At 48.0% G+C, this 115,343-nt stretch carries 97 protein-coding genes and 11 pseudogenes (2 of these 108 only partly in view); 83 read left to right on the top strand and 25 right to left on the bottom strand.

Going from position 1 to position 115,343, the window contains the following annotated elements; all coding sequences use genetic code 11:
- The 9 genes from ACTWJ7_RS03325 to ACTWJ7_RS03365 form a co-directional block, all read left to right on the top strand.
- Nucleotides 1–413, top strand: the 3' portion of a protein-coding gene (locus ACTWJ7_RS03325) for a carbohydrate ABC transporter permease (protein ID WP_063565907.1). The gene continues 469 nt to the left of window position 1, outside the view; 413 of the gene's 882 nt are visible here — the last part of the coding sequence; its start codon lies beyond the left edge, outside the window; the stop codon is at nt 411–413.
- A 266-nt stretch (nt 414–679) separates the two neighbouring features.
- Nucleotides 680–2,062, top strand: coding sequence for an extracellular solute-binding protein (locus tag ACTWJ7_RS03330; protein WP_443145123.1), 1,383 nt, complete (start codon nt 680–682; stop codon nt 2,060–2,062).
- 31 nt (nt 2,063–2,093) lie between these two features.
- Nucleotides 2,094–3,077: a LacI family DNA-binding transcriptional regulator gene (locus ACTWJ7_RS03335; RefSeq protein ID WP_301880472.1), complete on the top strand. Its 984-nt coding sequence runs from the start codon at nt 2,094–2,096 to the stop codon at nt 3,075–3,077.
- Between the two features lie 44 nt (nt 3,078–3,121).
- The gene (locus tag ACTWJ7_RS03340; protein ID WP_301880471.1) at nt 3,122–4,234 is read left to right on the top strand and encodes a glycoside hydrolase family 88/105 protein; all 1,113 of its coding nucleotides are present in this window, start codon (nt 3,122–3,124) and stop codon (nt 4,232–4,234) included.
- Nucleotides 4,231–5,307: a pectinesterase family protein gene (locus ACTWJ7_RS03345; RefSeq protein WP_301880470.1), complete on the top strand. Its 1,077-nt coding sequence runs from the start codon at nt 4,231–4,233 to the stop codon at nt 5,305–5,307. The genes ACTWJ7_RS03340 and ACTWJ7_RS03345 overlap by 4 nt, the downstream gene beginning before the upstream one ends.
- Before the next feature lie 372 nt (nt 5,308–5,679).
- Nucleotides 5,680–5,976: a carbohydrate-binding protein gene (locus ACTWJ7_RS03350; RefSeq protein ID WP_443145124.1), complete on the top strand. Its 297-nt coding sequence runs from the start codon at nt 5,680–5,682 to the stop codon at nt 5,974–5,976.
- Entirely contained in the window at nt 5,898–6,656 is a 759-nt protein-coding gene (locus ACTWJ7_RS03355) for a fibronectin type III domain-containing protein (RefSeq protein WP_443145125.1), read from the top strand. The genes ACTWJ7_RS03350 and ACTWJ7_RS03355 overlap by 79 nt, the downstream gene beginning before the upstream one ends.
- Nucleotides 6,657–6,664: 8 nt before the next feature.
- A complete protein-coding gene (locus ACTWJ7_RS03360; protein WP_443145126.1) occupies nt 6,665–7,249 on the top strand; it encodes a hypothetical protein in 585 nt (194 codons plus the stop codon).
- Nucleotides 7,250–9,349 (top strand): glycosyl hydrolase family 18 protein, encoded by a 2,100-nt coding sequence (locus tag ACTWJ7_RS03365; protein ID WP_079348097.1) that lies wholly within the window; start codon nt 7,250–7,252, stop codon nt 9,347–9,349.
- Between the two features lie 220 nt (nt 9,350–9,569).
- Here the strand turns inward: ACTWJ7_RS03365 and ACTWJ7_RS03370 are convergent, their stop codons facing one another.
- Together ACTWJ7_RS03370 and ACTWJ7_RS03375 are read right to left on the bottom strand one after the other, a co-directional pair.
- A complete protein-coding gene (locus tag ACTWJ7_RS03370) occupies nt 9,570–10,415 on the bottom strand; it encodes an aldo/keto reductase (RefSeq protein ID WP_024629737.1) in 846 nt (281 codons plus the stop codon).
- 194 nt (nt 10,416–10,609) lie between these two features.
- Entirely contained in the window at nt 10,610–11,809 is a 1,200-nt protein-coding gene (locus ACTWJ7_RS03375; RefSeq protein ID WP_301880466.1) for an MFS transporter, read from the bottom strand.
- A gap of 162 nt (nt 11,810–11,971) precedes the next feature.
- Between ACTWJ7_RS03375 and ACTWJ7_RS03380 the strand changes: the two genes are divergently transcribed.
- The 3 genes and pseudogenes from ACTWJ7_RS03380 to ACTWJ7_RS03390 all read left to right on the top strand — a co-directional run bounded on the left by ACTWJ7_RS03380 (nt 11,972) and on the right by ACTWJ7_RS03390 (nt 13,599).
- Entirely contained in the window at nt 11,972–12,367 is a 396-nt protein-coding gene (locus ACTWJ7_RS03380) for a winged helix-turn-helix transcriptional regulator (protein WP_063567750.1), read from the top strand.
- Nucleotides 12,364–13,039: pseudogene (locus tag ACTWJ7_RS03385) on the top strand (TIGR00266 family protein). Before ACTWJ7_RS03380 ends, ACTWJ7_RS03385 begins: the two are co-directional and overlap by 4 nt.
- Before the next feature lie 98 nt (nt 13,040–13,137).
- Complete coding sequence (locus ACTWJ7_RS03390) at nt 13,138–13,599, top strand: MarR family winged helix-turn-helix transcriptional regulator (RefSeq protein WP_301246140.1); 462 nt, start codon at nt 13,138–13,140, stop codon at nt 13,597–13,599.
- A gap of 152 nt (nt 13,600–13,751) precedes the next feature.
- Here ACTWJ7_RS03390 and ACTWJ7_RS03395 read toward each other — a convergent pair.
- A pseudogene (locus ACTWJ7_RS03395) lies at nt 13,752–14,725 on the bottom strand (aldo/keto reductase).
- 249 nt (nt 14,726–14,974) lie between these two features.
- Here ACTWJ7_RS03395 and ACTWJ7_RS03400 point away from each other — a divergent pair.
- Together ACTWJ7_RS03400 and ACTWJ7_RS03405 are read left to right on the top strand one after the other, a co-directional pair.
- Complete coding sequence (locus ACTWJ7_RS03400; protein WP_443145127.1) at nt 14,975–15,868, top strand: LCP family protein; 894 nt, start codon at nt 14,975–14,977, stop codon at nt 15,866–15,868.
- 193 nt (nt 15,869–16,061) lie between these two features.
- The gene (locus ACTWJ7_RS03405; protein WP_301880463.1) at nt 16,062–18,650 is read left to right on the top strand and encodes a DUF2339 domain-containing protein; all 2,589 of its coding nucleotides are present in this window, start codon (nt 16,062–16,064) and stop codon (nt 18,648–18,650) included.
- A gap of 390 nt (nt 18,651–19,040) precedes the next feature.
- On the opposite strand, the gene ACTWJ7_RS03410 is transcribed toward ACTWJ7_RS03405, so the two are convergent.
- The gene (locus ACTWJ7_RS03410) at nt 19,041–19,196 is read right to left on the bottom strand and encodes a hypothetical protein (protein ID WP_301880462.1); all 156 of its coding nucleotides are present in this window, start codon (nt 19,194–19,196) and stop codon (nt 19,041–19,043) included.
- A 221-nt stretch (nt 19,197–19,417) separates the two neighbouring features.
- Between ACTWJ7_RS03410 and ACTWJ7_RS03415 the strand changes: the two genes are divergently transcribed.
- Both ACTWJ7_RS03415 and ACTWJ7_RS03420 read left to right on the top strand, forming a co-directional pair.
- On the top strand, nt 19,418–20,068 hold the full coding sequence (locus tag ACTWJ7_RS03415; protein ID WP_443145128.1) for an FHA domain-containing protein: 651 nt from the start codon (nt 19,418–19,420) through the stop codon (nt 20,066–20,068).
- Nucleotides 20,069–20,244: 176 nt separating this feature from the next.
- Nucleotides 20,245–20,823 carry a class I SAM-dependent methyltransferase gene (locus ACTWJ7_RS03420; protein ID WP_301880460.1) on the top strand — a complete coding sequence of 193 codons (579 nt, stop codon included), beginning with the start codon at nt 20,245–20,247 and terminating at the stop codon, nt 20,821–20,823.
- 88 nt (nt 20,824–20,911) lie between these two features.
- Here the strand turns inward: ACTWJ7_RS03420 and ACTWJ7_RS03425 are convergent, their stop codons facing one another.
- The 4 genes from ACTWJ7_RS03425 to ACTWJ7_RS03440 form a co-directional block, all read right to left on the bottom strand.
- The gene (locus tag ACTWJ7_RS03425; RefSeq protein ID WP_301880459.1) at nt 20,912–22,759 is read right to left on the bottom strand and encodes a hypothetical protein; all 1,848 of its coding nucleotides are present in this window, start codon (nt 22,757–22,759) and stop codon (nt 20,912–20,914) included.
- A 324-nt stretch (nt 22,760–23,083) separates the two neighbouring features.
- Nucleotides 23,084–25,381, bottom strand: a complete 2,298-nt coding sequence (locus ACTWJ7_RS03430; protein ID WP_301880458.1) for a carbohydrate-binding domain-containing protein — start codon at nt 25,379–25,381, stop codon at nt 23,084–23,086.
- 22 nt (nt 25,382–25,403) lie between these two features.
- Nucleotides 25,404–26,087, bottom strand: coding sequence for a DUF4956 domain-containing protein (locus ACTWJ7_RS03435; protein ID WP_024629755.1), 684 nt, complete (start codon nt 26,085–26,087; stop codon nt 25,404–25,406).
- Nucleotides 26,080–26,898, bottom strand: coding sequence for a polyphosphate polymerase domain-containing protein (locus ACTWJ7_RS03440; protein WP_079348072.1), 819 nt, complete (start codon nt 26,896–26,898; stop codon nt 26,080–26,082). The genes ACTWJ7_RS03435 and ACTWJ7_RS03440 overlap by 8 nt, the downstream gene beginning before the upstream one ends.
- A 272-nt stretch (nt 26,899–27,170) precedes the next feature.
- Here ACTWJ7_RS03440 and ACTWJ7_RS03445 point away from each other — a divergent pair, with 272 nt between their 5' ends.
- Nucleotides 27,171–27,422 (top strand): hypothetical protein, encoded by a 252-nt coding sequence (locus ACTWJ7_RS03445; RefSeq protein ID WP_301880457.1) that lies wholly within the window; start codon nt 27,171–27,173, stop codon nt 27,420–27,422.
- A 123-nt stretch (nt 27,423–27,545) separates the two neighbouring features.
- Here ACTWJ7_RS03445 and ACTWJ7_RS03450 read toward each other — a convergent pair whose 3' ends face one another.
- Nucleotides 27,546–27,896 carry a hypothetical protein gene (locus ACTWJ7_RS03450; RefSeq protein ID WP_301880456.1) on the bottom strand — a complete coding sequence of 117 codons (351 nt, stop codon included), beginning with the start codon at nt 27,894–27,896 and terminating at the stop codon, nt 27,546–27,548.
- 143 nt (nt 27,897–28,039) lie between these two features.
- Here ACTWJ7_RS03450 and ACTWJ7_RS03455 point away from each other — a divergent pair, with 143 nt between their 5' ends.
- Complete coding sequence (locus ACTWJ7_RS03455; protein WP_301880455.1) at nt 28,040–28,792, top strand: hypothetical protein; 753 nt, start codon at nt 28,040–28,042, stop codon at nt 28,790–28,792.
- A 65-nt stretch (nt 28,793–28,857) separates the two neighbouring features.
- On the opposite strand, the gene ACTWJ7_RS03460 is transcribed toward ACTWJ7_RS03455, so the two are convergent.
- The gene (locus ACTWJ7_RS03460) at nt 28,858–29,814 is read right to left on the bottom strand and encodes an IS30 family transposase (protein ID WP_301880454.1); all 957 of its coding nucleotides are present in this window, start codon (nt 29,812–29,814) and stop codon (nt 28,858–28,860) included.
- A gap of 706 nt (nt 29,815–30,520) precedes the next feature.
- Here ACTWJ7_RS03460 and ACTWJ7_RS03465 point away from each other — a divergent pair.
- The 4 genes from ACTWJ7_RS03465 to ACTWJ7_RS03480 all read left to right on the top strand — a co-directional run bounded on the left by ACTWJ7_RS03465 (nt 30,521) and on the right by ACTWJ7_RS03480 (nt 32,865).
- A complete protein-coding gene (locus ACTWJ7_RS03465; RefSeq protein ID WP_063567761.1) occupies nt 30,521–31,198 on the top strand; it encodes a response regulator transcription factor in 678 nt (225 codons plus the stop codon).
- Nucleotides 31,198–31,422, top strand: a complete 225-nt coding sequence (locus ACTWJ7_RS03470) for a hypothetical protein (RefSeq protein WP_443145129.1) — start codon at nt 31,198–31,200, stop codon at nt 31,420–31,422. The genes ACTWJ7_RS03465 and ACTWJ7_RS03470 overlap by 1 nt, the downstream gene beginning before the upstream one ends.
- A 64-nt stretch (nt 31,423–31,486) precedes the next feature.
- Complete coding sequence (locus tag ACTWJ7_RS03475; protein WP_443145130.1) at nt 31,487–32,509, top strand: sensor histidine kinase; 1,023 nt, start codon at nt 31,487–31,489, stop codon at nt 32,507–32,509.
- 47 nt (nt 32,510–32,556) lie between these two features.
- Entirely contained in the window at nt 32,557–32,865 is a 309-nt protein-coding gene (locus tag ACTWJ7_RS03480; protein WP_443145131.1) for a hypothetical protein, read from the top strand.
- Between the two features lie 156 nt (nt 32,866–33,021).
- Here the strand turns inward: ACTWJ7_RS03480 and ACTWJ7_RS03485 are convergent, their stop codons facing one another.
- Entirely contained in the window at nt 33,022–33,789 is a 768-nt protein-coding gene (locus ACTWJ7_RS03485) for an SDR family NAD(P)-dependent oxidoreductase (protein ID WP_301880452.1), read from the bottom strand.
- Nucleotides 33,790–33,986: 197 nt separating this feature from the next.
- Between ACTWJ7_RS03485 and ACTWJ7_RS03490 the strand changes: the two genes are divergently transcribed.
- On the top strand, nt 33,987–34,625 hold the full coding sequence (locus ACTWJ7_RS03490; RefSeq protein ID WP_301880451.1) for a TetR/AcrR family transcriptional regulator: 639 nt from the start codon (nt 33,987–33,989) through the stop codon (nt 34,623–34,625).
- 18 nt (nt 34,626–34,643) lie between these two features.
- Here the strand turns inward: ACTWJ7_RS03490 and ACTWJ7_RS03495 are convergent.
- Together ACTWJ7_RS03495 and ACTWJ7_RS03500 are read right to left on the bottom strand one after the other, a co-directional pair.
- Nucleotides 34,644–35,155, bottom strand: a pseudogene (locus tag ACTWJ7_RS03495) (acyl-CoA thioesterase).
- 207 nt (nt 35,156–35,362) lie between these two features.
- Nucleotides 35,363–35,986 (bottom strand): acetate uptake transporter, encoded by a 624-nt coding sequence (locus ACTWJ7_RS03500; protein WP_024629763.1) that lies wholly within the window; start codon nt 35,984–35,986, stop codon nt 35,363–35,365.
- 131 nt (nt 35,987–36,117) lie between these two features.
- Here ACTWJ7_RS03500 and ACTWJ7_RS03505 point away from each other — a divergent pair, with 131 nt between their 5' ends.
- The 5 genes and pseudogenes from ACTWJ7_RS03505 to ACTWJ7_RS03525 all read left to right on the top strand — a co-directional run bounded on the left by ACTWJ7_RS03505 (nt 36,118) and on the right by ACTWJ7_RS03525 (nt 42,064).
- Entirely contained in the window at nt 36,118–36,312 is a 195-nt protein-coding gene (locus ACTWJ7_RS03505) for a hypothetical protein (protein ID WP_024629764.1), read from the top strand.
- A 36-nt stretch (nt 36,313–36,348) separates the two neighbouring features.
- Nucleotides 36,349–36,792 (top strand): annotated as a pseudogene (locus tag ACTWJ7_RS03510) (hypothetical protein); the annotation flags it as partial.
- A gap of 212 nt (nt 36,793–37,004) precedes the next feature.
- Complete coding sequence (locus ACTWJ7_RS03515; protein ID WP_443145132.1) at nt 37,005–38,222, top strand: GDSL-type esterase/lipase family protein; 1,218 nt, start codon at nt 37,005–37,007, stop codon at nt 38,220–38,222.
- Nucleotides 38,223–38,902: 680 nt separating this feature from the next.
- The gene (locus ACTWJ7_RS03520; protein ID WP_443146335.1) at nt 38,903–41,542 is read left to right on the top strand and encodes a rhamnogalacturonan lyase family protein; all 2,640 of its coding nucleotides are present in this window, start codon (nt 38,903–38,905) and stop codon (nt 41,540–41,542) included.
- A gap of 345 nt (nt 41,543–41,887) precedes the next feature.
- On the top strand, nt 41,888–42,064 hold the full coding sequence (locus ACTWJ7_RS03525) for an aspartyl-phosphate phosphatase Spo0E family protein (protein ID WP_024629767.1): 177 nt from the start codon (nt 41,888–41,890) through the stop codon (nt 42,062–42,064).
- A gap of 119 nt (nt 42,065–42,183) precedes the next feature.
- On the opposite strand, the gene ACTWJ7_RS03530 is transcribed toward ACTWJ7_RS03525, so the two are convergent.
- The gene (locus ACTWJ7_RS03530) at nt 42,184–43,113 is read right to left on the bottom strand and encodes a response regulator (protein ID WP_301880449.1); all 930 of its coding nucleotides are present in this window, start codon (nt 43,111–43,113) and stop codon (nt 42,184–42,186) included.
- A gap of 381 nt (nt 43,114–43,494) precedes the next feature.
- Here ACTWJ7_RS03530 and ACTWJ7_RS03535 point away from each other — a divergent pair, with 381 nt between their 5' ends.
- On the top strand, nt 43,495–44,931 hold the full coding sequence (locus tag ACTWJ7_RS03535) for an alanine/glycine:cation symporter family protein (protein WP_301880448.1): 1,437 nt from the start codon (nt 43,495–43,497) through the stop codon (nt 44,929–44,931).
- Nucleotides 44,932–45,152: 221 nt separating this feature from the next.
- Nucleotides 45,153–45,845 (top strand): Crp/Fnr family transcriptional regulator, encoded by a 693-nt coding sequence (locus ACTWJ7_RS03540; RefSeq protein WP_301880447.1) that lies wholly within the window; start codon nt 45,153–45,155, stop codon nt 45,843–45,845.
- Between the two features lie 119 nt (nt 45,846–45,964).
- On the opposite strand, the gene pepT is transcribed toward ACTWJ7_RS03540, so the two are convergent.
- Entirely contained in the window at nt 45,965–47,203 is a 1,239-nt protein-coding gene (gene pepT, locus ACTWJ7_RS03545; RefSeq protein WP_301880446.1) for a peptidase T, read from the bottom strand.
- Nucleotides 47,204–47,511: 308 nt separating this feature from the next.
- Here pepT and ACTWJ7_RS03550 point away from each other — a divergent pair, with 308 nt between their 5' ends.
- From ACTWJ7_RS03550 to ACTWJ7_RS03600, 11 genes are all read left to right on the top strand, one after another.
- Nucleotides 47,512–47,706, top strand: coding sequence for a tautomerase family protein (locus ACTWJ7_RS03550; RefSeq protein WP_079348050.1), 195 nt, complete (start codon nt 47,512–47,514; stop codon nt 47,704–47,706).
- Nucleotides 47,707–47,748: 42 nt separating this feature from the next.
- Nucleotides 47,749–48,783 (top strand): NADH:flavin oxidoreductase/NADH oxidase, encoded by a 1,035-nt coding sequence (locus tag ACTWJ7_RS03555; protein ID WP_079348048.1) that lies wholly within the window; start codon nt 47,749–47,751, stop codon nt 48,781–48,783.
- Between the two features lie 456 nt (nt 48,784–49,239).
- Nucleotides 49,240–49,662: an SRPBCC family protein gene (locus ACTWJ7_RS03560; RefSeq protein WP_079348046.1), complete on the top strand. Its 423-nt coding sequence runs from the start codon at nt 49,240–49,242 to the stop codon at nt 49,660–49,662.
- Between the two features lie 228 nt (nt 49,663–49,890).
- Complete coding sequence (locus ACTWJ7_RS03565; RefSeq protein WP_301880444.1) at nt 49,891–52,986, top strand: ATP-binding protein; 3,096 nt, start codon at nt 49,891–49,893, stop codon at nt 52,984–52,986.
- A 98-nt stretch (nt 52,987–53,084) separates the two neighbouring features.
- The gene (locus tag ACTWJ7_RS03570) at nt 53,085–54,245 is read left to right on the top strand and encodes a response regulator (RefSeq protein WP_301880443.1); all 1,161 of its coding nucleotides are present in this window, start codon (nt 53,085–53,087) and stop codon (nt 54,243–54,245) included.
- 27 nt (nt 54,246–54,272) lie between these two features.
- Nucleotides 54,273–55,625 (top strand): cryptochrome/photolyase family protein, encoded by a 1,353-nt coding sequence (locus ACTWJ7_RS03575; RefSeq protein WP_301880442.1) that lies wholly within the window; start codon nt 54,273–54,275, stop codon nt 55,623–55,625.
- 301 nt (nt 55,626–55,926) lie between these two features.
- Nucleotides 55,927–57,102 (top strand): acyltransferase, encoded by a 1,176-nt coding sequence (locus ACTWJ7_RS03580; protein WP_301880440.1) that lies wholly within the window; start codon nt 55,927–55,929, stop codon nt 57,100–57,102.
- A gap of 400 nt (nt 57,103–57,502) precedes the next feature.
- Nucleotides 57,503–59,176 (top strand): HNH endonuclease, encoded by a 1,674-nt coding sequence (locus ACTWJ7_RS03585; protein WP_367620538.1) that lies wholly within the window; start codon nt 57,503–57,505, stop codon nt 59,174–59,176.
- A 273-nt stretch (nt 59,177–59,449) separates the two neighbouring features.
- Nucleotides 59,450–60,109 carry a TVP38/TMEM64 family protein gene (locus tag ACTWJ7_RS03590; protein WP_301880439.1) on the top strand — a complete coding sequence of 220 codons (660 nt, stop codon included), beginning with the start codon at nt 59,450–59,452 and terminating at the stop codon, nt 60,107–60,109.
- Between the two features lie 87 nt (nt 60,110–60,196).
- Nucleotides 60,197–60,526: a hypothetical protein gene (locus tag ACTWJ7_RS03595; protein ID WP_443145133.1), complete on the top strand. Its 330-nt coding sequence runs from the start codon at nt 60,197–60,199 to the stop codon at nt 60,524–60,526.
- A complete protein-coding gene (locus ACTWJ7_RS03600) occupies nt 60,523–61,269 on the top strand; it encodes a DUF1835 domain-containing protein (RefSeq protein ID WP_443145134.1) in 747 nt (248 codons plus the stop codon). The genes ACTWJ7_RS03595 and ACTWJ7_RS03600 overlap by 4 nt, the downstream gene beginning before the upstream one ends.
- Nucleotides 61,270–61,609: 340 nt before the next feature.
- On the opposite strand, the gene ACTWJ7_RS03605 is transcribed toward ACTWJ7_RS03600, so the two are convergent.
- Nucleotides 61,610–62,128 carry a cupin domain-containing protein gene (locus ACTWJ7_RS03605; protein ID WP_079348034.1) on the bottom strand — a complete coding sequence of 173 codons (519 nt, stop codon included), beginning with the start codon at nt 62,126–62,128 and terminating at the stop codon, nt 61,610–61,612.
- 149 nt (nt 62,129–62,277) lie between these two features.
- Here ACTWJ7_RS03605 and ACTWJ7_RS03610 point away from each other — a divergent pair, with 149 nt between their 5' ends.
- On the top strand, nt 62,278–63,285 hold the full coding sequence (locus ACTWJ7_RS03610; RefSeq protein ID WP_301880437.1) for an NAD-dependent epimerase/dehydratase family protein: 1,008 nt from the start codon (nt 62,278–62,280) through the stop codon (nt 63,283–63,285).
- Nucleotides 63,286–63,444: 159 nt separating this feature from the next.
- On the opposite strand, the gene ACTWJ7_RS03615 is transcribed toward ACTWJ7_RS03610, so the two are convergent.
- Nucleotides 63,445–63,618, bottom strand: a complete 174-nt coding sequence (locus tag ACTWJ7_RS03615; protein ID WP_285076017.1) for a CsbD family protein — start codon at nt 63,616–63,618, stop codon at nt 63,445–63,447.
- 854 nt (nt 63,619–64,472) lie between these two features.
- Between ACTWJ7_RS03615 and ACTWJ7_RS03620 the strand changes: the two genes are divergently transcribed.
- The 6 genes and pseudogenes from ACTWJ7_RS03620 to ACTWJ7_RS03645 all read left to right on the top strand — a co-directional run bounded on the left by ACTWJ7_RS03620 (nt 64,473) and on the right by ACTWJ7_RS03645 (nt 71,569).
- The gene (locus tag ACTWJ7_RS03620; protein ID WP_024629786.1) at nt 64,473–64,919 is read left to right on the top strand and encodes a DUF1641 domain-containing protein; all 447 of its coding nucleotides are present in this window, start codon (nt 64,473–64,475) and stop codon (nt 64,917–64,919) included.
- Between the two features lie 23 nt (nt 64,920–64,942).
- Nucleotides 64,943–66,123: pseudogene (locus ACTWJ7_RS03625) on the top strand (NAD(P)/FAD-dependent oxidoreductase).
- Nucleotides 66,124–66,320: 197 nt separating this feature from the next.
- Nucleotides 66,321–66,965 carry an SDR family oxidoreductase gene (locus tag ACTWJ7_RS03630; protein WP_301880434.1) on the top strand — a complete coding sequence of 215 codons (645 nt, stop codon included), beginning with the start codon at nt 66,321–66,323 and terminating at the stop codon, nt 66,963–66,965.
- A 388-nt stretch (nt 66,966–67,353) separates the two neighbouring features.
- A complete protein-coding gene (locus tag ACTWJ7_RS03635; protein ID WP_301880432.1) occupies nt 67,354–68,856 on the top strand; it encodes an RICIN domain-containing protein in 1,503 nt (500 codons plus the stop codon).
- A 258-nt stretch (nt 68,857–69,114) separates the two neighbouring features.
- The gene (locus ACTWJ7_RS03640) at nt 69,115–69,900 is read left to right on the top strand and encodes an ABC transporter ATP-binding protein (protein ID WP_301880430.1); all 786 of its coding nucleotides are present in this window, start codon (nt 69,115–69,117) and stop codon (nt 69,898–69,900) included.
- Between the two features lies 1 nt (nt 69,901).
- Nucleotides 69,902–71,569 carry a hypothetical protein gene (locus tag ACTWJ7_RS03645; RefSeq protein WP_301880428.1) on the top strand — a complete coding sequence of 556 codons (1,668 nt, stop codon included), beginning with the start codon at nt 69,902–69,904 and terminating at the stop codon, nt 71,567–71,569.
- A 255-nt stretch (nt 71,570–71,824) separates the two neighbouring features.
- On the opposite strand, the gene ACTWJ7_RS03650 is transcribed toward ACTWJ7_RS03645, so the two are convergent.
- The 3 genes and pseudogenes from ACTWJ7_RS03650 to ACTWJ7_RS03660 form a co-directional block, all read right to left on the bottom strand.
- Complete coding sequence (locus ACTWJ7_RS03650; protein ID WP_301880426.1) at nt 71,825–72,139, bottom strand: hypothetical protein; 315 nt, start codon at nt 72,137–72,139, stop codon at nt 71,825–71,827.
- A gap of 11 nt (nt 72,140–72,150) precedes the next feature.
- Entirely contained in the window at nt 72,151–72,630 is a 480-nt protein-coding gene (locus ACTWJ7_RS03655) for a hypothetical protein (protein WP_443145135.1), read from the bottom strand.
- A gap of 209 nt (nt 72,631–72,839) precedes the next feature.
- Nucleotides 72,840–73,106, bottom strand: a pseudogene (locus ACTWJ7_RS03660) (Glu/Leu/Phe/Val dehydrogenase dimerization domain-containing protein); the annotation flags it as partial.
- A gap of 340 nt (nt 73,107–73,446) precedes the next feature.
- On the opposite strand from ACTWJ7_RS03660, the gene ACTWJ7_RS03665 reads away from it, so the two are divergent.
- Nucleotides 73,447–73,962, top strand: a complete 516-nt coding sequence (locus ACTWJ7_RS03665) for a DUF2179 domain-containing protein (RefSeq protein ID WP_094938752.1) — start codon at nt 73,447–73,449, stop codon at nt 73,960–73,962.
- Between the two features lie 246 nt (nt 73,963–74,208).
- Nucleotides 74,209–75,636 (top strand): pectate lyase family protein, encoded by a 1,428-nt coding sequence (locus ACTWJ7_RS03670; protein WP_301880423.1) that lies wholly within the window; start codon nt 74,209–74,211, stop codon nt 75,634–75,636.
- A 149-nt stretch (nt 75,637–75,785) separates the two neighbouring features.
- Here ACTWJ7_RS03670 and ACTWJ7_RS03675 read toward each other — a convergent pair whose 3' ends face one another.
- From ACTWJ7_RS03675 to ACTWJ7_RS03685, 3 genes and pseudogenes are all read right to left on the bottom strand, one after another.
- The gene (locus ACTWJ7_RS03675; protein WP_301880422.1) at nt 75,786–76,799 is read right to left on the bottom strand and encodes a substrate-binding domain-containing protein; all 1,014 of its coding nucleotides are present in this window, start codon (nt 76,797–76,799) and stop codon (nt 75,786–75,788) included.
- A 203-nt stretch (nt 76,800–77,002) separates the two neighbouring features.
- Nucleotides 77,003–78,187 (bottom strand): glycoside hydrolase family 130 protein, encoded by a 1,185-nt coding sequence (locus ACTWJ7_RS03680; protein ID WP_301880419.1) that lies wholly within the window; start codon nt 78,185–78,187, stop codon nt 77,003–77,005.
- Nucleotides 78,188–78,189: 2 nt separating this feature from the next.
- Nucleotides 78,190–79,370 (bottom strand): annotated as a pseudogene (locus ACTWJ7_RS03685) (AGE family epimerase/isomerase).
- A gap of 259 nt (nt 79,371–79,629) precedes the next feature.
- Between ACTWJ7_RS03685 and ACTWJ7_RS03690 the strand changes: the two are divergent.
- From ACTWJ7_RS03690 to nikE, 10 genes and pseudogenes are all read left to right on the top strand, one after another.
- Nucleotides 79,630–80,907 carry an ABC transporter substrate-binding protein gene (locus tag ACTWJ7_RS03690; protein ID WP_443146336.1) on the top strand — a complete coding sequence of 426 codons (1,278 nt, stop codon included), beginning with the start codon at nt 79,630–79,632 and terminating at the stop codon, nt 80,905–80,907.
- A gap of 141 nt (nt 80,908–81,048) precedes the next feature.
- Entirely contained in the window at nt 81,049–81,936 is an 888-nt protein-coding gene (locus ACTWJ7_RS03695; RefSeq protein ID WP_094938746.1) for a carbohydrate ABC transporter permease, read from the top strand.
- Nucleotides 81,933–82,772, top strand: coding sequence for a carbohydrate ABC transporter permease (locus ACTWJ7_RS03700; protein ID WP_379437339.1), 840 nt, complete (start codon nt 81,933–81,935; stop codon nt 82,770–82,772). Before ACTWJ7_RS03695 ends, ACTWJ7_RS03700 begins: the two co-directional genes overlap by 4 nt.
- Nucleotides 82,773–82,795: 23 nt before the next feature.
- Nucleotides 82,796–83,833: a glycoside hydrolase family 130 protein gene (locus ACTWJ7_RS03705; RefSeq protein WP_301880414.1), complete on the top strand. Its 1,038-nt coding sequence runs from the start codon at nt 82,796–82,798 to the stop codon at nt 83,831–83,833.
- Between the two features lie 236 nt (nt 83,834–84,069).
- Nucleotides 84,070–85,011: a glycoside hydrolase family 113 gene (locus ACTWJ7_RS03710; protein ID WP_301880642.1), complete on the top strand. Its 942-nt coding sequence runs from the start codon at nt 84,070–84,072 to the stop codon at nt 85,009–85,011.
- 227 nt (nt 85,012–85,238) lie between these two features.
- Nucleotides 85,239–86,876, top strand: a complete 1,638-nt coding sequence (gene nikA, locus ACTWJ7_RS03715) for a nickel ABC transporter substrate-binding protein (protein ID WP_301880413.1) — start codon at nt 85,239–85,241, stop codon at nt 86,874–86,876.
- Nucleotides 86,877–86,943: 67 nt separating this feature from the next.
- Nucleotides 86,944–87,887: pseudogene (gene nikB / locus ACTWJ7_RS03720) on the top strand (nickel ABC transporter permease subunit NikB).
- Complete coding sequence (nikC, locus tag ACTWJ7_RS03725) at nt 87,884–88,714, top strand: nickel ABC transporter permease subunit NikC (RefSeq protein ID WP_079348000.1); 831 nt, start codon at nt 87,884–87,886, stop codon at nt 88,712–88,714. Before nikB ends, nikC begins: the two are co-directional and overlap by 4 nt.
- 39 nt (nt 88,715–88,753) lie before the next feature.
- Nucleotides 88,754–89,557 (top strand): nickel import ATP-binding protein NikD, encoded by an 804-nt coding sequence (gene nikD / locus ACTWJ7_RS03730; RefSeq protein ID WP_285076477.1) that lies wholly within the window; start codon nt 88,754–88,756, stop codon nt 89,555–89,557.
- 109 nt (nt 89,558–89,666) lie between these two features.
- The gene (nikE, locus tag ACTWJ7_RS03735) at nt 89,667–90,467 is read left to right on the top strand and encodes a nickel import ATP-binding protein NikE (RefSeq protein WP_079347996.1); all 801 of its coding nucleotides are present in this window, start codon (nt 89,667–89,669) and stop codon (nt 90,465–90,467) included.
- Between the two features lie 145 nt (nt 90,468–90,612).
- Here the strand turns inward: nikE and ACTWJ7_RS03740 are convergent, their stop codons facing one another.
- Nucleotides 90,613–91,194, bottom strand: coding sequence for an NAD(P)H-dependent oxidoreductase (locus tag ACTWJ7_RS03740; RefSeq protein ID WP_301880641.1), 582 nt, complete (start codon nt 91,192–91,194; stop codon nt 90,613–90,615).
- Between the two features lie 224 nt (nt 91,195–91,418).
- Nucleotides 91,419–92,014 (bottom strand): annotated as a pseudogene (locus ACTWJ7_RS03745) (TetR/AcrR family transcriptional regulator).
- Nucleotides 92,015–92,298: 284 nt separating this feature from the next.
- Between ACTWJ7_RS03745 and ACTWJ7_RS03750 the strand changes: the two are divergent.
- The 23 genes and pseudogenes from ACTWJ7_RS03750 to ACTWJ7_RS03860 all read left to right on the top strand — a co-directional run.
- A complete protein-coding gene (locus ACTWJ7_RS03750; RefSeq protein WP_301880407.1) occupies nt 92,299–93,282 on the top strand; it encodes a phosphotransferase family protein in 984 nt (327 codons plus the stop codon).
- An 18-nt stretch (nt 93,283–93,300) separates the two neighbouring features.
- The gene (locus ACTWJ7_RS03755) at nt 93,301–94,299 is read left to right on the top strand and encodes a glycosyltransferase (RefSeq protein WP_079347990.1); all 999 of its coding nucleotides are present in this window, start codon (nt 93,301–93,303) and stop codon (nt 94,297–94,299) included.
- Between the two features lie 54 nt (nt 94,300–94,353).
- Nucleotides 94,354–94,638 (top strand): YesK family protein, encoded by a 285-nt coding sequence (locus ACTWJ7_RS03760; RefSeq protein ID WP_301880404.1) that lies wholly within the window; start codon nt 94,354–94,356, stop codon nt 94,636–94,638.
- Nucleotides 94,639–94,750: 112 nt separating this feature from the next.
- Entirely contained in the window at nt 94,751–94,912 is a 162-nt protein-coding gene (locus ACTWJ7_RS03765) for a hypothetical protein (protein ID WP_179132735.1), read from the top strand.
- A 98-nt stretch (nt 94,913–95,010) separates the two neighbouring features.
- Nucleotides 95,011–96,945, top strand: a complete 1,935-nt coding sequence (abc-f, locus tag ACTWJ7_RS03770) for a ribosomal protection-like ABC-F family protein (protein ID WP_443145136.1) — start codon at nt 95,011–95,013, stop codon at nt 96,943–96,945.
- 439 nt (nt 96,946–97,384) lie between these two features.
- Nucleotides 97,385–97,804, top strand: a complete 420-nt coding sequence (locus ACTWJ7_RS03775) for a hypothetical protein (RefSeq protein WP_301880401.1) — start codon at nt 97,385–97,387, stop codon at nt 97,802–97,804.
- Nucleotides 97,804–98,079, top strand: a complete 276-nt coding sequence (locus ACTWJ7_RS03780; RefSeq protein WP_079347982.1) for a hypothetical protein — start codon at nt 97,804–97,806, stop codon at nt 98,077–98,079. Before ACTWJ7_RS03775 ends, ACTWJ7_RS03780 begins: the two co-directional genes overlap by 1 nt.
- A 6-nt stretch (nt 98,080–98,085) precedes the next feature.
- A pseudogene (locus ACTWJ7_RS03785) lies at nt 98,086–99,488 on the top strand (glutathionylspermidine synthase family protein).
- Entirely contained in the window at nt 99,470–99,874 is a 405-nt protein-coding gene (locus ACTWJ7_RS03790; protein ID WP_285075977.1) for a DUF350 domain-containing protein, read from the top strand. The pseudogene ACTWJ7_RS03785 and the gene ACTWJ7_RS03790 overlap by 19 nt, the downstream one beginning before the upstream one ends.
- A 63-nt stretch (nt 99,875–99,937) precedes the next feature.
- Nucleotides 99,938–100,885, top strand: a complete 948-nt coding sequence (locus ACTWJ7_RS03795) for a nucleoside hydrolase (protein WP_301880397.1) — start codon at nt 99,938–99,940, stop codon at nt 100,883–100,885.
- A 221-nt stretch (nt 100,886–101,106) separates the two neighbouring features.
- Nucleotides 101,107–101,598: a signal peptidase II gene (lspA, locus tag ACTWJ7_RS03800; protein WP_301880395.1), complete on the top strand. Its 492-nt coding sequence runs from the start codon at nt 101,107–101,109 to the stop codon at nt 101,596–101,598.
- Nucleotides 101,599–101,861: 263 nt separating this feature from the next.
- Entirely contained in the window at nt 101,862–103,100 is a 1,239-nt protein-coding gene (locus ACTWJ7_RS03805; RefSeq protein WP_443145137.1) for an ABC transporter substrate-binding protein, read from the top strand.
- A 25-nt stretch (nt 103,101–103,125) separates the two neighbouring features.
- Nucleotides 103,126–103,992: a carbohydrate ABC transporter permease gene (locus ACTWJ7_RS03810; protein ID WP_024629816.1), complete on the top strand. Its 867-nt coding sequence runs from the start codon at nt 103,126–103,128 to the stop codon at nt 103,990–103,992.
- Nucleotides 103,992–104,819, top strand: a complete 828-nt coding sequence (locus ACTWJ7_RS03815; protein ID WP_024629817.1) for a carbohydrate ABC transporter permease — start codon at nt 103,992–103,994, stop codon at nt 104,817–104,819. The genes ACTWJ7_RS03810 and ACTWJ7_RS03815 overlap by 1 nt, the downstream gene beginning before the upstream one ends.
- A gap of 288 nt (nt 104,820–105,107) precedes the next feature.
- Nucleotides 105,108–106,898, top strand: a complete 1,791-nt coding sequence (locus ACTWJ7_RS03820; RefSeq protein WP_367620537.1) for a cache domain-containing sensor histidine kinase — start codon at nt 105,108–105,110, stop codon at nt 106,896–106,898.
- Complete coding sequence (locus tag ACTWJ7_RS03825; RefSeq protein WP_301880391.1) at nt 106,864–107,658, top strand: response regulator transcription factor; 795 nt, start codon at nt 106,864–106,866, stop codon at nt 107,656–107,658. Before ACTWJ7_RS03820 ends, ACTWJ7_RS03825 begins: the two co-directional genes overlap by 35 nt.
- Nucleotides 107,659–107,775: 117 nt before the next feature.
- On the top strand, nt 107,776–109,095 hold the full coding sequence (locus tag ACTWJ7_RS03830) for an extracellular solute-binding protein (RefSeq protein ID WP_301880389.1): 1,320 nt from the start codon (nt 107,776–107,778) through the stop codon (nt 109,093–109,095).
- A gap of 30 nt (nt 109,096–109,125) precedes the next feature.
- Nucleotides 109,126–110,007 carry a carbohydrate ABC transporter permease gene (locus tag ACTWJ7_RS03835; protein WP_024629821.1) on the top strand — a complete coding sequence of 294 codons (882 nt, stop codon included), beginning with the start codon at nt 109,126–109,128 and terminating at the stop codon, nt 110,005–110,007.
- Nucleotides 110,008–110,052: 45 nt separating this feature from the next.
- Complete coding sequence (locus ACTWJ7_RS03840; protein ID WP_443146337.1) at nt 110,053–110,925, top strand: carbohydrate ABC transporter permease; 873 nt, start codon at nt 110,053–110,055, stop codon at nt 110,923–110,925.
- 430 nt (nt 110,926–111,355) lie between these two features.
- On the top strand, nt 111,356–112,765 hold the full coding sequence (locus tag ACTWJ7_RS03845; protein WP_079347964.1) for an MATE family efflux transporter: 1,410 nt from the start codon (nt 111,356–111,358) through the stop codon (nt 112,763–112,765).
- A 237-nt stretch (nt 112,766–113,002) separates the two neighbouring features.
- The gene (locus ACTWJ7_RS03850; RefSeq protein ID WP_079347962.1) at nt 113,003–113,899 is read left to right on the top strand and encodes a helix-turn-helix transcriptional regulator; all 897 of its coding nucleotides are present in this window, start codon (nt 113,003–113,005) and stop codon (nt 113,897–113,899) included.
- An 86-nt stretch (nt 113,900–113,985) separates the two neighbouring features.
- Nucleotides 113,986–114,825, top strand: coding sequence for an Rpn family recombination-promoting nuclease/putative transposase (locus ACTWJ7_RS03855; protein WP_301880387.1), 840 nt, complete (start codon nt 113,986–113,988; stop codon nt 114,823–114,825).
- A 221-nt stretch (nt 114,826–115,046) separates the two neighbouring features.
- Nucleotides 115,047–115,343, top strand: a pseudogene (locus ACTWJ7_RS03860) (response regulator transcription factor) (it continues 412 nt past the right edge of the window).

Here is a 115,343-nt window from a genome sequence, read left to right on the forward strand (position 1 = left end):
GCTCAGCCTTCGAGGGTATTCCGAATGAAATCTTCGAAAGTGCAAGCATAGACGGGGCCAATGAACTGACCATGTTATACCGTCTAGCAATACCCATCATCAAGCCAACGCTTGCCGTGCTGACGTTATATTACGCCGTATTCCACTGGAACAACTTCTTCTCAGCCCTGCTATATCTGGGCAAACAGGATATGCAGCCCTTGCAAATGTTCCTGCGCAGAGTGCTGATCATGGCATCACCGGAGGTCATGCAAAAAATGGGTGGCACGATGACCACAGGCGCGCTGGCGGTGTCCACACTTCAGGTTCGGTATGTGTCGATTGTGGTCAGCATTCTGCCAATCGTTACGATCTACCCTTTTATCCAGCGGTACTTCGTCAAAGGGATTACCCTCGGAGCCGTGAAAGGATAGCCTTATTGATCACCATGCATCACCCAAGATTGTTCATAACGAGGAGGAATAACGGATGATAATCAGAGGGGCCGGAAGAAAAGTGTTCTCGCGGTGATACTTGCCATCAGTCTCGCCGCATGCAGCAGCAGTACAGGAGCAGGGGGAGACAAGGAAAGTGCTTCAACAAGCTCGGAACCAGCGTTTAACTACACAGGGCAGGTCCGGTAACCGACCAGAAAGATGCCAAGCTGTCGATTCTCGGGACCAACGCATGGACGACCAACGTGGATCTCTCGACTGCCGAGATTGTGAAGAAAATTGAGAGCAATGCTGGGGTAACGGTCGATTGGGATCTCATCCCGCCGCAGAACTACGCGGATGCGGTGAATCCAAGGCTTGCGGCTGGAACGGGATTGCCGGATATCGTCTATTTGCCGGATCAGGATCAGCTCATGAAATACATTAACAGTGGTCTGTTTATTCCGCTGAATGATCTGGTAGAGAAGTATGGCGTGAATCTCAAAAAAATATACGACAAATCCCCATCCGTCAAAGCCAGTTTAACGACGCCAGATGGTAAAATGTATTATGTTCCGCAGCAAACGCTTACGAAGAACTACATGCCATTGTTTATGGTGAATGAACGCTGGTTGAAGAAGCTGGGACTGAACGAACCTACGACACTGGATGAGTTCACAGCGATGCTGCGCAAATTCAAGACAGATGACCCGAACGGTAACGGCGAGGCGGATGAAATACCATTGTCCATGGAATCCAAGTTTGTGCCGATGGCATTTGGCCCTGCTTTTGGCCTGGATCTGTCCAATCAGTTCTATGCCGATGACCAGGGTAAGGTGCATTTCAGCTATTATGAGCCTGCCTACAAGGAATATCTCACATACCTGAATGGGCTGTACAAAGAAGGCCTGCTCGGGGTGGACTATGCCAGTACGACAAGCGATCAGGTGACCTCCCGCATCTCACAGGATGTAACCGGAGCCACGTTTAATTTTAGCTGGTACATGTCGATGGTCTACAGTCCGCTGTTCAAGGATTATGATCCTGCGGAGCCCATCTTCAAAGGCATTCTGCCACTAAAAGGACCGCATGGTGACCAGTTTTATATTGGACGTACAGCCGTGAGTGGCATCTTTGGAATCTCCAAGGACAGCAAAAATCCGGAGCTCGCCTTCCGTTTCCTGGATTATGCGGTGAGTGAAGAAGCGCAAACGTATTATACGTGGGGAATCAAGGATGATACGTATACTGAAGAGAATGGCGTGAAGACATTCACGGACAAAGGCAAGGATAACGACTATATCCAGAAACTCGGCATTGGTCCCGTGAATCTGCCGAACATTCAGTCTACGGACTCGGCGGATTCCGTTGTGGCTGAATGGCATGCCAAGCTTGACAAGGAACTGGAGCCTTACATCCACGAACCGTTCCCATTCGTATATGCTCTGCCGGATGAGGCGAGTGTAGAGAGCATGTCCATGCCGGATATTACGACATATGTGGAAGAGATGAACTTTAAATTTATAAGCGGAGATACCAGTCTGGATCAGTTTGACAATTATATTGAGACGCTGAAAAAAATGAACATTGAGCAGGTTATTGCCGGCAGACAGGCGCAATATGACCGGTATAAGGCTGCACAGCAATAAGCTTCCCAAGGGTTGAGAGGTGTGGATTGATTTGATAACCATTAAGGACATTGCCAAACTGGCGGGAGTGAGCTACAGCACGGTATCCAAGGCGCTCAACGGTGATCCCCGTATCAAACCGGCGACGCGGCAGAAGGTGCTCGCGGTTGCGGAGAAGCATCAATATCGAAAAAACATTATGGCACAGCAGCTTTCCACCGGCAGAAGCAACATTATCGGCTTTGTTCTTGATGAACTGAGCAATCCGTTGTTCTCGAATATATCGGGCAATCTGCACGCAGAGTTGAAGAAGCGGGGATACCAGATGATTTTGGTCGTCGCGGATGATGGGCTGGATGTTTTTAGCCAGCTTCGCGTAGATGGATGCATTCTGTGGGATTATGCGCTGGATAATCGGGATGCCTTCTGGAAAAAGTTCGCGACACTTAACATGCCGTGTTTTGTGCTTGGTACAGATGAAGCCCCGAACTCCCCTTATATCAAGATTGACCGGAAAGAGGGCATATACAAAGCGGTTGAGCATCTGAACTCACTGGGACATAGCCGGATTGGTTTCATTGGCAACTCGCAGAATATCAAGCTTGAAGGGTATCGGGAAGCTTTGCAGCGCACGGGTCTTGAATTTGATCACCGCCATGTGCTGCCTGCACACTCCTCCTGGGAGGACGGATATTTTGCTATTCGAAATTATACGTTTGAACCCGATTCACCAACGGCATTTATTGGCTTGAACAACCTGGTGACCCGAGGTGCGCTGAGGGCTTTGCTGGAAGCAGGCTACAGTGTACCCAATGATATTTCGTTAATCGGTTATGATGATCTGCCGGATATGCAGTATGCCGAGGTGGCACTGACAACCATTGGTCCGCCACTGGATGAACTGGCCGCACAGGCGGCAGAGTTGATCGTATCGTTGATCCGTGATGAGCATGTGGATTATCCGGTCGTCATTCAGCCGCAGCTGAATCATCGCAATTCGACAGCCGTTTGTCGGCAGCAGGTGTCTGAGCATTAAGGATAGGCTGAGTACAACATTCAAGGTCCAGGGAGGGTTCTTTTATGCAGGTACAAATGCAGTTATCTTGGTCGGAGCGAATAGCGGAGATGATTTGCCGGCAATGTGATGGAGAGGGCTATCATGTGTTTCCTTCGGAACGGTGGGCTTATGTTCAGGGGATGACGTTAATGGCAATGGCACGCATCGGCAAGCAATACGGCAAGGACGAGTATGTTTCTTTTATGAAAAGACATATGGATCTGTATATTCAGGAGGACGGTTCCATCGGAACGTATTCCCTGGAAGAGTACAACCTGGATCAGATCAATCAGGGCAAGAACCTGTTCGAACTGCTGGAGACCACCGGGTATCAGCGATATGCTGAAGCCGCACACCTGCTCGCAGCCCAGCTTGCAGGACAGCCCCGAACATCGGAGGGTGGATTTTGGCACAAAAAAATCTATCCGTTCCAGATGTGGCTGGATGGGTTGTATATGTCGTCGCCATTCCTGGCGCAATATGCCAAGACGTTTGATCGGCCTGATCTGTGGGATGAAGTGGCTCATCAGATTTTGCTGATTGAACACAAGACGCGTGATCCGCGCACAGGTCTGCTCTATCATGGCTGGGATGAATCGAAGGAGCTGATCTGGGCCGACTCCGTAACCGGATGCTCTTCGCACTTTTGGAGTCGGGCGATGGGCTGGTATGCGATGGCGATCGTGGATAGTCTGGAGCACTTCCCGATCCATCATCCGAAACGGGGCACAATCATTGGCATCTTCGAGCGTATGTGTCATGCCTTGGTTCGTGTACAGGAGCAGGAGAGCGGACTCTGGTTTCAAGTGCTGGACCAGGGATTCCGCAGAGGCAATTATCTGGAAGCTTCCGGTTCAAGCATGTTTGTGTACGCCATGGCAAAGGGCGTTCGCTTGCGTTACCTGGAGCCGCATTTCAGGCAGGCCGCAGAGAAGGGATGGCAAGGACTGACGTCCCGGTTGGTGGAAGAAACAGAGGAAGGCGTGAAGCTGAACGCGATCTGTCACGGGGCAGGGCTGAGTCTGGATCGGGATGGTTCGTACAGTTATTATGTCGGCGAGCAGATTGTGAGTGACTCGTTCATGGGCATGGCACCGCTCCTGCTGGCTGCGCTGGAAATGGAGCGATTGACATGAACAAACCTCTGTCACAAGGAGCGAATCTGGATCTGTACAGGAATGGTTACCTGGTTGCTGCGGACGGAAGTGGCGATTTTTCCACTATTCAGGCTGCCATTAATGCGATTCCGGCCGACTGCACTGAAAAGTATACAATTCGTATAAAGCCAGGCACCTATGTTGAAAAACTGCACATTGAGAAGCCAATGGTCCACCTCATGGGTTCGGGAGCCGATCAGACCATCATCACGTATGATGATTACGCGCTCAAGAAGTTCCCGAACGGGGAGTTGTATCATACCTTTCATTCCTACACGGTCTTTATCGGTGAAGATGATTTTACCGCAGAAGGGCTTTCCTTCGTAAACTCGGCTGGACCTGGTGGTGAGGTTGGTCAGGCGTTGGCCGTCTACGTGGATGGGGATCGGGCAGCCTTCCGGCATTGCCGATTTATAGGTCACCAGGACACGATCTTTACCGGACCGCTGCCTGAGCAGCCGATGGACCGGAGTTTCTTCGGGGGGCCGCGTGACGGGGCGGAGCGGCGGAAGCTGCGTCAATATTATGAGGACTGTTACATTGAGGGCGATGTCGATTTTATTTTCGGCTCGGCTACGGCGGTGTTCCAGGGGTGTGAGATCTTTGCAAAGAATCGTTTATCGGATTCAGCGGCGGCGGAGGGAGATGTGAACGGCTGGATTACCGCTGCCTCTACACCCGAGGATGTACGTTATGGCTATGTGTTTATCGATTGTGACCTAACCAGCAATGCCCCCGCCCAGTCCGTATATCTGGGCAGACCATGGCGTAATCATGCCAAAGTCTGCTTCCTGAACTGTTGGATGGGCGCGCATGTGAAGCAGGAGGGCTGGCACAATTGGAACAAGACCGATGCGGAAGCGACGGTTGCGTACGTTGAATATCATAGTGCGGGGCCTGGGGCCGGAAGTGTGATGGGGAGAGTTCCATGGGCGAAAATACTCAGTGAGCAGGAAGCGGCCGAATACGCTGTGCCTGTTATTTTATCCGGCGAGGATGGGTGGCAGCCTTTCGAAGGTATGCTGTCATTTGAACAGCTTCCTCGAAATTAAAATAAACGTGGTAATACATCCGTTACTTTAAAATAAAAAAGGCCGTCTATCACGTCTCTTAATGACGTGGTAGACGGCCTTTTGCCCGGTATATTACATTTTTCGCCCCCCATAGAAATAATTTATCCCTTATCTCAATTGCATTTTACTGATTAAATACAGGGTGAGGATCTGTAAATTCCCTGTAAAATTTGGTTGATGCCTGCAAAAGAGAAAACGAGAGGGAAGGTCCATTTTGATAAGGAAAGGGAGTGAAGCGACGCTCATCGTAAGACGGTTATACATGCTCTATAGATCGCGGATCACATGTAAGTGCACCAGTGAAGCATGGTTTGCAAGGTGAAAATAACCTTAATACAGGAGGGATTTTGCTTGAATCAAGCTGTTCGATTCCGCCCGGTCATTACATTCGCTTTGGCATTTCTTCTGATTATTACGTGGTTTGCACCAAGAGCAGACGCCGCTGCCCAGTGGCAGGCAGGCACCGCATACAAAAAAGGAGATCTAGTAACCTATTTAAATAAAGATTATGAATGTATTCAGCCCCATACGGCTTTGACCGGATGGGAGCCCTCAAATGTACCCGCATTGTGGAAATACGTCGGGGAAGGTACGGGAGGGGGACTCCAACTCCGGATACGACACCACCTTCCGTTCCTGCAGGTTTAACCTCATCCTTCGTCACGGATACATCGGTCAATCTTACCTGGAACGCATCCACGGACAATGTGGGTGTAACCGGATATGAAGTGTACCGGAACGGTACTCTCGCGGCGAACACTTCAACAACTACGGCTGTAGTAACAGGACTGACAGCCGGCACCACATATGTTTTTACAGTCAAAGCAAAAGATGCGGCAGGCAATCTGTCCGCTGCAAGTACCTCTCTCAGCGTTACGACTTCCACCGGACCTTCGAATCCTGGGCCAACCGGCAGTAAATGGCTGATCGGCTACTGGCACAACTTCGACAATGGCTCTACCAATATTAAACTTCGCAACGTGTCAACAGCCTATGACGTTATTAATGTCTCCTTTGCCGAGCCGATCTCACCCGGCAGCGGAACGCTTGCTTTTACTCCGTATAACGCTACGGTAGAAGAGTTCAAGTCGGACATTGCATACCTTCAGAGCCAAGGGAAAAAGGTACTGATCTCCATGGGAGGAGCCAATGGCACGATTGAGCTCACGGATGCGACCAAGAGACAACAGTTCGAGGATTCCCTAAAATCCATTATTTCGACTTATGGATTCAATGGCCTCGACATCGATCTTGAAGGAAGCTCCTTGTCTCTAAATGCGGGGATACCGACTTCCGTAGTCCAACGACTCCGAAGATTGTTAACCTGATTAACGGCGTGAAAGCGCTTAAATCACATTTCGGTGCCAATTTCGTTCTAACTGCTGCACCGGAAACGGCCTACGTACAGGGCGGATATCTGAACTATGGTGGTCCTTGGGGGGCGTATCTTCCAGTGATTCATGCCTTGCGCAATGACCTGACCCTGCTGCATGTGCAGCACTATAACACCGGTTCGATGGTGGGACTGGACGGCCGCTCATACGCTCAAGGGACAGCCGATTTCCATGTCGCCATGGCCGAAATGCTGCTTCAAGGCTTTAACGTAGGCGGAAGCTCGGGTCCATTCTTTAGTCCTTTGCGACCGGACCAGATTGCGATTGGCGTACCTGCTTCCCAGCAGGCTGCTGGAGGTGGCTATACGGCGCCAGCTGAGCTGCAAAAGGCATTGAATTATCTGATCAAAGGAGTATCATACGGCGGTTCCTATACATTGCGCCAGCCTGCAGGCTATGCCGGTCTCAAAGGCATTATGACCTGGTCAATCAACTGGGACGCATATACAAATAACCAGTTCTCGAACGCACATCGTCCATTCCTGAATGGGCTTAGCACGCAAAAGACAGAGGAGGTTGTGTATTAAATGATAAATTTAAATAAACACACTGCGTTTAAGAAAACTGCAAAGTTTTTCCTTGGTCTTTCCTTGCTCTTATCCGTTATTGTTCCTTCTTTTGCACTCCAACCTGCTACGGCCGAAGCAGCAGATTCTTATAAAATTGTTGGGTACTACCCATCCTGGGCTGCGTACGGGAGAAACTATAATGTAGCCGATATCGATCCGACCAAAGTGACGCATATCAACTATGCGTTTGCCGATATTTGCTGGAACGGCATTCATGGAAATCCAGACCCTTCGGGACCCAATCCTGTAACCTGGACCTGCCAGAATGAAAAAAGCCAAACGATCAATGTTCCGAACGGAACGATTGTGCTCGGCGATCCATGGATCGATACGGGCAAGACCTTTGCAGGGGATACGTGGGATCAGCCCATTGCAGGCAATATCAATCAGCTGAACAAGCTGAAACAAACCAATCCTAACCTGAAAACAATTATCTCCGTCGGAGGATGGACGTGGTCCAACCGCTTCTCTGATGTAGCTGCGACTGCTGCAACTCGAGAGGTCTTTGCGAACTCTGCCGTCGACTTCCTGCGGAAGTACAATTTTGACGGGGTAGATCTGGACTGGGAGTACCCGGTATCCGGCGGACTTAATGGTAACAGTAAACGTCCTGAAGATAAGCAAAACTACACTTTGCTCCTGAGCAAAATCCGTGAAAAGCTGGATGCAGCGGGAGCTGTGGACGGCAAGAAGTATCTGCTTACGATTGCAAGCGGTGCGTCTGCGACCTATGCTGCCAATACGGAGCTTGCAAAAATTGCTGCCATCGTCGACTGGATTAACATTATGACATACGATTTTAACGGGGCTTGGCAAAAAATCAGCGCGCATAATGCGCCATTGAACTATGATCCTGCGGCTTCAGCCGCTGGCGTGCCAGATGCCAATACATTTAATGTGGCTGCCGGAGCACAAGGGCATTTGGATGCAGGCGTACCGGCTGCTAAACTCGTGCTTGGTGTTCCATTCTACGGCCGTGGCTGGGATGGATGTGCACAGGCAGGCAACGGCCAGTATCAGACGTGCACGGGTGGTTCTTCCGTTGGAACATGGGAAGCAGGCTCCTTTGACTTCTATGATCTGGAAGCCAATTACATCAACAAAAACGGATATACACGTTACTGGAATGACACGGCCAAAGTGCCATATCTCTATAATGCGTCCAACAAACGCTTTATCAGTTATGACGATGCAGAGTCCGTTGGATATAAAACGGCTTATATCAAGAGCAAAGGGCTCGGCGGAGCGATGTTCTGGGAGCTCAGCGGTGACCGTAACAAAACACTCCAAAACAAACTGAAAGCCGATCTGCCTACCGGAGGTACAGTGCCACCAGTAGATACGACGGCACCAAGCGTACCAGGAAATGCCCGTTCGACAGGCGTGACGGCAAACTCGGTGACGCTGGCATGGAATGCTTCAACAGATAATGTAGGTGTGACAGGCTATAACGTCTATAATGGCGCTAATCTTGCGACAACAGTAACCGGAACGACCGCAACGATCAGCGGACTCACAGCGGGTACGTCATATACCTTCACGGTAAAAGCAAAAGATGCAGCAGGTAATCTGTCTGCAGCCAGTAATGCAGTAACCGTAAGCACTACGACTCAGCCGGGAGGCGATACACAAGCGCCAACTGCACCGACAAACCTTGCTTCCACCGCGCAAACGTCCTCCAGCATAACGCTTAGCTGGACGGCATCCACAGATAACGTGGGTGTAACGGGTTATGACGTTTACAACGGGACAACACTGGCGACAACAGTAACCGGAACGACGGCAACAATCAGCGGGCTTGCGGCCGATACATCGTATACGTTTACGGTAAAAGCAAAGGATGCAGCAGGCAATGTGTCTGCAGCGAGCAACGCGGTGAGCGTGAAAACCTCGGCAGGAACGACGAATCCCGGCGTTTCCGCTTGGCAGGCAAACACAGCTTACACTGCAGGACAACTGGTCACATATAACGGCAAGACGTACAAATGTTTGCAGCCCCACACGTCCTTGACAGGATGGGAACCATCCAATGTGCCTGCCTTGTGGCAGCTTCAATAGTTAAAAATTTGAATACAACATTTTTAATTAAGCGAGCAGTGTTCGTGTAGATTGGCTTGTACCGCTAAACCGAAGAAGATAAGAAAATGGAAGACGAAAAACCACCGGCTCTTGATCCGGTGGTTTTTCGCTATAGTATGCCAAAGCAGGCTCCAAACAGGTTTTGCCCTACTTATTTTTTTATCTGTATATCAGGCTTGGACTAATCAGAAACCTTCAATTAAAAATCAAAGTTATCCGGGTCAGGTCCAACGCGAACGTCTTCGTTCAGGGCGCTAATGCGATCCATCTCATCATTGGACAGTTCAAAGTCGAATATGGAAGAGTTCTCGACAATGCGTTTTTCTTTGGTGGACTTCGGAATGGTGATGACACCGTTCTGCAAGTCCCAGCGCAGGATGACTTGTGCTACCGATTTACCTTTCGCAGTGGCAATCTCGGTCAGGACCGGGTTGTCCAGAAGTTGACCCTGCATCAGCGGGGACCATGCTTCGAACTGAATTCCATTGTTTTCACAGAACGCTTTAAGATCGACTTGAGTCAGACGAGGGTGGTACTCCACTTGATTTATCATTGGTTTCACTTCGGCATCCTGCATCAGATCTTCAAGGTGATGGATCTGGAAGTTGCTGACGCCAATGGCTTTGACGCGTCCTGCTTTGTACAGCTCCTCCATCGCTTTCCATGCACCTTTATATTTACCTGCCTTTGGCCAGTGAATGAGATACAGGTCCAGGTATTCCAGTCCCAGTTTGTTCAGTGATGTTTCATAAGCAGCAAGCGTCTCCTCGTATCCGAGGTCTTCGTTCCACACTTTGGATGTGACGAACAGATCTTCACGCTTCAAATTATTTTCTTTTAGCGCCTCGGCAATCGCTTGACCTACACCCGATTCGTTGCCATAGATAGCGGCTGTATCAATGCTGCGGTAACCGTGAGCAATGGCTTGTTTAACAGCCTCGATTAATTCGGCTCCTTCTTCTACCTTAAATACGCCAAGTCCGAACCAAGGCATATGAACACCGTTATTTAAAGCTACTGTGGATTGTAAATGTTGTGCTGTCATGTGAAGTCCTCCTCATAGTATGAACCAAAATAATAGTAATGATGTAAAACGATAAATCCTGTTGTTCTTCATTAAGTCATAGTAGATTAAATTCGAATTAACGTATTATACTAGATTTACAATAAAGGGGAAACCGGATTGCTTTAACACTGGAATGATGCATGGTTAAGCCTGTTGCTCTGACTGAACCTGTCTTACGTCTCGGATGGAGAATACGGATCTTTACGATCAAGCGCTCTTGCCCAACCTGTCAGAAGAACGGCAACCAGGACCATAATTGCACCCACCCATGTGGTATGAATCAGACCGATGGAGTCCGTGATTACGCCGCCCAAATAGGCACCGATGGCGATCCCTGCGTTAAATGCCGCGATGTTGAAGGCGGACGCCACGTCTTTGGCCTGCGGTGCATAACGTTCTGCTAGCGTCACGACGTACATCTGAAGCCCTGGCACATTCATGAAGGCAAGCAGACCCATCCCTAGAATGGTGATTAATGCTGCAAACTTGAATGGAACGGTGAAATACAGGATGCCCAGAATGATGGTCTGAATGATAAACATATAGAACAGTGCTCGGAGCGGATTGTGGTTGGCCGCTTTTCCTCCGATAATATTACCGATCGCAATGGCGATTCCGTACAGCAGCAGAATTCCCGCGACTGTTTTGTCGGAATAACCGCTGATGTCATGCAAAAGTGGGGACAGGTAGGTAAACACAACAAACGTTCCGCCATATCCCACAGCGGTAATGGCTAAAGCCAGCAGCAATCGTCCGCCTGTTATCAGCTTCAACTGTTCGCGGAATGCAGTCCGCTTTCCGCGTTGCAGCGTGGACGGTACAAGAATCATGTTACCGATGAAGGCAATAACACCGACGACAACGATAAGAATGAAAGCTGCACGCCAGCCCCAGTTCTGACCGATGAGTGTTCCCAGGGGTACACCGGTTACCGTAGCGATGGTCAAGCCGGAGAACATAATGGCAATGGCGCTAGCCCGGCGATTTGCAGGAACCAGGTCTGCCGCAATGGTGGAACCAATGGACATGAATACGCCGTGTGCCAGAGCGGAGACAATTCGCGCAATGAGCAGCATGGTAATTCCGCTTGATAGCGCAGCCATGGTGTTACCCGCGATAAAAACGACCATAATGGCAAGCAGCAGTGTCTTTCGTGACACTGTTGACGTTAGTGAGGTTAGAATCGGTGCCCCGAAGGTTACACCTAATGCATATAAAGTAACGGTCAGTCCCGCCGTCGTTACGGAAATGCCCAGGTCATCTGCAATAAGGGGCAATAATCCAACGCTGATAAATTCAGTGGTGCCGATGGCAAACGCACTGATTGCCAGCGCCAGCAGTGCCCAGGTACTGCGTTTTGAATCTTGAATCATTTCTTGTTCAACTCCTAGAATGTAGATTTACTTACCGGCAAATGCTATTATGAGTTATTCGACATAAAATGAATAGTACGTACTTTTTAGTACCCTACGTACTTTTTAGTGCCTATATAGCATTTGTTTTTATGAAATAAGAATTCCGGGAGGATATTCAACATGATCAGAAAGAAATATAATATTTCCGTTGAAGCGACGCTTGAAGTCATCGGAGGCAAGTGGAAATGCGTCATCCTCTGCCATCTGACACATGGGAAGAAACGAACCAGTGATCTGAAGCGTATTATGCCCGCAATTACGCAAAAAATGTTAACACAGCAGCTTAGGGAGCTTGAGGATGACGGGATCGTGAACCGTATTGTCTATAACCAGGTTCCTCCCAAAGTGGAGTATGAACTGAGTGAATATGGCCGAAGTTTGGAACCGATTCTGAACGCCCTATGTAACTGGGGAGATCAGCATATTATTAAGGAATACGGAGACAAATTCTCCGTGTTGGAGGATAATGGGCTAAATGATTTTAACACGGACAACAAGGAGCTGATGAAGCCATGAACTATGAAATTCTATATGATGGTGCATTTGCGATGCTTAAGGTGCAATTGCAACGGGAGAACGGTTCAAGGCGGAAAGCGGTGCAATGGTATCCATGACACCAACCGTTGATTTGAAGGGATCTGCTGAAGGCGGCATGTTTGGCGGAATCGGACGGATGCTCAGCGGCGAGAAATTCTTTTTCAGGAATTGACGGCTGCAGGGGGATCTGCAGAAATTCTGCTCTCGCCGTCCAGCATGGGAGATGTGGAGGCGGTTGAACTGGATGGTTCCTATTCGCTCTACGTACAGAAGGATGGATTTCTGGCTGGAACGGAAGGCATTCAGGTGAATACCAAAATGCAGAACCTGAAGAAAGGTCTTTTCTCTGGAGAAGGTTTCTTTATTATAGAAATCAGTGGTCGAGGAACTGTGTTCCTGTCTTCCTATGGTGCCATCCATGCCATCAATCTGGCTGCGGGTGAAGAAGTGATCGTGGATAATGCTCACTTGGTCGCATGGCCGAGTTATGTGGATTATCGCATTGAGAAAGCATCCCAAGGCTGGTTATCCAGCGTGACGAGTGGAGAAGGGTTGGTATGCCGATTCCGGGGTGAAGGTACCGTTCTAATTCAGAGTCGTAATCCGCATGGATTTGGCCAATGGGTGAAACAATTTATTCCTTCACGCTAATGTATCCCATTGCAAATGTACAACGTTGAAACACATCGGTTCCAACATTCGTTATAAGATAGATGAAGCTCAAGGTGTAATGATGGAGGTATATAGAAATGGAAAGCTCACGGTATAAAAATGCTCAGGAAAGCCCGGGGTATCTGCTATGGCAGGTGACTACGATGTGGCAAAAGGAAATACGCAAGGTGCTGGAGCCTCTGGAATTAACCCAACCCCAATTTGTATTATTGCATGCCTGTGTGTGGCTCAATGAACGCGACACTGAGGGCAAGGGAGTAACCCAGGTTCAGCTAGCGCATTTTGCCAATGTGGATGTTAATGTTACTTCTCAAGTTCTCCGTGCTCTTGAAAAGAGAGAGTTGATTACTCGCAAGCGTCATCTTACAGATACCCGTGCGAATATTATTACAACAACGCCGGAAGGAACCCGCTTGGCACTTGAAGGTATTCATCTAGTTGAAGCCGCCGACAAGGTGTTCTTTGATGTGTTAAGTGGTCGTAAGGACGAATACATGGAAATCATGCAGGAATTTATCCGACATAAAACAGATGTTTAATCCATAGAACGATTTTTTCCTATGCTTTATTAGACTACAGTGTGTAGTGAAGTTGGAAGTTGTCATGTTAATCTAATTCTGATTTTCTTATACAAAAGTTGAAATAACCTCCCTGGCTTTTTAGCCGGGAGGTTATTCCTGTTGCTTCAATTTCAATCTATCCGATATGTGGCAAACGGCTTGCCATAGCGATATGAGTCGCTGAGTTGATCGAGCTCGGTGATCATGTCATCGCTTAGTTTCATGTCCAGACTAGCCAGATTATGCTCCAGCTGCTCTGTACTCGTTGCACCAACGATAACCGTCGAAACAGCAGGGCGTGCCATCAGCCAAGCGAGCGACAGGACACTTGGGGAGCATCCATACGCCGATGCCTTTTCGCTGACCTGCTCCCCCAGTTGAATATTGTGTTCCAGCAGAAAACGGTTGAAGGCTGGATCGGTATCTGCTCTGGAACCGGAAGGTACGCCAGATTCGCCGTTGTATTTCCCTGTTAGAATGCCGCCTGCCAGCGGGAAATACGGGATGATGCCAACGCCCTGATCAAGGCACATCGGTATAAGTTCAAGCTCAGGTGTGCGATCAGCCAGAGAGTAGCTGGTTTGGGTCGAGATATAACGTACATATCCTTTCAGCTCGCTGGTGCCAAGAGCTTTCATCAGCTCCCAGGCTGCATAGTTGGAAGCACCGATATAGCGGACTTTGCCGGAAGTGACCATATCATCCAGTGTGCGCAGCGTCTCATCCAGCGGTGTGTGCGGATCAAAGGTATGGATCTGGTACAGATCCACATAGTCCGTCTGCAGACGCCGCAGGCTATGTTCAAGCTCTTGCTGCAAATGATAGCGCGAGGAACCGCGCCCATGGGGACCGTCATGCCGGGGAGTCCGGCTTTGGTAGCAAGCACAGCGTTTTCCCGTCGACCTGTAAGGGCCTGTCCGATAATCCGCTCTGATTCCGTTCCAGCGTAGATGTTGGCAGTATCGATAAAATTAATTCCCTGATCCAGTGCCGCATGAATAATGCGGATCGAAGTCGGGTCGTCCGCCCGTTTACCAAAGGCATTGGTGCCGAGTCCAAGTGCGGAAACACGTAGACCGCTATTCCCCAAACGTCTATATTCCATCGCTTATCGCTCCTTCTGTGTCATTTCTTGTATAGCAGATTATAACGTAATCTATTGAAAACGTGTTATTAATATAGTTAAATGATTTTAAGACCGTTATTAAAGGAGATATGATGGAAAACAGTGCCGCACATTTAACTAGACGGAAGCCGAAGAAACCGAAGAAGAGATGGAAGAAACCTTTAATTATCATCCTGAGCACTTTGATTGTGCTGGGGACTCGGATTTATCTATCAAAAGCAACTCGTCGTGTTTGCATTTAACCTGTTTGCTTCGGATACCGTAAAGGAAACGCTCGATGAATCCTTCAAGCCGGTTGGCGATAAGGATGCACCCGTTGTAGAACACACCGATCCATTCTCGCTGTTGTTGCTAGGGATTGACCAACGGGATAACGAACCAAGCCGTTCGGATACCATGATCTATTCTGTCGTTCGTCCGGAAGAAAATAAAGTGTTGCTGCTGTCCATTCCACGTGACTCTTATACCGATATTGTCGGCCGGGATGTGAAATCGAAGATTAATTCAGCCTATGCGCATGGTGAAGCCAAGATGGCGATGGACACTGTGGAGCATCTGTTGGAAAATAAAGTTGATTTCTATGCCGCGATTAATTTTAACGGACTCAAGGATATTGTTGATGCGGTTGGCGGTGTTGAATTGCCGATCAAAAAAAATATTGAGAACAAATTGAAAGCGCATGAGAAGCTGTTTGTGGAAGCGAACAAACCAATCTATAGCGGCGAAGAAGCGCTGGGCTATGTGCGTTACCGGGAAGACTCCGATTTCAATCGGACGATGCGTCACCGTCTTTTCCTCAGTGCCTTCATGAATCGTGCGCTTGAGGTCAAAAATCTGACCAAGATCCCGGACGTGATCCAGATTGCCGGATCGAATTTTACAACCAACATGAACTCGGATTTCATCGTGAAATTTGCCGAGTCTCTATATATGAAAGACACCACACCAACAATCAGCAATTATATGCTGAAGGGTGAGGGCGCAACGCGCAGCGGAACATGGTACTATGATTTGTCAGAGAGTGATCTGCAATATGTGCGGACCTTGCTTGCTAACTGGCTGGACCCGGATGCCACCGAAATTATGGAGCCGGAGACGACAGATACGAAAGATCCGGCGTAAGCATCGGAGGTACAGTAAGATTACCCCAAAGCTGAGTACCTATGCAGAATCAATATATTTTCTATGAATGAGAGCCCGGGAAGTTGATGCTTCCGGGGCTTTTTGTTGTTATCTATTCTGTAAACCCCATTTTATGGCATACATATAGTAAAATATAGGGAATAGATTAAACATCAACCAACGGAGGAAGCTCATGAACGAGTTCAAGGATCGGCTTCACCAGGTTCAGGAGCAGCAGAAGCAGCTGGTAAAGGAATACAATGCGCTGCTCCAGGAGTATCAATCCGATGATCTGATCGTGGAGAATGAACAACTGCGAGCGCAATATGAAGCGCATCAACTCAAGCTGCAGGAGCTTGAAGCACGCACACGCAAGATGGAGGAAGAGAATGCCCGTCTTCGCATGGCGTTGTCCGAACAGATGCTGGATGAGAAATTGAATCTCATTCGTGTATCCCAGGAGAAGATGGAGACGTATTTCCGAGGAAAGACGAGTGTACATAATGATCGGCTGGCAGCGCATGAACATCGTGCCAAAGTGAATTTGAATGCCATATTCAACAGGGCTTCAGAGGAACTTCAGAGCGACGCCACCGAGATTAAGAAGAGAATTGATTATCTGGCTGCTGAGGTGCAGGAACGAATTGAGCAGCACAGACAGACCTTGTGGGAGAGAGAAGAGGTACTGCGCGGGCAGATGCAGCAGGGATACGAGCATATGGCGGAAGAAGGCTTAAGCGAAGAGACCATTCAGCGGCGTATTCGCCAGAACCGGATGGAGATGAAGATTGGCCTAAGCTGGATCAACAAGGTCGCCATTCTGCTTATCATTCTTGGCGTTGGAGCGGCGTTTCAGTACTCCTACGCTACCTGGTTCAACGATGAGATGAAAGGCGGAGCATTTTTCCTGCTCGGTGCACTTATGCTTGCCGGGGGTGAATGGCTGTTCCGGCGCAAACGGCAGACGTTCGCGATGGGGCTGCTGGGAGGCGGGCTTTCTGTTCTGTTTGGCTCGATCTTCTACAGTTACTTTTTACTGCATATTATCGGGTTATATACGGGACTTGCCTTGTCGGTGTTGGTTTCAGCCATATCTGTGCTGTTATCGTTGAGGTATCAGTCCAGAACAATCTGCTCACTTGGGTTGATTGGAGGGTATCTGCCGTTAATCTCCTACATGGCCTATTTCGGCCTTCAAGATTCGGCTGTATATGTTGCGATGATCTATCTGCTGCTCTTAAACGGGATTATTGTATCGATTTCATTTGGCAAACGGTGGCCGATTGTGCATTATATCAGTTTTCTGTTCAACACACCGTCCATGCTCATCCTGTTATGGCTCTCGCCAAGTGAGAAGATCGGCATGGTGTATTCCATTGTGACATTTGCATTATATCTCGGCATTACACTGGCGTATCCCTTCAGACATCGGGTGAAATTAACGTGGTGGGACTTCGCACTGCTGGCCATGAATACAAGCATCAGCTGTCTGATGTTATATGTATTGTTCGATGCAGCGGGATGGAATGACGCACAGGGCTTGCTTGCTCTGATTTTCGCTCTGGTTTATTTCGGGCTCGCCCGATTTGTACAGCAGAGGATGCCGCAGGAGAAACAGACTCTTCTATTGTTCTACGTGACTTCCCTGACCTTTGCCATTCTGATTATACCGTTCCAATTTGGGGCAAAGTGGCTGTCCATGGGCTGGCTGATTGAAGGGGTTCTGCTGGTTACGCTCGGACATCTGAAGCGACTTAAGCTGGTGGAGCGTGCCGGATGGGGCATCGTGCTGCTGTGCATGTTCACCTTTGTGTACTATGATGTGCTGGTGCTGTTCATTATGGGGGAGCAATCGTATTTCATGCTAAAATACTCCTGCATCACGCTGGGCGCGCTGCTTATTACACTGTATTACGCCTTGGATCGTAATGGCTCCTTGTCGCAGAAGAAACACCACTATGGCCTGACAGAACTGGGTTTTCTGAATGCATTCAAGTACGTCACACTGGCGAATCTGTGGTTATACGTGCTGTACGAGTCGAATGAATTGTATATGAAAGCCGTCGATGACTCATTCCTGTTATACCTATTCTACAAGTGGCTGATGTTCGCTGCACTGACCATTGCCATGGCTTATGGGCTGAGCAAAGTGAAGCTGCTGCGTGACCGGATCGTACAGTATTATGTCATCTTCCTGCATGCGGTGGGCTGTTGTATTGCACTGGCGGTAACGTTATCCATGCCGGCACTTCAGCCGGATGTTCAGCAGCATACAGCGGCTGAAATCGTAGGTCTGCTTGTGTTGATTATCTTTAACGTGGGCGTGTTCTTTGCAGGAAGGGATCTGCTGATTGCGGCGATCCGCGGGCAGTTTAAGAGCATTGAGTGGTACCCGGTTATCGCAGGGGTCTATCTGCTGGGAGTCATTACTGTGTTCTTGACGATTCAGTTCCATTGGGGAGATGTAGGGCTGCTGTTCAGCCTGATCTATCTGCTGCTTGCGATCCTGTACATTGCCTATGGGTTCCGAAGAAAATATGTAATGATTCGGCGCCTTGGTCTGGGCTTGACGTTGTTCTCCACCGGGAAGATGGTGTTCTATGATGTCGGATTGCTCACATCGGGCAGCAAAATCATTGCCTATTTCAGCTTTGGTGTACTGCTGCTGGGCATTTCCTACCTGTATCAGAAGGTGTCGAGCCGGATGGAGGAAATACAGGCCAGAGAAACCGAACAGCCTAATGAACCGGATCTGCCGGAGGATGAAAAGAACCAATTTTAGGATAGTCGACGGAGCATTCACCATTTTTTGGGGAGGGATACAGTATGGGATTTGACCTGAGTATCATGTTATGGCAGTTGTTATGGATTGCTGGTCCTATAGCTCTCATTGTGTATGGTTGGAGGAAATTTGGCATCAGGAAAAAGCGCCGCTGAAGACAGGTAATTCCGCAGCAACATCACTTTTGAAACAAGTCATGATCCGGTTAGCTTATCAGTATGCATATCATAAATAAGCATTGAAATGAGGCTCTTGAGCGCTACTTCATAGCGTCCAGGGGCCTTATTCTGATGAATGGAGGATCTAATCCTCATCTAACATGGCATGACCTAGCATAAGATGACATTCGTGAAACGTTTTTTGTGGTGATCACGTTATAATAGAGTATACTTACGGCTGGGCGTTCAGTTGCAACCATGAAGTTTCGGTTGTGGTGGTGCCTTTAAGTGATTCTCCGGGATTATCATTGATGCGGGAGAGCACTGTTAATGTAATGGACAGGGTGAAGGCGAGCAGCACATATATGAAAATGTTTTTTTTATTCATGGTGAGGTACCTCTCTTGTTGTTGGGCTAAGGCGTGCATACGACGGTTATGAGAAAAAAGGCACAACGTCTGGTATAGTAGAGAAGAGCATATAACGATGCCTGTATACACTATATAAATTATTATGACTGCAAACAATGGAACAAATCTGATGAATTTATCATTATTTATGAACGGAACGCTCATAGAGATCGAGTGATATTTGAAGGTGGGAGAATAACATGCGGGAGACGGCAAAAATCGTCATTCGTACGCCAGGGCAGGAAAGTGACGGTTCGTTCGCTTATGTCAGCCAGGGGCGCTCCATTACAGTGGGGCGTTATACGGGTGGAGATGAATTGGACTTGTCTGTCTACAATCAGTTGATATCGAAGCGGCATTGTCGCATTCATTATGATGAGCAGCATCAGCTGTGGATTGAGGATCTGGATAGCAAAAATGGAACCGAATTGAACGGACAGCGCCTCGTTCCCTATGAGAAATACCCCTTTGCCGAGGGAGACAGCCTGACTCTGGTCAACGGCTTGATCCAGCTTCGCACAGAGGGAGATCTTGAAGAAACGAGAGAGTATCGGATATCCGATCTGCTGGGTGAGGGTGTGCGTTTGCAGGATCACCTGCAAACCGTGCAGATTGGCGAGGTGGAGATTCCACTGTCCAAGAAGGAGTACCAGCTGTTCAAGCTGCTCTACAGTCAGTTGGATCACTTTGTGACCCGGGAGCAGATTGTTGGGCAAGTGTGGCCGGAGCGAAGCATGCTGGAGAGTGAGTCGGTAGGCATTGACGAGATTAACTCGCTGATCTACCGGACGAATCGCAAGCTGGGGGTTCATTTTACAATCAAGTCTGTCTACAAAAAGGGGTATACATGAAGTCCCATGTACCGGATTGAGTGCGTGGAATGAGCAGCAGGATGGAATAAGGGAAAGCCATAATGGAATAAAAGAAGGAAGCTTCTGCCAGGTCTTGTTTGGACCCGGAGAAGCTTCTTTTGTTATGATGAAGGTGCGATTACCATTTTTTTTATTAAATCCAAAGGGTTGAGGTTATGTTCATATTTCAATTTATACCATGGCTGATTGCTGTGGTGACACTTATATCTGTGATATCTATCGTGCTGGTCAGTTGGAAAAACGGAATCTCGCCGATGCCGACTTCCCGCCTCGTCAGGCATACGGTCATCCAGGAGGTTAATCGTATTCCAGGCTACGGCGATGTCATTGAAGCGGGCTCCGGGTGGGGAACGCTGGCACTGGACGTGGTTAGGCACTGCCCTGGTAAACGGCTTACGGGTATTGAGAATTCAATCGTTCCCTTGTGGGCTTCCCAACTGTTTGCTTTTCTAAGTGTCCGCTTGCGGAGAGTGAAGGGAAAACGCCATTCTCTGGAGGGACGGCTGCGATTTGTCCGTGGCAACATCTATACCCGTTCATATGAACATGCGGATTGCGTTATCTGTTACTTGTTCCCTGGTGCGATGGATCGGCTCGTGGACAAATTCAGCCGTGAGCTGCCGCCAGGAGCGAAGGTAATTAGTGTCTGTTTTGCACTTCCAGGCAAGGTGCCCCTACGGACAATCACGTGCCGGGATACGCTGCGGACCAAGGTGTATGTGTATACGTTCTGATTAGAGTGGTATTTAAAAAGATGATTCTTAATAGTAAGAGTCATCTTTTGTAGATATCACCACTTACCCTGAAAGAGGACGATCTCCCCTATATGAGTAAAGATTTTGTTTTTAGCAAGTCTTTGTATGATGTAACTTTATCTATACCAGTAATTAATTTTTTATAATCTCCGTAGCTTTCCTTTTTGATTTTTACCAGTTGATGCAATGAATTGTCTGGCTGTAAAGACATTGAGTACAACATGTCATCCAAAATTAGCTTTAAGTAAAAAGAAAGCCTCTCATAAATCTCCTCGAAAAAGATTTTATCCACGTATGCTTGATGTGTCAAAATATTCCGTAGTCTATAGGCACGAGATAAATCACATTCAATTTGTTTTTCGAAATCATTTAAATATTCATAGAACCAGATTTTCTTACCTCTTAACTGCATATACTTGTTTAGGAGTCCAATGTATCGTTGGCTCAAAGAGTCTCCGGTAAACGCTGACATAGCTTCGTTCTTATATTCTGCAATAAACTGGAGTAGGTAATGAAGCTTTATTTCTTTGTTTTTTTTATCAATTGATTCAATTCCAAGCCTCTCTTGAACTACGTCTTTTAAGATTTTATTTCCAGTCTGGTTTTGCTTTACAAGTTCCCTGCACCTGTATACAAGGCTCTTCAAATAAAACTGTGATAAATATGGGGTAGCATGCTCAATAATACCTTTTCTTTTATTGGTAGGTTCTGTTATGAATAGATATTCCATTAAACTCCACATTGCTACTAATCCGGTTTCTTTGGGCGAATCCTGAATCACACGACACCATTGTAATAGCTGATCTAGTCCTTTATATTTTCCAGTTAGTTTTGAACTCATGTTAATTTTAATATACGTATCGCTTCGAGTTACCTGTAACCCATATTGGGAAACTTCTATAATTGGATCTGTGTTTATTTTTTTAGTGCTAAGATCAAATACTAAAGCTTGAGTGAAGTTTCCAGGATTATATAGTTTGTGACGATTTTCAAGCGTAAAAAGCCTTGTTATAGAACTAAGCTCTTCTCTGGCTGTATTTATTGCTGCAACATCATCTGTTGCAGCTAACTTTATGCGAGCAATATGAGTATCCTTTTTAAAGAATTCGATTACAGGAGCGTCATGGACTTGAGGCACATCGTATGCATCGTCTATTGTCAGCCTTGCGCGATCAGGATCACTGAAAAAAGTTAATGGTCCGTCGGTCCCGATTAGACTATCGTATCCATCTGGCAATCGAAGAGGTATAAAACATTCGAAATTCCTTTTGTTTTTTATACCTAACTCAGATATACGTTCTAATTTTTTCAGAAAGCTACTTTCTCCATCACTAACGAGTACGCCTTGACCCCACCTATACAAGTACTGCTTGTGGTGGCCTTCAAATATAAGTTCACTCATCAGCAACTCTAAGTAATTATCGATTTGCTCAAAAGAAAGTGTGGGCTTGGACAACTCTTTAGATAATAAATCTACATATAATTTAGGTATGTCTATGTTCTCAAGTTTATTTAATAAGCCTTCAATTAGAGTAAGAGGGAGTTCTAACTTACGATGTTTGTCCATTCGATTTATATGTTGAAGGAAAGTCTCCTTCTCAGTTAAGAACAGTTCCAATCTGCTTATAACAAGGCTCCAGTCTTCTTTAAATTGATCTTCAAATACTTTATTTCTTTTTAAAGTTGTAATAACCTCAGTGAAAATTTCAAATACATTGTGCTCGAATAAAACTTCTGTTTTATAATTCTCGATAACTTGAACAGATTCTTTTAGAACTGCACGTACACAAGGATAAGATAATTTTCTATAATGGAGATGACTTTTCTCAAATAGTTCACCCCACCTATGTATGAAATAAGCCTGATGAGACAAGAGTGTTGGGTTATTACCTTGTATAGAGCTAATTTTGTACATACATATACTCCTATTTATTTTTTTTGGTGTTGCATTTTTGGAAAAATAGCATATAATAAAAGTATATAGCCAAACTAGACACGGGACTTGAAATATTCTGCGATTTTCTTTTTAGAGAAAGCAGGATGGATCTGGTCCCTTAATTTTTTATATGGTTAATTACACCACTTTATTTTACCATAATTTTTGAATCAGTTGTTTTGTTTTCTAGTTTTAAAACAAAAAATCCACATATGGGGTTTTCTCATACACCCCATATGTGGATTTTTTTAGTAGCTATATTCATACTGAATATAAAATAATAATCCTTATTTTTTGTGATGATTATTGATTGGTATCGGTCGTTGTGCCCGATGTACCGGACTCTGTTCTGTTTCTTCCGCCTCCGAAACCACCTTGGCCACGACCTCCTCCTGGACCACCCATACCTGAGTTGGCAGTTGTTACACCAGATTCATTCACCCAAGTTACGTTGCTTGTGGATTGGAAGGCAACGACTTTGGTTCCGCCACTATACGTACCGTCTGTATAGAGTCCATCCACTGCTTTGCCAGTCGATGTTCCGCCGGAGTAGACCACATAAGAACCGTCTTTTTTCAGATCCGGGGAGCTAATAACTACCGTTTGATAATCTTTCGCTGGAGCAAAGGTCAGGATATTGTTGCCTTCGCTATCTTCCACATGCACCAGTGTTCCTGCTTTTAGCGTTTCAGGGAACGTCATGGCAATGGTATTTTGAGTGGATGCTTCAGATGTTGCCTGAGCCATGCCTGAGCTTCCCGCTGCGACAAGATATCCGCCGCTCAGTTCGAAGTTACCGTCATAATCCAGTGCTCCGTTGCCATTGTCTGTTGGACCATTCACAATGACGGTTCCGTCTGTCATATAGATGGAGCCATTTGAATCCAGTCCATCGCCGCCAGCATTGACGGTGAGGGAACCGCCGTTGATATGAAGCTCACTGCTGCTGGCAGATTCACCAGGCATACCACCTGGAGCACCGCCTTGTGGGCGAGTGTTGTTATTCGCGTCTGTACTTTGATCTGCTTGATTCGTAGTTGATGTTGTGCCAGTCGTCTCTGTAACAGAAATGTTGGAGACTGCAGTTGTATCGGCTGCTTGAGTGCTATCATCTGCAGTGGTTGCTGCATCCGCATCAGCGTCAGTTGCAGTTATTTCACCGGAAGCATTCACGCCATCATCTGATGCAGTTACATCCACATCCCCATCGTTCAGGGTGATGATTGCACCTTCAAGGCCTTCATAACTCTTGGCAATCACGATCGTTCCGCCGTTAATGGTAAGCGCCTGATCTGCATGAATGCCGTCATCCCCTGATTCAATGCTGAACTTGCCGTCATTAACCGTCACATTGTTGTTACTGTGCAGGGAATCATCCATGGAATCGATCGTATACGTACCGCCATTGACGGTGAGGTCAACTCCGGCTTTAAGTGCTTTGGCACTCGTCGTTTCTTCTTCTGTTGTTGTGCTTGTGTCTGCATCTGCATTGGAATCAACAGGTGCTGTTGCATTGGTCGAGCTGGATGGAGCTGCGCCTGTTGCGTTCGTTCCATCATTGCTTGGCATACCGGCAGGTGGTTCTCCATCCGGTGGTGTGCCCATATCGGTTGGAGGTGTACCGCCACCCCATCCGCCGCCACCGCCGCCAAATGACCCTTCTTCTACTTTGGCCGGTGCATTGGCACTGCCGCCTCCGGTTACGATGTTATATGTGCCGCCATCGGTAACCAATGCGGTCTCCGCTTGAATGCCGTCGCTACCGCTGTTGATGTTGAATGTACCTCCAGCAATGGCAACGAAGCCCTTGGTCGTATCCGTATCGTTTGTGGATTTGATGCCGTCACCTTCTGAATCAACGGTAATCGTACCGGCTTGAATCGCTACCATATCTTTACCTTTGATGCCGTCATCGGCAGATTTGACGTTGATTGTGCCACTGATGATTTTCAAATCATCCTTGCTCGTAATACCTTCATTGTAATTACCTGTAACCGTCAGCTTGCCTGTACCATTGAACGTCAGATCTGCCTTGCTGAAGATGGCTGCATCCGGCTCATCCGTTGTATCGTCGGCATATACGTATGTCTTGCCATCGGAGACAGCATTCTCGGTTCCTTCCTCCAGCGTAATGATGGCTTTGCCCGCTTTCTGGATATAGATGGCTGCACTGTCGTTATCATTGATGGTTGCCCCGTTTAATACCAGATGTACGGTACCCTTATCTGCAACATTGACTACAATCTGTCCATCCGTCAGCTTGCCGCTAAGGACATAAGTACCCGCTGCGGAGATAGTTACCGATCCGTTTGCTGCTTTTGCACCTGATCCTGTGATGGAAGCGGTCGTACCGTTCAACTTGATCGTTGTAGAATCCGTTGCACTCCAGCTAACATTGGTATCATCTGCATCCAGAGTGACCAGATCGGCATACTTCACCGAGGTTTGTTCACTAACGGATACGGTTTTGGTTGTCCCTGTCGTTGACACTGCGGCATTTGCGGTGCTGCTGGTTGCTGCAGGAGAGCTGCATGCTGTAACCATTGCCGTAATCATCGCGACGGACCACAGTTTGCTGCCAGTTATAATTTTCTTTTTCATATTATATCGTTCCCTTCGAATTTTAATATTCAGTGGTTGTTGGACTCATGGTTAACGAGATATCCAGATTACCGTTACGGGTACGGATCATATCGAGAAATTCTTTTTGATTGACACTTTCATGAATGTTGACGTTGTAGACCAGCTCGTACAGACTGCCAAGCTCGGTTGTTCTGATTTTTTTGAGCTCATGCACGACATTGAATTTGTGGAATACTTCGTCGAGCGCTTCTTCGTAACTCAGATTCTCGGGAATGGTCACTTTCAATGTTTTTTGCTGGCTTTTCTTCGCTCCGAAGTTGAAGCGGCTCAGGACAAACATCAGTACACACAGGATGATGGTAAACAGTACGGCATAACCGAATGCGCCTACACCGCAGGCAAGACCGGAAGCCATGGTGAACAAGACGTAAGCAATGTCTTTCGGGTCACCAGGCGCACTTCTGAATCGGATGATGGAGAAGGCACCGGCCAGGCTGAATGCACGGGCAATGTTGCTGCCGATCAGAAGAATGATAATGGCTACGATGACGGGCAACACAACCATCGTTAGCGTAAAGCTCTGGGAGTACGTACTTTGATTCGTCTTCATGTATGTCAGGCTGATAATGGCGCCCATAATGATGGCAAGGCCGATGGTAACGATGGCATTGCTGAAGGTCAGAGTTGTATCGGTTAGTGCGGAACTAAAGATGGAATCAAGCATACAGGACACGCTCTCTTTCTGTGATTGTTTTTTCTTGTTCGATGGATGGGTTGAAATCGGTACCCGGCAGCAATTTTCGTTCAGTCTGGTAGTTCAGATTGGTTGTTCTGGCCAGATGTCTGTACTCATTGCCGTATTTCGAGAATCCGGTGCGATAAAGACCGTGTTCGGATAACAGTTGGGAGAGCCACATCGGAACGGTTTTCTCGGCTTTGACTTCCATCAGCCAGCGCCCGTCTTTCACCAGCGGCTCACCGTAATCTCCCTGCTCCAGCTTCAGATCGTATCTGCGACTGCGGATGTTGGTATCAAAGGTGATGCGGAGATCGCGGCTGTTCTTATCGAACAGAGCCTTACGTTCATACGCCAGGTATACCTTCGGTTCGAGATCGTACAGCCGTAGGAAGTACTTAATTTCTTCGAGGACCTGTTTGTTCATGTAATCCGCCAGATCAGGTGCCTTGCCTGTCTGAACGAATTCGTATGCCTCGTCCAGCTTCAGGGCAGTTCGGCGTTTGTTCACCAGGCCAAACACTTTCTTTTTGATCTCCAGATAGACCTTCGCATTTTGTTCAGGTACTCCGTATGCCCGCAGTCTCAGCTTCTCCTTGTATTTGGGCTTGGAGAGACTGGCGCGGATCAGGGAATCCTGCGGAGTGTCGAAGTACAGGTTGCTGATGGAGTAGAACTCGTGTTTCTTGTTAAAGGCGTCCAGCTCCATATATTTCAGCAGGTCGGTGTAAAAGTTCTCGTATTGCTCATCTGTCAGGAGATACTTGCTCTCATATCGGTTGAATACTTCAATTGCCATTGGGATTCAGTCCTTTCATCCATGTTTTGTATGTTTTGTTTCCTCGTGTATTGCTTCCATGTCTGTATCTTAGAGCGCCAACCTTGAATGAATCTTAAATGATTTTACATTCCGTTGATCTTTTTTAACCTTCCTTTAATAGTTTAAATGGAGTAGAAGCTTATTTGCCCATTTGAGCTAGCGTTAGTAAGCAAAGATATCAGTTATGTTTGAAAATTAAAAAGATTTTATGGTATTATTTGGTATAAATAAAATAAAAAGGAGGTAATTTTTTGAATAAAAAATCATTTAAGATTTTGTCTGTTGTTTTTGGAGTTGCATTGATTGGCACAATTTCTTTTTCTTCGGCTTACGCATCGACTATTGATCAAAATTCTTCTGTAAGAAGTGGTGGCTTAGCCATTACAGGTGATATGGTAACTCCTTTCGGAGGTGGACAGGTTGGAGGAGGAACTTGGGCCTATGACACCACGGTTTCGAATTGGATTCATGTTGCAGACAACGCCTTACAACATGAATCTTGATTTCATATGAAATGGGGCTTCTTTTGGACATTACAAAAACTCCCATCATGGTAGAAGTAGAGTTTTGTTTTTCTACTGTCTACTATGATGGGAGCATATCAAAGACTACAGTGCGGGCTTCATTTATTTTTTACCTGTATTGTAATCGATCCACTGATCTAAGTTAGTTTTAGTAAAAATGAGTTTACCGTTCAAATTAGCATAAGGAATAAACTGATACGTGTCATAAACCGATGACATGTTCTGTTTCCGATCAATATCTTTATTAATTATATCATCTAACTCAGCTACAGAAAGTCGTAGATATTCAGCCGCATCTTCTTTCGTTAACATAGTGGTATTTTCTGAACTCTGAATTGTCGGTGGATTTCCAGATTTTTGTCCAGAATCATAATATCCATTAATAAAGCTCCCTAAAATCAATGAAACGCCAATGATTAATGAGGGAATAATCAGTTTCGAATCCTTAAACATATGTATCACTCCTTTATATTTATAGGTCATTATACATTTTATTTTATTTTATTTTTTGTAAAAATAAAGAAGGGAATAATATTTTTTTGTCGTATATTAGTAGGGTATACCAAAAAAAATACATGGGAAAGAAGTTTTTACATTTGAAGAAAGTAACATCAGTGTTGTTATCCTTATCTACAGCTTTAACTATTCTTGCTCCAATGGCTTCTGCTGAAAGTGAGTATGGCAATGAGATTCAATTAAATCCTAATCCAGTAGTTGATGTGACTAAACCGAGTACTGAGTTTATAGTTACTCAAGACTTGTCTGGTAATAAGAAGTATGAAACGCCTGGTAACCCTAATGCTACATATGAATTTGTAGATCCTAAGCTTGTAAGAAAAAACAATAGTGAAATCACACCACAAGCAGGTGATCGTCGTGTTTATGTGAAATCAGGCTATTCTGTAAGTAAATCCGTAATTACTGGTTACTCTGTAGGGCCGATTGAACAACAAACTCTTTTAATAAGTGTTCCAAAGGGGAAAACTTCATCAAAGACCTCTAAATCGTCTGTAAGTGGTACGGTGAAGTTTTCTGCAACAGCTGATGTTGGCATTAAATACGTAGTTAATCAGAGTCTGACAGGCGAGATAAGCGGTACAGTTTCTAAAGAATGGGGTACTACAGAGGTTTACTCTGGTCCCCCTGAAAGTTCTGCCTTCAATACAAGAAACTATTATGCAGCTATGAACTACGATCAATATAATATTGTAGTAGTGAAATATGATTACTATGATGAATATGTTGGAACAGTATTCCAAGGAAGAGTGGCTGAAAATGCCGGTTACACCTATTTGAATGGTACTAAAAAGCCAATTGTTATCGAATATCCAGTAGATGTGAAATACTAAACGAGTTAACCTCAAGAATCCCTTGCGTTTCCTGCAAGGGATTTCTTTTATTATTGGACAGATTGTCAAACCAAGTGCGACAGTTCCTCTGTGATAGATTCGTGAGCGGTTCTCCAACCCAAGCATTTTCGTGGTCTGTGGTTAATTAAATCTAGTGAACCGGCGAGATCTTCATCCTCCACTTGAGCGAGGTCGGTGCCTTTCGGGAAGAACTCTCGAAGCAAGCCATTCGCATTTTCATTGGAACCGCGTTGCCAAGACGAATATGGATCAGCAAAATAAACGTGCAGGTCATGGCTTGTTTCCAGATTGGTATAGCATGCAAACTCTTTTCCCCGATCAGCCGTGGCTGTGAGAAAAGTACCAGTAGGATACTGTGAGATGGCTACACCAAGTGCAATTTCCATGGACAAAGCCGTGCGATCAGGCATGAGAATCGCGGTATACAGACGGGTTTTGCGTTCAATCAGCGTGGCTACGCATCCTTTACTTTTCCCACGACCCGAAACAACGGTGTCCAGTTCCCAGTGCCCAAACGTTTCACGGGAACGAACCTCTTTGGGACGATCCGAAATCGATCTGCCGATAGCGAATTTACCGCGAGTTTCTGTGGGCTTCCTACGCTTCCCTTTGTGCCGGAGGACCTGCAACGTGCCTCGAACCAGACGCCCAGCGTAGAGCCAGCGATAGATGGTTTTAAAGGAGATCGACGGCAAACCTTCGATGCGGAAACGTTCCGTGATTTGTTCCGGAGACCACGTTGCCTGTAGTTTTTCCTCCAAGGAAATAACGATGGCTTCGGACCATTTACCGGGTGAGATCGAAGCTTTACGACGCTCCTCATAAGCGCTCTGAGCCTGCTCTGCATGATAGGGTTGCGTTGAAGTAGCACGATCCAATTCACGACAAATCGTCGAAGGATGCCTTCCTAATTCTTTTGCGATGGCTCTTGAACTTTGACCTTGCCGATGGAGGGTTTCTAGCTTGCTGCGCTCCATTATGCTAAGATGTGTGTAGCTCATGGTGGATTCTCTTTGTGTGAATGTGGTGTAGGAACCTTCATTCTACACGAATCCGGCCATGGGCCATTTTTTTATTTATTTCAAGTAGGTGTCGCACTTCATATTACAATCCGTCATTGTAAAAGCTAACGGGTTTGACTGGTAGTTCACCCTCTTCGTTTCTTAATTGTAATACGCACTCATAATTTAATAGAGGGAGATAGCGTTTTTACACATTCCCCATATTCAGCAGATCGGCAATGAACACTTTCTTGCCGGTGCGGGCACTCTCAAGGGAAGCGAGCACCATCGCCATGCTAAACAGATTGTCGCTACAATCCGTTTCGGTCTTCGGCGCTCCAGGGATCCGGAGCCGCCTGCAACGGACACCCTGGCGTTGGCCGTCCGCTGGCATCCACACGCCGGGATTTGGAAGGACATACGCGATTTCACTTATACTGGCGGTGCAGAGGTCCGGAACTGCCTGTACCTGACAGCCTAGCGATGGCCGTTCGTTTTCATCCGCACGCGGGATCCGGAAGGAACTCAATCTCAAGTCATTATTGATAAACAAAAAAAGACTCATTCCGTTGATCTTTTTTTACCTTCCTTTAATAGTTCTCCAAAAATAATGAATTAAGATTGGTTCAAGGTTCCGTTGATACAATCGTTGGTATAATAGATTGACATATATCGAAAACAATTCATGCAGAGGAATGAAGAACCGATGAGAATACTGATTGCGGAAGATGAGGTTCATTTGGCAGAAGCCGTATCGCAAATATTGAAAAAACACAATTACTCTGTAGACATGGTGCATGACGGGAGATCGGGTCTGGATTATGCGTTGAGCGGAATCTATGATCTATTACTGCTCGACATCATGATGCCGGAAATGGACGGGATTACCGTGCTGAAGAAACTGCGCAGCGAAGGCAATCATACGCCTGTCATTCTGCTCACAGCCAAAGGAGAAATTTCAGACAAAGTGACCGGGCTGGATTATGGAGCCGATGATTATATAGCGAAGCCCTTTGCGACGGAGGAATTGCTCGCCCGGATTCGGGCCGCTCTGAGAAGGAAGGGAGAAGTTGTTCCGGAGGATGGACTGAAGTTCGGTGACATCGAACTGAATACGACGCAGCTGAAGCTGAGTGTGCAAGGCAAGGAAATCAAGCTGAATTTGAAGGAAAATGAGCTGCTGGAACTGCTGATTACGCGCAAACAGGCCATTACCTCCAAAGAGCAGATTATTGAGAAGTTGTGGGGTTTCGATTCGGAAGTGGAGTATAACAATGTGGAGGTGTACATCTCGTTTTTGCGCAAAAAATTAACCTTCCTGAACTCTTCGGTCCGCATCAATACGATTCGGGGTGTGGGGTACGTACTTGAGGTGACGTCCTGATGTTCAAGAAACTCAGAAACCGATTTCTGATCGTGAACCTGGTATCCATCTCGATTATGATGCTGGTTGCCTTTGCCACGATCTACATGATTACGTACCAGAATGTGCAGCGGGAAACCAACATGGAGCTGTTCAAAGTATCGGATTTCTATCATGGCCCGTACAATTCCACCAAAATGCAGCGTGGAGAAGATCGGGATTCGGGAACGGGTCCCCCCATCTGATTCTATAGAAAACGGAGCTCCAGGGAGTGATCCGAATTCACCGCCAGGGCGTTCCGTGTCGTTCATGATCAAGACAGACACTGCATGGACAATTACGGATACGCACTCCAGATTTGATATGGACGACACGTTCTATACGGAAGCTTTGCAAAAGGTGAATAAAGTCGACGATGTGGATCGGAAGACCGGACAGTTTACACTGAATGGAACGGACTGGGCTTATGTGATCGACCCGAGCAGCACAGGGCATATGATTGTGTTTATCGATGTGACGGCCCAACAGGGCATTCTTACGAATCTGATTTATACTTTTGCCGTCGTAGGTTTGATCATGCTGATCGTCATCTACTTCCTGAGCCGCTATTTCGCCAATCGTTCCATTACCCCGGTCAAGGAAGCCTTTGAGAAGCAAAAGCAGTTCATAGCCGATGCTTCACATGAGTTGAAAACGCCGCTGGCGATCATCAATACCAACACCGATGTGCTTCTCGCGAACCGGGAGGATACGATTGAGAATCAGGCTAAGTGGCTACATTACATCAAGTCGGAGACGGAACGCATGTCGGGACTGACGAATGATCTGTTATACCTGACTCAAATTGACGATTCAAGATCCTCGATGATTCATTCCAAGTTCAATATGAGCGATGCGGTGGAGACGATCATTTTGACGATGGAAGCCGTGATTTATGAGAAAAATATATCTCTGGACTACAGCATTGAGCCGCAGCTCATGGTCCATGGCAACAGCGAACAGATCAAGCAGGTCATTCTGATTCTGCTCGATAATGCCGTGAAATACTCCAGAGCCAAAGGCTCGGTCAACGTATCGTTGAAGAAACAGAACAATGACGTTGTGCTGGCCGTTTCCAACACAGGAGAGGGCATTGCGCCTGAGCATCTGGACCGGATTTTCGATCGCTTCTATCGCACGGATGCCTCCAGAGCACGCAAACATGGTGGACATGGATTGGGGCTTGCGATTGCAAGGTCGATCGTGGAACAGCACAAAGGCGAGATATATGCACGCAGTGTGGTGGGGAAGGCGCAACATTCTACGTTCGTTTATCCTAGGGATAAGGAATAAGGCATGTCTGTTGTGGGTTAACCTATGCTACAATGGCAACAGTATGTATGAATCAAGGAGCTGACTATGACGTGACTGAAGCAAACTCAATTAATGAACAGGAAATGAAGGCATATATTGCAGAGAAGACGAAGGCAAGCGAAGCAAATATCGCTCTGGTCCTGAAGCATGAGCAGGCGTATATTAACAAGGCGCATGAAAATGCCAAAGGCGACGTGGATATCGACGGTGACGATCTGGCCGACTACATTCTGAGCCGTAAAGATGTGAAACTGGATGAGTTGACCGTTGAAGGCATTCTGGATGCTGAAATGGACTACTTGATGGAAAAAGGTCTCGCAGGCTACGTGGATTAACACGGTTTAGTTTTGCGGTTGTGCACCCGGTGTTTGATATCAAAGAAATGACCTCAGCTTCCACGTTACGGTGGATGTTGAGGTCATTTTAACATTCATCGGGGCGAGCCTTATAGGTAAGCCCCGTTACTAAGCACTCTTTTTCCAACTAACTGGTTATTGACCCATCATACCGCCATCGACCGTATAGAGTGAAGCGGTGACATAAGAAGCTTCTTCCGATAACAGGAAGTTCATGATTGCGGCCACTTCTTCCGGCTCACCATAGCGGCCCAGCGGAATGCTGGCTACAGTAGCGGATTGATAATCTTCCACGTTACCGGAATTTGCCTCGATTTGGCGCATCATGCGGGTATTAATGGTGCCTGGCAATACCGCGTTGACCCGGATACCATGAGGCGCGAGTTCATTCGCTGCTGTGCGAGTGAGACCAATAACAGCATGTTTGGACATAATATAGGGAGAGACAGCTGGAGCTCCCATCAGACCTGCAAGGGAAGAGGTATTCAGAATCGCGCCTGATTTTTGTTTTTTCATGACAGGGATAACGTTCTGAAGACCAAGGAAGACTCCGCGCACATTGACGTTATATACGAGGTCGAGTGCTTCAACACTAAGGTCTTCAATAAGCCCTGTTGGACCTTCAATTCCGGCATTGTTAGCAAAATAATCGATTCGGCCAAACGCATCAAGTGCTTGCTGCACATAGTTTTTCACATCGGCTTCCTGAGATACGTTGGCTTTCACCGCAATGACGTGCTCCTTGTCGATTTGCAGATCCGTAATGGTTTGCTGGATAGCTTCTTCGTTCAGATCAACCAGGACCAAATTAATTTTGCGTTCAGCAAGGCGACGTGCCAATTCTTTACCGATGCCTCCGGCTGCTCCTGTAATAACTGCTGTTTGGGTATAGGATGTACTCATGAATGTTCCGCTCCTTCTATCATTAAGATCAGGTGAACTGTGAAAAAAACAGTGAACCTGTCGTCTATCGTTCCTATCTCAATGTTAAGATATACATAGAAATGTGACAATCATCATTGACAGCGCATATGTCAGCTATCGGACAGAGATGTAAGCGGTGTTCATTTAGATTACAATAATGGACAGAGGAGGTGGAAATGTTGATTATCGAACACCCTCAGGATCGGAGAGCACGAAGAACGCAGGATGCTATCATTGCTGCGGCAGTTTCTTTGATATTGGAAAAGGGAGCTGAAGCCGTCACGATTCGTGATATTACGGAGCGGGCGGATTATAACCGGGGAACGTTCTATTTACATTTTCCCGGTAAACCCGAGCTGCTGCAATTTATTCTGGATGATTTCATGCAGGGAGTAGGACAAGCGTATGCTTCACCTTATGCGGAGTTAAAAGAAGTGGATATGACGGCATTGCTGCCATCAACGATGCCTGTATTTAAATATATTGAAGCGCACCAGGACATCTTTCGAGCCTTGATGACGATGCATGGTGATATGGGAACCAGACTCTGCAACATGTTCAGAACCTACTTAACCGAGGATTTTGTACTGGTAACCGAAGACAGCGACTACACCATTAATTATGACATTATGCTGAGTTATCTGGTATCTGCCACCGTTGGTGTGATTATGCACTGGGCAGAGATTGGGTTCAAGTATTCTTCCCATTACATGGGGGAGCAGCTGACTGCACTGATAAACATTAAACCGACCCGTCTCCTGATTGAACCAGGGCAGAAGGGTCGGACCATTCATGAACGTAAGCTGCAGGACTGAATAACGTGTTCGGATTTCTTATTCCCAGGGATAACTAACGGTGAGGAAGTCGGCGAAGTTCTTGCTTTCTTCCCGCCGTTGTTTCCGCATGGCCGCCCGAGCTGGAGCAGTCTCATATAATTTCTTCTCTTCCTCCGTCTCCGGAATGATGCGAGGAACGATAAGTTTGCGGTTATTTTCATCCAATGCAACAAAGGTGAGGAATGCCGTCGCCGCAATCTTCTTCTCCCCGTCTTCAGATCCTCGCGGATTACCTTCACAAAAATCTCCATCGAACTTCGTCCCGTCCATGATGCGAAGGATTCCAACGTCACCGAATCCGTCGGATTAATCGGATACAAGAAATCGACCGAATCCGTGGAAGCTGTGACGGTATTGACCCGGCATAACTTGGATGCGGCAATCGATGCAATGTCATCGATGTAGGACATGAGTTTGCCGCCAAACAACGTATTATGATTATTTACATCGGTTGGGAACACTCTCGCCGTCTTAAAACAACGTGTTTCGCGCACATACTTTCTCTCCACTTGATCAAACCCCGTAGGTTTAGGTATCTCTCTCATTCTTTATGGTCCTCCTGACAGTATGGCTGATGTACTTTGCAAGACTTGCTGTGTCCATCGTCTCTATATGTTAGTTCTAGTATAGTAGTCGGTTATATCCATATTCAAGTGAAGCATGAATCAAAAAAACCGCCAGGCGGGACCGGCGCCCTGGCGGTTTGATGCTGTATATTAAGCCTTGGCTTTGAAAATGCCAGACGGTCCGCCAACAGGCAGGAACGTGTAGCCAAAATGAGCATTCAGTACAGAAGCGCCTGTGCCGTACAACGACACGATTCCGATTCCCATTTCAGCATAAGCAGCAATGGTATGGAAGATATGAGGAGCTACGCCGAAAGCGTCAAAGGTCAGGCCAAGGAACAGGAAGTCAATGAGAATAAAAATGATGAGCAATACTTTGTTGGCTTCAACGGCACCCAGTGTCATAAACAGGGTGAACACGAGGTATCCGGCAAAAGCAAATCCGAGCTGCTTGCCATCTGCCTGTTCCGCAAGAGTGGAGCCAAACACGCCCATTTTGATCAACCAGTTGGCACCCATGGCGAACCAGAAGAATGCGTATGCGCCGAATGCAGTTGTACCAAAGGTATTGTTGCGTTTGGAATCTTGAATGCAAGCGAACAGCTGGGCAAAGGCACCGAGGAAGATCGCCCAAGGAATGGCGTAACTAAGGCCATCTGTAATGCCAAGCTTTTGGGAGGAAGCGACCAGAGTAACGATAGCCAACCCAAATAATCCCATCGCGCTGGGATCGGCGTTTATGATTTTGACTTTAGTCTGTGAATCAGTTTGCATGGTGTTGATGAGCCTCCAAATAATCAAATCAGGATGATCCGCTAGAAGCTGAACCGTCCTCTATATTTCTTAATTCGCATCCGCCTGGTCCGGACACACACATCGCCCTATTGTACCTGAATGAATTACGTATGAAAAGGGATTTTATTACCTTTTGGAGCATTATCCGATCCCTTGTAAGGCTTGTGGTAGAGATCAAAAATGAAGAGATCGGTTTTTTGGTGGAAAAAGACGGAAAATTGCATGTTCATTCCCTGGAAGAAGGGATAGTATCGAGTGGTAATGTAACCGCTTACTTAAAAGTTGTACCATCGTTCTGGCTGTAATCATTCATTGATGAGGAAACGAAAGGATGGGTGTTCATGATCGCGAAGACGCGGCAAGTTGGCTTGGTTTTGCTCCTATGGGTATTTACCATTTCCAGTCTGGGGTGGGGGAGCCTGTTTGGCACACCAACAGCAAGTGCAGCCGTATCGGCTGATGAAGCTGCGGGAGGAGGCACTTATAAATTCGACTTTGGTTCAGGAGCTGTTGCGTATGGATATACAGGCGTGGACGCAGTGTCTGCATATTCCACGGAACGTGGCTATGGATTCACCGATGTGTCCAAGGTAACGGTGCAGGATCGGGGTACAAGTGATCCGATCAAATCGGATTTTGCCACCGTTGCTGATGGGAGCGGATTTAAGGTGGATCTGCCGAACGGTGACTACACCGTCTCCCTTGTTGCTGGTGACAGTGCAGGCAGCACGGATATTGCGATCAAAGTGGAGAGCATGAGCAAGGTTCAGCAGAACACCAAGCCAGCGGGTGAATATCTGGAGATGAGCTTCGATATTGCACTGGTGGATGGGCAGATGAACTTTGAATTCTCCGGAACGGCCGCCAATATCAATGCACTTGTGATCACCAAACAGCAGGAACGCGAAGCAGGTAACAAACCTGCTGTGTACCTTGCAGGTGACTCCACGATGCAGACCTATAACCCATATTGGGAGCCCCAAGCGGGTTGGGGCAAATGTTCCCGTCCTTTTTCAGTGATGCCGTGGACATTAAAAACCATTCCATCGGTGGACGCAGTTCCAAATCCTTTATTTTTGAAGGCCGATTGGATGAAATTCTGCGTCTCATTCGTCCGGGAGATTATCTGTTCGTGCAGTTCGGACACAATGATGCAACGATCAGTGTTCCTGACCGCTATGCTTCACCCGCCGATTACAAGAACTATCTGAAAACCTACATAGACGGAGTGCAGCAGCGGGGAGCTACGCCAATTCTGGTAACGCCAATGGGGCGTAGGGACTTTAACGCAGACACAGGCAAGTTCAATGTATCCTTCCCTGAATATGTGCAGGCGATGAAGGAAGTAGCTTCAGAGAAAAATGTGAAGCTGATCGATCTGAGCGCACTCAGCATTGCGTACTATGATTCCATTGGACCGGAAGCGACATTGTCTGTCTTCCTCCATGTATCACCAGGTATCTATCAGGCGTTCCCGAATGGGGCAACGGATAATACCCACTTCCAGGAATACGGAGCGATTCAGATCGCCCGTCTGGTTGCAGGTGCGGTTCGCGATCTGGACCTGCCCTTATCGGAAGCGGTCCAGGATGCCGAAGTTCCGGCTGAATTGCCAGCCAAACCTGCTGGATTGAAGGCAGGCAGCATCAGCAACGCCGGAGCAGTACTGAAATGGACGGCCGATGACACCGCAGACATCTACAAAGTGTACCGCAAACTTTCAACAGAGCCGGAATCTGCCTACAAGCTGGCAGGAACGGCAACCATACCGACTTTAACGCTGAGCGGACTGGTCGAAGGAAAGTCGTACACGGTTCGAGTAACCGCTGTGAATGGCCGCGGCGAATCCGAACCTTCGGATGAAGTCAGCTTCACCACCAAATCGGCTGCGTATCGATATGACTTTGGCCCGGTAGGTTCTCCGGTTGCTGAAGGGTATACGGAAGTCAATCGAAATACGCTGTATACGCCTGAACGCGGTTATGGATTAACGTCTTCCGCCAATATGGCCGATCGGGATCGTGGCAGTGCGACGGATAACCTGCGTCGTGACTTCGTGATCTATTTTAACGGCTCATATGAATTCAAAATTGATCTGCCGAATGGTACCTATTCGGTCAAGACGTACACGGGGACTGGATTGGTTCGGCGCGGACCAACATCAATATTGAAGGCAAAGATTATGGAACGGTATCTTCCGGCGCTCAAAATATAGCCGAAAAAGTGATCAACCAGATTAACGTTCAGGATGGACAGATGAATCTGATCTTCAGCGGGCAAACGGCCCATCTCAACGGGCTTGAGATTACACCAGTATTGGTGGCCCCTTCTAATCTAAAGCTGGATGGCCTGGATCTGGAGAGTGACCCAATCAGTGCTGCATTGTCATGGGACGCTATTGGGGATGACGTGCAGTATAAGGTATACCGTCAGTCCACTGGAGCGGCCAAGGCCGAGTTGCTGGCAACTACCGATACAACAACCTATATCGACAACAAGGTCGACCTGGGCATGAATTATGTATATATGGTAACGGCTGCGGATCGTACAGGAACAGAATCGGTTGCATCCAATGCTTTGCCTGTATCGACGATTGATTCATCTGTAGACAAGGCAGAGGTTCCTTCAGGCCTGTCGTTACAAAGCATCAACAAAAATGATGTTTCCTTCAGCTGGACGGAAGCAGCAGGTGCACGTGCATATCAAATCTATCGCGCTGTGAAGCTGGATGGGCCGTATGATCTAATTGCTCGTACCAAGGAGACAGTATACACAGACTCCACCATTCTCAGCACCATTCCTTATTTCTATAAAGTGGCGTCTGTGAATGCGGGTGGGGTATCCGAACTTTCGGGTGCACTTGAAACACCGGTAGCAACGACGCTGAATCGCGAAATGGAATATTTGGACCGTGCTCCGGTCGCTGTAAAAACGGAAAACGGCAACTATATCGGCTGGCGCATGCTGGGTCTGGATGCCGAGACCATTGCCTTTAATTTGTATCGGGATGGCGTGAAGCTTAACGATGAACCGATAACGGGAAGCACCAACTTTACGGATGCCGAAGGAACGGATGCGTCCAAATATCGTGTCATGACGGTACAAAACGGCATTGAAAAAGCAGCAACGAAGGAATTTGGCGTTTGGCAGGAGCAGTATCTGTCTGTACCACTGCAAAAACCTGCGGATGCGTATACGAAAGACGGACAGCCGTATTCGTATTATGCGGGTGATGCCAGTGTTGGCGATGTCGATGGTGATGGTGAATATGAGATTGTCCTGATGTGGTCGCCCAACAACGGCAAGGATAATTCCCAATCCGGATATACCGGCATTGTCTATATGGATGCCTACAAGCTGGATGGAACAAGACTCTGGCGCATCAATATGGGGCCGAATATCCGAGCGGGTGCGCACTACTCTCCATTCCTGGTCTATGACTTCGACGGTGATGGCAGAGCGGAACTGATGATGCGTACCGCAGATGGTACCGTCGATGGACTAGGGAAAGTCATTGGTGACGCCAATGCAGACCACCGGAACAGTTCGGGCTACGTTCTGCTTGGGGATGAATTCCTGACGGTGTTTGATGGTGAAACCGGAGCAGCGCTGGATACGGTGGAATATGATCCGCCGCGTGGAGATGTGGCTTCATGGGGCGATGGCTATGGAAACCGGGTGGACCGTTTCCTCGCAGCGGTGGCGTATCTGGACGGTGAACATCCAAGTGCGATGTTCAGCCGTGGATATTATACACGTACCGTGCTCGCGTCCTACAATTTCCGTGATGGCAAGCTGAGCAAAGTGTGGCGTTTTGACTCCAACGATGATGGCTACGGCGAGTACGCAGGCCAAGGAAACCATAACCTCTCGGTTGCAGATGTGGATGGCGATGGCAAGGATGAGATTACATTTGGCGCCATGGCCATCGATGATGATGGCAAACCGCTCTACAATACGAAGCTTGGTCATGGCGATGCCATGCATCTGAGTGATCTGGACCCGACTCGTCCAGGATTGGAAGTGTTCGACGTACACGAACATAAAGATTCGCAGTACGGTATGGAAATGCGTGATGCCGCTACAGGAGAGATTCTCTGGGGTGTGTTCACAGGTATCGATACCGGACGCGGCATGGCTGCGGATATTGATCCAAATTATCCGGGGTCTGAGGTGTGGGCTGCAACGATCACCAATGCTGAACATATTCCAATCACCGGGCTTTACAGCGCTCAGGGTGAACTGATCACGACGAAGATTCCATCGTCCACGAACTTCGGTATCTGGTGGGACGGTGACCTGCTGCGTGAGCTTCAGGACGATATTCGTATCGACAAGTGGGATTATGCGAACCAAACGACAGTTAATCTGCTGACAGCAACAGGTTCGGCTTCGAACAATGGCACTAAAGCCAATCCGAGTTTGCAGGCTGACCTGTTTGGTGACTGGCGTGAAGAAGTGATGTGGCGCAGTCAGGACAGCTCGGAATTACGTATTTATACGACGACAGATGAGACGGATGTACGTATTCGCACGTTGATGCATGATCCGGTCTATCGACTTGGCGTAGCTTGGCAAAATGTAGCCTATAACCAGCCGCCACATACCGGCTTCCATCTGGGAGTAGGCATGGAGCAGCCAGCGGCACCGAATATTCGTTATGTAGGTGCTCCGCAAGAACCCGAAGATACCACACCTCCGGTCATTACTGGCATGCCTGCGGAACAGATGAGCGAAGAAGATGTACTCCAAGTTGATGTGAAGGCAGAAGATCCGGAGTCCGGAATCACTCTTCTGGAATTGACTTGGGATGGTGAGGTCGTAGAACAGGGTGATGAGATTGCACTGACGGGTCTGGTGGGAAAACACATCTTTACAGCCAAGGCGGTTAATGGTGCGGGGCTCATCACCGAGCTTTCCGTGGAAGTGACAGTCATTGCCGCAGACCAAGCCACAGGTGCACCAGGTGTACCGTCCTTGTCCGACGATAACCAGCATGGCGATGGTTTGGCGGATGGAACATACACTATCACGATGAATATGTGGTGGGGGAATAACGGTACACAGTATAAATTGTATGAGAACGGTGAACTGATCGATACCCAGAAGCTCACCGCCTCAAGCCCTTCCGCCCAAAAGGCATCTACCAATATTTCGGGCCGGGTAAACGGTACGTATGAATATACTTGTGAATTGATCAATTCAAAGGGAATAACTGAATGTGCTCCCCATACCGTAACCGTGCGTGATGCAGCGCCAGCAAAACCGGTGCTCTCTCATGACAATTGGGATGGAGATGGAAACTATATCATTACGATGAATTTGTGGTGGGGCACAAATGCCACTTCCTATCGTCTGTATGAGAACGGTCAAGAGATCGACAGCCAGCCGTTGACTGCTGCATCCCAGAATGCACAGACAGCGACAGCAGCGATCAACGATCTCGAACCTGGAGAGTATAAATACGTTGTGGAATGGATCAATGAAAGTGGATCGGTTTCCAGTGAATTGATTACAGTGAAGGTCACGCATTAATTAACCTGATTAAATAATGAAGCACCTCTCTATCGATATAGGATAACCCCTTGGGTAGCCTGTATATTGAGAGGTGCTTTTTTGTTTTTTTAACATACACAATAATGACACAACTGTTTGATTATGAAGGTAGTGGGGGAAATTTGCTTTGTAAACTTACAATCTTACCTTCAATAAGGCGCTCCAGAGCCATTTACGGATAGCCCTATAGAGATGGTATCAGTGACTATCAAAATTTGGAGAAGGATACAAAACATCCATGCCAACTATGCCATATGTTAATCCAACTATAGATTGACAGGAAAACCTAAAATGTAACACAGAAATAAGGAGGGATCAGACGCGATGGTTATGAGTTTGGAATTGAAAAATCAAATAGAGAAAGCCAGACATAACCTTCATATGTTGGTAGAGCATAACGAGGGTAGATTTGGACACCCCGATGTGCTTCAGCAGTCCATGGTACTGGATGAATTGATTAATGAGTATAATCGAATGAACCTGAGCAAGCCAAGGGCTTGATGGATATAGATGCACTTTTAGGCAATTATGCGCGCATGATAATAGCTGGAATAGACAGCAGGAAGAACGAATGCTGAATCAATTCCAGTACGATCATACGCGCATATTTTTGTTACTATTTAATGCAACAGCCGCTTGGCTTCCAGATACAGCACCTGAACGAACTTTTTCGTATTAATGCGGGTCTGGGACAAGGAGGGCTCCACATTGTTTTGCAGTTCCAGCATTTTTTTGCGAATTTCCGTAAAATCAAAGAACTTTGACGCATAGTTCTCGAACTTCGGATGTGTATAATCCGTGAGCCCGAGCGATACGACATGGCTCAATGTTTGGAAAATGGCACGGCGTACGCGCTGTTCGGATGCTTTGATCTCCTTTGTCACTTCTGCTGCTGAAGCATCAGTGCCCAACTTGCGCAGGGCTACATTCTGGAAGATATCCTTAAGTGACGGGAACGTGTATGGAGAGAGCTTATGTTCCTCGGTTTCAATCTGCTCCAGGTATTCCAGCATGTCCAGCAGATCTCTGCTGCCTGCTTCCCCGATCATGCCCATCTCGGATAGCAGGAAATGTCCTGCCGTCGTAATCGTTTTGTCGGGAACCGGTGTTGCAGTACGTTCGGAAGATTGCAGTCTGGAGAGTCCCTGCAGTGTACGTTGAATATCTGCGATGGATTGCTGCATACGAAGACGTTCGTCCACCAGTCGCAGAACAGACAGAATCTCCAGCCGATTAATCGGCTTCGTAATATAATATTCAATGCCAAGAGAATAGGCTTCCCCAATCATATTTTTCGATTCTATCTGGGAGATCATCACGATCTTGCCATTGAACCTTCCTTCAAGCGCACGTATGGTCTGAATCCCGTCTCGCTGCGGCATGAGCAGATCAATTAGCAGTACATCCACCTTGTGCAGCTCAAGCAGTTCGGCAGTAATGTGAGCTCCATCCTCTGCTTCTCCCGCAATGTCTCCAAGCCCCTCATCTTCAATGATATCCATTAGCATGGATCGTACGCCAGGATCATCATCCACAATAAAATAACGCATTTCAGTGACCTCCTTTCTGATGAAGTCGTTATGAGAAAAATGTATGGGTGAAGACGATTTATCCTGCTTTTGATGTCCTCTATTATCATACTTGGTTGTATATCCCGATGTGAAGACCCGTGTATGCGACCGATATGTCAGATAAAGTAACAGTGAATGGATAAACGTTGCTTATTTATAAAAAAATTTAAATGATTCTGTGTAGGTATTTGTCGATTTCCGTAGATGCCCCTGTAGTATAAGTAACATCCGAAAATGTGGATTCCGAGATGTGCAGAATGGTACAAACGATGCTCTATGAAGTAGTATAAGAATTTTTCGCTCAGTCATACAGCTGGGAAACACTTTTTAATGAACCATCTACGAAAAGGGGCATTGCCAATGGAGCAAACAATACAAGATATTATTGCAGTTTTCAATGATTTTCTGTGGTCCAAGCTGTTAATCATATTGTTGGTGGTATGCGGTCTGTACTTTACGACCAAGACCCGGTTCATGCAATTCCGCATGATTGGAGATATGGTGAAAGTGCTTAGGGAGCCGAGAAGTAAGGAGCCCGGCAAAATTTCGCCGTTTCAGGCATTTTGTATCAGTATGGCAGCCCGCGTAGGTACCGGGAATATTACCGGTATTGCACTGGCAATTGCACTGGGGGGACCCGGGGCTGTATTCTGGATGTGGGTCATCGCGATCTTTGGTTCAGCCTCCAGTTTTGTAGAGAGTACACTTGCTCAAATTTATAAAATCAAAGATAAGGGCGGATTCCGCGGGGGTCCGGCTTATTATATGGAGCGTGGCCTTGGGAAACGCTGGATGGGAATTTTGTTCGCGATTCTCATCACATTGTCGTTCGGTTTGGTCTTTAATGCGGTGCAGTCCAACACGATTACGGTGGCATTCAAAAATTCATTCGGCATCGATCGGTTGACCGTGGGTATTATTATGGCTGTTGTGTTTGCTGGAATCATAATGGGCGGTGTTAAACGGATTGCCAAGGCGTCCGAATACATTGTCGTTGTTCTTGCGGTGTTATACATTGGCGTAGCTGCATTTGTTGTTCTGTCGAACATCACCCAGCTTCCGGCCATGATTGCGCTGATTGTGAAAAATGCCTTCGGCATTGAACAGGTCGCTGGTGGTACACTTGGAGCTGCGCTGATGAATGGTGTCAAACGTGGTTTGTTCTCCAATGAAGCAGGTATGGGTAGTGCACCGAACGCTGCGGCTACGGCGCATACTACACATCCGGTCAAACAAGGACTTATTCAGGCATTGGGCGTGTTGACGGATACGTTGGTCATTTGTACAAGCACAGCCATGATTATTTTGTTATCAGGCGTGTACAAAGGCTCGAATTTGGGTGGAATTGAATTGACCCAGGCGGCATTAAGTGTGCATATTGGTTCATGGGCGTCCGGATTTTTGGCAGTTATGGTGTTTCTGTTTGCCTTTAGTACGCTTATCGGGAATTATTACTATGGGGAAACCAATATTGAGTTTATCAAATCCAGTAAAGTATGGCTGTGGGTATACCGTGTCTGTGTCATCGCAATGGTTCTTTTCGGTGCTGTTGCCAAAGTACAGCTGGTATGGGATCTGGCCGACCTGTTCATGGGGCTGATGGTGGTGGTGAATCTCATTGCCATCCTGATGCTGTCCAAGGTGACATTTGATGCGTTGAAGGATTATAAGAAGCAAAAAGCCGAAGGGCGTGACCCGATCTTTACGCGGGACCGTATTCACATTCCGGGTGAAGTGGAGTGCTGGGAGTCTGAGGCCGAGGTAGTAGGAAGAGAATTAAATAAAGCTGCCAAATAATAAAGGAATAACAGATTTAGATACAACACAAGATACACTTACAGCACGATAAAAAGATATAAAAAGAGGGCTTGGAAACTCCATCATGGGACTTCCAAGTCCTCTTTGTTATATGAGCATTTGGTATAATACGCAGAAGGCCGCTTAGGCTTCTTCTTTATCGGATAAAAGGACCTGGGTCCATTAGTAGACGGTTAAATTTCATTGGGGGTTAATCCGAGATGAGAGAAATCATGGACTTTGAATTGCTGCATCAGCTTGCGCGGGAGCATGGCCTGGATCAGGTGCTCGACGAGCCTGCGCTTGCTGAATTAAGGTTACTTGAAGCCTCCAAAGGCGAGATTATATGTGCCAAAGGTGAACGCCCCGAGCGATTGTATTTTCTCGTTCAGGGCAAACTCAAGATTTATACAACGCTGCCAAACGGTAAGTCACTGTTGCTTCGTTTCAGTATGCCGCCTGCACTCGTAGGTGATCTGGAGCTGGTGAATGGCAAGGAAGCCAAAAATACGGTTGAGTCCGTCAACAAGAGCCTGCTGCTCGGTGTAAGCTATCGCTATCTCAAAAATACTTATGCTGAGAACCCGAAGTTCCTCCATTTTATGCTCAGTCATGTGACCCATAAGTTGTATACCTTCTCGAATCTGTCGAGTCTCAATCTGCTATATCCGGTCGAGAGCCGCTTTGCGAGTTATCTGTTGTCCACGATGGAGCAAGGGGAACAAGTCACCGAAGAAATCCAGACCTCCAAGCTGACAGAGCTGGCAGATATGCTGGGCACGAGCTATAGACACTTGAACCGGGTCATCCATGATCTCTGCGACCGTGAAATCATCCGTAAAGAACAGCGCAGCATGGTCATCTGCAATCTGGATCAGCTGCGTGAAATTGCGGGAGGCAATATGTATGAATAAATAAGGTGCACGGAACGGCAAAAGACACCCTCAGCTTATCACATGAAAGAGGGTGCCCTTGCCTTCACCTGTTGGTGAATGATCCATTTTAATTGCTGTGCTGCAGCTTTATGCTTCGATTAAACATCTCCGCGCTGTTCGAATAATTGGGCAATTTCCACGATGACTTGTGTGGCTTTCACCATATTATCAACCGATACATATTCAAACTTGCCGTGATAGTTCTCTCCGCCAGTGAAGATGTTGGGTGTAGGCATACCCATGTATGAGAGCTGGGAACCGTCTGTTCCTCCGCGAATCGGACGGATGACAGGCTCGATATCCAGGCGGGTCATCGCTTCATGTGCAATATCGACGATCTGACGCACAGGTTCGATTTTCTCACGCATGTTATAGTACTGATCATTCAATTCAATGGAGATGCTCTTCTCGCCATATTTGCTCTTTAACTCGTCCACGACACTCAACAAATACGCTTTGCGTTCCTCAAACTTCTCTCGATCGAAATCCCGGATGATGTAGCTCATCTTGGTCAATTCGACGTCTCCCTCGATGGATAACAGATGATAGAATCCTTCATACCCCTCTGTGAATTCGGGAGCTTCCTCCGCAGGCAGACGGCGGTTCAGCTCCATCGCAATTTTGGCGGAATTGACCATCTTATTTTTGGCTGTTCCCGGGTGCACGTTGGTGCCCCGTACTGTGATTTTGGCAGCCGCCGCGTTGAAGCTTTCGTATTCCAGCTCGCCGAGCGGTCCGCCGTCCACCGTATAGGCATATTTGGCTCCAAAAGCAGGGACATCGAACTTATGCGGCCCGCGGCCGATCTCTTCATCCGGTGTAAAAGCGACGCGAATCTTCCCGTGTTTCACTTCCGGGTGTTCAATCAGATAGGCCATCGCCGTCATGATCTCGGTAATGCCTGCTTTGTTATCCGCACCAAGCAGTGTTGTGCCGTCTGTTGTGATCAGGGTGTGGCCTTTATATTCACGCAGTTCCGGGAAATCGGTGGTGGATAACACCACATCCAGTTCCTGATTCAGTACAATATCTTGTCCATCATAGTTGTCGATCACCTGTGGTTTTACATCTTTGCCTGTAAAGTCGGTCGCTGTATCCAGGTGAGCGAGAAAACCGATCACAGGAACATCTTTGTCTGTATTGGATGGCAGTGTAGCCATCACATAGCCGTTCTCATCCATCGTCACTTCCTGCAAACCAATGGATTTGCATTCTTCAACAAGGTGTTTTCCCAAGACCAGTTGGCCTGGTGTGGAAGGACAGGTTTCACTGTTTTCATCGGATTGCGTATCCATTTGAGCATAGGTTGTGAGTCTTTGAATTAAAATATCTTTCACCAGTAATCGCTCCTTTGGCTTCGGTTTATTATATAAGTTGAATTACTTATTTTACACTGAAACACTATGAGGTCCGTTTTCGTGTAACCGTTAGATACAACTTATATAAAGTGGGTATATTATTTCCAGTATGTCTGTAGGGCTATCATATCATGTTTTGGGTCCATTTCGAGTTATGCCGGACGCATCGGAGGAAAGAAAGGACCAACTAGGTATAAAAAAGGGTACTATCTCACAAAAAAGTACGTACTTGTTTTTCTGTAGGTAAAGTTCATAATAATCAATGATAAAAGGATGTGAATTTAGCCATGCCATTTATAACCGTTAAAGTGCTGGAAGGCAAGACGACGGAGCAGAAACGCCAGCTGATTGAACGGATGACCCAAGTGGCTTGTGAGACACTGGACGTCGATCCGAGTAACGTATTCATTTTCATTGAGGATCTGGAAAAGAGTAACTACGGCAAGAATGGAAAGCTATTTTCCGATCAGCAAAACAAGTAAACGCCTTAACATATACCTTATTGAATAGGAGATGTACCTGAAATGACAGAGAAATTATTTTCCCCGTTTCAAATTAAGGGGCTTCAATTAAATAACCGTGTCGTCATGGCGCCAATGTGCCAATATTCCGTAACTGCCAAAGATGGTATTCCGAATGATTGGCACCAAGTTCACTATGTAAGCCGTGCCGTTGGGGGTACTGGATTGATTATAATTGAGATGACGGATGTTGATCCGGACGGACGCATCACCGATAATGACCTGGGCATCTGGTCGGACGATCACATTCCTGCCTTTGCCAAACTGGTGGATGGCATTCACGCTCATGGCTCCAAAGTGGCGATTCAGATCGCGCATGCAGGACGTAAAGCAGAGGATGCGGCTCGGCCTGTAGCTCCGTCGGTGGTTACCTTCCCTGGAGAAAGCTTCAATACGCCACACGCTTTAACAACAGAGGAAGCACAAGCCATGGTACAGAAGTTCGCGGACGGGGTACGACGTGCAGTAGCTGCCGGGGTCGACGCCATTGAGCTGCATGGTGCTCATGGTTACCTCATTCACCAATTCCATTCTCCGTTGATGAATCATCGTGAGGATGTGTATGGACAGGATCTTTCCCGTTTTGGCGTTGAGATTATCCGTGCGGCGAAGAAAGAAATGCCGGAAGATATGCCGTTGATTATGCGGATTTCGGCCATAGAATACGCCGATGGCGGATATGATATTGATCATACCATTGAAATGTCTCGTGCCTATCAGGCAGCCGGCGTGGACATGTTCCACATCAGCTCCGGTGGTGAAGGATCTTCCGGACAACGTAAACCGGGGAACTACCCTGGTTACCAGGTTCCATTTGCCCGTCGTTTCCGTGAAGAATTGAACGTTCCTGTCATCGCGGTGGGAATGCTTGAGGATTCAGCTTTGGCTCAAGCAGTTATCGGCAACGGTGACGCTGATCTGGTTGCCGTTGGCAGAGGCATGCTGCGCGATCCGTACTGGGCGACTCATGCAGCTCTGGAACTCGGCGTCAGCAAAGATAAAGCGGCTATTGCAGAGCAATATTCCCGCGGATATTAATCTTGATTAGAACATTTATATAAATGCAATTGAAAAGGGATGCCCCACAAGTCATGAACATGACGGAGGGCATCCCTTTTTAGTGTGATTATTTCGTAACAGTCGATTCGGTACATAATGGACCATAATAACTAAAAGACATGTAGCGTTTCCTCCGCAACATAATTAAAATAAGCAGTGGAAGGGAATGCCTGTGAGGTTTATCCCTTCCGGCAACGGTTGGAATTGGATTTTTCGGAGCAGACTAACATAGGAATCACGCACCTTTATGTAATATGTTCCAATTATAGATTTGGTTTGAAGGGTTGGTCAACAGAATACCTGTTGTTAGCTGAATATATTTGACACGCATTATTGAATCTTGAACAATAAGTGAAAAGGGCATTTTGCATAATCCCATGAGCGATCAAATGGAAAGATGAAAAATGCTGATATATATACTAGGAGGCGATTCGAATGGAATCTTCAAGTGCATTGCCGGATATTCGGGAACAATTGTTGCTTCACGCACCTGTGGAGAACGTATGGGGAATTGTATCGACTTCCAAAGGCTTGGAATCATGGTTTATGCCGAGCAATCTGGAGCCGGTGGAAGGGCATGAATTTATATTGGAGGCAGGACCCTTCGGGAAATCACCATGCAAGGTCACAGAGGTTCAACCGCCACACAAGCTGTCATTCCAATGGGGTAAGGACTGGACACTAACATTTGAACTGACGGAGCAAGGACAAGATACAGATTTTACATTGATTCACAGTGGCTGGGATGCCGACAAGCTGACTGAATTTGGACAAGCTCATGCCATGGTTCGTGAACGGATGGAGCAGGGCTGGGCCGGAATTGTACAGAAACTGGCCCAAGTGGTTGGGCAAGCGTAAGAAAAAGGGAGAAGTACAACAGAGAAGTAAAACAGATGTCAGCAAATTTAAATAAGTCACAGGTCTTACTCCGGTCTGCATTCCGGTAGTTAAGCCTGTGGCTTTTTTGGTGTTAAAATATCATAGAAGAACTATTTCCGTCCGCAACAGAAACGTGTAACATGGAGTTATAGATATAAAACGACAAAATTAGACGTCTCTCGCGATGGAGGCGGAAGGATTACATAGATGAGAAAACACTGGATTATGCTCACCATTAGCTTTATATGTATTGTTGTCTTTCCTCTAGGATCCATTGTACAAACGTTATTTTCCGAGCGCGGAAATCCTCATGGGAGGGACGGGGTCCTGGATCTGACACGCTGGGATTTCGACAGGCAGGGGGCTGCATCCCTGAATGGTACGTGGGATTTCTATCCGGGGCAATTGTTGGCACCCGTTGACTTTGAGGCGCATTTATCAGGACGCAAGCCCCTCTCCGAGCCTTTACCTATCCATGTCCCATCCCGCTGGAATGGGACTATGGGAGAGGCGCATGGGTATGGGACCTATCATTTGCGTGTTCGAATTCCCCCAAGAGCAGAGAAGAATGATTATGGGATACGTACCCAAAATATTCGTATGGCCCATCGGATATTTATAGATGGCAAAGAGATTGGCGGCAAAGGGCTGCCAGGCACAACGCAAAATACGGATATTCAGCTCAATTTGCCTTTTACGGGATTTACCTCCATAGAAGGCAACGTTGCAGATATTATCATTCAGGTATCCAATTACAGCTACTCGTCTGGCGGCATCATTGCATCCGTTTTGTTCGGGGACGAGCACAGCATTCTGAAAAGCCAACAGCAGGACTGGCTCCAGGACCTGATGACCCTGTTCGGATTTATTCTGCCAGCTGCCTTCTTCCTGATGCTTTTCCGGCTGCGACGCAGTGAAAAAGAGCTTCGGTATCTGGGATTATTCAGCCTGTCCGGTGCGATGTACGCTTTGACTCATGGAGAGAAGTTGCTGGGGACACTGTTACCATTCCTGCCGAATAATGAATTTCTGCGGATTCAATTAATTAGCGCGGCTCTTGCGTATTATTACTTGCTTCGTTATATGGATGCGCTTGTACCTGGAGCGGTCCATTCATGGTTTGTTCGCTTGGGTGTGGTTCTGGTACTAGTCCAATGCGCGGTGGGTCTTATATTGTCTCCTGTGCTGTTCTCCATGCTGGAGCTGCCTATGCTGCTGATTTCAATTGTGGTCATTGGTTACACGTTACGAGCCATGCTCCATTGGCTGAAAAAGCGACCGAATGATGGTCATTTTGTCCTGATGAGCATGATGAGTATATTTATGGTGGTTGTGCTGCACACCGTGGGTGCTTTCACCACTGTGGATACGACATTTCTTGCGCTGTACGAGCTGCTGTTATTTGTTTTTGCACAGATGATTCTAACAGCGATCCGGTTCGCACAATCATTCCGTGAAGTTGAAGCGTTGTCTGAACGTTTGCTTGCCATCGACAGTCTCAAGGATGAATTTATGGCGAATACGTCCCATGAACTGAGAACTCCCCTGCATGGCATCATTAATATTGCGCAATCGATGTTGGAAGGGGCGGCCGGGGCGGTAACACCCAAGCAGGCCAAAAATCTGTCCATGATCACGTCCACTGGAAAGCGGCTTTCGCTGCTGGTAAACGATATTCTGGATTTTTCCAAGCTCAAAAATGGTGAAATTGAATTAAAACGGAGTGCTGTTGATCTCGAATCGGTTGCTCGAACAGTCGTTGAAGTCTCTGGTTTCACCTTTGAGGACAAACCGATTGTGCTGATTCAGCAATGGCCGCCAGCGTTACCGTTGGTTGAGGCCGACGAGGATCGACTAAGACAGGTTCTGTACAATTTGCTGGGCAATGCGTATAAGTATACGAAGCAAGGGGAAATTCGGCTGTATGCCCGTGTGGATGGAGCTCTGGTGACGGTATCTGTTGCGGATACGGGGGTTGGAATTGCTGCAGATAAACTGGAAGACATATTTCAGTCTTACGAACAGGGCAACGGAACAAGTGAGAGGGTTAACGGGGGAACTGGCCTTGGGCTGAGTATCACTCGCAAACTGGTCGAGCTTGGCGGAGGGACCATCTGGGTAGAATCGAAGCCGGGTGAAGGTTCGACCTTTCATTTCACTCTGCCCATTGTTCAATTTCCGCTGCTGCAGGCAAGTTCGAGACCTGTTGCAGCCCAATATGTAGCTGCTCAAGAAATAAGAGCACAGGATACGGCTGCAATCGATTGGGATGAGACAGATGAGATTGTGGAAGCTGAACATACCATTCTAATTGTAGATGATGATCCCGTGAACCGACAGGTCCTGTTCAACCTGTTATCGACGGAACGATATCGTGTCATTGCAGCGGATAGTGGGGCTGCGGCATTAAAACTGCGTGAAGAACACCCATCCATTGCTCTTGTCATTACCGATTGGATGATGCCGCAAATGTCCGGGCTTGAGCTATGTCGCAAGCTGCGGGAGAGCAGTTCCCTGTCCGAACTGCCCATACTGATGCTGACGGCTCGCGGGATGCCTGAGGACATCAAAATGGGATTCCAGGCAGGAGCAAATGACTTTCTGAGCAAACCTGTAGATGCAGGTGAACTGCGTGCCCGGGTACGGACGTTAATTGAGATGCGTACCTCGGTACAGGAGGTTGTTCGCACGGAAATGGCTTTTTTGCAGGCTCAGATCAAACCGCACTTTCTATATAATGCGCTCAACGTCATTATTGCAACATGCGCTGTCAATCCGGACAAAGCGACCGATCTGCTTATTGAACTGAGCCAATACCTGCGGGGAAGTTTCGACTTCCAGAACCGCGACCAACTGGTTCCGCTTGCCAAGGAACTGGAATTGGTGGAGTCCTATGTACATCTGGAGCAGGCAAGGTTTGAGGAACGTTTGGTAGTTCATTATGATGTAGACCCGGATGTGCGTCTGTACCTGCCACCGCTCAGTATTCAACCGCTTGTGGAGAATGCAATTCGACATGGGGTGATGGCGCGTGCTGCAGGCGGTACGGTTAACCTTGGCATTCTAAGGGAAGGTGAGCACATTGTCATTCAGGTTCAGGATGATGGAGTGGGCATACCCCCTGAGCGTTTGGCTCAGGTACATTCCGGGCGCACGGAAGGTCCTGGAGGTGTAGGGCTGCAGAATATAAATCGGCGTCTGTTGTCCTTGTATGGTCACGGACTGGAGATTCAGAGCCATTCGGGAAAAGGAACGATAATACGGTTCCGCATACCTGTGAAGGAGGGGCTCATCTCCAAATAACGAGCCTCTTGAGTTGGATCTGGTTAAAAAGGAATAAGCGGATGCCAGTATACGCGGTATTCCCATTGAATATTTCATGGCAGGAGGCTGGAAGAGCGATGAAAGCCATTGTAATCGATGACGAGAAACCGGCGCAGCTTCATCTGGAGCGCCTCTTACGATCGGATGGGCGGATTATTCCCATGCAGTGTTTTTCGACAGCCCGTGCCGGTCTGGATTTTCTGGCAAATGAGCGTGTGGACGTTGTGTTTCTCGACATTGGCATGCCGGAAATGAATGGACTGGAAGCGGCTGAATATATACAGCAATTGGACAGCAGTATTCGCATTATATTTGTAACGGCTTACGCCGATTATGCGGTTGATGCCTTTGAGCTTGAGGCGCTGGATTATGTCCTGAAGCCGGTAAGTTCAGTGCGACTTGCCAAAACGATTGATCGCATTGCTGCAGGAATGATATCGTCATCCTCTCAGGTTGCTGCAACTGCTGAGGATCAGGAACTTGAGGCCGTGGGAGTGGATACCCATGTACCTGGATTGCTTACTTTCAAACATCTGGATATCTACAGAAGCCTGGACCCGGAAGCACAGAAGCACAAGTGGCGCACAGCCAAATCGCAGGAACTGTTTGCGTTTTTGTTTCACCATAGAGGGGATTGGGTAAGCAAAGAGATTCTGCTCGATCAGTTGTGGGCAGATGTCTCACAAGAGAAAGGCCTAACGCATTTGCATACTTCCGTATATCAGATCCGCAAACTGCTGAAGGAATGGAGCATGACAGGCAAGCTGGAATACAACATGAACCGTTATCGTCTGTTATCGGGTAATCTGGTCAGTGATGTAGAGCAATTCGAGCAAAGGACAGCATACGCTGCCGTTACGTCAGACAATGTGGATCAGTTGAGGGATATTATCCCGCTCTATCGTGGTGATTATCTGGAGGAGCATGATTATCGCTGGGCTCAATCCAAAGTGAGAGATCTGAGACGTAAATATGTGGGGCTGGTTATGGATATCGCCGAATGGGACATGAAGCATGGACGTGGCAAGGAAGCGATAGAGCAATTGAGCGAACTACAGGAACGGGAGCCCTATGCCGAGGAGATCTGCCGATTAATGATGAGAGTATATGCATCCATGGATGATCAACAAGCCATACTCAGAATATATCATTCATTTACGCTGACCCTGCTTGAGGAACTGGGACATCAACCGGAGTCGGAGACAAGCAGACTATATGAAGAATTAACGGCAAAGTAGGCAGAAGTTCACGCAGGAGGATGAAGCATGAAGTTATTCATACATCGCAAAGATTTGCGTACAGATGATCTGGTCGCATTCGATTATTTGCGGAATCAGGATGCGGAGAGTCTGCATGTGCTCATTTATGATCCTTTCCTGCTGCGGCAGGGGCGTGATCAGGAACATAGCGGAGTGAACTTTCTACAGCATGCTGTAAAGCTTGGTAAGCGGTATCGGGAGTCAGGCCGCAAGCTGCACGTGGCTTATGGCAAACCAGCTGAGGTGATTGATTACATCCTCGAACAAATGCAAAGTCGTGTAGATGAAGTCATTGTTCATCGGGATATGACCCCGTATGCAATCGAACGGGATCGTGGAATACGCAAGGTAACCGAGGAACGAGATGTCACATTTACGCAGCTGACGGATCATTTGCTGATGGACCTGCCGGGGTTCGCTGATTTTACGGGCAAGTCGGAGCCATATAAAGTTTTTGCCGCTTTCCACCGGCGCTGGGTGGAATTCATGAATGAGCATCCCAATCCAGCATCAACCACTACGGTTGCGGATATGAAGGTCAGTGATCAGCAGATAGAGTGGCCGGAGACCTTCCAGGTACCCCCACATTTGCTGGCATTTAATAGTTCAGATTTGAATGATCCTCATCTCGTATTGGACTGCTTTCTGTCCGACAGGATTGCCGATTACGGAGACCATCGGGATGAATATGAAGCATATGAACCGAGCCGTCTCAGTTCTTATGTAGCTGTGGGAGCTGTATCCATCCGCAAGATGTATGATGCTGCGAAACGCACGGACTATTCGGACGAATGGATCAGACAATTGTGCTTCCGTGACTTCTACCTGTATCGGGCAGTGTATGAGAGTCATTATTTTACATATGAGAAAAGTTACGATCTGTCGCCGCTCAGCGATTACTACTTCGAACGGTGGTGCAAGGGCGAAACAGGCATTCCGATTATCGACGCAGCGATGACGGAACTGAATGAGACGGGACATATGCCGAATCGGCTTCGTATTCTGACCGCGATGTTTCTTACCAAAAACCTGCAATGCCCCTTTACGCTGGGCGAAGCGTATTTCAGACGCAAGCTCAGTGACTATGACAACATTCAAAACCGGGGCAACTGGTTGTGGTGTGCATCACTTGGAGAGAATGCAGCTCCATACTTTCGGGTGAACAACCCCGTGACACAGTCAGAGAAGTATGATTCTCAAGGCGATTATATCCGCAAATGGCTGCCTGACCTGAAGGATTTGCATAGCAAAGAGATTCATCAGCCCCGCCAGGATGCGATTGTTGATCTGAAAACATCCCGTCAGTCGGCTATTGATGTTTATAAACAAATTCTGGCGAGTCGTCAGACCAATGGTTAAGAAGCTCGCCTTAACATATAGGTTGATATAGGAAAGATCCATTTTAGTATTGGAGTTTACCATTTTCATCCCTGTGACCCAACATTATTTTGGACCCACAGGAACATGCTCACAGGCCGCGTCATAGCGGTCTTTTTTACATATATAGACATGAGAAGACGGTGAAAATTGTTGAAAATTTAGGAACTTTTAAGAAATTGGACTACCCTTCTTAAGCTTTATGCCTTTTAATAGATAGTGAGCTTATCGTACTAAGTCACATTAGACATATCAACGAACATAGTAAGGAGAAACGCTAATTATGAGTGAAACCATCAAAAGAGAGCGAATTCCAGAGCTGAATCTCGTACGGGCAATGGCCATCATCGGCGTGCTGTGTGTGCATTCCACTTCATACGCTACGGTGGACATGACAGGTTCAGGGTATTACTGGCTGTACAATTTTATTAATATTTTTATGAAATATGGTACACCCACGTTTATTTTCATGAGCAGTTTTGTGCTGTTCTATAACTATTATTCTCGCCCACTCGATAAGAAGCTGGTTAGTAACTTTTACAAAAAAAGATTTGTTTATATTTTGCTACCCTATTTCATATTTTCATTAATGTATTTTGTGATTCTGCACTTCACGCATTATCAGGGCCGTCCGTTCGGTGAATCAGCCGTAAGTTTCATAACGAAACTGTTCACGGGCAAGGCGTATACGCATCTGTACTTTGTATTTATTAATATGCAGTTCTATCTGTTATTCCCGTTGGTCTTGTGGCTGCTCAAGAAATATCCCTCAGTCGTCAAATGGTCAGTACCGATTGGGCTGCTCATTCAGTGGGCATTTATCGTAAGTAATAAATATGGCTTCCAGGTGCCGAACAAGGGAAGCTGGGCTTTCTCGTACTTTTCCTACTTCATGCTGGGTGCTTTTATCGGGGTATATTTTCCGAAGATTAAACAATGGTTTGTCATTAGTCGGGCCAATGCAACCAAAGCTCGTGTAGTTTCATGGATTTTGCTATGGGCAGTATGGATTTTTGCCGGACTCGGTCATGTGTACATTTATTATCTGCTGCGCATGAAGATTGCGACCTATAACACGCTGTGGTATGAGTTCTTCTGGAACTTGCATACGTTCGCCTGTGCGCTGGTGCTCATTCAGATTGCGTACCTGCTCTATCGCAAAGGACCATCGCTGATCGTCAAGCCGCTCAATCGGCTGGGGGCACTGTCCTTCGGTATTTATCTGATTCATCCATTTTTCCTGCTGGTTTATCGGAACTTCCCACCACAAACCGGGGTTTCCTGGTTGATTCACCTGTGGTACGCCGGAGGTTTTGGTGTGGCGCTGATTGCATCGTGGATTGTGGTTGGACTCACGGCAAGATTCATTCCGTTTGCATGGGTGATTTTCGGCAATTTGCCCAAACCGAAGCCAAGGTTGGTGCCGCAACAAAACTCGGGACAACTCGACGTTCGTTAAAAAATATTTATGCCAACACAGGAATAATAAACCGTTTCTTGGTCGACCATTAGGGTTGAGCGGGGAACGGTTTTTTGGTTGCTGGTTGGATTCATTATGGGGAACGGATGTTTCTTTTTCATACGCGAAGGGTAATGAGAAGGCGGAACACCATTTAAATAATTTGATAAGTAGAGAACTTTAAGAACAGGATTAAGGTGAGAACAATGACAACATGTGAACAATGCGGGAAACCGATGCAAGATATATTGGAATACGTGGAACATATCCTTCACGAATGCGTGGGGCAGACGCAGGAGTACAAGACAAAAGACTACGAGACATCTGGCTATGAGTGTGTTAGCGAGCAGATGTGATACAATAGAAAGAAACCGGATTCATACGGAACCGAGGTGACAACATGGAGACGGGCTTGGCCCCTTTCCGGCAGGAAATGACGGAACATGAAGCGCAACTGACCAAGACATGTATGTATTGCGGGCAAAAGCGACCTTTGTCCGAATTTCGACGAAGAACCGGAAAGCGGGCTGGCCCCGGAGCCAGACGCGGCGCTTGTCGCCGCTGTCGTCAGCTCGGTGGACAAGCGGATAACGATAGTGCCCATAACGTCTCAATTCCGCAGACGGATGAGCGTACGGGGAATCAAAATAGTGTCACAGCAGCCCGGCGGCATATAGCTGCCGACGCTTCTGCGTCTGTAAACCACGCAGCAGACCTGATCACAGATGCAGTGGACGGGGATTCAGGTTCTGTGTCTGCGTCAGACAGACGTATGGATGCTCAGCCTTCAGTGAATTCAACTTCTCCGAGAGAGCGGGACTCTGCTGACTATGGAGAAAATGTTGTCGCGGCTTCTGCTGTTATTCCTTCGCCTCCTTCAGGCAACAGGAAGAAACGGAGAAGAAGGAGGAAAGCGAAGCGTACTGACGTGCATACGGGTCATGAGCCGACGGAATTGATTTCGCAGACGAACCCCACGAGCGACATTGCAGATCTTCCACAGACCGATGTACTCCAACAACAAGACAGGGATTCGCAGGTGCATACAGCGAGTGCTGATCCATCTGCGAAGCGTGCCCGCGCGCGCATAGCCGCTGGCACGGATCAGGCCGCCGAGCAGGAAATGGCGGCGGCCAAGAAGGCTCTGCTGCCAGCCAAGCCGCAAGGCCCGGCAGCAGAGCCAGGGGCTGCGGATCAGCCGACCGCAGCCAAGCGCAAACGCAAGCGGCGCCGCAAACGTGCTGCCGCGCTGCCGTCCGGCGCAGAACAGGCCCGCAGCATAGCTGAGGCCAGTGCGCCGGACCAGAGCGACCGTGGCGATGCCAATACGGTCGCTGGACCCACAGCGGCAGCACAGCCTGCCGCTGCTGCACAGCCCGCGCCCGGCCAAGCATCGGGCGCGGCTATGGAGGCTGCGCCTCCTGCACCCGTGCGCCAGCCAGGCTCGCCCGGGTCGAAGCCGCGCCCTGCACGCAAGGAGCGTGCGCCCAAGGCGGGCAGCGAAGACACCGCCCGTGCCGGATCATCCGGGCAGCGGGCGCCTGCACATTCCAGCCGCAGTCACGGGGCTGGAACGGAAAGCCGTCCCCGCCGTCATACTCCGGCGGCTCCTGTAGCGATTGACCCGGAAGATCCGGCATCGCTTCGGACTAACCGGCAAGGCATGGTGCGCATGCGTGGCAAGACAGACAAAGGGCGGCGCTGGCACCAAGAAGTGGATATGGAGCTGGCGGTCACGTTGGTCAAGGAAAAGGCCGCTGTTGTGGTTAATCGGTACACGATTCGCCGACTGTTCAGTAACAAGGACTTCAAGCGGTTTATTTTGACTCGGGATAACTATACCTGTTATTTCTGTGGCTCGTATGGAGACACAATTGACCATCTTCTGCCGCGAGCCAAGGGTGGACATACCACTCCGCTCAATTGTGTCTGCGCCTGCAATCTGTGCAACCAGTCCAAAGCAGCGATGGATGCCGAGGAATTCATGCGTTCCGGTATTCCCGAGTGGAATGCTGCGCATCAGGAAGAGCTTAATGAATTGGAATTGGATATACAGGAAGCTCAGCTAGAATAATTTTAAGGGATACACTGCCCGGCTTGTTCCACAATCCGTTTCAGGCGGTGCATTTGATAAGGAGAGCACACCAAGACTGAACAGGTCCAGGTGTGCTTTTTTGTTTTTCAGCGCAGCGGGTGAAATTTCTTCAAATTGACAACGGTACGGCGTTCATATGTACGTTATACTGGGGGAGTGAGTAAAGATATTTCGGCATCCTTATATTCGAAAGCGGATTTGTTAACAAACATCATAGAAGAAATATTGGACTTATAGATTGGAGGGAAGCAGATGATCCCGGCATCTTTGGACATCATGTCCTATATTACGGAAGAGAATATTCGTTTTTGGCTGGAGAAGTTTCGCTCCCTGGGCCCTTTACCGGGAATTTTGCTTACCTTTATGAAATCGTTCGTGCCCCCGCTGCCTACATTGCTGATTGTTGGCGTTAACGGTGCGGTGTACGGGCTATGGGCAGGGTTTCTATATTCATGGATCGGGATGGTACTTGGCTGTACTGTTACATTCCTGATTGTTCGGGAGATTGGGAAATCGGCTTTTGTGGAACGTTGGGCGAGTAAACCCCGTGTGCAGCGCAGTATGGTATGGATTCGGCGGAATGCGTTTAGTTATGTGTTTTTGCTGAGTATATTCCCGGTGGGTCCGTTCGTCATTATCAATGTAGCGGCAGGTATCGCGCGGATGAGATTCATGTCCTTCCTGCTTGCGGTGAGCTTTGGTAAAGCCATTATGATCTTCTGTGTGACGTATATCGGTTCCAATGTAGCTCAGTTTATGGAGCATCCTGTGCGGTGGGGCGGCGTGTTGTTGTTTATTGCGGTCTCGCTGTGGGCAAGCCGGAAATTGGAGCGTCATTTTACCCGTTCGTCATCAAATCGTGAGGAAATAAATGATCTGAGTCACTCCTCTGGAAAGTCTATTTCGTCGTAAACTTACGGAAATGCAAATACGTACGTTCGATTTTGAATGGTTTAATCGGAGATGACATCTGTTTAGACTGTTTATAGGGGGATAAGCATGATTGACAATGTCTTTGATTTTGATAAGGAGCTGCACCTTATGAATGAGGATGAGCTGCGTTCGCTATTGCGTATGCTTTATCTTATTGCAGAAAGGGAAGTCAGTGTTCAGCCAGCGGAAGAACATTCTGATCATTTTGCAACGAAAATTCAGTCTATATTTAATACATTGGACGAGAATCGGAACCGGGAGAAAGCTGAGAAACAGGCGTTGATGGCACAGAAACCACGTGAAATTCATATAGCGATTGGAGAATCGCCGCTAGGCAGCATTAAGGTTGCGATGGGCAAGGTTCCAGGGCGCTCGGAGCGGCGGTTTTCTCTATGAATGACTACTATGCCATCGGTCCATTGGGCGATTTGACGAACAAGACGGATTTACACCGCAGACATCTCTGGTTACTCGAGAAACTCTATTTGAGTGAACATGGAAGTTATGCTGTTGAAGGCATGGATGAGCTGCTTCGATTAAACAGCGTAGTGAGTTCGATTGATGAAGATACGCGAATAACGATCTGGTATGCGAATAATGCTCATGAGAAAACGGGACTATTATATGCCATGTATTTGCTGCGTAACCGGCTTGCCCCTGTTTATTTGATCGAGACAAGTGCTTTATATCAGGAATTATTTAATAATTCTGAAGTTCAGCATGATGTTCTTAGAACAGGTGAGATTATTTCCGAGAAGTTGTTATCCATGTGGCGACACTGCGTGAATGCTGAACCGTTGTCTTTGGAGGAACGCAGACACATGGAGCAAGAGTGGGTGGATTTGGCTGTACAGCCGGGGCTTCTGCGGTTAATGAAGGATGGCGAGATTCAAAGCCTGCCCGAAGACGCGATTGATGAATACATTATGCAAAAAGCCAGAGAGCTTACGTTAACCAGACAGCCTGGTGAATTCATAAAATCAGCCCGTCTTGTTGGTGAGGTGTTGGGCCATCTCGAACAAGCTGTCGGAGACGCCTTTATTGAATACCGAGTCCGACAGTTGATCATACAGAGACGACTAGAGATGGAAGGAAATCCACATGCCATGCGATTCTACAGTGTGCGGCTCCCCCAGTAACTGAAAAGGGGCTTTCCCATAAGTTATGGGCATGATGGGGAGCCTCATTTTAGTCTCATTTTGATCTAATGAACCTAGTACACGCTATTCGCTCCCATTTGCTTAGTTCTGAGATGTAACGAATCACAGAGACGTTATTTCGTCGATTGGGGCGATTTCTAAGGTCTTTAGACCGTGCTGCACCGAAATAGCATTTCTGTAGTTCGTTAACATTTGTATTTCTTGAGAATTCGCAGTTTAGGGTGCGGTAGGTTCGTTAGCCGTGGAAGGTAGAGCGAAATCCCTGCGAGATAGCCTTATTGATGTAATTATTTCTCATTCTGATGATGCATGTATTCTTTCAATTCTTTTTCTCATTCCATAACTCCAACAGTGGCCCTTCTTGTCCATATACCGGATCGGTATCCGGAACCGGAACCTCTTGAATCTCTCGCAGAACTTCAGGTCGTTCTCCGGGTTTACCCGTCCTAGTATTGTAACTCATGCCACCCGGATAAGCCCCGGCTATGCGGAAATCAAGGCTCGCACTGAGCCGCTTATGTCCGGTTCCCGCAGGAAGTACAACGACATCTCCAGCCTGAAGGCGAACAGTCTGTCCATGTTCCCCGCCAAGAATGAGCTGAACCCAGCCGCTGACCACGGCAAGTACTTCATGAGCATTGCTGTGGTAATGATGATAATCAAACACACCGTTAATCCAGCTATTTCCCCATCCGTTACCGTTCAGTAACGACTCCGCACGAGAGGAATCTTTTGCCCAAATCCCTTTATAGAGAAGTACAGGCAGGCTCGTATGATTGGGAATCACACCATCGTCTTGAAATAACATCGTCTGTACATCATTCATTCGATCCTTCATCGTAAATATCACCTCTTTATGACATTACCCGTTTATTTCTGGAGAAGAACAAAAAACAATGGTAAAATGATACAAATTGTATCGCTTTAAGGTTATACTCAGAACATAGACTCTCTTTAGTGAACTTGTTGTATAAATCGCAAGGGGGAATGTGCTTGAACATTGTCATTACAGGGGCTTCTGGATTTGTAGGCTTTAACCTTTCGCAGTATTTAGCGCAAAAAGGACATCGAATCACCCTGGTGGATCAGGATGATTATTGTCAGAGGCTTGTTCACAGCTCCCCACTTCATGACATGGCCTTCATCTGTTGTGACCTCGCTACAGACAGATTCAGCTTGCCACACGAAACAGATTATATTATTCATCTGGCAGCGATGCCACACGTAGACTATTCGTATCATCACCCCGGAGAAGTGTTTCGTAACAACACCCTCAGTACACAGGCCATTCTGCAATATGCATCCGATCATCATATTCCCGTCGTACTGGCTTCATCCGTGGAGGTATATGGAGGGGAGATGGGCAGAGTGTATCATGAAACGGATGATTATGCTCCGGTATCCCCGTATTCCGCGTCCAAGGTAGCCTGTGAGATGCTTGCGCTATCCTATGCTCAATGTTATCAACTTCCTGTCAAACTATTTCGGTTGACCAACCTCTATGGTCCCTGGCAGCTGCCGGATCGGATTATTCCGCGTAATTTTGGGCGAATCATGGACGGACTTCCGCTGGATATCCAGGGATCGGCTGTACGTGATTTTCTGTATGTGGATGATGCGCTGCGAGCGATTGAACAGATTATGCTGAATGGACAAGATCAGCAGATCTATAACATTTCGACGGGGCAAGGAACGACCATGCAAGAGATAGGGGCGCTTTTGCAAACCATACATGGTTCCCATGGAACGGCACAGATTCGGGAGCAGGAACCTACCCAATCCAGGGGCTCGAGCCTGGTCGTTCACTCTGGAAAGCTGCGAGCAGAGCTCGGATGGTTCCCCAAGATAACGTTGGAACAGGGGCTAGAGCAGACCTTTCGATGGTATCAGGAACATCCCGATTGGGTAAGGCAATTCAGCCGGGAATATCATACGACAAGGGAGACGCGCAGTTTTATTATTGATATGGCCAGATACGCAGTTCCAGCTGTATAAACCAGAACAAAAAAAGCCAGGGAAGGGTGTAGGGAATAACACCTTCCTTGGCTTTTTCGCGCCCGTACAATTCCGAATGTTCATTCGGCTTGAACGGTAGGCAGCTTACCTATATCTACTGCACGAATCGTCGTGCGTTTTCACGTTAAACGAATGGATCTAGTGATGCTCTTTCACATCGGCAATTTTATCCTGTACAGCACCTTTGGCCTTATCTTTCTTGCCTTCAGCCTGAAGGGATCTGTTGTTAGTTGCATTACCGACCTGATCCTTCACTTCGCCTTTGGCTTTGTTTACGCCTGCTTTGATTTTATCGCTAGTTGAATTACTCATAATCGAACATCTCCTTCGTTTCTGGTGTAGTCCTTATTAACCGGGATATCCGTAGTCTAAACGTTCGCTTGTGGATAGGGGGCAAAAATTCTGCTGGCCATCAGCAAAGCGATGAGCATTCTGGAATTCAGTGTGCGCGAGCGTGTGCAATCACGGGGGACAGAGATGCCTGTAGATGATTTGAAAAACGATCGGGCGAACAGTGAAATAAACCTCAGGAGGCAGGACGATTCGTCAGGCCTCCTTTGTGTCTTTTTTGCTTTCAAGCCACGATAGGTTCATACTAAGGTAAGAAATGATGTCAATTCAGGAATAAGGCTGTACCCCTAGCTGCATAATAACGACAGTGACCAATTTCGTTGCATGAATTCATGGTTTTGGAAAACAATTCCTGAAAAATTAAGTTGAAAAATCCTCCCTTGTGTACATATCGCGCATATAGCCATATGGGATCTTGTCTTCATACCACATATGGTAGGATTACGGATCTGGGACAGGATGAAGAACGATTGTAATTCGATTGCAATGCTTGACAAAAAAATCGATTTTGTTACAATGTTCACAATATCTTCACAAGTGTAAAAAATTTCTTTTTCATGTTCATGTGTAAGAGGTGTAATATAGGGGTATAGAGTTCGGTTTCGGCCTGCTTGTCGTTTTGCGTCAACACATGTTGTCCGCAATAGACCCAAGATACAATACATGATGTGGGAGCGGTCCATGGGCTATGCTCATTCTATTGTGTGAAATTTGGTACATTTAGTTGTATTGGATGTATTTGTGGTTCGGCTCTGCTTGACAGGCATCATGAAAGTCGCGGACTTCTATCCCAAAGTAAAGGAGGACTTTCTCTTATGTCACAATCGCCTACTCAACAAGAGGTGCCGGTTACAGAAGGTGCCGACGTTTCCCAACGCCAGTCCTTGGACGTACTGGATCAACTGATGAAGCCTGAGGTACAGGAGTCTTTGACCGTTCTGGTGGAGAACCTGCCTAAACTGGCTGAAATGGTCACTGCAATGACCAAAGCTTATGACTTTGCACAAAGCGTAGCTACAGACAAAGTTCTGATCAGCGACACAATGAGTGCAATGGGTGAGTTTGCTAAACCTGTTGTAGACAAAGCTAAAGGTGTAGCTTCTGCTGCCATCGAAGCGAGTGATCGTGCGCAAGCCGAGCAAACTTCGGTTGGTTTGTTCGCTATGCTCAAAATGCTTAAAGATCCAAACGTACAACAAACGCTGCGTTTTGCTCAATCATTCTTGAGCATCCTGAACGAGCGTCAACAACAGCAACGTTAAGATTAGAAGAACGGAGGATGGATATGTCGAAGCAAATTTTGATCTTGGGCGGAGGTTACGGCGGTCTGTTGACTGCGCTGACTGCGCGTCAATACCTGACACCGGAAGAAGCGACTATTACAGTCGTGAACCGTTACCCTACGCACCAAATTATTACGGAACTGCACCGTCTTGCAGCGGGAAGCATTGCTGAAAAAGCAGTGGCCCTTCCACTCGAAAAATTGCTGAGTGGTAAAAACGTGAACTTGAAAATCGATACGGTGGATACAATCAAGCCGGACGAGAAAAAAGTTCTCATGACAAGTGGTTCTACTTACTCTTACGATGCGCTCGTTGTTGCCTTGGGCAGTGAAACGGCATTCTTCGGAATCCCAGGATTGCAGGAGTACAGCTTCACGCTGAAATCCGTTAGCGATGCTAACCGCATTCGTGCACACGTGGAAGCTCGTCTGGATGCTTACAAACAATCCGGCAACAAAGCAGACGCTACGTTTGTTATTGGTGGCGGCGGTTTGACAGGTATCGAACTTGTTGGTGAATTCGCTGACCTTCTTCCGGCTGTATGCCAAGAAAAGGTATCGACTTCAAAGAAGTTTCCCTGTACACGGTTGAAGCAGGTCCTTCCATTCTGGCAGGATTCCCTCCAGAACTGGTTGAGCGTGCTAAATCAAGTCTGGAAAAACGTGGCGTTAACTTCATCGTTGGCGTAGCGATTACCGAAATGAAAGAAAATGAAGTTCTGCTGAAAGATGGAAGCTCCATCCCTACGAACACACTCGTATGGACTGGCGGCGTTCAAGGTAATGCAGTTGTTGCCAACAGCGGAATTGAAGTGGATCGTGGCCGTGCGAAAGTTACGGAAGTACTGCAATCCACATCCCATAAAGACGTGTTTGTTGCTGGTGACAGCGCAGTGGTCTTCCCTAGCGAAGGCGCTCGTCCATACCCTCCAACAGCACAATTGGCTTGGCAAATGGGTGAAACTATTGGTCACAACTTGGGCGTAATGTTCAAAGGTGGCGCAATGGAATCCTTCACACCAGTATTCTCCGGTACACTGGGAAGTCTGGGTCGTAAGGATGCTGTCGGCATGATCGGTGGCAACCAGACTCGTCTGAAAGGTCTGCCTGCAACCATGATGAAAGAAGCAAGTAACATCCGTTACCTTGCTCATATTCACGGATTGTTTGCACTGGCTTACTAAGTTCTGTACGCCATGCAGCACACAAAGGTACCTCTACGAGGTGCCTTTTTTGTTGTAGCAATGAATACCTTATGGGCATGTAAAAGCATTTTTTAAAGGTAAGGGAGATATATCATGTCCATTTTCGTTTAAATGAAAGAGAAGTCTGATTTATAAAAAGCTGGTTACAAAAAGGAAAACCGAGAGGAGAATGATATATGAACGTATTAGTTATTGGAGCGAACGGACAAATCGGCAAGTTTCTGGTGCAGCAGCTGGCGCAGGAAGGGAAACATCAGGTCACTGCGATGATTCGCAAACCGGAGCAGGCTGATGCATTGAAGCAGCTCGGTGCTAATGTCGTGATTGGTGATTTGGAAGGCAGCGTGGAAGATCTGGCCGAGACGATGAAGGATCACAATGCGATCGTGTTTACAGCGGGTTCTGGCGGATCTACGGGCGCGGACAAAACGCTGCTCATTGATCTGGATGGTGCGGTGAAAACGATGGAGGCCGCACAGCAGCAGGGGATTACCAGATATATTCTGGTCAGTGCGTTTGGGGCCGATCAACGGGAGAAATGGTCGGATGCCATCAAGCCGTATTACGTGGCGAAGCATTATGCCGACCGGGCGTTGTTCGCAAGTGATCTGAATTACACCATTATCCGTCCTGGTGGTTTGAAAAATGAGCCAGGCACTGGCAAAATCTCTGTAGGAACAGATCTAAAACCGGGAAGTATTCCGCGTGAAGATGTGGCCCGTGTAATCGCTGCTTCCCTTCAGGAGGAGAAGACGTATCGCATGGCTTTTGATCTGATCGCCGGGGATGACTTGGTAGAAGATGCCTTAGGTAATTTGTAATTCGTCTTGTAATAGAACGGGAGAATGGAATGGCTGAATGAAGGAGAGCTCAGCAGGATTGATTCCGTACAGGTGATCAAGGGTGAGCGCAAAGCTCAACTAAAGAGAGAGTCTACATGATAGAGTTAAGCCATGTGTAGCAGGGCGCTTCGAATGAAGCGTCTTATTTACTGTTCACTCGCAAGTTCAGTGTGTAATCGTACATGTTCCGCCGTATTGTTCACTATTCGAGCAGGGGCTTGGCGGATACAATCGTAACCAGGAGGTGAGTGCCGATCCAGTCTGAGAAGTAAGTATTTGATGAAATGCATCATCGATCGGAGGAAGAAGAGACGTATTGATTTTAATGTAAGCGCTCTACAAATAAAGTGCGGAGGTGTATTGTTCTATGAATGAGGATTGGTTGAAAAAGAAAACAAATTCACATCGGTTCACTCGTCGCCTTTGTTATCTGCTTGCTCTGATCTTGGCGCTACAATCGCTAGCTATGCTGGTCGCTCCAGGACAACAGGCTTCCGCTTCTCCACTCAGTGTGACCAATGGGGTTCAGTTCAAGGATACAAGCGGTAATGTCATTCATGCTCATGGGGGAGGGATGATTAAGGCTAACGGATACTACTACTGGTTTGGAGAGAACCGCAATCCGAATGGAACGTTCAAGGCGGTGTCCGTATACCGTTCAGCGGATCTGAAAAACTGGGAGTATCGCAATGATGTGCTCACCAGCAGCTCAGCTGCCGAGCTAAACATTTCCAACATCGAACGCCCGAAAGTCATCTATAACAGTACAACAGGTAAATATGTTCTTTGGATGCACAAGGAAAACGGGGTCGATTATGGTGAAGCCCGAGTAGCTGTAGCGACCTCCAGTACAGTGGATGGCAATTATACGTATGTGGGCAGCTATCGTCCGCTTGGCTACGATTCGAGAGACATGACGGTCTACAACGACAATGGCACGGCTTATCTCATCTCAGCGACCAAAGTAAATGCCGACCTGAATATCTACAAGCTGACTCCGGATTTTCTCGGGGTGGAGTCACTCGTAACGACGCTGTGGCCGGGGCAATATCGTGAAGCACCTGCCATGTTCAAAAAGGGCGGCGTCTACTTCCTGATCACATCCGGGGCTACAGGATGGAATCCGAATCAGGCCAAATATGCGACGGCCTCCAGCATAACTGGTACGTGGAGCGGCCTGAGCAACTTTGGGGATAGTACAACCTATGGTTCCCAATCGGCATACGTGCTTCCGGTGGAAGGATCACAGACCACATCCTATCTCTATATGGGTGATCGCTGGGCTGGCGCCTGGAGCGGGCCAGTGCAGGACTCCAAGTATGTGTGGCTGCCACTCTCTTTCCCAAGTGCAACCAGTCTGGCGATGAACTGGGCAAGCAGTGTTACCATTGATGCAGCTACAGGTTCCGTAACCGGAGTGGATACGCCTGACGTATGGGACCCCAATGCTTCATATCAGTTGATTAGTCGTAAAAGCAATAAACTGCTTAATGTCATCGGCGGTTCTGCGGATAACGGTGCCGATCTGGAGCAGCGGGCAGATGGCGGCACGACCAGTCAGCAGTGGCAGATCACGGCTGCGGGTGGCGGTTATGTCAAAATCATCAACCGATCCAGCAGCAAGCTGATCGGTGTGGAAAATGGCTCCACAGCAGATGGAGCTGTGATTGAGCAGTGGAACGATGGCGGCTGGGCCAGTCAGCAATGGCAGCTCGTTAGTGTGGGCGGAGGTTACTATAAATTGAAAAACCGCAGCACAGGCAAGCTGCTTGATATTTCTGGACAATCCCTGGCAGACGGGGCCGCCGCAATCCAGTGGACAGATAATGGCGGTACGAATCAGCATTTTCAGATTGTTAAGGTTCAATAAGGATTTATGTTGAGGTATATGTGTAATCATTAAAAAGATCTTGCAAAGCCCTTGTCCCGCACCTACCTATAGGCGGGATAAGGGCTTTGTGTGTTGTTACCATTGTGCGTTGCGTGATGCTAGCACAGAGATGATATCCAGACGATTTTTCGCATCGTGATGTATTTTCAATTATTCTTTAATCATTCTTATTCCAAACTGTGGTAAACTAGTAGAATTGTAGAAATATATACATAGAGACAGGAGCTGGATAACGAAGTGAGTGATAACCAAGTGCTGTCAATTGAAGGCTTGCGGATGAGGTATAACGGCCGTTATGTGCTGAATGGTATTGATCTGGAAGTGAATCGGGGCGAAATGATCGGATATATCGGTCCGAACGGTGCGGGTAAAAGCACGACGGTCAAGATTTTGCTCGGACTGGTTGAGGGGTATGTGGGTACGGTTCGCATTTTTGGCAAGGATATCGCGGACGGTGACGTGGAATATAAGCGCAGAATCGGTTATGTGCCTGAAGTGGCGGAATTATACGAACAATTAACCCCGGCAGAGTATCTGACGTTTACAGGAGAATTGTATGGGTTGTCCTATGAAGATGCTGATTATAAGGCGAAATTGCTGATGGATTGTTTTGGACTGGAAAAATCTTATCATTCCCGCATCGCTTCCTTCTCCAAAGGCATGCGTCAGAAAGTGCTGCTGATCTCCGCGCTGCTGCATGACCCGGATCTGTTGTTTCTGGATGAACCGCTCAGTGGACTGGATGCTAACAGCGTGATGGTCGTGAAGGAGATTTTGACGAAGCTGTCTGCCAAAGGCACAACCATATTCTATTCGTCACACATCATGGATGTGGTGGAGAAGATCAGCAGCCGAATCGTCCTGATTGCCGAAGGTCGCGTAATGGCGGATGGTACGTTCAGGCAGCTTCAGCAGCAATCCATGGAGGGTTCACTGGAGGAAGTATTCAATCAACTGACGGGTTTCAATGAGCATCAGGCGATTGCGGAACGCTTTGTGTCCATCGTGCAGGAGGTGTACTGATATGGCGGAATCCTCCGACTTCCGCACGCTGAAGATTCTGGATCGTTTTCGACATATCATCGCCAGAACAGGCGCGGATTATGATGTGCTGCGTCTTATTCTACGGGTGAAGTTTCAAATGGATCAGCGCAGGGTGCCGACGGTATTGTCAGCGCGCAATGGCAACAAGGAGCAGAAAGAAGGCAATCTGTATTTGCGTTCCCTCTGGTTATACGCACTGATGGGGCTGATTATGGTTCCTTTTGTTGTCTGGGATACGGGACACTATATGCTTCAGATGGGTTTAGTGACCGCCATGCTGATGTTTATGATCATGACATCCATGATCTCGGACTTTTCTTCGGTACTGCTCGATATTCGGGATCGTAATATCATCATGACCAAGCCGGTAAACGGACGTACCGTTGGCATGGCTCGTGCCATCCACGCAGGCGTCTATCTGCTGCTGTTGACAGTTTCCCTGACGGCTGCGCCGCTGGTAGCGGGATTGATTGCCCACGGGATCGGATTTTTCCTGCTTTTTCTGGTGGAGCTAATTCTGATAAATATGTTGATTCTGGTGACCACGTCCCTGATCTATCTATACATGATGAAGTTTCTGGATGGCGAGAAGCTGAAGGACATGATTAATATGGTGCAGATCCTGCTCTCCATCGGGATTGCCGTAGGTTATCAGCTGGTCATACGATCGTTCAGCATTATCGATTTTAATATGGTGTTCACACCTGCCTGGTGGCAGTTGTTGCTGCCTTCGGTATGGTATGCAGCGGCATTTGAGCTGCTGTTCGGCGGCGGTGGAGGCGCCTGGCTGTATGTTTTCTCGGCGCTTGCATTGATTGTGCCAATGGTAAGTCTGTTGGTGTACGTGAAGCTGATGCCTTCCTTTGAATTGTATTTGGAGAAAATGGCACATGCAGGTCAAACCTCTGGACGAAGACGTGGGGGATGGGATCGCATCATGGCGAAGGTATTCTCTCGTTCGAGAGAAGAACAGGCGTGTTTTCGGTTGTCTGCCAGTATGATGCGAAATGAGCGGGAATTCAAGCTCAAGGTGTACCCGTCCATGGGATTATCCTTCGTATTGCCGTATGTGTTCTGGTTCACTCAACTACAGAGTTCCACATGGGCAGAGTTCAGGGAAAGCTCCTTCTTTTACACGCTATATATTGTTCTCTTACTGATTGTGACGGTGGTAACCATGCTGAAGTACTCTGGACAATACAAGGCGTTTTGGACGTTCCGGGCGGCTCCTCTGGCTAATGAGGGCGTGCTATATAGCGGAGCGCTGAAGGCTTTCTTATGCAATATGTTTCTGCCCGTATTTATATTAAACGTTATTGTATTTGTGTGGACCTTTGGTCTACGGATTCTCCCTGATCTGGTCATTATATTGTTGGTGGCAACTGCACTTATTCCGTTGTCTGGAAGGCTGCTGCTGCGAAAACCGCCGTTTTCCCAATCTTTCAGTGTGGCCGGGCAGAGTGACGGCTGGCTCATATTTGCCTTCTTTCCTCTAATGGCACTGTTATGGGGATTACATGTATTCATTCGCACCATACCAGCAGGGATCTGGATTTATACTGCGCTTCTGGTGGTGACCAATGTGCTGTTCTGGACGATGCTGCACCGGCATCGGGTGAAGCCAGCACCTGTAACGGTTGAAGGGTAATGCAGTAGCGGTTGAGGTTCCATGATGAAGGTTGGAAGATGAACGCGTTAAGATAAAGTTGCTTTAAGCCACTCCGGGTCATTGAACCCGAGTGGCTTTTTTACGGTTTTCAAATTCTTGCAGGTTCTCTGGGGCGATATTGGATCTTAATGATGGAGAAAATGATAGGGCCAAGGTAACCGTAATCTCCATTTTGGAATATGGATCGCTGGAGACGTTGGAGTTTAGCGTTCGATTGGTTGATCCATCGGCATGTTAAGCGCGGGATTTCCCGCTTTGCAGGACAGCTTCTGCGAGTTGATCGGCTGCATCTGCTGTAGACATGGTAGACTGCTTCGCTCTCGCATAGACCTTGGATAGCGTGCCCGCAATCCCCGCCACCTTTTGGCGGATCAGGTCGGGCCCCGCGCCCTCCAGCTCGCAGGCGGTGCTGATGATTCCGCCTGCGCCCAGCACATAGTCAGGCGCGTACAGTATGCCGCGCGCCTGCATACGGCGAACAACCAGCTCCCGCTCACTGAGCTGGTTGTTCGCCGCCCCGGCAACGATGGAGCAGCGCAGCTCCTCCACTGTTGCCGGGGTCAGTACGCCCCCAGGGCACAGGGGGCGAACACCTTGCAGTCAGCGGCGTGAATATGGGCCGGATCGGCCGAAATTGCGCCGCTGAACTGCACAAGGGCACGTTGTACACGTTCGGGTACAACGTCTGCCACGATGAGCCGTGCCCCGGCTGCATGCAGGTAACGGCACAGGGCATACCCGACCTTGCCCAGTCCCTGGACGGCAACGGAAATGCCCTGCAAGGCGCCGATGCCCTGGTGACACAGCGATGTCACAATGCCGGTGTACACCCCATAGGCGGTCATCTCGGCTGTGAAGTCATCCTGTGCGCCAAGCGATCCGGTCGTATCCGTCACATGGGCCGTTTCCAGCCGGATCTGATCCATGTCTGCCGCCGTAGTGCCCAGATCAAGCCCAGTGACATAGCGGCCGTTCAGTCTTTCCAGAGAACGACCAAGCGCACGGAAAATCGCTTCACGTTTGGAGGTTTGTAAGCTCAAGGCGATGCTATCCGGAGGTTCCGGATCTCTATTTGTACTTATCACGGAAGTATTAAACGGTCCGTCATTTATGTTGTTTCCGATATCTTTTTCGTTCCTGCTTCGATTCCCGCCGCTTCTTGATCCCCGTGTGTTTGCCCCTTGGTTTTCTCGTTATTTTTCTTGAGGATTTCGCTGCCTGGACTGTTGCCACCTGTTATACCTCTCAGCTTGGTTGGCACATCCCATACCACAGCTTTACCACCACCATATGGCAGGCCGGATACCGCCGATTTGTAGGTCATGCCTTTGGCGAGTTTGATGGCGTCCCGAACAGCGTCCTCTTCCGATGCATACGTCCAGCAGCGACATCCTCCAAGTGCTGGACCCAGTACCGTACTATGAATGGCAATGACGGCTTTGAGCCCGCTGCGTGGATCATGGCAAAATATGAGTTCTTCCATACCTTCCCGTTCCATCTCGTGCCACAACTGCATGGCCTTTCCCCCTTTTGGTAGCCGTCGTTTCCCGAACCTGCTGCCTAACATTTCGTTCTCTTTGCTGATGACTCAGCATATTCAGTCCCGCAGGTTTTCGCCCCTGGGTCTCAGGCCGGGTTGATAATGAGCAGAAAGGGCTCTATAATGGCAGTTCCGGCATGCCTGTGGGCAGAAAATGCAGCCGATTGTTATTCAACCGTTTAAAATGACCGTATAACGTCCAATGATGGAGATAGAGTAGACGTACAGACGCGTAAATGACGTGCAGAGGAAACGGAATGAAGGCGCACAACAAACAGCCCGTTCCGGTGTGAAAGTCAGGAAAGAGGGATGGAGATTGCTTAAAATACTGGTATTTATCTTTTTGATCCAGATTGTGTATGTATCTGCGTATACACTTCGGATGATTTTGACGCTCAAAGGACAGAAATATATTGCTGCGCTCATCAGTATGGGCGAGATTGTAATCTATGTACTCGGCCTGAATTTGGTACTCAAATATCTGACTCAGCCTTCTGCATTAATTGTGTATGCCGTTGGTTACGGGCTAGGGGTGCTGCTGGGTGCCTGGATTGAAGAGAAGATTGCGCTCGGTTATGTTACCGTTAAGGTGATTTGTAACCAGATGGGCGGGGATGTGGCGAATGCCTTGCGGGATAAAGGCTACGGTGTTACCGCCTGGGTTGGCAGTGGGCGTGACGGAGATCGACTGGTTATGGAGATTTTGGCGAAACGCAAAAACCAGAAACTGCTGTATCAGACGATTCTGGCGCTGGATCCCAAAGCATTTGTCATTACGGTCGAACCCAAACAGTTCCATGGCGGGTTCTGGACACGTTCGATCAAAAGATAATTAAGGAATATTCGAGATAATAGTAAGCCTCTTCGGGGGCTTTTTCTCATGTACATAAGTTGAAATTGGAATGCTCCAGGTTAAATTGGGTGTCGTATATCGGCTGATGTCAGGATCACGAAACGACCTGAGATAAGGATTATTGTCGTAATCGCTTCCAGCATTTACATTGAGGACATGTCCTTCGTGACATGCGATGGCAGAGATGGACGGACGTAATCATTATCATTAGGGAGGAATGGTTTTATGAAAAGCAAAATTCGAACATGGTGCAGTGCAGCACTGGCTCTGACGTTGGGCTTTACCCTCCTGTCTGGACCGACAAGTGTACAGGCAGCGGGCAATGCAGATTACAATCTTACAGGTTTCTCCCAAGGGAATACGGGTGGGGGCACGATCAGCGAATCGGATACGTCCAAGTATAAGAAGGTGTACAATGCAACGGATCTGGCTGCCGCTCTGAAAAAGAATTCCGGGGTCAAAGTCGTCGAGATTATGAACGACCTTAATCTGGGATGGAACGAAATCCCGAGCGCTGCACAGACTTCGCCTTTTGCCAAGCATAATGATGCACTGACTCACCCCGTGCTAAAACAAACGGGCGTCAGCAAGCTGACGATCGACAGCTTTAATGGCCTGACCATTTTCTCAGCCAATGGGGCCAAGATCAAACATGCAGCCATCAGCGTCAAACGCAGCTCCAACGTCATCATCCGCAACCTTGAATTCGATGAATTATGGGAATGGGATGAATCAACCAAAGGTGATTATGACAAAAACGACTGGGATTACATTACCCTGGAAGAGAACAATAACGTATGGATTGACCACTGTACATTCAATAAAGCCTATGATGGGCTTGTCGACTCGAAAAAAGGAACCAGCGGTGTGACCATCTCCTGGTCCCTCTTCAAAGGAGATGACGGCAGCTCAAACAGCTGGGTTACCCAGCAGATTAACGAGTTGGAAGCGAACAAGGCTACCTATCCAATGTACAACTATCTGCGCAGCAGCGCGGTTGGGCTCAGCAAAGCCGATATCATTGCCATTTCGTCTCCTCAGAAAAAAGGCCATCTGGTTGGTTCGACCAGCTTTGAATCAGCTAACGCCAATCTGTCCTTGACCCTGCACCATAACTTGTACAAGGATATTCAGGATCGGATGCCGCGTCTGCGCGGAGGAAATGCACACGCCTACAATATCGTGATGGATGCGACTGGGGCACGTGCAGCCAAATCCAGAATCACTTCTGCAATGGCAACGGCGATTTCATCCAAAGGGTACCATTTTGATATTATCGGTAATGGAGCGATCTCCACCGAAAGCGGCGCAGTGCTGGTCGAAAAGTCGGTGATCAAAGACGTGCAGTTCCCGGTCCGCAATAACCAGACAGATCCGGCCGATGCCACATATACCGGTAAAATTCAGGTGACGGACACGATGTATTCCCTGGATGGAAGCTCATTCCGTGGAAACAGTGATACGTCCGGCAGTCCGCTTAGCCCGGTTCCGGCCGCAGTGAAAGCTTTCTCCTGGAACGGATTCTCTTCCCTTCCTTACAGTTACACGACCGATGATCCAGCGACGCTGAATGCACGTCTTACCGGAACAAGTGGTGCGGGTGCAGGCAAATTAACCTGGTCCAAAGACAACTGGTTGAAGACGAGCTACTAAGTTACAACAAGAGTAGGGTGTGAAACGAGTGGCCGTGATCTACAGGATTCCTGCTGCTGCTTCCTCGTTTTTTCATAAGCAAAGAGTGCTCCTGCAGCCATAATGGCCGGGAGCACTCTTTTGTATAAACAGGGGAACCCTGTTTCTTTTTAGATAGACGCTTCCTCCGAAAGGGCTGGTGCAGCACTCACCGAGTCACGATAAATGATGTTGCCCTTCACGTGTACGCGACCGAAGCTGCGACTCGGGTTGTCAATCTTTTTGAGCATGGAATGAACCGCGGTCCGCGCCATCTGTTCCACATCCACCTCAACCGTAGTCAATTTGGGCTCGGAGAGTGTGGCATAGATATCATTATCGAACCCAACAACGGAGCATTGTGCAGGCACCTGGATACCCAGGGAAGTCAGTTTCTGAACGAGCAAATGAGCGACCTGATCGCAGTTGCATACAAAAGCTGTTGGCAGCTGCTCGGGCAGATCAATTTCAATAAACGTACCTCGCTCATCGCGGTCATTAAGCACCAGATTTTGATCCATCGGCAACCGATGTTCCAGCAATGATTTGTAATAGCCGAGGAATCGGTCCTGAATGCTGCTGGTAGAATAGAGATTCCCGACATAAGCGATGCGGCGGTGTCCCTGTTGTACAAGAACGTTGGTCAGCTCATAAGCAGCGTAAAAGTTATCGGTGACGACAGAATCGATATCCGAATGCTCATCGTAGAAATCGAGAAACATTTTGGGAACGTCCATCGACTGGACCAGCTCGATATATTCTTTACGGATCTGTCCAAGCACAATGAAACCATCCACCTTGTTGTCACTGTACAGCTTGGGCAGCGTTAATTCCTCTTCGTCCTCCACATTCAGAATGTGCAGGATGCCGTAGTACCCCTGATCCTCCAGATGTTTGGTAATGCGCTGGAATACACGTACATAGAACGATTGTGTAGGCCCGGTAAAACGCTCCGGGATAATAACGCCAATATTATGAGTCAAGCCTTCCTTCATTGAACGGGCCGCGGCATTATACCGATAGCCCATCTGAACGGCAAGCACTTTAATTTTTTCCTTTAATTCGCCACTGACGCCATCTTTATCATTTAATGCTTTAGAGACCGTCACACTGCTAACTCCGAGCTTGTCGGCGATATCCCGCATGGTGATATTATTCTTCAGCTTTGGTCGCCTCCTTCAAGCCGGTTTACGTACAATGTGCTGTCATTATGGTTAGCGCTTCCTTCAATCATAATAACAATCCATATTAGTATACATCGTTACCCACATGGAATAAAGAAATTCTGGTTAGCGCTCCGTTAATTTTTCAGCATGCTGCATTTTCCGTTGAAGGTTGTTCGTCAGATTTAAGCCATCTGCTTTTGGAGATGCTTCTCATTCCGCTCAATCAGATCCCCGCGCTGGCTGGCGCAATCCAGGGAACGATACGGATCAGCCGGGGTATTAAAGGTATAATCGACCAGTTTATCAAGCGTTGTAGTGGCTACATGACAGCGGGTATCACTGGACGCGTAATAGATGAAGACCTCACCCTGTTCGTTGACTACTGCACCATTGCAAAAAATAACATTGGACACATCACCTACGCGCTCGTCGTCATAAGGAGCAATGAAGTGACCGCCCGGCTTGGCGATGATGCGTGCCGGATCATTCAGATCCGTGGCGAACGTGTACAGCACATAACGCAGGCCAGCTGCAGTGTTGCGTACTCCGTGGGCAATGTGAATCCAGCCGCGATCCGTTTTGAGCGGAGCAGGACCCTGGCCATTTTTCACCTCGTATACGGTATGATATTTGCGTTCGTCGATAATGGTTTCTTCATCAATAACTGGATTCAGAATATCATCGCACAGACCAAAAGCGATCCCGCCACCACTGCCAGTGGAGATGAATCCATCTTGTGGACGTGTGTAGAACGCATATTTGCCATCCATGAATTCCGGGTGCAATACAACATTCCGCTGTTGAGGGGAGTTGGTCGTGATGTTGGGCAGACGCTCCCAGCTGACCAGATCACGCGTCCGGACAAGTCCGGCCTGGGCTACGGCACTGGATGTATCAAAAGCCGGAGCTTCCGGGTCCTTGCGTTCAGAACAGTAGATGCCGTAGATCCAGCCATCCTCGTGCTGTACCAATCGCATATCATACTGGTTGGTCTCGTCGGCATCGATATCTTCCCATACTAATGGTTTGCCTGTGAAGCGGAATCCGTCAATGCCGTTATCACTCTCAGCCAGGGCAAAGATGGATTTGCGGTCCAAGCCCTCGGTTCGGATGACCATCACATATTTACCGTTGAAATAGATGGCCCCCGGATTAAGCGTAGCGTTAATGCCCAGACGCTCCATAAAGTGTGGATTTGTCGTTTCGTCCAGATCAAATCTCCAGTGCAGCGGTACATGATGGCGTGTGATTACCGGATATCGGTACCGATCATATACGCCGTTGTAGAAGGAAGGATCAATTTCATTTTGACGCGTAAGCAGCTGCTCCTGTTGCTCCAACAATTCATTGTATTTGGGGTGTATCATCGTTATCCCATCCTCTCAATTAGTTCAATGCAGAATCGGCTATTGTGATACGGGCATTTCCACGGTCCGGCGATTTCACTTTGATCCGGTATGCCGTTCCCGTCTACCGACCAGTACCATTCCCCGCCAGCACGGTGATCGATAATATGTTCCTTCGTATACGTCCACAAACGTTCCACTCTCTCCAGAAACAACGGATCACCTGTGCGCTGGTAGGCATTATAGAAACCGACCATTGCCTCAGCATGAACCCACCAAATGCGCGTCTCATCTACAAGGTCACCCTCTTGTTCATTCAACAGCGAACCATCTGTATTCACGGCCACATGGGAAATGTTATAGGCAATATCCGTAACCATTGCGGAATACTCCGGGTGTTGATCCAGACCTAGTACTTTCAATGTTTCGTCGATCAGCCAACTGGCTTCAATGTCATGCCCGAACGAGCGCAGATCGATAATGGAATCCCACTGTTTGTCGAAAAACACCCGAGAAACTTCGTGTCTTTGTCATACACTCGTTGATACAAAATCCCAAGCAGGCGCTCCAGCGCCGCTTTCACCTGCGGATCCGGCCATACGCGGTAGAGCGTGGTGTAGGCCTCCAGCACATGAATATGCGTATTCATCGTGTAATCCGCAATCACACCATTTTCGCTCAGCATTTCATTGGGCTGTTCATTCCAGAAGCGGTCGAATTGTTCCTTGTATGCAGGTAATTCGGCATTCAGGCCTTGATCCTCAATCAGCGCAAAAAGCGTTTTCGCAAGTTCCAAAGCAGATTCATCCCCGGTTGCGCGATAATACTCGCTTAGTGAATACACCCCAAAGGATTGCGTATACACATGTTTACTTGTGTCCAGTGGTTCCCCTTTGGCATCCACCATCCAGTACAAGCCTCCATGCTCGGCATCCAGCACATGATCCGCAAGAAAACGGTAGGCGTGTTCGGCGTGAACCCGCCAGACTTCATTCCCGGTTACCCGGTAGGCGGCTGCAAAGGACCAGAGCTGCCGTGCCGTGGCGATGCCGCCTTTGGGAGCGAGAGGATCCACCTGAAGGTCATTGCCGACCCGGCCATAGAAGCCGCCGTTGTTATGATCTTTGAGGGCAGACCAGAATGGCAATATATGTCCTTCCCACTGTTCCTTTATTTCCGTTTTGATGTCAAGGGTGTAAGTCATAAGTTAGGGCTCCTTCAAAGTACAGGATTCGAATTAATTTAAGTTATCGTTAACTTTATTAAATAATATTAGTGTCGGATAATAACGTTGTCAACGAGTCATCAAAGAAAAACTTTTTGTTAAGTAATAAATAATTTAATTGACAGGTAAGCGTTACCATAATAAAATTCATTTTGTAACCTTAACGATAACTTAAATTAACTTAGAAAAGGGGTAGAATCAATTGAGAAAAAACAAAGGTTGGATACTGCTGTTTACCATGCTACTCATTACTTCTCTGCTCGCAGCTTGCTCTTCCGGCGGTGGCTCTTCACAGGCAGGAGAGGAAATTAGCACAGATCCGGCGGACATCAAGGGTGAAATTACCGTCCTGACGCAGCGTACAGATATTGTGGATACCGTGTTCAAAGACTATGCTGCGGAGTTCAATAAGGAATACCCGGATGTCAAAGTAAACTTCCAGGCACTGGCCGATTATGAGGGACAAGTGAAGATCCGTATGAGCACCAAGGATTACGGCGATGTGCTGATGATCCCCACCAGCGTACCAATTGCGGACATTCCGGATTTTTTTGAACCGCTGGGCACGTACGATGAGCTGAAAGATAAGTACACAGGCATTGAAGAACGTATGGTGGACGGCCAGGTGTATGGCATTCCAACGGTAATTACGTTCTCCGGTATCATTTATAACAAACAGGTATTCAAAGATGCTGGCATTGCGGAAGTTCCGAAAACACCCGAGCAATTCCAGGCTGCGCTTCAGTTGGTCAAAGATAATACAGATGCGGTGCCACTGTACACCAACTATGCATCCGGCTGGGCTTTGACACAATGGGAAGCGGATCTGCCGACGGTTGCAGGCAGTGTCGACTACGTTAACATTGATCAACCGAACACGGATGAGAACTTTGTGGCTGGCAAGCCGCACTACGAATTGTACAAAGTGCTTTATGATGCAGCCAAAAATGGCCTGATCGAGAAAGATCCAACGACAACCGACTGGGAAAGCTCCAAGGCGGATCTGGCGAATGGCAAAATTGCAACGATGGCACTAGGATCATGGGCAATTACACAAATTCAAGGTTTGACGGATACACCGGATAACATCGGATTCTTGCCATTCCCTACGAATGCAAGTGATGTGGTCGTTCCGCTTGCTGCAGACTATAACATTGGCATGAACGTAAACAGCGAGAACAAACCTGCTGCAAAAGCCTGGATTGACTGGTTCCTGGCCAAATCGAACTACGCGGTTGAGCAAGGTGGAGGCATGAGCGCAGACAAAAATGCTGAATTGCCACCGATTCTGGACCAGTACAAAGATGTTAAATTCTCCACACTGACTCCAGCCAAAGAAGGACAGGAAGGTCTGGTTGATAAAATTGACAACGAAGGCGAAATCGGTCTCTGGCAGCCTGACTTTAAGAAACGCATTATCGAAGCAGGCATCGGTAACCGCAGCGAATCGTATGACGACATCATGAAGGACCTGAATGACAAATGGATGAAAGCGCGGGCAGAACTCGCAAAATAAGCCAGTTGCGGCGGATGGGTCGGCCAATAAAAGCGCGATGAATATGGCCGACCACCGTTGACATGCAGCGAAGTACCGCGTACTGGATGGGAGTCTTCTTTTGATATAAAAGCGGTAGAACCGCTTGGAGGTGTGGAGAGCATGAAATACTTGAAGATTTCGAATTGGGGCTATTCAGCGCAACGTATATTTATTATCTGTGCCTTCTCAATCATTCCGCTGGCACTGCTGTTCACGTTTGCTTATTTACCGGTCATTAACATGTTCAAATACAGCTTCACGGATTGGAACGGATACAGCAAAAGGTTTGATTATGTTGGGTTTGAGAACTACACGCGGATATTCAGGGACCCTGAGTATTTTAAAGTGTTTATTGTCAGTCTGTATTATTTTGTGGCTACCTTCGTACAAATGGGTCTGGCCCTCTACTTTGCAACGATTCTGAGCTTCAAAATCCGAGGAAAAAACTTTTTCAAAGGCATATTGTTCTTTCCTTATCTACTGAATGGCGTAGCCATCGGATTTATCTTCCTCTTTTTCTTCAAACCGGATGGTACCCTCGATACACTCATGCAGGCTGTAGGGCTTGGACAATACACTCAGCTTTGGCTGGGGAATCCGAACATTATTAATGTGTCGCTCGCGGGCGCATCGGTATGGAGGTACATGGGCTTTAACTTCATCATCTTCCTGGGTGCAATATCTTCCATTCAGAAGGATGTGTATGAAGCGTCGGATATTGATGGGGCCAATCGCTGGCAGCAGTTCCGGCATATCATTCTGCCGAGTATTACGCGCATCCTGCAGCTCAACCTGATTTTGGCGATTAGCGGCGCAATCAGTGCGTTCGATATTCCATATATTATGACCGATGGTTCCAACGGCAGTGAGACATTTGTCATTCAGACCGTTCACTTGGCATTCAAGTACGGCAAGCTGGGCTTGGCGTCAGCGATGGCTGTTGTGCTGCTGTTTATTGTCATTCTTGTTACGCTGGTTCAGCGTGTCACCATGAAAGGGGAGGAATGAACGTGCACCAATTCAAATACACCCTTGCGAGCATATTTAAATATGCTTCACTCATTCTCGCCGCGTTCATTGCGTTGGTACCCATCGTTGTGGTGCTGTTTGCATCGCTCAAAACCAATGCCGAATATGCGACCAGTAGTCCGCTTGCCCCACCAGCCAATTGGCTGAACTTCGCGAACTATACAAAGGCTTTTGTGGACGGCAACATGCTGGTCGGGTTCAAAAATACAATTATCATCCTGATCATCTCCATCGTGGGTGCCACTTTAACAGGTTCCATGATCGCGTATGTGCTGGATCGTTTCAAATTCAAAGGCAAAAAAATTATGGTCGCAGCTTTCCTGCTTGCTACCCTCATTCCAAGTGTCACAACGCAGGTCGCCACTTTCCAGATCATCAACGCACTCGACCTGTTCAACACCCGCTGGGCAGCCATTGTAATGTACCTGGGTACAGATATCATTGCGGTGTATATTTTCCTGCAATTCTTGGGCTCCATCTCCAACGCACTGGATGAATCCGCCATGCTGGACGGTGCCTCCTACTTCACGATTTATTGGAGAATCATTCTGCCACTGCTGAAACCGGCGATTGTAACGGTCATTATCGTGAAGGGTGTCAACATTTACAACGACTTCTACACGCCGTTCCTGTACATGCCCAAGACAGACTTGCAGGTCATATCCACGGCTCTTTTCAAATTCAAGGGACCGTTCGGATCACAGTGGGAGGTTATCAGCGCGGGGATTATGATTGCCATCATTCCAACGATGATCATCTTCCTGCTGCTACAAAAGTACATCTATAACGGCTTTGCACAAGGCTCGGTTAAATAATAAACGAAGGGAGAAATGAAACGATGACAGTTGTCGATACGAAACACGTACACATTGTTGGGGATGCATTGCCGAATATACCTTGGGAGGATAAACCGGAGGGAACAGACGGACCAGTCTGGAGACACTCAGCCAACCCAGTCGTGCCGCGTAATCCGGTCAAGGGAGTTGCCCGTATTTTCAACAGTGCAGTGATTCCTTATGAAGGGAAATTCATCGGGGTATTCCGCGCCGAAACGATTAACGGACGTCCGCACCTGCATATGGGATCGAGTGAGGATGGGCTGGAGTGGAGTATCGAAGAGGAACGCATTGCCTTTGTGGATGAAACCGGCGATGCCTTCATGCCGAACTATGCATATGACCCACGTCTGGTAAAAGTGGAAGATACGTATTACATCATCTGGTGTACCGATTTCTACGGCGCAGCGTTGGGCTTGGCGAAAACCGATGATTTCAAAACGTTTGTGCGTCTCGAAAACCCAATGCTGCCGTTTAACCGCAATGGCGTGTTGTTTCCGCGTAAAATCAATGACAATTATGTGATGTTATCCAGACCAAGCGACAGCGGACATACACCGTTCGGAGACATTTTCCTCAGCGAAAGTCCGGATCTCGTGTACTGGGGCAAACACCGTCATGTCATGAGCAAAGGTGGTCAAGGCTGGTGGCAATCGGTCAAAATTGGCGGCGGTCCTGCTCCGATTGAAACGTCCGAAGGCTGGCTGATGTTCTACCACGGCGTAACCGGTACGTGCAATGGTTTTGTATATAGCATGGGTGCGGTCATTCTGGATCTGGATGAGCCATCCAAAGTAAAATATCGTTCCTCCAACTTCGTGCTGACACCGGAAAAATGGTATGAGGAGCAAGGCTTTGTGGACAATGTTATCTTCCCTTGCGCCACATTGCATGATGCGGAGACAGGACGGATCGTCATCTATTATGGAGCAGCCGACACCTACGTTGGTGTGGCGTATACAACTGTCGAAGAGATCGTGAACTACGTGATTGGGACCGACGAAGTTATCGCCGGAGACCGTGAGGAAGGAAAGCTATAAATTGAAGTGAAACAATTTTAAATAAAGCTGAAATTTACACAAAAACGGAGAGTGCAGAACCGATCTGAAGAAACGAAGTGTTCGCATTTATCCTCGGATTTTCCCTTTCATCAGGGAATCAAAAAAATCTGGGGATAACGGCGATCGGAAGATGGTACTGCAATCGTAGTTGGACGTGTAACATTCGGTCATTCATTTTACATTAAGTGAAAAAGGAGCATTGCGGAACAATGCATATGGAATACATCAAGGGATTTACATTTGGCTGGATGAGTGGCAGGGGGGATTTCCGCAAGCCGGAAGCGAAAGAATCTTTGCGTCTGATGGCTGAACGCACAGGCAGTTCGCATGTTATTTTTGCACTGGCGGCGCAGCAGGATCATCCGCAGGCGGTAGAGGTCAAATATGAGGGTGAACATATGGTGGAAGACGATGAATTGGTGGACATGATACGCTACGCCCGCACGCTCGGACTGCGGGTCATTCTGAAACCAACTGTCAATTGCACCGATGGCACATGGCGGGCACACATTAATTTCTTTGATATCGATGTGCCGTGTGAGCGGAAATGGAAAGACTGGTTCCGCAGTTATACCACGTATCAGAAGCACTATGCAGCCATTGCAGAGCGCGAGAATTGCGAGATGTTTATTGTAGGTTGTGAGATGGTGCAGTCTGAGCGTCGGAGTGAGGAATGGCGCGAGGTCATCGCGGGAGTGCGTGAAGTGTATTCCGGGCTCGTGTCGTACAATACGGACAAGTACCAAGAAGGGCATGTGAAATGGTGGGATGCCGTGGACGTCATCTCGTCGAGTGGATACTATCCCATCGGAGACTGGGAAGCGCAGCTGGATCGGATTGAACAGGTCATTGCACCCTACGGCAAACCTTTCTTCTTCGCGGAAGCAGGTTGCCCTAGCCGCAGTGGATCGGCGCAGGTACCAAACGACTGGGGGTTAACAGGTGAGGTCAACGCGCAGGAACAGGAGCAGTTCTATGAAGCCATGTTCCGTCATGCCAGTCAGCGGGAGTGGGTACGCGGCTTTGGACTGTGGGACTGGAGTGCCCATCTGCATCAGAAGCAGGATGCCCTGAGCGACGATGGATACGGCGTTTATGGTAAACCAGCGGAGAAAATCATTCGCCGTTTCTATGAAGGCATTGCGGTGGAAGTTTAAATTGAATGGCAAGGTGTTTCAATGATCGATAATTAAAATTCCAATGAAAAGGTACTCTTCTTTCTTATAATAGGAAGGGTATCTTTTTTAGTTTTCACCAGCAGGTGCTAAAGTTGACTGTCGAACTGTCGAATTATATTGACAAAAAGTAAGCTCCTGCCTATTCTTAATAGATGAGTATGAGAATCATTATCAAATATAATATAGAGAAAAGGGGTTCCACATCCATGTTTGCATCACATCGAAAATCGTCTGCCTTCCTGCTGGCAACCGCGTTATTGCTGCTGCTGGTTATGGTGGGCTGCAGCAATACAGATAACAAGAAGGCCTCCTCATCGTCTGCCTCGGATGAAGCATCCTCTAGCAAGTCCATTACGATGTCTTGGCCGCGTGATATCGGTACGATGAATCCGCACACATATAATCCTTCACAACTTTTTGCCCAATCCATGATCTATGAGCCGCTGATCAGTTATCAGAAGGACGGGAAGCTCGAGCCTGCACTGGCTGAATCATGGACGATCTCTGAGGACGGTAAAGTGTATACCTTCAAGCTTCGTCAGAACGTTACATTCTCCGATGGCACGCCTTTTAATGCGGAGATTGTGAAGAAGAACTTTGATGCTGTCATGAAAAATAAAGACACACACAGCTGGCTGGGCATTGTGAGTGTGCTGGATAAGACGGAGGTGCTGGACGACCATACCTTCCGCATGACACTCACAGAGCCGTATTATCCTGTGCTTCAGGACTTGTCTGTTGTCCGTCCGTTCCGCTTCCTGGGAGAAGCTGGATTCCCCGATGATGGCGATACGTCCAAAGGCATCAAGGAGCCGGTGGGTACTGGCCCATGGATGCTGGCTGAATACAAACAGGATGAATATGCCGTCTTTAAGCGTAATCCGAATTACTGGGGAACTGCACCGAAGATCGATCAGGTCACGGTCAAAATTATTCCTGATGCAGAAACCCGTGTGCTTGCCTTTGAAAAAGGGGATCTCGACTTGATCTACGGTGAAGGTGTCATCAGTTTGGATGCATTCCAACAGCTTCGCGACAATGACGAATATGTGACTCAATTGTCTGAGCCGGTGGGAACTCGCGATCTGCTGCTGAATTCTTCGAATCCAAAGCTGTCTGATGTGAGAGTGCGGATGGCGCTTCAGCAAGGATTCAACAAAAAAGCAATGGTCGAAGGGATTACTTCCGGTCTGGAAGAACCGGCGGATACTGTGTTGTCCAAAAACTATCCTTACACCAATGTGGACCTGAAACCGGTCGAATATGACGTGGAGCAGGCCAAAGCATTGCTGGATGAAGCGGGCTGGAAGCAGTCTGCGGGGAGTTCAGTGCGTGAGAAGGATGGTCAGCAGCTTGAATTCGAGATGATTTTTGATAAAACAGACCCGATTCAAAAAGCGATGGCGGAGACCATTCAGGCGGAATGGAGCGAGCTGGGGGTCAAAGTGAACCTTACCGGGCTTGAGCTGACTGTGCAGATCAAGCGTTTGAAGGCCAACGACTTCGACCTGTACTTCTGGTATAATTACGGAGCTCCATATGATCCACATTCCTTTATTAATGTTGTGGCCAGTCCTGGATTTGGAATCTCTGAGACGCTGAGTGCGCTGCCCATGAAAAAGGAACTGGACGAGCAGGTGCACGCCGCTCTGTCCTCGACAGACGAGACGAAACGCCAGGAGCTGTATAGTGCGATCCTGACAACACTTCAGGAGCAATCGGCGATTGTCCCGATCTCCTATATCAAGAAAACGGCAGTATATCAGAAGAGTATTACCAACTTTGTTTTCCCGGCCAATCGTGATGAAAATCCGTTTCCGGGCATTGAAGTGGGAGAACAATAAATAAACACATCAATATGATTTTATACAGCAGGCGATGTAGCTTGATAAAAAAGGGAGGAACGTTTTAGTGATCAGCTATATTGGTAAACGGATGATCGCGATCATTCCTATCGTTTTTGTCGCTACGCTTGTTACGTTTGCGCTTATTCATATTTCACCGGTTGATCCGGCAGAGGCTTATCTGACTGCGGCACACATCTATCCAACACCGGAGCTGCTGGAGCAGAAACGTCATGAATTTGGTCTGGATCGACCACTGTTTACCCAATATATCGATACGCTTGGGAAGATTTCCAGGATGGATTTTGGCACTTCGTATCTCACAAACAAACCTGTCATTGATGAGGTGAAATCAAAGCTCCCCGCGACGGCTGAATTGGCCTTGTGGAGCATATTGTTTTCCGCACTGGTGAGCATTCCCCTGGGAATACTGGCGGCGGTGTACAAAAATAGCTGGATTGATATGGTCAGCCGGGGGATTTCCTATTTTGGGGCGTCCATCCCGCAATTTTGGCTCGGGTATCTGCTTATCTTTTTTTTCTCGGTGAAGCTGGACTGGCTGCCTGTGGAAGGACGCGGATCGTGGGAGAATCTGGTGCTGCCTACAGTAACACTCTCCTTAATTCTGATTGCCTTATATACTCGGTTATTACGTTCCAGCGTACTGGAGCAATTACAGGAGACATATGTGCAGTACGCGAGAACACGCGGGATACGGGAACGGGTGATTATGCTGAAGCATGTCCTGAAAATCGCGATATCCCCCTTATTACGGGAATGGGGATGAGTATGGGCAAGCTGCTCACAGGAACCATTATTGTGGAGCAGGTATTTTCCTGGCCTGGGTTCGGACGTTACTTTGTCGATGCGATATTTAACCGGGATATTCCGGTTATCCAATGTTACGTCTTTCTTGCGGCATGCCTGTTCATCGTATGTAATTTGCTCGTTGATCTGGTGCAGTTGGCTATGGACCCACGAATTTCAGCGAAAGGACGGGCAGAGCATTGATAAACAAATGGCGTACAGTGTTCAAAGGGCAGAGAGCCATCCTGGTCTGCTCGATTATTATTTTGCTGTTCTTCGTGGTGACGCTCCTGGCCCCGTGGATTGCTCCGCATGATCCGGTCAAGGTGAATCTGTTGCAAAAGCTCAAGAGTCCATCTGTGGAGCATTGGCTGGGAACGGACCACCTGGGCCGGGATACCCTATCCCGACTAATCTATGGAGCGAGAGTGTCACTTGGTTTTGCTACTCTTATTTTCCTCTCCTCTCTAATTATTGGTGTGATTGTAGGCTCTGTCTCCGGGTATGTTGGCGGCTGGGTTGACAGTATGCTCATGCGTCTCTGTGAAGGGATTATGGCATTTCCGAATCTGGTATTGGTGCTGGGTATCGTTGGTATTTTTGGCCCTGGATTGATGCAGGTTCTGCTCGCTCTGATGATGGTGCAGTGGGTGTATTATGCCCGGATATGCCGGAATATGGTCGTGAGTCTGAAGGAGCGGAACTTCATCACCGCTGCGCGCATTAGCGGGTCATCCTCCTGGAAGATTATCCGTAAACATATCATCCCGAACGTACAGCGCCCCATCGTTGTGATGGGCACACTGGAGATGGGTTGGGCGATTATGGACATATCCGCGCTTTCCTTTCTAGGGCTTGGTATACAGCCTCCCAATGCGGAATGGGGCGCGATGATTCATGAGGGAACGGGTTACATCCGAAGTCATCCAGAGCTGATGATTTATCCGGGCGTGTTGATTTTGCTGGTGGTTATGACGTTCAATATTCTGGGTGAAGCATTGTCCGAGCGATATGGCATTGCAAAACGTTAGTTGAAATGGGCTGGCAGCCTTACGGGGGTGAACGTAAGTATGGTGGATACAGACAAGGTGCTTGAGGTTCGTGGTCTGCAAGTAAAGCTTAAAACCGGGGATGGTCCGGTCTCGCTGCTTGCTCCGATTGATTTTGAATTGAGAAAAGGCTGTGTGTTTGGTCTGGTCGGTGAGAGTGGCAGTGGCAAAACCATCACTTGTAATGCATTGCTACAGATGCTTGACCCGCGCAGCATGGAAGTATCCGGCAGCATACGTCTACATGGGCGGGAGCTTGGTTCGTTGCCCCGTGAGGAGATGCGCCGCATCCGGGGCAAGGAGATTGGATTCATTATGCAGAATCCGATGAATGCTTTTACACCGGTACATACGGTAGGTTCGCAGTTCATTGAAACCTTGCGTACACATACAGGGATGAACAAGAAACAGGCCCGGGAACAGGCGATTTCAGCAATGGCCGATATGAATTTACCGGAGCCTGCCAAGCTAATGAAGCGTTATCCGTTCCAACTCAGCGGAGGCATGCTGCAACGGGTCATGATTGCCATCTCCATGTGTTTGCGACCGGCCCTGGTTATTGCCGATGAGCCTACTACAGCGCTGGATGTCGTGAATCAGAGTCGAGTGCTGCAAGAGCTCGACCGGCTTCGTTCGGAACACGGGACGTCTATTTTACTTATCTCGCATGATCTGGGCGTTATCTCGCAGATGGCGGATGAAGTGGCTGTCATGCAGAAGGGACGAATCGTGGAGCAGGCAGATATTCACCAGCTGTTCGATCATCCCCGGCATGAGTATACACGAATGCTGCTCCATGCCCGGCCAAGGCTGGCTTTGGGCTGATGAGGTATTATCTACGGGCTGCAACGGTATGGAGTGTGTGCAGACTGCGAGAAGTATGGGTAAGGGACAAAGCGGTGTAAGGCCAAGGAATGTGAGAGGATGATGACCTGTGCTTCAAGTTTGTGAAGTAAGCCATAGCTATGGCAGACGTAACTGGCTGGATCGCTCGGGTACGCCCGCTCCAGTAGTGGCGGATATTTCACTCATGATCGAGCAGGGAGTTTGCCTGGGTCTGCTGGGTACAAGCGGTGCGGGCAAAAGTACGCTGGGCAAAATTATACTGGGGCTGGAAAGACCCCGGCAAGGGCGGGTTTTGTTCCAGGGGCAGGATATTTATCAATCAAGCAAGCGTGCGCTCAAGGGTCTGAGACGTGACCTGCAAGTCGTATTTCAGGATTGCTATTCTGCTGTGAATCCGCTGATGACGGCAGCGCAAATTATTGGCGAGCCGTTGGATAATTATGAGCGAATGTCAGCGAAGGAACAGCAGCGGAAGATTAGTCAGCTGCTTGAACAGGTGGGGCTTGCACCTGAGGACAGCAGCAAGCTCCCACATCAGTTCAGTGGTGGACAGCTGCAACGTGTTAACATTGCGAGAGCGATTGCTCTCAAGCCCAAGCTGATTGTCCTGGACGAGTCGGTCAGCAGCCTGGATATGGTGCATCAGACTCAAATTTTATCGCTGCTGGCAGAGCTGCGCGCTTCCTATGGGTTGTCCTACCTGTTTATCACACATGACATTCGAGCGGCGATGACGATATGTGACAGGGTGGCGGTGATGGATCAGGGGCGACTGGTGTTTTGTGGAGACGAAAAGGAATCGATTCTTCAGTCCCAGCATCCGGCTGTACAGCAGTTGGTTTCGTCCATCTTGCCCGAGCATCCGTCTGGACGCCTCGTGTATAGCTAAATAATGTTTTGGTTCAGCTTAGAATAAGTTGCTGTTGAACAGATGATAAGGTTGCACGCGGGTGCAACCTTATTTTTTGTTCGATCCAATCTTACGTATTAAACGACGCTGTATCCACCTAAAGGAGTCTGGTAACCTGGCCTTTCTACCCCATTTTCCGCCCAAGCTGCTCAATCTTCTCCAACCATTTCTTTCTCTGTTCCTCGGACTGTTTTCCCACCAGATCTACAGGTGTTATGCGCACAGGTTTGATGCCTGTCAGAGCAAAGGTAGAGATCTTCATCATTTTGTGTGCGGGCTCACCTTGGAACCATTTGTAGTACCAGTTCGGACCATCCATGGTGGTGATCATGCGAGCCGTACGGCCTTTGAGCAGCTGATCCGGGAAAAGTTTACCTTTGTGATATTTGAAGGCATAACCTGGCATGAAGATGCGGTCGATGAATCCTTTGAACAAAGCTGGCGGTCCTCCCCACCAAATCGGGAATATCCATACGAGATGCTCTGCCCATTTAATAGCCTCTTGGGCTTCTAGCAAGTCCGGTTCAAGCGGCAGTTTATTACGATAGCCTCCCTCTAGATTCATGTTGAATTCCAGTTCGTTTAGGGTGATCATGCGAACCTCGGCACCTGCCTGCACAGCACCTTTACGATAAGCTTCGGCGATTGCGCCATTGTAACTTGGGGAAACGGGATTGCCTTGGATGATTAATATTTTCTTCATGATGACGACACGTCCTGTCTGTTTTAGTTAATGAACACTAACCTCATGTGCAAAAAGAAAAGGTCACGAATGACCCGGTAATCGTTCAGGAATTTCCCTGAAGGTAGTTGAAGCTGGTTTGCCTATAATTTAAACGAATGATATTACAACGGAACCCATCTTGATCAGAGCCATCTCTTAAAGACTGCGAGATCGGAACGGCTTCACAATGCCTGTAGTCGTCGGTTCTATCCCAATTCAGCCGATACCTGCCCCAACATCGATGACAGGCGATGAACGGTTTCCCCAGTGTACGGAACAAGCAGCTCAGGCAGTTCACCTTGCATACTGGAGACGCCCATGCGTGTAATGGCGCCAATAACCAGAACAGCCGTGAGCCGTGAATCCTGATCTGGCAGCTCCCCCGCATAATTCCTTGATCGACCAGGTCAATTAACGCATCCAGCGGCTGACGGTAATCTTCGCTGCTTCCAGCTTCAATGAAAATCTCATGATTCTGTGAGATCAACAGTAGTCCGTAAGGATCTTCATCATGCAATTGAAGAACCTCTGTAATCAGTTGCCGGAAGCGTTCCAGCACCGGACCTTCCTGGTGAACATAACCGTCAATCAAGGCGGTATAGTCCGCGCAATATTGGGTGAAGGCTTCGAGAGCAACAGCATCTTTATTCTTAAAATGTTTGTAAATCGCCGCATCGGTTACACCAGCGGCGTCACCGATCTCTTTGACGGAAATGCCGTCAACGCCTTTGGTTGCGAACAAGCGCATTGCCGCTTGTAAGATGTCTTTCTTTTTGCTGTCTGCATGAGGTTTGTTCTTCATGATTGTATAGTAAGTGATAACTAACTAAATTGCAAGTGTAATTTATGAATTGCTTGATATTCTGCATCCAGAGTGCTTCTGTTCAAAAGCTTGCAGCTTGGTAGGTGTCAACGTATGATGAATAGAAATAAGCACTTTACATCATTACCGATTACGTTTTACAAACTGCAAGATATAGAGGGATACGCCTGTTCAACGGGAGCTTTGTCCCTGCGGGTATGGCGGAAGCTAATGATGCAAAATGCCGGCGTTATCATACGGACGAATTACGGAGGGCACGGAGTATGGGGGACCAGAGGAATGCAGAATTACATGTTTCTTGCTGGGTGACCCCGCAGGGAATGTTGAATGACCGTTATGTATGCAAACGTGAACGGCTGTACAAAGGCATGAACGGCAGATATGTCGAGCGATTCACAGCCCCGGGCGGAGAGAGCTATATTTTTAAGCCGTTGACCCATCAAGGGCAGCATGGGCGTGAACAATGGGTGGCAGAGCATGTGCTGGTGCATTTACCGCCGATCTATCCCCGGCTCATCGCTGCATCAGTCAGAGACGCTACACCGGCTCAGAGCTGGCTGATCTACGAGGATCTGGGGCAACTGGTGCATGATTCGCGGGAAAATACGCTGTCAGCTGCTGCTGTAAACATGGCCAAATGGCACATGATACCTGTTTCCGGCTGGGACGAAATGCCTCATGAAGGTCAGAAACCACCCATTCGGAACATGCTGGACGAGCTGCTCGGGCAGGCGAGAGCTACCGAGGCTTTGCTGTTTAAACTGGGAATGACGCTGTCTCCAATCGATTGGGACAGCATCATCACGCTAATCAGCAAGGCAGACGAAGAGCTTCCACGAGTTCTGTGTCATGGTGACCTGCATCCCGGCAACATGGCGGATGTGAACGGCAGACTGGTCATCATCGATTGGGAGCATGCCCATCTCAACACGCCGCTTTGGGACATATATCATCTGGTGGATCTATCGCATCCGCTGTACCCGAGAACCGTTACGCCTGAGCTGCGGGAGCGAATCATTAATGTTTATCTGGACGGGCTGGAGCGCCATAGCGTTCAGGTTGATCGGGTTACTTTTAAAAGCTGGTACAGTGCATATGCCATTGTATTCTCGCTCTGGATGCTGCGTCTAATTGATGGGGATCTGAGAAGTGCAGACTGTGTATGGCCCGAGGGACAGCTGCGGAACCAGTGGCACGAGACGGCAATGACGCTGGAACAGTGCATGAACCGATTGTTCACGGAATAGAAATGAGGGGTGTAGAACATGCGTAAAGTAGGACTCGTTATGCGTAAAATTCAATTCACCGAGGCGCAGGGCCCGCGCGTATTTGCGGATCGGCTGAAGCAGATCGGGCTGGAGCTGGGTGTGGAGATTGTGTTCATCTCGCCGGAGCGCCATGTGAGCGGGTATGACTGGTTGCCGGGTTATGAGCATGAGAAAGGCGACCTGGTGAACTATGATATCGTACTGGACCAGATATATAGCCAAAATATAGAGCATGTCATCTATACCGTATCCGGGTTTACGTTTTTGAAGATGTTTTTACCGAAAAGCGTGTTGTTCCCGCACAGCTTTCCCGACCCGGCGCTGACGGGATATGAGATGATGAAGCCATTCTATACAATGGTGGATAAAGCGATTGTGCAGACGGAGTTTTTGAAAACAGAGCTGGGCCGCAATTTCGGGGTACATGACGTGAACGTCATTCCGATTGGCTTTAGTGAAGAGCTGGCGAACCGACATTACGACCCGAGTCAGGTCGTGCATAATCGCGTGCTCTGGATCGGTCGGGATGAAGCGAATCGTCGCCCCGATCTGGTGCTGGAATATGCCCGGCAGAACCCGGACAAGGAAGTGTACATGGTGTTTGGGGGCAGACGATACGAAGAAAGCATGAAGAAATACAGCATCCCGGACAACGTAAAACTGCAATTCGCGCTGACGCAGGATGAAGTATTCACCCTGATGAACTCGTCCAAGGTATATTGGAGTTGCTCGGCCTTTGATACGTTTGCGATGCCGCTGACCGAAGCGATGGCGATGGGCAAAATGGTTGTGAAGCCGGAGCATGCCTGCTACGGCCACATTCGCTCCACGCATGCCTTTGCAGGCAATGAGGATAACTGGTTTGAATTGGTGAACATGGCGGCTGCCGCGCCGCGCAGTGTGTCGGAAGATAACCGGGAGTATGCGTTCGGTGCTTTCTCACGCACGATCATGAAAGAGGGATACCGGAACTTTTTCGCGAACTGGTTGAAGTAATACGTGGTCTGTAACAACGGGTTCTAACCATTCAGCAAGAAGGAGGATAACCTTATGGATGTACTCATCCTGTGGACGGTCGGTATGTGGGCGGTGCTGCTGTTGATTGAATGGCTCATCTATCGGATGCAAGGACGCCGAATGACCTGGGTTCAATATATACTGCCATGTGTGGCCTTGCTCGGCGGAGCTACTGTGATCATGATTAGCATTGATATTGGCGGGTGGAACGGCATCGGATATGCCTTGCTTGGGGCATCGCTCGGTACATCGGGAATGTTGACACTAATTACGGTGGCAATTACGGATGTGGTGTTCCGGCGTCGGGGAAGGAATTAATCAGAACAGTTAAACTGCTGTACTTTAAAAATGATGGAGCGATCGGACGGTTGCAGGAATGCATTCGTCTGTGATATATTGGCATTAATTATGACAAGGGAGGTGAAGACAGGTGAATCACGCGATGCTTAACAACCGTATTAGCCAGCTGCCGATTGCTATGGCTGGCATTGTTCATACTTTTCCAACTAACGGGAGAAGTCTGTCTAAATTTGAATATACGGAAATTAACATTTGCGAGAAGATGCCTGCCTTGACCTCATTCGGACGATAAGCAATTTTGCTTGAATTCTGAAGAGCCGCGGAGCTAACCTCCTGCGGCTCTTTTTGTGTTGCGGTCAGGATCTTCCAATCCATAGGAGGAACCTTATTATGATGATTATTAGCGCACAACAACTGACTCAATACCACGGAGCACATCTGGTGCTGGACGGCATTACGTTTGAAATTATGGAAGGCGACAAGGTCGCCCTGATCGGCCGCAACGGAAGCGGCAAAACAACATTGATGCGCCTGATGGCACGACTGAGCCAACCGGATGAAGGACAATTAATGATTAAGAAGGATACTCGTATTGGGTACGTGGCTCAGGTGCCGGAAGGAATGGATGATTACACGGTGCTGGATGTGCTGAGTCTTGGATTCAGGGAGCTTATGGCGTGCCGGAGCCAAATGAAGGAAATGGAGCAGCAGATGTCCGATCCGGACTGTGCAGCCGATCCGAACCAATTGGAGCGCCTGTTGAAGCGGTATGCGGCGTTGCAGGAACAGTTTGAGCGTGAGGGCGGATATGAGATGGATGCCCGGATCGATCAGGTCGCGGACGGTCTGGATATTGCGAAGGAGCATTACGGATGGCGTTTTGGTTCGTTGTCTGGTGGTGAACAGACACGGGTTGTGCTGGCTTCACAGCTAATTGTAAGGCCTGATCTGTTATTGCTGGATGAGCCGACCAACCATCTTGATCTGGAGCGGGTGGAATGGCTGGAAGGATTTTTGCGCGAGTATACAGGTACGATTATCCTGATCTCACATGATCGCTACTTTTTGGACCGTGTGGCATCTAGGACGTTGGAGCTGGAGGATGGAGAAGCGCAAACGTCTGCTGGCGGTTATACGGAATATATGAAGGTGAAGGAACAACGACTGCTGCAGCAGTTTGAGGAGTTCAAGGAGCAGCAGAAGGTGATCAAAAAAATGAAGGAAACGATCCGCCAATTGGAGGAATGGGGCCGAGTCGGGGGCAATCGAAAGTTCTTCCGGCGTGCGGCTTCCATGCGCAAGGCTATTGAGCGGATGGAGCAGGTAAAGCGGCCAGTACTGGAGCGGCGTAACGCTGACTTCGATGTACGTCCTACGGATCGTACGGGAAAACGGGTGGCCGTATTGGAACAGGTCGAAAAGGCTTATGGAGAACGCCCAATTCTGCGAGGTGTCTCGGGTTTGCTCGAATATGGCGACAAAATTGCCCTGATTGGACGCAATGGTTCAGGCAAAACGACGTTGTTTAAGCTCTTGTTGGGCGAGGAGCAGCCGAGTGCAGGCAGCCTGGAGTGGGGTGCACGAGTGGATGTCGGCTATCTGGCCCAGCAGGAGGAGCCTTCCAATCCGAAGCTGAACGTGCTGGAATACTTCCGGTTGGAAGCGGGCGTGGAAGAAGGAGAAGCACGTGGTATTTTGGCCCGATATCTGTTCTACGGAGCAGATGTGTTCCGCTCGGTAGGGCAGCTGTCTGGAGGGGAGTGGACACGGCTAAGGCTGGCTCTTCTGGTTCAGCGCAAGCCGAATGTGCTTTTGCTGGATGAACCGACCAACCATCTGGATATCGCTTCAAGGGAAGCGCTCGAAGAGTCGCTCGTTGATTTTGAAGGAACGGTGCTGGCCATCTCACATGACCGCTACTTCGTCAATCGACTCGCTTCCCGTGTATGGGAACTGGAGAATGGGCAGATGATCGCCTATCTGGGAGACTATGAAGCCTATCGCGAGAAGAAGCTTGAACTGCAAGCCCATGCAGCGGCAACAAATCAGCAGATGGCAGGTGTAGCGACTCCAACACGTGGGAGTGCGAAACCGCCACAGGAGACGAAGTCCGCTGCAACGCCTGATACAACGTCCACATCCAAGAAGCTTTCCGCTGTACAATTGGAGCAGAGACTGGCTCGACTGGAAGAGCAAATTCAGGTGCTGGATCATCAGCTTGAATCTGCGGAGAACACGCCAGATGAGCTGGAGCAAATATGGAACGAACGCGAGCGACTTTCTGGGGAATACAATGAAATGTTGGCCCAGTGGGCAGAGCTGTGAGACAGTCGATATGGAGCTGATCTCAAGGTAGATTTGAAATAGATCTTGAAATAGATTTGAAATAGATGAAGAACGGAAGAAGGCTGGAGAATATTCTCTGGCCTTTTTGCTTTTCAAAACTAACATACGAATAGATTCATTTCGATCTCTATAAATTGAACTAATCATTTACACGATAACAGCGATCGGAAGGTTGTTCTGTCATCGGAGTGGCAAGTGTACATATTCTTTACTTTGAAAAGCGCTCTTGGGATTTATATAAAATGCTTTTTTACATGTCAGCGGGAATAGTGTAACTTTTTTCCTTCTCGTGCGTTTAATACGTTTGTGTGTATTGAAACGGCTCCTCTTAGAGCTTACAGAAAGGCAGGTTATCGTTATTTATTATTCATTGACTTATCGGAACTGGTCGGATGATCGGCAGGTGGAGACGGGGGTATTGGAGCAGGTTTCGGTCACTCGCGATGAACTGTTCATGCGCAAGTTGGTTGATGCCACCCTGATGAAAAATAAGCTTTGGGCACATCTGTCCAATGAATGCGAGGATCGTCGGGAGCATGCAGTCTACTTGACCGAGTACAACAATCAAAAGCCTGCGGAACACGGTACAGCGATTGCGGACGCTGCACTGTCGATGTGCAAAATGTCCTCCATGTACAGCGCGGAATACATGCTGTGGAATGGGAGTGCATTTCAGGAATTGGACTTGGCAGAATCCTCCTCGTACACGATGGAGCTTGGCGAGCAACTACTGGACCATTACATGGTCCGAGGCGGTATAACCTATGAATTTGTGTATTCCGTGCTGGATGCGGATCGCAAGAAAGTGTTGTTTTTTATGAAGGAGGTGGATCTGTAATGGCCGAAAATCTCACACCCACACCCGGCTCACGTGCCAAGCTGGTTGCCTTCTCGCTCATGCTTGCAGTGCCTGCCGTATTATCCGGTTGTGGCAGCAATAGCGATGATTGCGACCCGGAATACGATACCGGATGTGAGTATGACTCCAGCAGCGGGCACTATTACTATGGTGGCGGATCGTCCTATCGGAGCAACAAGGACAGCAGTTCCTACAGCAAATCCAGTTCCAAATCGAGCGGCTTTGGCAGCTTCTTCCGCAGTTCGGGAGGTTAGAACCTGATGAGGCATATATACGAGATGCCGTTCAGCCATGAAGAAGTATTCAGGGACGAAGCAGGGCAACAAGTTCCCTATCACCGAATGTATGGCAAGCAATATTGTGTACCTGCATTAACGGTCTATACCCCTGCGGAGATGCAGGAATTACGTGCAGCAGTTGAGGCTGTAGACGGGATTTATTGCAAGGTGATGCGTTTTATCCAGCAATACATGCCCGACTCTTTTCTGGAGCATCAATTGGGTATTCACCCTGGCCTTATTCCAGCGGCTCGTATGGAGATGGTGACAGGCGGGATCACTCGGCAGGACTGGATTATTGGGGAAACGGGTCCCAAATGCATTGAAAATAACACCGATACCCCAACAGGCATACCAGAAGCAGCTGCATTGGAAGGTATTTTGGTTGGGATGGCTGAAAAAACATCGCTCTATCCTCCGTCCAAAGGCATGGATGAGTGTATCCGAGAATGCTTTCGCAGCTGGTTGGGTGCTTATGCAAAGCAGGGCTTGCAAGGCGTGGTGACCTTTACTTCGTTCGGAGATCATGTGGAGGATCGGACCAATACGGAGTATCTGATGAAGCTGTGTCAGGAAGCGGGATATGAAACGTTTTACGCTCCACTGGAGGAATTGGAGATTATCCCCGGGATTCACTCTACCATCAAGGGCGCGAGATCAACCTGCTGTACCGTCTATATCCCCTGGAGTATCTGATCGATGATCGAGACGAGACGACGGGGGTGGATATCGGCGCTGCGCTGCTTGAGCTGGTACAGGAAGGACGACTCGGTCTGATGAATCCCGTACAACATGTGCTGATGCAGAGCAAAGGCTTCATGGCCGCCATCTGGTCGCTCTATGAACGCAATGAACAGACCCCGGAATATTGCGGATTTCGGCTGTTTAACGATGCGGATCTGGAAACCATTTCGCGGTATTTGCTGCCAACTTATTTCGAAGCAGGACCCTTTGAGCTGGATTCCATTCCATATGTAGCCAAAAGCTATTGGGGACGTGAAGGCCGAGGGACCTCACTGCTGGGTGACGAAACGGAGCAGACTACGGGCAAGCCGAATACGTATTCACCTGTGAGCGTTCAGACGCCATCAAACTCGAACGAAACAGGCACAGTGGATGAAGAAGAGGAGCTTGCCGCCTATTATAACAATCAGCCCAAGATTTATCAGCAGCTCGTTCCAATGGAACAGGCCGTGATTCAGACAGAGGATGGCGAATACAGAGGTTATTTGCTTACCGGAGTATTTGTCATTAATGGACGTTTTGCGGGTGTACTGCCGCGAATCGGGGAGAAAGTGACAGGGGATATGGCCTATTATTGTGCGGCCACGGTCAATGAACGGATGGATGATGAGGAGGAGAAGGAATGGACAATTTGGGATTGAACCTGCTGAATGTAGCGGTAGGTGTGGGCATTTTACTGGTTGTATTGGTATGCGGGTATTTCGCTTTTAGCCAACTGACCCGGTATAACGATAGTGAGGAAATTGCGAAAGGCAACGAGGCGGCAGGCATATACATGGGGAGCAAATTGCTGGGCCTGTGTATTATTGTGGGCATGGTGTCCTTCTCCACGCACTCGTGGCTGGATATGCTGCTTTGGTCGGCGCTGGGAATCATTATTTTGTGTCTGGTCTATATTATATTTGACTTCCTGACCCCCAAGATGCGGGTATGTGATGAAATTGCACGAGGGAATATGGCCGTGGCACAGCTGCTGCGTTCCATTATCATCGGCGTTTCCATCGTCATCGGTACATTTTTGATGTAAAATAAATGCTAGCGATAAACGATAATTCAGAATAAATATTTAACCAAGAAGGAGCGCAGCATCATGAGAAAAGTCATCATTGATACAGATACAGCAGGAGACGATACGATTGCGATCCTGACGGCACTGCACCATTTCCAGGTGGAGGGCATCACGATTACAGGTGGGAACGTGCAGTTTGACCAAGAGGTGGAAAATGCACTGTACACCGTGCAGGTTGCGGGTCATGGCGGCAAGGTGCCTGTGTACAAAGGATGCGAACGCCCGTTAATGGCCTATGGCAAGGCCCAACACCGCACGGTGGAAGACGTACATGGTGATGACGGCATGGGCGGAGCCCATTTCCCGAAGGCGGACCAGCGTCCCGAGGCAGGGCATGCAGTTGATTTTATCATTGAAAAGGTACACGCACAGCCGGGCGAGATCTCACTTCTGGCGATTGCACCGCTGACCAACATTGCGATGGCCATTCAGAAGGACCCGACCATTATTCCAGAGATTGCACATCTCTACATCATGGGTGGAACGAATAATGCACTGGGCAATATTACGCCAGCCGCGGAGTATAACTTCTATGTTGATCCGGAAGCAGCCAAAATTGTATTACACGCGGGCATTCCGATTACCATGGTTGGCTGGGAGATGTGTACTCAGTATTCCGTTATGGATGATGACGATCATGCGGAGATTGCAGCGCTAGGTACATCTGGTGCGGATTTCTTCACGGCCATCAACAAAGTGGTTATGCAGTTCAACAAATCGGTACATAAACTGAACGGCACCACTCATCCGGATACGTTGCTAATGGCTGTTGCTGCAGATGAGTCGCTCATGACCAAATCCGGTCAGTATTACGTGGATGTGGAAGCAGCAGGAGAATTAACGCGCGGATATAGCGTGGTGGATATCAACGGACGTTTCGGCAAAGAACCGAACGTACGCGTCTGCGAGGCCATTGACCGTCCGAAATTCAAATCGATGCTGCTGGATGTGCTCTCCGCTATTCGATAATTTCGTTAATTGTCCCTCATTCCGTATAAGACGGCTGGGGGCTTTTTTTCATTTGAAACGGAAACGAGAGAACGTGTGAGCACAGGTACGACAGCTCATATGGATTCAATACAGCGGCTGTGTTAAAGTGGAGGAAACATTACGTTAAACCCAATGGTACGGTAGAAGACTGAGGGGTTAACATAGGCTAGGCTGTACAGTCTGGCAGGAGGAGAGGCAACATGTTGTTTTATTTTATAGCACTGCTGGTTACCTTGGTGGATCAGGGCACCAAAATGGCGGTGAGGATGTATATGGAAGTTGGCGACACGATGAGACTTGGCGATTCGGGTATGCAGCTGCAGCATTATGAGAACAGTGGAATGGCCGGCAGCCTGTTTCAGGGGAACGCGCGTCTGTTTGGCGTGGTCGCCATTCTATTTATCGCAGGTATGATGTATTATCGGAGAAAAGGTGAAATTCGCGGTTTCTGGATGCAGGCAGGTGCTGGCTTCATGGTCGGTGGTGCTTTGGGGAATGCAATCGATCGCTTTATTTACGCACGCGTAACGGATTTTCTCGTGTTTCCGTCGGGACGCGGAATACTCAATCTGGCGGATGTTGCAATAAACATAGGCGTGATGCTGCTGGTCATCGGTATGTTAATTCGTGCATTTCAGAGCTATCGGGCGAAGCGATTGCGAAATGCATTGCCGAAAATTGAACGTTCATAATGAGACAGCAACGGCTTTGCTGTAGGCCATTATAAGTGAATAATTAAGAGGCATTGGATATCATCCGATGTCTTTTTTTGTTATGTCGATGACCGGACTCACGCTCAGTGGGGCTGATTCAATTTTATCGAAACCGTTTTAGGAATAATAGGACACATTATAGTCAACGCTCATAGTAGGAATCGGTGGAAGGATTAACCACATGGTTACTTCACTAATTTAATGGGTAAATCTTAACGTATATAAGCTGAGGGAGGTACAACATGAGAACATCGTTTACCAAGGCACTCGGGATAATGCTGCTTTGTGGAATAACGGCTGTATTGCTGTCTTCCTGCACCAGCGGGAATCATGCCAACGGCAAAGTGCAGGTTGAATTTTTTCAGAACAAACCCGAAGCCAAAGGAACATTTGATGAGTTAATCAAAACATTTAACGCCGAACACTCCGATATTCAGGTCACTCAGGTGAATCCACCAGATGCGGAGACGGTGCTGAAGACACGTGTGGTGAAGAACGATGTGCCAGATATTATGGCGATGGGGGCGACGGATACCTATTCCATTCTTGCACAGAGTGATATTTTCGCCGATCTGACCGATAGTCCACTGTTAAAAACAATCGATCCCAACTACATACAGATGCTGAAGGATGTCACGGGAATGGATGAAGTGACGGGCGTTCCTTACGCAACAAATGCAAACGGAATCATGTATAACAAAACGTTGTTTAAGGAAATGGGTTTGGATGTTCCCGAAACCTGGGACGAGCTGATTGCTACAGCCCAAAAAATTAAGGATGCAGGTAAAATTCCGTTTTACTTCACATACAAGGATGACTGGCAGACGAATCTGCCGTTCAATGCACTCGGACCTAACTTGGTTGGTATTGATTTCTATCTGGAGCGTCGCGAGAACAAGGTGACCTTCAAGGAGAAATACCGTGAGGTCGCGGAGAAGCAGTTGGAACTGATGAATTATGGTCACGGCGACAACTTCGGTAAAGCGTATTCGGATGGTAACCGTGCCTTTGCCAATGGCGAAGCTTATATGTACATCCAGGGTACCTGGGCGATCTCCGAGATTCGCAAAGCGAACCCGAATGTGGACATTGGTTTCTTCCCATTCCCGACAGGCAATGACCCAAGCCAGATTAAGCTGGTGAACGGAATCGACTCCCTGTTTACCATTGCAGCGGATACACCAAACAAGGAACAGGCTGAGCAGTTCATCGCATTTCTGCTGGAGCCTGAAAATATAGGCAAGTACATTAAGGAACAAACGCTGTTCTCTGCGGTGGAAGGTGTAAAACAAGATGATCCTGCTGTACAGGAACTGACACCTTACATTGAGCAGGGCAAGGTTATCGACTTTGCCGATCACTATATTCCGGCTGCGGTGCAGCTGAATTCCATCGTACAGTCCTTTTTGCAGAACAAAAACATCGACAACTATCTGGATACACTCGACAAAGAATGGGACAAGGTAGCGAATCGGCGATAACGCCTTGTCCGAAGGAGGATGGAGTATGAACAAGCGCATTGCGCCCTATTACTGGATGACGGTTCCGGCGGTAGTATTGTTCTTCGTATTTATGACGCTGCCGGCCCTCCAGGGGATCTATTATTCTTTTACGAACTACAACGGATTTGGTAATGGTTATGATTTTGTTGGATTCAAAAACTATTTCAATCTGTTTCAGGATGACAATGTAGGCAATGCCTACTGGTTTACCTTCAAGTTTGCGATCGTTGTAACGATCCTGACGAATATTCTAAGCCTACTCATTGCACTCGGGCTGAATGCCAAGATCAAGTTCCGTAACTTTTTCCGGGGCATCTACTTCTTGCCGAATATCCTGAGTGTATTGATTGTAGGTTACATATTTAACTACCTGTTCTCCAACGTATTTCCGATCTGGGGACAAAACCTGGGCATCAACGCCCTATCCACCAACATTCTGGGCAGCGAAAGCCTGGCATGGATCGGGATCGTGATTGTGGCCGTATGGCAATCCGTTGCATTGAATACGATTCTATATCTGGCGGGATTGCAAACGATCCCTACAACATTGTATGAAGCATCAAATCTGGACGGCGCCGGCAAATGGCGTGAATTCTGGAGCATTACATTCCCGCTCATTGCTCCATTCTTCACGATTAACATGGTGCTGGCGATGAAAAACTCATTGATGGTCTTTGACCAAATTGTGGCCTTGACCAATGGTGGACCGGGACGGGCAACACAGTCCATCTCCCATCTGATCTACACGGGTGGATTTGAAGGCGGCGAATATGCATATCAATCTGCGAACTCGGTTATCTATTTCATCGTTATTGCGGTGATTTCGATTCTGCAAATCCGGTTCCTGCAAAGAAGGGAGACGGATCTGTAATGAGAAGCCGTTTACGTACCAACTGGCCTGTTATGTTGTTGATTGTTCTGGGTACCTTGTTCATTCTGTTCCCGTTATATATGACGGTTACCATCGCATTGAAAAATCCGGAGCAAATGGCCCAATCGGTATTTGCCATTCCGACAACGCTTCACTGGGAGAACTTTGCAAGCGCAATAGACATGACTAACTTCTTTCAATCGTTCCGTAACAGTGCGATTGTTACTGCATCAACAGTTATCCTGACCTTGCTCAGTAACTCCATGGTGGCTTACGCGATTGCGCGAAATATGGAGAAACGGAAGTTTTTCAAAGGGCTGTACTACTACTTCGTCAGCGCGATGTTCATTCCGTTTCCAATCATCATGCTGCCGATTGTTAAGCTGACTGCATCATTGGACATGACGAATCTGTTGGGTCTAATCCTGTTGCACACGGTATATGGACTTGCCTTTAACGTATTTGTATACGTCGGATACATTCGGTCCATTCCGGTAGCACTGGAGGAAGCGGCCTTTGTAGATGGAGCGACAACCTGGGGCACGTTCTGGAAAATCATTTTCCCATTGATGGCGCCGATCAGTGCCACAGTGGGTATCCTGACCTGTCTGTCCACTTACAATGACTTCCTGCTGCCACTCATTATCATTAGTGATCCGGCACAATACACGCTGCCGCTTGTGCAGTATGTATTCCAGGGTCAATTCAATACCGACTTTAACCTGGCGTTTGCTTCATACTTGCTGGCATTGCTGCCGATGATCATCATCTATCTGTTCGCGCAGAAGTGGATTATCAACGGGGTGACACAAGGCTCGGTAAAATAATAAATGAGAGGTTGGGCTCATCATGGAGCCCGCCTTTTTTTGTTTTTATGGCTCTTTTGCTTGCTTGGACAGGATGATAGATATAAGTGATTGATTAACAAAGGGAACTGTGCTATTTTTTAGTCGTTAGTTTAATCGATAAACAAAGCGCAGAGAAAGGGAGTAATCAGCCGTTATGTAAACGCTTTAAATATTGCTGATGCTGGATTCGGCATAGCTTGTACTCCATCGTCACCCAGCATGAGATTCGGGTGGCGATTTCTTTACATGCAGCGAGGAGGATGGGTCTTGCGAGGGAAAATGGGCAGATGGAATTCATTACGCAATCAGATCTTTGTTGGTTTTGTACTGGTGATGCTGATGGTCTTGTTCATTGCAGGCATTGTTGCCTATGATCGGGTATCCGGTCTGCTGAAGACCAATGCGGAGAAGCATATTTATCAGACGGCTGTTCAGGCCAACGGCAGATTGGATGCCCTTATTTCACAGGTGAACTCCCTGACAGCCCAAGTGGCGGATGATCCTTACGTTCAGCGTTTGCTGAGCAATGAAAAAAGCGGAGAATCGGCAACATTCAATCAGCGTCAGGCCCTCCTGCAGATTGTGGGCAGCTATCAATCCTTTATGAATGGCGTACAGAGCATGGAAATCTACACCACCAATCACAGCCGGATTTTCCCCATGGATGACCGCTCCCTGGATGTGAGGCTGGACCGGAACTGGATTACGGAAGCGGACAAGGAAAAAGGAAGGCTGATCTGGACTGGCCCCGATCCGGAAGATCCCGGCGTGATTATGGCTATTCGGCGTGTCAGCTTGATGGACCGGGCCTTTGAACATGGAGGCTACGTTGTAGTGCGGATGCAGCGCAGTTTCTTTCAGTTGAATGATCTGGATGATGCGGACGATACGCTGGACTCGATTCTGTTGGCGGATGCCAATGGGAGCGTTGTGACTTCCAATCTGGAAGCAGACCTGAATGTGGAGGCATTGCTGAGCAGTGATCGCTCCATTGTTCAGACCCGGGATGAGCCCTATATCGTGGTCAGACAGCATTCCGAAATTACGGGGTGGACCCTGGCTGTCCTTACTCCTGTGAGTGAAACAACCGAAGGAGTATCCATCCTTCGTACGGCGCTGCTCATATCCGGATTATTTGGCGTCGTTTTGTTTCTAATCATGTCCTTCCTCTTGTCTACCATGATTACACGTCCGATCAGGCGACTAATGAGGGCCATGCGCAGTGCGCGTCCGGGAGCAATGGAGCCCAATATTATGGTGAGTTCAACAATGGAGATACATAAGCTCAATGAAGTATACAATCAGATGGTATACAGGCTGAACGAGTTGACCCAGGAAGTGTATGAGAAGGAAATTATGCAGTCTCGAACGGAACTAAAGGCACTTCAGTCGCAGATTAATCCTCATTTTTTGTTCAACACGCTGGAGGCGTTCTATTGGTCACTTGAGGACAAAGGAGATGAGGAAATGGCACGTATGGTTGTAGCGATGTCCCGTTTATTTCGCTATATTATCTCCAGTCCGAATCAGAATGAATGGGTTACGCTTGCCGATGAATTGGAGCACGCCGAACGTTATCTTCGGATCATGGAGATGAGACTTGGCGACAGATTGACATGGGAGATTCAATTAAGTGATAGCATGCGAATGGTGAAAATCCCCAAACTGCTCATCCAACCGTTGGTGGAAAACGCCATTCTTCACGGAGTGGAGAGCAGAATCGGACCTGGAAAGGTAAGTGTTCGTGTCGATGCATCGACAAAGGAGGGGCTTGTTCACATTGAAGTTCGGGATGACGGACCTGGTATGGATGATCAAAGGCTTCAATCTGTCGACCACGCATTGAATGGGGGACCTGCAGTTTCCGACAAAGGGACAGGCGTGGGTCTGATTAACGTCGATCGTCGGCTGAAGCTCTATTTTGGCAATCAGCTCGGTAAAGCTTGCGGGTTGTCTGTGAAAAGTGAAATGGGTGAAGGAACCATCATTGGCTTTGATATTCCGAAGGATACGGAGGGTGCATATGATTCATGGCAAAACGATTCTAATCGTCGATGATGAGCCGCGCACACGAGAGGGCATCCGCAAGACGCTGGAAGGCTGGTCGGCTGGCCGCAATGAGATCAGAACGGCAGCTAGTGGAGTCGAGGCAGCCGAATGGCTCAAGGAACAGTCAGCGGACCTGCTGATCACAGACGTACGAATGCCGGAGTTCTCCGGCCTGTCTCTGGTTGAAGCGGTGCAGGATTATCCGAGTAAACCTGTCGTACTGATCATGTCGGGACATGCCGATTTTCAATATGCCCAGCAGGCCATCAAGCTCGGTGTGGTGGATTATCTGCTCAAACCGATTGAGAAGGAGCAGCTGATCCAGACGGTTGAGAAAGCCCTGGAACTTGGTGAACAGCAGCGGCGCATTCAAACGATGCAGAAGCTCGTTGATCCGAAGCTGCTGGATGCCAGGGAGCGAGGAGATCAGCGACTTAATCCCCAGATCAGCGAAGCTATTGCTTATGTGGAGGCCCATCTGGGCGAGCCTGTCACCATGCGGGAAATCGCTGAGCTTTTGCATTTGAACTCAAGTTATTTCAGCGTGCTGTTCAAGGAGCAGATGGGAATTAATTTCAGTGAATATCTGACCCGGAAACGTGTTCAGCGAGCCAAGGAATTGCTCGTTCAGACCGCCTTGCCCATCTCGGAGATCGCCGAGCAGGTTGGGTATCAGACGGATAAATATTTTATTAAAGTGTTTAAGAGCCTCGAAGCGATCAGCCCAAGTAAATATCGTCATTCCATTACCAATCAAGAGAATAAATAACCATAAAATAGTGGAGTTTTTCCAAATCATCCTGGTCTTATGGGGTCGGTGTACCCATGTTAGAATTTAATTAAAGCGGTTACATCAACCGAAAAACGAATACAGGGGGTTGGGAAAATGAATAAAAAGCCCATAGCAATGCTTCTGACATTGACGCTTATCCTCACCATATTTTTAACCGGATGCAGCAGTTCGGATTCCGATGAAAAGGGTGAAGCAAGCGGTAGCGGGTCCGATGGAAAGGTGACCCTCAAGTTTATGCACCTCTGGCCAGCGGGCAGTTCAGCACAGCAGAACAAGCTGGTTAACGACATCATCAAGCAGTATCAGACTGATAACCCGAACGTAACGATCAAGCAGGAAGTACTGGAGAATGAGCAATATAAAAACAAGCTTAAAATTTTATCCGCTTCCAATGAACTTCCCGATGTAGGGGTAACCTGGGCCGCGGGATTTCTCGAGCCTTACGTAAAGGGGAACCTGTTCGCGCCGGTGGATGACCTTCTGAGTGGTCCACTTGAAGGCAAGTTCATTGCCGGAACGACCGAAGCGTATGCCGTAGAGGGCAAAACCTACGCGCTCCCCATTGAGTTGAATATATCTCCGATCTACTATAATAAGGCCATCTTCGCCAAGTATAATTTGCAACCGCCAACAACATATGATGAGTTCCTGAATGTGGTGAAAACGCTGACAGATAATGGGGAGGTCCCCATTGCTCTTGGCAACAAGGACCGCTGGACCGGCTCGCTCTGGTATATGTATCTGGCGAATCGTCTGGGCGGGGATGCACTGGAAAAGGCTATCCAGGGCACGGGCAAGTTTGATGATCCCGCACTGATCAATGCCGCTACTGAAGTACAGAAGCTGGTGGACATGAACGCGTTCAACAAGGGCTTCAACGGTTTGTCCAACGATGAAGGCAAATCGGAATTCATGAATGAGAAGGCAGCCATGTATCTGATGGGCACCTGGGAACTGCCGAACTATACAACCAACCCGGATGTACCACAGGAGTTCAAGGATAAGATTGGATTCTTTAAATTCCCGACGATGGAGGACGGCAAAAGCGATATTAACAGCTGGGTCGGCGGTCCAGGTGTAGGTCTGTTCGTTGCACAGAACTCCAAGGTGAAGGATGAAGCGCAGAAATTCGTGCAATATTTCGTGGAAAAATGGGGTGAGAGCTCCGTAACTGAGGCGGGCGTTATTCCGGCAACAAAAGTGGATACTGCGGAAGTCCAACTGCCGCAGCTCTATACTGACCTGCTGAACGAATTGAATCAGGCCAGCAGCCTGACACTGTTCGCGGATGTACAGATGAAACCAGCGGCAGCTCAGGTCCATCTGGACATGATTCAGGCCCTGTTTGGAAAAGCAGTGACTCCAGAGGAGTTTGTGAAGAATCATCAGGCAGCCATTGATAAAGGCAATTAACGGTACAACGCACAAAGGGAGGATATTCTGATGGACAAAGTCATGTCCAACCGTTTAGTCGCTGCGTTGTACGTGCTTCCCGCGCTGCTGCTGTTATTGGTCCTGATCTATGTACCGATCGTTCTGACCGGATATTACGGATTGATGCAGTGGGACGGGATTGGCGCAATGACCTTTATCGGTTTAGAAAATTACACACGATTGCTTCACGACGCAACGTTCTGGCAGAGTGCCTATCATACTTTTTTGCTGGCGCTGTTCTCCGCACTGAGTCTAATCGGCTATCTTGCGATTGCACTTGTGCTGTCAGGCAAAATCAAGGGAGCCAACCTGTTTCGCAAAATATATCTTATTCCGATGCTGCTGTCATCGGTGGCTATAGCCCAGCTATGGCTGAAGATTTATCATCCAAGCAATGGCGTGCTTAACTCCTTTCTGGAAGGAATCGGGATTGCCAATCCGCCAGCCTGGCTGGCGGAGCCATCGCTGGTGTTGTATGCGCTGTTCGTGCCGATCTTGTGGCAGTATGCCGGATTTTATATTTTGATTTATTATGCTGCGCTTAAAAATATCCCGGAATCGCTGGTGGAAGCCGCCCGGATTGATGGAGCGAACCCTTGGCAAATTGCTTTTCGCATCAAGCTGCCCCTGATCACGGAAGTGATCAAAGTGACGATTGTGCTGGCAGTTGTCGGCTCGCTGAAATACTTTGATCTGATCTATGTGATGACGGATGGTGGGCCGAATGGCTCCAGTGAAGTAATGGCCTCTTACATGTATCATCAGGCTTTCCGGGGATTCGACTTTGGTTATGGAAGTGCTGTCGGTTTCTTCCTGTTGGTCATCTGTCTGGTCGTCACCTGGCTGTTACGGAAAGCTACGGCATCCAAGGACACCATTCAGTACTCTTGATACAAGTGAAATGAAAGGAGGTCCATCCCTGTGAAGACGGAAACCGTGGTTCGGTTGCCAGCCTATCCGGGAACAGGCCCGGGCTCGACATTGCTGAGAAGGATCGGATATTTTCTGCTCTACAGCCTGTTGATTCTGGTCGCATTGCTGCAGATTCTGCCCTTGATTTGGCTGATGCTGTTCTCGCTGAAAAATAATCAGGAAGTATTTGATATGGCTCCGTTCGCCCTCCCCGCAACGCCGCGATGGGAGAATTATTTGAAAGTGTGGACGGAAGGCAACATCAGTTTATATTTCTTCAATAGCGTCTGGATTACGGTTGTGTCTGTCGTGTTTACCGTGTTGTTCGCGAGTCTGGTTACCTTTGCTATCACTCGTATGCGCTGGAAAGGACGTTCACTGGTGTTGGGGTTGTTCATGGTAGGTCTGATGATCCCTGTGCATTCAACGCTGATCCCGCTGTTTAGTCTGTTCCTGAAGCTTCATCTTACGGATCATCCATTGTCAGTCATTCTGTCCTACATCGCGTTTAACATGCCGATCACCATCATGATTTTGCTCGGCTTCTATTACGCCCTTCCACGGGAAGTCGAGGAAGCCGCCGTGATGGACGGATGCTCGGTCCATCGGATTTTCTTCCGTATCGTCTTGCCGATGACCGCTTCGGTGATCGCTACGACGGCGATTATCAACATGATTTATGACTGGAACGAGTTTATTTTCGTGAATACGTTCATCAGCACAGACTCGTATAAGACTCTGACCGTTGGGGTACAGAACTTTATTGGGCAGTACACCACGGATTGGGGCGCGATTGGTGCAACGCTGATGATCAGCATTCTGCCTATCCTGATCGCTTTCCTCGTCCTGAGCAATCGAATCGTGGAAGGCATCGCTGCCGGATCGGTAAAAGGTTGAACCTATGTATGTGATATGAGTCAATGGCTACCTTAACCCGTGAACCCTTATATTTCCCAATCAAAGAGGGAGGTGTAAGGGTTTTTGCTCATCACCCTGGGGCTAGATAAATTGAACCAAACTTTTACACGATAACGGAGAGGACAGAAATAACCAGAAGAAGCGGAGCGTTCGCCTTTATCCCCAGATTTTCTCCTTTGAAAAAGGAAATCAAAAAAATCTGGGGGTAACAGCGATCGGAAGGTTGTTCTGGCATCGGAGTAGCAAGTGTAAATAATCTTTAGTTCAATTCATATAAATGAAAGATTTGAAAATACCTATTATTGGAATTTCAAAAAACTTTCAAGTTTTTTCGCAAAACTACTGCATTTTCAAACTACCTGTGCTAACATACCCTAAGAATTAAAGCCCACACGGGAAAGGTGAGAAAATGACAGCAATATCCTCAACCCAAGAGTCCCTGCGTTCGGATGCCAAGGATCTGAATCTGATTCGGCTAACATGGCCTATCTTCCTGGAACTCTTCTTGTTTATGTTGATGGGGAGCGTGGATACGTTCATGCTCAGTTCGGTGTCCGATAATGCAGTATCCGGGGTCGGAGCAGCCAACCAGATTATTTCCATTGCGATTCTTGTGCTGGAAGTCATTGGACATGGCGCTGCGATTGTTGTGGCACAATATATTGGTTCGAAGAAGTTGAGTGAGGCGGCACAGGTCACGGGTAATGCGATTACACTGAATCTGATTGTCGGACTGATCCTGAGCGGAGGCTTTCTTCTGTTCGGAGGACATCTGTTGACACTGCTGCATATTCAAGGTGAAATATACGATTTTGCCCGTTCTTATATAAGTATCGTGGGAGGCGGGATCTTCCTTCAGGCTCTCATTAATGCGCTGGCCGCGACGATTCGTACACATGGTTACACCAAAGAAACGATGTATGTTTCCGTTCTGATGAACGTGATTCACGTCATTGGTAACTACGCCCTTATTTTTGGCCATTTTGGCCTGCCGAAGCTTGGTGTGGAAGGGGCAGCGATCTCCACAGTCGGCAGCCGTTTGATCTGTTTGATCATTTTCTTCTGGCTGCTCTATCGCGTCATGGAAGTCAGAGTGGAGTTTGGTTATTACATCAACCTGTCGAAGAAGTTTATTGGAAAAATATTGCGAATTGGGATTCCGTCTGCGATGGAATCCATGGTATATCATTCCTGCCAGCTCGTGTTCACGCTGTATGTGACCTATCTGGGCGCAGAAGCCATGGCAACCAAGCAGTATGCGGGTAATATCTCCAGCTATATCTACTTGTTCAGCATGGCGATTGGTATGGGGACATCGATCATTGTGGGCCGGCTTGTGGGTGCGCGGCGCAAAGACGATGCGTACAAACGTGTTTTTAACAGTGTGAAATGGGCCCTTCTGGCTACGGTTATCATTGATGTGATCATCATTCTGTTCCGCGTACCGCTGATGAGCATATTTACGGATAATCCGGAAATTATCAAGCTGGGGGCTCAAGTGATTCTGCTCAGTCTTTTGCTCGAAACCGGACGTACCTGCAATATTGTGATAATTGGTTCCCTGCGTGCGGCAGGGGATGCAAAGTTCCCGGTATACATGGGTCTGATCTCCATGGTCTGCATGAGTCTGCCTCTGGGGTACCTGCTCATATTCAAACTTCATCTGGGGCTCGCTGGTGTGTGGCTTGCCATTGCGGCTGATGAGTGGACCCGTGCGGTCATTATGTACTTCCGCTGGAAGAGTAGAGCTTGGGAGAAACATGAACTGGTGGAGCATGATGACGAAGAGGTTGGTGCACAGCCGGTACCGGCTGTCTGACGAAGAATGTTGTGCGAATAGATAAATGAACCTGTTGTAGATCAATGGAGTGCCTCTACAGGAGCCACGGAGCAACAGTTTCCCAGGAGAGTCAATTACGGAAAGGATTTAATCCGTGATTGGCTCTCTTTGCATTTCCGGCAGAGGTCAGCAGAAGTGAGAGTATAGCAAAAATGATCAAAACGGCGATGACATCATTCACGTATAGTAAGGATATGGAAGGGGGCTTTACCTCAGTTGAGCCGTTACCGTGCAATGATTCAGCAAAGTTTGTTCTATATTGAAACCCATCTGCATGAGGAGATCGGGCTGGAAGAAGTGGCGTCCAAGGCGTTGTTGTCGCCGTATCACTACCACCGGGTTTTCCGTAATGAGGTTGGCATGACCGTGGTGGATTATATTCGAAACCGTCGGATGAGTCTGGCGTCCACGGCCCTGCGATCGACGGATGCAGGTATTCTGGACATCTCCCTGGCTTGTGGATTTGAGAGTCAGGAAGCCTTCACCCGCGCATTCCGCAAATTATATGGCATGCCACCAGGACGTTTTCGCAAATTGTTCGATCTGAAATTATTCGAAGGAAGAACCAGAGGAGGAGAATTACAGATGAATCAGACGTCAACGATTACAGGCTGGATGTTAACCGGAAGTCATCCGCAAAACTATGAGATAGGTATTGATCCTGCCGAAGTGCATCAGGGGAAAGCTTCAGGTTATCTGAAAGCTGTTACGCCGATGGATAGCAATGAGTTTGCCACAATGATGCAGCAGTTCAGGGCAGATAATTATGTAGGCAAGCGGATGAAGTTATCCGGTTTTGTGAAGACCGAACGTGTTGAAGCATTCTGTGGATTATGGATGCGAGTGGATAACAATGCCCATGACGTGCTTCAATTCGATAATATGCACGATCGGCCGATTACGGGCACGCAACCGTGGAATCAGTACAATATTGTATTGGATGTGCCGAAGGACAGTGCGGTTATCTCATTCGGGGTTATTTTGAACGGCAAAGGAAAAGTGTGGGTGGATAGTTTCCGGTTCGAAGAGGTTGATCCGAATACACCGTTGACTCATATGGAGACGGAGTATGAGATGTCGGACGAGCCAATGAATTTGTCTTTCGAGGAGTGATTAGATATGGACGCAGGTTCAATGTTAAGCTGAAGGAAGTATGGGAATTATGATATAATGCTGGTGAAGAATGGAGCTGATGCTGGATGACGGATTTGCTCGATCCACGAGTGGATTTTGTATTCAAACGTATTTTTGGAAGTGAGCAAAGTAAAGATGTTTTGTTAGCCTTCCTTAACAGCACGTTTATTGAAACCGGTGAGTCGCCTCTTACGGAAATTACACTTATTAACACGTTTACGGACAAAGATAGTCCGGAAGATAAACAATCCATTTTGGATATCAAAGCGCGTACGGTGGAAGGCAAGTTAATCAACATTGAGATGCAGCTGTTTAATCCGTATAATATGGAAAAAAGAACGCTATTCTACTGGAGCGAAATGTACTCTCACCAGATCAAGAAGGGTGAAAATTATAATCTTTTGAAAAAATGCGTGACGATCAATATTTTAAATTACTCATGTCTGGACAATGAACGATATCACAATGTTTTTCATTTACGTGAAGATCATACAGGTATTGGTTTGACAGATGATATAGAAATTCATGTAATGGAATTGACCAAACTGGATCAACACCCTGTCCCTATGGACAAGGGCGGACTGGTGAACTGGCTTTTATTCTTAAAAGGAATTGATCCATCAAACTGGGAGGTGCTGGCGATGAATGAACCGATGCTAAAGAAGGCAATGGACACGCTGGAATTTCTGAGTCAGGACGCGGCTACGAGAATGGCATATGATGCACGGATGAAAGCGCTAAGCGATGAAAAGTCGATGATAGAAGGTGCACGTGCTGAAGGAGAAGCCAAAGGGAAAAGAGAAATGGCTCGTGAGCTTCTTGCACTTGGCGTAGACATGTCTGCTGTGGTGAAAGCCTCCGGGCTCTCCGCAGAGGAAATCAAAAAACTGCTGCCCAAGCAGTAACTGAAACTAAATCAACACGATCCAGAGCTGATCCAAATACGGATTGGCTCTTTTTGTTGCGTTTAGGGTATACAAAAAGTAGAGCGAAGTCCACGCTGAGAAGAGGATACAGGCTTTTTCCCTATAAATCCCGTTGTTCTCGATAGCTAATCAGGTCATACCTTGTTAACATAGATCCAAAGAATACTATAAATTCATGACATATATAGAGGATGATTCCGATGAATAAAAAAGTGCTGGTCGTGGATGACGAATCAAGTATCGTCAGTGCCATTGCTTACGCGCTGCGGCGCGAAGGATATGAAGTAGAGACAGCCAATGATGGTGAGGAAGCGCTGGTCAAGGTGGGGTCATTCCATCCCCAGGTCATGATTCTGGATGTGATGATGCCCAAGCTGGACGGATACGGCGTATGCCGCAGGCTGGAGGACCGGGAAGATATCGGGATTATTTTGCTGACCGTCAAAAATGATATCGTGGATAAGATCGTCGGCCTGGAAATGGGCGCGGATGATTAT

Source organism: Paenibacillus sp. 1A_MP2, from assembly GCF_052244825.1.
Taxonomy (GTDB): domain Bacteria; phylum Bacillota; class Bacilli; order Paenibacillales; family Paenibacillaceae; genus Paenibacillus; species Paenibacillus vandeheii.

Bases quoted from the DNA above. Each gene is read 5' to 3' on its own strand.
- ACTWJ7_RS03340 (WP_301880471.1), top strand. From the start codon at position 3,122: ATGCAGGTACAAATGCAGTTATCTTGGTCGGAGCGAATAGCGGAGATG.
- ACTWJ7_RS03345 (WP_301880470.1), top strand. From the start codon at position 4,231: ATGAACAAACCTCTGTCACAAGGAGCGAATCTGGATCTGTACAGGAAT.
- ACTWJ7_RS03365 (WP_079348097.1), top strand. From the start codon at position 7,250: ATGATAAATTTAAATAAACACACTGCGTTTAAGAAAACTGCAAAGTTT.
- ACTWJ7_RS03370 (WP_024629737.1), bottom strand. From the start codon at position 10,415: ATGACAGCACAACATTTACAATCCACAGTAGCTTTAAATAACGGTGTT.
- ACTWJ7_RS03375 (WP_301880466.1), bottom strand. From the start codon at position 11,809: ATGATTCAAGATTCAAAACGCAGTACCTGGGCACTGCTGGCGCTGGCA.
- ACTWJ7_RS03380 (WP_063567750.1), top strand. From the start codon at position 11,972: ATGATCAGAAAGAAATATAATATTTCCGTTGAAGCGACGCTTGAAGTC.
- ACTWJ7_RS03390 (WP_301246140.1), top strand. From the start codon at position 13,138: ATGGAAAGCTCACGGTATAAAAATGCTCAGGAAAGCCCGGGGTATCTG.
- ACTWJ7_RS03405 (WP_301880463.1), top strand. From the start codon at position 16,062: ATGAACGAGTTCAAGGATCGGCTTCACCAGGTTCAGGAGCAGCAGAAG.
- ACTWJ7_RS03410 (WP_301880462.1), bottom strand. From the start codon at position 19,196: ATGAATAAAAAAAACATTTTCATATATGTGCTGCTCGCCTTCACCCTG.
- ACTWJ7_RS03415 (WP_443145128.1), top strand. From the start codon at position 19,418: ATGCGGGAGACGGCAAAAATCGTCATTCGTACGCCAGGGCAGGAAAGT.
- ACTWJ7_RS03420 (WP_301880460.1), top strand. From the start codon at position 20,245: ATGTTCATATTTCAATTTATACCATGGCTGATTGCTGTGGTGACACTT.
- ACTWJ7_RS03425 (WP_301880459.1), bottom strand. From the start codon at position 22,759: ATGTACAAAATTAGCTCTATACAAGGTAATAACCCAACACTCTTGTCT.
- ACTWJ7_RS03430 (WP_301880458.1), bottom strand. From the start codon at position 25,381: ATGAAAAAGAAAATTATAACTGGCAGCAAACTGTGGTCCGTCGCGATG.
- ACTWJ7_RS03435 (WP_024629755.1), bottom strand. From the start codon at position 26,087: ATGCTTGATTCCATCTTTAGTTCCGCACTAACCGATACAACTCTGACC.
- ACTWJ7_RS03440 (WP_079348072.1), bottom strand. From the start codon at position 26,898: ATGGCAATTGAAGTATTCAACCGATATGAGAGCAAGTATCTCCTGACA.
- ACTWJ7_RS03450 (WP_301880456.1), bottom strand. From the start codon at position 27,896: ATGTTTAAGGATTCGAAACTGATTATTCCCTCATTAATCATTGGCGTT.
- ACTWJ7_RS03460 (WP_301880454.1), bottom strand. From the start codon at position 29,814: ATGAGCTACACACATCTTAGCATAATGGAGCGCAGCAAGCTAGAAACC.
- ACTWJ7_RS03465 (WP_063567761.1), top strand. From the start codon at position 30,521: ATGAGAATACTGATTGCGGAAGATGAGGTTCATTTGGCAGAAGCCGTA.
- ACTWJ7_RS03470 (WP_443145129.1), top strand. From the start codon at position 31,198: ATGTTCAAGAAACTCAGAAACCGATTTCTGATCGTGAACCTGGTATCC.
- ACTWJ7_RS03475 (WP_443145130.1), top strand. From the start codon at position 31,487: ATGATCAAGACAGACACTGCATGGACAATTACGGATACGCACTCCAGA.
- ACTWJ7_RS03480 (WP_443145131.1), top strand. From the start codon at position 32,557: ATGAATCAAGGAGCTGACTATGACGTGACTGAAGCAAACTCAATTAAT.
- ACTWJ7_RS03485 (WP_301880452.1), bottom strand. From the start codon at position 33,789: ATGAGTACATCCTATACCCAAACAGCAGTTATTACAGGAGCAGCCGGA.
- ACTWJ7_RS03490 (WP_301880451.1), top strand. From the start codon at position 33,987: ATGTTGATTATCGAACACCCTCAGGATCGGAGAGCACGAAGAACGCAG.
- ACTWJ7_RS03500 (WP_024629763.1), bottom strand. From the start codon at position 35,986: ATGCAAACTGATTCACAGACTAAAGTCAAAATCATAAACGCCGATCCC.
- ACTWJ7_RS03505 (WP_024629764.1), top strand. From the start codon at position 36,118: ATGAAAAGGGATTTTATTACCTTTTGGAGCATTATCCGATCCCTTGTA.
- ACTWJ7_RS03515 (WP_443145132.1), top strand. From the start codon at position 37,005: ATGTTCCCGTCCTTTTTCAGTGATGCCGTGGACATTAAAAACCATTCC.
- ACTWJ7_RS03520 (WP_443146335.1), top strand. From the start codon at position 38,903: ATGGAATATTTGGACCGTGCTCCGGTCGCTGTAAAAACGGAAAACGGC.
- ACTWJ7_RS03525 (WP_024629767.1), top strand. From the start codon at position 41,888: ATGGTTATGAGTTTGGAATTGAAAAATCAAATAGAGAAAGCCAGACAT.
- ACTWJ7_RS03530 (WP_301880449.1), bottom strand. From the start codon at position 43,113: ATGCGTTATTTTATTGTGGATGATGATCCTGGCGTACGATCCATGCTA.
- ACTWJ7_RS03535 (WP_301880448.1), top strand. From the start codon at position 43,495: ATGGAGCAAACAATACAAGATATTATTGCAGTTTTCAATGATTTTCTG.
- ACTWJ7_RS03540 (WP_301880447.1), top strand. From the start codon at position 45,153: ATGAGAGAAATCATGGACTTTGAATTGCTGCATCAGCTTGCGCGGGAG.
- ACTWJ7_RS03550 (WP_079348050.1), top strand. From the start codon at position 47,512: ATGCCATTTATAACCGTTAAAGTGCTGGAAGGCAAGACGACGGAGCAG.
- ACTWJ7_RS03555 (WP_079348048.1), top strand. From the start codon at position 47,749: ATGACAGAGAAATTATTTTCCCCGTTTCAAATTAAGGGGCTTCAATTA.
- ACTWJ7_RS03560 (WP_079348046.1), top strand. From the start codon at position 49,240: ATGGAATCTTCAAGTGCATTGCCGGATATTCGGGAACAATTGTTGCTT.
- ACTWJ7_RS03565 (WP_301880444.1), top strand. From the start codon at position 49,891: ATGAGAAAACACTGGATTATGCTCACCATTAGCTTTATATGTATTGTT.
- ACTWJ7_RS03570 (WP_301880443.1), top strand. From the start codon at position 53,085: ATGAAAGCCATTGTAATCGATGACGAGAAACCGGCGCAGCTTCATCTG.
- ACTWJ7_RS03575 (WP_301880442.1), top strand. From the start codon at position 54,273: ATGAAGTTATTCATACATCGCAAAGATTTGCGTACAGATGATCTGGTC.
- ACTWJ7_RS03580 (WP_301880440.1), top strand. From the start codon at position 55,927: ATGAGTGAAACCATCAAAAGAGAGCGAATTCCAGAGCTGAATCTCGTA.
- ACTWJ7_RS03585 (WP_367620538.1), top strand. From the start codon at position 57,503: ATGGAGACGGGCTTGGCCCCTTTCCGGCAGGAAATGACGGAACATGAA.
- ACTWJ7_RS03590 (WP_301880439.1), top strand. From the start codon at position 59,450: ATGATCCCGGCATCTTTGGACATCATGTCCTATATTACGGAAGAGAAT.
- ACTWJ7_RS03595 (WP_443145133.1), top strand. From the start codon at position 60,197: ATGATTGACAATGTCTTTGATTTTGATAAGGAGCTGCACCTTATGAAT.
- ACTWJ7_RS03600 (WP_443145134.1), top strand. From the start codon at position 60,523: ATGAATGACTACTATGCCATCGGTCCATTGGGCGATTTGACGAACAAG.
- ACTWJ7_RS03605 (WP_079348034.1), bottom strand. From the start codon at position 62,128: ATGAAGGATCGAATGAATGATGTACAGACGATGTTATTTCAAGACGAT.
- ACTWJ7_RS03610 (WP_301880437.1), top strand. From the start codon at position 62,278: ATGTGCTTGAACATTGTCATTACAGGGGCTTCTGGATTTGTAGGCTTT.
- ACTWJ7_RS03615 (WP_285076017.1), bottom strand. From the start codon at position 63,618: ATGAGTAATTCAACTAGCGATAAAATCAAAGCAGGCGTAAACAAAGCC.
- ACTWJ7_RS03620 (WP_024629786.1), top strand. From the start codon at position 64,473: ATGTCACAATCGCCTACTCAACAAGAGGTGCCGGTTACAGAAGGTGCC.
- ACTWJ7_RS03630 (WP_301880434.1), top strand. From the start codon at position 66,321: ATGAACGTATTAGTTATTGGAGCGAACGGACAAATCGGCAAGTTTCTG.
- ACTWJ7_RS03635 (WP_301880432.1), top strand. From the start codon at position 67,354: ATGAATGAGGATTGGTTGAAAAAGAAAACAAATTCACATCGGTTCACT.
- ACTWJ7_RS03645 (WP_301880428.1), top strand. From the start codon at position 69,902: ATGGCGGAATCCTCCGACTTCCGCACGCTGAAGATTCTGGATCGTTTT.
- ACTWJ7_RS03670 (WP_301880423.1), top strand. From the start codon at position 74,209: ATGAAAAGCAAAATTCGAACATGGTGCAGTGCAGCACTGGCTCTGACG.
- ACTWJ7_RS03675 (WP_301880422.1), bottom strand. From the start codon at position 76,799: ATGCGGGATATCGCCGACAAGCTCGGAGTTAGCAGTGTGACGGTCTCT.
- ACTWJ7_RS03680 (WP_301880419.1), bottom strand. From the start codon at position 78,187: ATGATACACCCCAAATACAATGAATTGTTGGAGCAACAGGAGCAGCTG.
- ACTWJ7_RS03690 (WP_443146336.1), top strand. From the start codon at position 79,630: ATGCTACTCATTACTTCTCTGCTCGCAGCTTGCTCTTCCGGCGGTGGC.
- ACTWJ7_RS03695 (WP_094938746.1), top strand. From the start codon at position 81,049: ATGAAATACTTGAAGATTTCGAATTGGGGCTATTCAGCGCAACGTATA.
- ACTWJ7_RS03700 (WP_379437339.1), top strand. From the start codon at position 81,933: ATGAACGTGCACCAATTCAAATACACCCTTGCGAGCATATTTAAATAT.
- ACTWJ7_RS03705 (WP_301880414.1), top strand. From the start codon at position 82,796: ATGACAGTTGTCGATACGAAACACGTACACATTGTTGGGGATGCATTG.
- ACTWJ7_RS03710 (WP_301880642.1), top strand. From the start codon at position 84,070: ATGGAATACATCAAGGGATTTACATTTGGCTGGATGAGTGGCAGGGGG.
- nikA (WP_301880413.1), top strand. From the start codon at position 85,239: ATGTTTGCATCACATCGAAAATCGTCTGCCTTCCTGCTGGCAACCGCG.
- nikD (WP_285076477.1), top strand. From the start codon at position 88,754: ATGGTGGATACAGACAAGGTGCTTGAGGTTCGTGGTCTGCAAGTAAAG.
- ACTWJ7_RS03750 (WP_301880407.1), top strand. From the start codon at position 92,299: ATGGGGGACCAGAGGAATGCAGAATTACATGTTTCTTGCTGGGTGACC.
- ACTWJ7_RS03755 (WP_079347990.1), top strand. From the start codon at position 93,301: ATGCGTAAAGTAGGACTCGTTATGCGTAAAATTCAATTCACCGAGGCG.
- ACTWJ7_RS03760 (WP_301880404.1), top strand. From the start codon at position 94,354: ATGGATGTACTCATCCTGTGGACGGTCGGTATGTGGGCGGTGCTGCTG.
- abc-f (WP_443145136.1), top strand. From the start codon at position 95,011: ATGATGATTATTAGCGCACAACAACTGACTCAATACCACGGAGCACAT.
- ACTWJ7_RS03780 (WP_079347982.1), top strand. From the start codon at position 97,804: ATGGCCGAAAATCTCACACCCACACCCGGCTCACGTGCCAAGCTGGTT.
- ACTWJ7_RS03790 (WP_285075977.1), top strand. From the start codon at position 99,470: ATGGACAATTTGGGATTGAACCTGCTGAATGTAGCGGTAGGTGTGGGC.
- ACTWJ7_RS03795 (WP_301880397.1), top strand. From the start codon at position 99,938: ATGAGAAAAGTCATCATTGATACAGATACAGCAGGAGACGATACGATT.
- lspA (WP_301880395.1), top strand. From the start codon at position 101,107: ATGTTGTTTTATTTTATAGCACTGCTGGTTACCTTGGTGGATCAGGGC.
- ACTWJ7_RS03805 (WP_443145137.1), top strand. From the start codon at position 101,862: ATGAGAACATCGTTTACCAAGGCACTCGGGATAATGCTGCTTTGTGGA.
- ACTWJ7_RS03810 (WP_024629816.1), top strand. From the start codon at position 103,126: ATGAACAAGCGCATTGCGCCCTATTACTGGATGACGGTTCCGGCGGTA.
- ACTWJ7_RS03815 (WP_024629817.1), top strand. From the start codon at position 103,992: ATGAGAAGCCGTTTACGTACCAACTGGCCTGTTATGTTGTTGATTGTT.
- ACTWJ7_RS03825 (WP_301880391.1), top strand. From the start codon at position 106,864: ATGATTCATGGCAAAACGATTCTAATCGTCGATGATGAGCCGCGCACA.
- ACTWJ7_RS03830 (WP_301880389.1), top strand. From the start codon at position 107,776: ATGAATAAAAAGCCCATAGCAATGCTTCTGACATTGACGCTTATCCTC.
- ACTWJ7_RS03835 (WP_024629821.1), top strand. From the start codon at position 109,126: ATGGACAAAGTCATGTCCAACCGTTTAGTCGCTGCGTTGTACGTGCTT.
- ACTWJ7_RS03845 (WP_079347964.1), top strand. From the start codon at position 111,356: ATGACAGCAATATCCTCAACCCAAGAGTCCCTGCGTTCGGATGCCAAG.
- ACTWJ7_RS03855 (WP_301880387.1), top strand. From the start codon at position 113,986: ATGACGGATTTGCTCGATCCACGAGTGGATTTTGTATTCAAACGTATT.